This is a genomic window from Proteus sp. G2675 (assembly GCF_963886535.1).
GTDB lineage: Bacteria > Pseudomonadota > Gammaproteobacteria > Enterobacterales > Enterobacteriaceae > Proteus > Proteus mirabilis.
The window spans coordinates 1-84,558 of record NZ_CAWPCB010000004.1 but is presented as its reverse complement, the minus strand read 5'-3'; the positions used below and the strand labels follow the sequence as shown (position 1 = coordinate 84,558).

74 protein-coding genes, 1 tRNA gene and 2 rRNA genes are annotated in these 84,558 nt (G+C 37.4%); 17 read left to right on the top strand and 60 right to left on the bottom strand.

The genetic code is table 11. The annotated features are described in order from the left end of the window. Together tnpA and ybaL are read left to right on the top strand one after the other, a co-directional pair. Positions 1-335 (top strand): IS200/IS605 family transposase (gene tnpA, locus AACQ49_RS00740; protein ID WP_161778838.1); only part of this gene is annotated, 335 nt, incomplete at its 5' end. A 734-nt stretch (positions 336-1,069) separates the two neighbouring features. Then, positions 1,070-2,830, top strand: a complete 1,761-nt coding sequence (gene ybaL, locus AACQ49_RS00735; RefSeq protein WP_129623383.1) for a YbaL family putative K(+) efflux transporter — start codon at positions 1,070-1,072, stop codon at positions 2,828-2,830. Between the two features lie 110 nt (positions 2,831-2,940). On the opposite strand, the gene AACQ49_RS00730 is transcribed toward ybaL, so the two are convergent. The 8 genes from AACQ49_RS00730 to AACQ49_RS00695 form a co-directional block, all read right to left on the bottom strand. Continuing rightward, positions 2,941-4,251, bottom strand: a complete 1,311-nt coding sequence (locus AACQ49_RS00730; RefSeq protein ID WP_004244274.1) for an inosine/guanosine kinase — start codon at positions 4,249-4,251, stop codon at positions 2,941-2,943. A gap of 102 nt (positions 4,252-4,353) precedes the next feature. After that, complete coding sequence (wzz(fepE), locus tag AACQ49_RS00725) at positions 4,354-5,472, bottom strand: LPS O-antigen length regulator Wzz(fepE) (protein WP_004248652.1); 1,119 nt, start codon at positions 5,470-5,472, stop codon at positions 4,354-4,356. 163 nt (positions 5,473-5,635) lie between these two features. Continuing rightward, entirely contained in the window at positions 5,636-6,604 is a 969-nt protein-coding gene (gene hemH / locus AACQ49_RS00720) for a ferrochelatase (RefSeq protein ID WP_004244277.1), read from the bottom strand. Positions 6,605-6,763: 159 nt separating this feature from the next. Continuing rightward, entirely contained in the window at positions 6,764-7,408 is a 645-nt protein-coding gene (adk, locus tag AACQ49_RS00715) for an adenylate kinase (RefSeq protein WP_036895518.1), read from the bottom strand. Positions 7,409-7,590: 182 nt separating this feature from the next. After that, positions 7,591-9,474, bottom strand: coding sequence for a molecular chaperone HtpG (gene htpG, locus AACQ49_RS00710; RefSeq protein ID WP_004244279.1), 1,884 nt, complete (start codon positions 9,472-9,474; stop codon positions 7,591-7,593). Between the two features lie 203 nt (positions 9,475-9,677). Further along, positions 9,678-10,877 (bottom strand): formate-dependent phosphoribosylglycinamide formyltransferase, encoded by a 1,200-nt coding sequence (gene purT / locus AACQ49_RS00705; protein WP_129623382.1) that lies wholly within the window; start codon positions 10,875-10,877, stop codon positions 9,678-9,680. A 111-nt stretch (positions 10,878-10,988) separates the two neighbouring features. Continuing rightward, positions 10,989-11,900, bottom strand: coding sequence for an EamA family transporter RarD (gene rarD / locus AACQ49_RS00700; RefSeq protein WP_004248658.1), 912 nt, complete (start codon positions 11,898-11,900; stop codon positions 10,989-10,991). A gap of 240 nt (positions 11,901-12,140) precedes the next feature. After that, positions 12,141-13,088, bottom strand: a complete 948-nt coding sequence (locus AACQ49_RS00695) for an aminoimidazole riboside kinase (protein WP_004244286.1) — start codon at positions 13,086-13,088, stop codon at positions 12,141-12,143. A 229-nt stretch (positions 13,089-13,317) separates the two neighbouring features. Between AACQ49_RS00695 and AACQ49_RS00690 the strand changes: the two genes are divergently transcribed. Further along, on the top strand, positions 13,318-14,784 hold the full coding sequence (locus AACQ49_RS00690) for a glycoside hydrolase family 32 protein (protein ID WP_004248659.1): 1,467 nt from the start codon (positions 13,318-13,320) through the stop codon (positions 14,782-14,784). A 43-nt stretch (positions 14,785-14,827) separates the two neighbouring features. On the opposite strand, the gene AACQ49_RS00685 is transcribed toward AACQ49_RS00690, so the two are convergent. Beyond that, complete coding sequence (locus tag AACQ49_RS00685) at positions 14,828-15,823, bottom strand: LacI family DNA-binding transcriptional regulator (protein ID WP_004244288.1); 996 nt, start codon at positions 15,821-15,823, stop codon at positions 14,828-14,830. A gap of 474 nt (positions 15,824-16,297) precedes the next feature. Between AACQ49_RS00685 and AACQ49_RS00680 the strand changes: the two genes are divergently transcribed. The 6 genes from AACQ49_RS00680 to allS all read left to right on the top strand — a co-directional run bounded on the left by AACQ49_RS00680 (position 16,298) and on the right by allS (position 22,524). After that, positions 16,298-16,933 carry a response regulator transcription factor gene (locus AACQ49_RS00680; protein ID WP_004244289.1) on the top strand — a complete coding sequence of 212 codons (636 nt, stop codon included), beginning with the start codon at positions 16,298-16,300 and terminating at the stop codon, positions 16,931-16,933. 950 nt (positions 16,934-17,883) lie between these two features. Next, positions 17,884-18,552 carry a CDP-alcohol phosphatidyltransferase family protein gene (locus tag AACQ49_RS00675; protein ID WP_004244291.1) on the top strand — a complete coding sequence of 223 codons (669 nt, stop codon included), beginning with the start codon at positions 17,884-17,886 and terminating at the stop codon, positions 18,550-18,552. Then, positions 18,549-19,229 carry a lysophospholipid acyltransferase family protein gene (locus tag AACQ49_RS00670; RefSeq protein WP_004244292.1) on the top strand — a complete coding sequence of 227 codons (681 nt, stop codon included), beginning with the start codon at positions 18,549-18,551 and terminating at the stop codon, positions 19,227-19,229. Before AACQ49_RS00675 ends, AACQ49_RS00670 begins: the two co-directional genes overlap by 4 nt. Beyond that, a complete protein-coding gene (locus AACQ49_RS00665) occupies positions 19,222-20,157 on the top strand; it encodes a phosphatidate cytidylyltransferase (RefSeq protein WP_004244293.1) in 936 nt (311 codons plus the stop codon). Before AACQ49_RS00670 ends, AACQ49_RS00665 begins: the two co-directional genes overlap by 8 nt. 272 nt (positions 20,158-20,429) lie before the next feature. After that, entirely contained in the window at positions 20,430-21,251 is an 822-nt protein-coding gene (locus AACQ49_RS00660; protein ID WP_017827519.1) for a CPBP family intramembrane glutamic endopeptidase, read from the top strand. A gap of 358 nt (positions 21,252-21,609) precedes the next feature. Beyond that, entirely contained in the window at positions 21,610-22,524 is a 915-nt protein-coding gene (gene allS / locus AACQ49_RS00655; RefSeq protein ID WP_004244295.1) for an HTH-type transcriptional activator AllS, read from the top strand. A gap of 49 nt (positions 22,525-22,573) precedes the next feature. Here the strand turns inward: allS and AACQ49_RS00650 are convergent, their stop codons facing one another. From AACQ49_RS00650 to AACQ49_RS00625, 6 genes are all read right to left on the bottom strand, one after another. After that, positions 22,574-23,818 (bottom strand): MFS transporter, encoded by a 1,245-nt coding sequence (locus AACQ49_RS00650; RefSeq protein ID WP_004250283.1) that lies wholly within the window; start codon positions 23,816-23,818, stop codon positions 22,574-22,576. 24 nt (positions 23,819-23,842) lie between these two features. Further along, positions 23,843-24,748 (bottom strand): carbamate kinase, encoded by a 906-nt coding sequence (locus AACQ49_RS00645; protein WP_004244298.1) that lies wholly within the window; start codon positions 24,746-24,748, stop codon positions 23,843-23,845. Between the two features lie 47 nt (positions 24,749-24,795). After that, positions 24,796-25,620, bottom strand: coding sequence for a DUF2877 domain-containing protein (locus AACQ49_RS00640; protein WP_161778837.1), 825 nt, complete (start codon positions 25,618-25,620; stop codon positions 24,796-24,798). A gap of 36 nt (positions 25,621-25,656) precedes the next feature. Then, entirely contained in the window at positions 25,657-26,922 is a 1,266-nt protein-coding gene (locus AACQ49_RS00635) for a YlbE family protein (protein ID WP_036905091.1), read from the bottom strand. 12 nt (positions 26,923-26,934) lie between these two features. Continuing rightward, positions 26,935-28,602, bottom strand: coding sequence for an acyl-CoA synthetase FdrA (locus tag AACQ49_RS00630; RefSeq protein WP_004248663.1), 1,668 nt, complete (start codon positions 28,600-28,602; stop codon positions 26,935-26,937). Positions 28,603-29,200: 598 nt separating this feature from the next. Beyond that, positions 29,201-29,878, bottom strand: coding sequence for a hydrolase (locus AACQ49_RS00625; RefSeq protein WP_004244302.1), 678 nt, complete (start codon positions 29,876-29,878; stop codon positions 29,201-29,203). Between the two features lie 279 nt (positions 29,879-30,157). Between AACQ49_RS00625 and AACQ49_RS00620 the strand changes: the two genes are divergently transcribed. Next, positions 30,158-31,033, top strand: coding sequence for a pirin family protein (locus tag AACQ49_RS00620; RefSeq protein ID WP_004244304.1), 876 nt, complete (start codon positions 30,158-30,160; stop codon positions 31,031-31,033). Positions 31,034-31,106: 73 nt separating this feature from the next. On the opposite strand, the gene AACQ49_RS00615 is transcribed toward AACQ49_RS00620, so the two are convergent. Further along, positions 31,107-32,012, bottom strand: coding sequence for a LysR substrate-binding domain-containing protein (locus AACQ49_RS00615; protein WP_004248666.1), 906 nt, complete (start codon positions 32,010-32,012; stop codon positions 31,107-31,109). A 510-nt stretch (positions 32,013-32,522) separates the two neighbouring features. Here AACQ49_RS00615 and AACQ49_RS00610 point away from each other — a divergent pair. Then, complete coding sequence (locus AACQ49_RS00610; protein WP_004244306.1) at positions 32,523-33,995, top strand: anion permease; 1,473 nt, start codon at positions 32,523-32,525, stop codon at positions 33,993-33,995. Positions 33,996-34,048: 53 nt separating this feature from the next. Here the strand turns inward: AACQ49_RS00610 and AACQ49_RS00605 are convergent, their stop codons facing one another. From AACQ49_RS00605 to AACQ49_RS00570, 8 genes are all read right to left on the bottom strand, one after another. Next, positions 34,049-34,402 (bottom strand): helix-turn-helix domain-containing protein, encoded by a 354-nt coding sequence (locus tag AACQ49_RS00605; RefSeq protein ID WP_004244307.1) that lies wholly within the window; start codon positions 34,400-34,402, stop codon positions 34,049-34,051. Further along, positions 34,395-35,378, bottom strand: coding sequence for a fimbrial protein (locus AACQ49_RS00600; RefSeq protein WP_004250282.1), 984 nt, complete (start codon positions 35,376-35,378; stop codon positions 34,395-34,397). The genes AACQ49_RS00605 and AACQ49_RS00600 overlap by 8 nt, the downstream gene beginning before the upstream one ends. Beyond that, complete coding sequence (locus AACQ49_RS00595; protein ID WP_004248670.1) at positions 35,359-35,652, bottom strand: helix-turn-helix domain-containing protein; 294 nt, start codon at positions 35,650-35,652, stop codon at positions 35,359-35,361. The genes AACQ49_RS00600 and AACQ49_RS00595 overlap by 20 nt, the downstream gene beginning before the upstream one ends. 22 nt (positions 35,653-35,674) lie before the next feature. Then, entirely contained in the window at positions 35,675-36,172 is a 498-nt protein-coding gene (locus AACQ49_RS00590; RefSeq protein WP_004244312.1) for a fimbrial protein, read from the bottom strand. Between the two features lie 12 nt (positions 36,173-36,184). Then, the gene (locus AACQ49_RS00585; protein ID WP_004250280.1) at positions 36,185-36,706 is read right to left on the bottom strand and encodes a fimbrial protein; all 522 of its coding nucleotides are present in this window, start codon (positions 36,704-36,706) and stop codon (positions 36,185-36,187) included. 66 nt (positions 36,707-36,772) lie between these two features. Next, a complete protein-coding gene (locus AACQ49_RS00580; protein ID WP_161778836.1) occupies positions 36,773-39,280 on the bottom strand; it encodes a fimbria/pilus outer membrane usher protein in 2,508 nt (835 codons plus the stop codon). Between the two features lie 16 nt (positions 39,281-39,296). Continuing rightward, positions 39,297-39,962, bottom strand: a complete 666-nt coding sequence (locus tag AACQ49_RS00575; protein WP_004244317.1) for a fimbrial biogenesis chaperone — start codon at positions 39,960-39,962, stop codon at positions 39,297-39,299. A 70-nt stretch (positions 39,963-40,032) separates the two neighbouring features. Further along, positions 40,033-40,557 (bottom strand): fimbrial protein, encoded by a 525-nt coding sequence (locus tag AACQ49_RS00570; RefSeq protein WP_161778835.1) that lies wholly within the window; start codon positions 40,555-40,557, stop codon positions 40,033-40,035. Positions 40,558-41,249: 692 nt separating this feature from the next. Between AACQ49_RS00570 and AACQ49_RS00565 the strand changes: the two genes are divergently transcribed. Continuing rightward, positions 41,250-42,179 carry a Dyp-type peroxidase gene (locus AACQ49_RS00565; protein WP_161778834.1) on the top strand — a complete coding sequence of 310 codons (930 nt, stop codon included), beginning with the start codon at positions 41,250-41,252 and terminating at the stop codon, positions 42,177-42,179. Between the two features lie 131 nt (positions 42,180-42,310). On the opposite strand, the gene AACQ49_RS00560 is transcribed toward AACQ49_RS00565, so the two are convergent. The 12 genes from AACQ49_RS00560 to licT all read right to left on the bottom strand — a co-directional run bounded on the left by AACQ49_RS00560 (position 42,311) and on the right by licT (position 54,565). Then, positions 42,311-43,330: a PixG protein gene (locus tag AACQ49_RS00560; protein WP_161778833.1), complete on the bottom strand. Its 1,020-nt coding sequence runs from the start codon at positions 43,328-43,330 to the stop codon at positions 42,311-42,313. Between the two features lie 71 nt (positions 43,331-43,401). Next, positions 43,402-43,947 (bottom strand): fimbrial protein, encoded by a 546-nt coding sequence (locus AACQ49_RS00555; protein WP_004244322.1) that lies wholly within the window; start codon positions 43,945-43,947, stop codon positions 43,402-43,404. Beyond that, entirely contained in the window at positions 43,940-44,506 is a 567-nt protein-coding gene (locus tag AACQ49_RS00550) for a fimbrial protein (protein ID WP_004244323.1), read from the bottom strand. Before AACQ49_RS00550 ends, AACQ49_RS00555 begins: the two co-directional genes overlap by 8 nt. Positions 44,507-44,521: 15 nt before the next feature. Beyond that, entirely contained in the window at positions 44,522-45,025 is a 504-nt protein-coding gene (locus AACQ49_RS00545) for a hypothetical protein (RefSeq protein WP_004248673.1), read from the bottom strand. Positions 45,026-45,048: 23 nt separating this feature from the next. Continuing rightward, positions 45,049-45,759, bottom strand: coding sequence for a fimbrial biogenesis chaperone (locus tag AACQ49_RS00540; protein ID WP_004244325.1), 711 nt, complete (start codon positions 45,757-45,759; stop codon positions 45,049-45,051). 34 nt (positions 45,760-45,793) lie between these two features. Continuing rightward, complete coding sequence (locus AACQ49_RS00535; RefSeq protein ID WP_004248675.1) at positions 45,794-48,292, bottom strand: PapC/FimD family outer membrane usher protein; 2,499 nt, start codon at positions 48,290-48,292, stop codon at positions 45,794-45,796. A 77-nt stretch (positions 48,293-48,369) separates the two neighbouring features. Beyond that, complete coding sequence (locus AACQ49_RS00530) at positions 48,370-48,936, bottom strand: fimbrial protein (protein ID WP_004248677.1); 567 nt, start codon at positions 48,934-48,936, stop codon at positions 48,370-48,372. A gap of 59 nt (positions 48,937-48,995) precedes the next feature. Beyond that, positions 48,996-49,547, bottom strand: coding sequence for a fimbrial protein (locus AACQ49_RS00525; RefSeq protein ID WP_004244332.1), 552 nt, complete (start codon positions 49,545-49,547; stop codon positions 48,996-48,998). 185 nt (positions 49,548-49,732) lie between these two features. Continuing rightward, a complete protein-coding gene (locus AACQ49_RS00520; protein WP_004244333.1) occupies positions 49,733-50,041 on the bottom strand; it encodes a helix-turn-helix domain-containing protein in 309 nt (102 codons plus the stop codon). A 758-nt stretch (positions 50,042-50,799) separates the two neighbouring features. Beyond that, on the bottom strand, positions 50,800-51,624 hold the full coding sequence (locus AACQ49_RS00515) for a PHP domain-containing protein (protein ID WP_004244334.1): 825 nt from the start codon (positions 51,622-51,624) through the stop codon (positions 50,800-50,802). Between the two features lie 83 nt (positions 51,625-51,707). Beyond that, the gene (locus tag AACQ49_RS00510; RefSeq protein WP_004244336.1) at positions 51,708-53,597 is read right to left on the bottom strand and encodes a beta-glucoside-specific PTS transporter subunit IIABC; all 1,890 of its coding nucleotides are present in this window, start codon (positions 53,595-53,597) and stop codon (positions 51,708-51,710) included. Between the two features lie 107 nt (positions 53,598-53,704). Then, a complete protein-coding gene (gene licT / locus AACQ49_RS00505; RefSeq protein ID WP_004244338.1) occupies positions 53,705-54,565 on the bottom strand; it encodes a BglG family transcription antiterminator LicT in 861 nt (286 codons plus the stop codon). 418 nt (positions 54,566-54,983) lie between these two features. Here licT and AACQ49_RS00500 point away from each other — a divergent pair, with 418 nt between their 5' ends. Then, complete coding sequence (locus tag AACQ49_RS00500) at positions 54,984-55,433, top strand: acetyltransferase (protein ID WP_049203397.1); 450 nt, start codon at positions 54,984-54,986, stop codon at positions 55,431-55,433. A 206-nt stretch (positions 55,434-55,639) separates the two neighbouring features. Here the strand turns inward: AACQ49_RS00500 and AACQ49_RS00495 are convergent, their stop codons facing one another. Continuing rightward, positions 55,640-55,804, bottom strand: a complete 165-nt coding sequence (locus tag AACQ49_RS00495; RefSeq protein WP_004250271.1) for a hypothetical protein — start codon at positions 55,802-55,804, stop codon at positions 55,640-55,642. Between the two features lie 477 nt (positions 55,805-56,281). On the opposite strand from AACQ49_RS00495, the gene AACQ49_RS00490 reads away from it, so the two are divergent. Both AACQ49_RS00490 and mutS read left to right on the top strand, forming a co-directional pair. Continuing rightward, positions 56,282-57,064 (top strand): OB-fold protein, encoded by a 783-nt coding sequence (locus AACQ49_RS00490; RefSeq protein WP_036905079.1) that lies wholly within the window; start codon positions 56,282-56,284, stop codon positions 57,062-57,064. 332 nt (positions 57,065-57,396) lie between these two features. Continuing rightward, the gene (gene mutS / locus AACQ49_RS00485) at positions 57,397-59,961 is read left to right on the top strand and encodes a DNA mismatch repair protein MutS (protein WP_004250269.1); all 2,565 of its coding nucleotides are present in this window, start codon (positions 57,397-57,399) and stop codon (positions 59,959-59,961) included. A 65-nt stretch (positions 59,962-60,026) separates the two neighbouring features. Here the strand turns inward: mutS and rpoS are convergent, their stop codons facing one another. The 15 genes from rpoS to cysJ form a co-directional block, all read right to left on the bottom strand. After that, positions 60,027-61,016, bottom strand: coding sequence for an RNA polymerase sigma factor RpoS (gene rpoS / locus AACQ49_RS00480; RefSeq protein ID WP_004244343.1), 990 nt, complete (start codon positions 61,014-61,016; stop codon positions 60,027-60,029). Positions 61,017-61,689: 673 nt separating this feature from the next. Beyond that, complete coding sequence (nlpD, locus tag AACQ49_RS00475) at positions 61,690-62,814, bottom strand: murein hydrolase activator NlpD (protein ID WP_004244344.1); 1,125 nt, start codon at positions 62,812-62,814, stop codon at positions 61,690-61,692. A 153-nt stretch (positions 62,815-62,967) separates the two neighbouring features. Further along, positions 62,968-63,594, bottom strand: a complete 627-nt coding sequence (locus tag AACQ49_RS00470; protein WP_004244345.1) for a protein-L-isoaspartate(D-aspartate) O-methyltransferase — start codon at positions 63,592-63,594, stop codon at positions 62,968-62,970. Continuing rightward, complete coding sequence (surE, locus tag AACQ49_RS00465; RefSeq protein WP_004244347.1) at positions 63,588-64,352, bottom strand: 5'/3'-nucleotidase SurE; 765 nt, start codon at positions 64,350-64,352, stop codon at positions 63,588-63,590. Before surE ends, AACQ49_RS00470 begins: the two co-directional genes overlap by 7 nt. After that, positions 64,330-65,382: a tRNA pseudouridine(13) synthase TruD gene (gene truD / locus AACQ49_RS00460; RefSeq protein WP_004244350.1), complete on the bottom strand. Its 1,053-nt coding sequence runs from the start codon at positions 65,380-65,382 to the stop codon at positions 64,330-64,332. Before truD ends, surE begins: the two co-directional genes overlap by 23 nt. Beyond that, a complete protein-coding gene (gene ispF, locus AACQ49_RS00455) occupies positions 65,382-65,864 on the bottom strand; it encodes a 2-C-methyl-D-erythritol 2,4-cyclodiphosphate synthase (protein ID WP_004248690.1) in 483 nt (160 codons plus the stop codon). Before ispF ends, truD begins: the two co-directional genes overlap by 1 nt. Position 65,865: 1 nt before the next feature. Continuing rightward, positions 65,866-66,612 (bottom strand): 2-C-methyl-D-erythritol 4-phosphate cytidylyltransferase, encoded by a 747-nt coding sequence (gene ispD / locus AACQ49_RS00450; RefSeq protein ID WP_004244352.1) that lies wholly within the window; start codon positions 66,610-66,612, stop codon positions 65,866-65,868. A gap of 39 nt (positions 66,613-66,651) precedes the next feature. Then, a complete protein-coding gene (gene ftsB, locus AACQ49_RS00445) occupies positions 66,652-66,942 on the bottom strand; it encodes a cell division protein FtsB (protein WP_026090399.1) in 291 nt (96 codons plus the stop codon). A gap of 291 nt (positions 66,943-67,233) precedes the next feature. Beyond that, a complete protein-coding gene (gene cysC, locus AACQ49_RS00440; RefSeq protein WP_004244354.1) occupies positions 67,234-67,848 on the bottom strand; it encodes an adenylyl-sulfate kinase in 615 nt (204 codons plus the stop codon). After that, positions 67,848-69,305 (bottom strand): sulfate adenylyltransferase subunit CysN, encoded by a 1,458-nt coding sequence (cysN, locus tag AACQ49_RS00435; RefSeq protein ID WP_036900301.1) that lies wholly within the window; start codon positions 69,303-69,305, stop codon positions 67,848-67,850. Before cysN ends, cysC begins: the two co-directional genes overlap by 1 nt. A gap of 11 nt (positions 69,306-69,316) precedes the next feature. Next, positions 69,317-70,225: a sulfate adenylyltransferase subunit CysD gene (cysD, locus tag AACQ49_RS00430; protein WP_004244356.1), complete on the bottom strand. Its 909-nt coding sequence runs from the start codon at positions 70,223-70,225 to the stop codon at positions 69,317-69,319. 11 nt (positions 70,226-70,236) lie between these two features. Continuing rightward, complete coding sequence (gene cysG, locus AACQ49_RS00425) at positions 70,237-71,658, bottom strand: siroheme synthase CysG (RefSeq protein ID WP_004244357.1); 1,422 nt, start codon at positions 71,656-71,658, stop codon at positions 70,237-70,239. Between the two features lie 220 nt (positions 71,659-71,878). Further along, positions 71,879-72,610 carry a phosphoadenylyl-sulfate reductase gene (locus tag AACQ49_RS00420; RefSeq protein ID WP_004244358.1) on the bottom strand — a complete coding sequence of 244 codons (732 nt, stop codon included), beginning with the start codon at positions 72,608-72,610 and terminating at the stop codon, positions 71,879-71,881. Then, positions 72,607-74,337 (bottom strand): assimilatory sulfite reductase (NADPH) hemoprotein subunit, encoded by a 1,731-nt coding sequence (cysI, locus tag AACQ49_RS00415; RefSeq protein ID WP_004248698.1) that lies wholly within the window; start codon positions 74,335-74,337, stop codon positions 72,607-72,609. The genes AACQ49_RS00420 and cysI overlap by 4 nt, the downstream gene beginning before the upstream one ends. A 1-nt stretch (position 74,338) precedes the next feature. After that, entirely contained in the window at positions 74,339-76,153 is a 1,815-nt protein-coding gene (gene cysJ / locus AACQ49_RS00410) for an NADPH-dependent assimilatory sulfite reductase flavoprotein subunit (RefSeq protein WP_004244361.1), read from the bottom strand. Positions 76,154-76,447: 294 nt separating this feature from the next. Between cysJ and queD the strand changes: the two genes are divergently transcribed. Beyond that, positions 76,448-76,813: a 6-carboxytetrahydropterin synthase QueD gene (gene queD / locus AACQ49_RS00405; RefSeq protein ID WP_168713146.1), complete on the top strand. Its 366-nt coding sequence runs from the start codon at positions 76,448-76,450 to the stop codon at positions 76,811-76,813. Positions 76,814-76,880: 67 nt separating this feature from the next. On the opposite strand, the gene queE is transcribed toward queD, so the two are convergent. Beyond that, positions 76,881-77,552, bottom strand: a complete 672-nt coding sequence (gene queE / locus AACQ49_RS00400) for a 7-carboxy-7-deazaguanine synthase QueE (RefSeq protein WP_004250261.1) — start codon at positions 77,550-77,552, stop codon at positions 76,881-76,883. A 168-nt stretch (positions 77,553-77,720) separates the two neighbouring features. Here queE and AACQ49_RS00395 point away from each other — a divergent pair, with 168 nt between their 5' ends. After that, positions 77,721-79,088: an amino acid permease gene (locus tag AACQ49_RS00395; protein ID WP_004248701.1), complete on the top strand. Its 1,368-nt coding sequence runs from the start codon at positions 77,721-77,723 to the stop codon at positions 79,086-79,088. Between the two features lie 77 nt (positions 79,089-79,165). Here the strand turns inward: AACQ49_RS00395 and AACQ49_RS00390 are convergent, their stop codons facing one another. The 7 genes from AACQ49_RS00390 to AACQ49_RS00360 all read right to left on the bottom strand — a co-directional run. Further along, positions 79,166-80,347, bottom strand: a complete 1,182-nt coding sequence (locus AACQ49_RS00390) for a methionine gamma-lyase (RefSeq protein WP_004244365.1) — start codon at positions 80,345-80,347, stop codon at positions 79,166-79,168. A 19-nt stretch (positions 80,348-80,366) separates the two neighbouring features. Beyond that, a complete protein-coding gene (locus tag AACQ49_RS00385) occupies positions 80,367-80,765 on the bottom strand; it encodes a hypothetical protein (RefSeq protein ID WP_004248702.1) in 399 nt (132 codons plus the stop codon). Between the two features lie 12 nt (positions 80,766-80,777). Further along, positions 80,778-81,971, bottom strand: coding sequence for an NAD(P)/FAD-dependent oxidoreductase (locus tag AACQ49_RS00380; protein WP_004250259.1), 1,194 nt, complete (start codon positions 81,969-81,971; stop codon positions 80,778-80,780). A gap of 185 nt (positions 81,972-82,156) precedes the next feature. Beyond that, on the bottom strand, positions 82,157-82,942 hold the full coding sequence (locus tag AACQ49_RS00375) for an endonuclease/exonuclease/phosphatase family protein (RefSeq protein ID WP_004244368.1): 786 nt from the start codon (positions 82,940-82,942) through the stop codon (positions 82,157-82,159). A 227-nt stretch (positions 82,943-83,169) separates the two neighbouring features. Further along, positions 83,170-83,246: transfer RNA gene (locus tag AACQ49_RS00370), tRNA-Asp, on the bottom strand. Between the two features lie 51 nt (positions 83,247-83,297). Further along, positions 83,298-83,413: ribosomal RNA gene (rrf, locus tag AACQ49_RS00365) — 5S ribosomal RNA — on the bottom strand. A gap of 113 nt (positions 83,414-83,526) precedes the next feature. Further along, positions 83,527-84,558: ribosomal RNA gene (locus AACQ49_RS00360) — 23S ribosomal RNA — on the bottom strand; the annotation flags it as partial.

The window sequence follows — 84,558 nt, the reverse complement described above, 5'->3', positions numbered from 1 at the left end:
GGCGAAAAATATTTGATCAGGATGCAATTGAAAAATTGCGAGGCTACTTTGCCAGTGTTTGTGCTGATTTTGATGTTGAACTGGTTGAAATGGATGGGGAACGGGATCACGTTCATTTATTGATTAATTACCCGCCAAAACTGGCGATATCTAATCTGGTTAACAGCCTTAAAGGGGTATCGAGTCGATTACTTCGACGTGATCGTCCAGATATTGCCCAACGTGATTACTACAAGGGGGTTCTTTGGTCGCCGAGTTATTTCGCGGGGAGTTGTGGTGGCGCACCAATATCCATTATCCGCCAGTACATTGAGCAACAGGAAACAGCTAGTTAGTTAAAAAACCGCGCCTTATATCCCCGACCTGAAGGACGGGGTTTTACGGTGCTTTGGATAACAATAGCAATAACTTACTAACAAAAAAGCATACATTAAGTTGTGATCATGAATTTTTGGCTATTTTTACTCCATTATAGGTAAGAGCGACTATAATTTAACTTAAAAAATAAATTTCAGTTATGAACATCTCGGGGACAATGTTGCCCGTTCCCCTATCGCAAAAACAAAGTCTGCTTATTGATATTATGTTAATCACAGCATTTTCTACTGTGTAGCATAGTGCTCAATAGTTATTCACTACTGAAATAACCATAGTTAGCATTTTTTATTTTATCTGAGTTTTACATGGGTCAATATGAGGGATACTCGTCTTAGCGATTGCTCTCTAATTTAAAAAACATTGAACATGTTGAGGCTAATGACACTTATCTATCTTTATTGATTATTTCCATGCTTTTTCTTCACCATATCCTGACCAATAAAGCTAAATAAGTTGTATTTATTTTTACAACTCACAACCAATCTAAATACTCTATATCAAGCTTATACAAAGAATAACTACCAAAAATAACACAGAAACACTCAGTTACATTATAAAACTAAATCAAATTGCTATTTTTATAAAAATTCAATAAATTTTAGCGAATTTAGCGCTTAGATACGTTAAACTAATACCCTGCTGTACTACTCGCCCCCCGATACATGTAGTTTAATAACAAGAAGGAGAATTGATGCCGCATTCAACCCCCCTCATTACCACCATTGTTGGTGGATTAGCACTTGCTTACATCTTAGGCATGATTGCTCAACGGCTAAAAATCTCACCTTTAGTAGGATATCTTGCTGCGGGTGTGCTCGCTGGCCCATTTACCCCCGGCTTCGTTGCTGATACCTCTTTGGCACCTGAGCTTGCTGAAATCGGTGTTATCTTACTGATGTTTGGCGTAGGTTTACATTTTTCTTTAAAAGATCTAATGGCTGTAAAAGCTATCGCGATCCCCGGTGCCATAGCACAAATTACCGTTGCCACCTTATTAGGGTTAGGGTTATCCACTTTCTTTGGCTGGGGTCTATTTAGTGGCATTGTCTTTGGATTATGCCTTTCAACGGCAAGTACTGTGGTATTGCTACGCGCACTCGAAGAAAGAGGTTTAATTGATAGCCAACGCGGTCAAATCGCTATTGGTTGGTTAATTGTCGAAGATCTCGCTATGGTATTAGCCTTAGTACTACTACCAGCTATTGCCAATATGCTTGAAAGTAGTGACCAAACAAGTATTTCACAGTTATTAATTAACTTAGGTATCACTATTGGTAAAGTAGTTGCCTTTATTTTAATTATGATGATTGTCGGTCGTAAGCTTATTCCGTGGATCTTAGCTAAAACGGCTGCCACTGGCTCTCGTGAGCTTTTTACCCTATGTGTGTTAGCACTAGCTTTAGGTATCGCTTACGCAGCAGTGACGCTATTTGATGCTTCTTTCGCATTAGGCGCTTTCTTTGCCGGAATGGTACTTAATGAGTCTGACCTCAGCCACCGAGCAGCACAAGATACTTTACCTCTACGTGATGCCTTCGCCGTTCTGTTCTTTGTCTCTGTCGGCATGCTATTTGATCCTATGGTATTAATTGAGCATCCTCTAGGTATTTTAGCCACACTTGCCATCATTATTATAGGTAAATCCTTAGCAGCCCTAGTGCTCGTTCGTATGTTTGGGCATTCACGCAGAACCGCATTAACCATTTCAGCCAGTCTTGCTCAAATTGGTGAATTTGCCTTTATTTTAGCTGGAATGGGGGTTGCACTAAATGTTTTAGAACCAGATGCACGTAACTTGGTTCTTGCCGGCGCCTTAGTCTCTATTATGCTTAATCCTGTTCTCTTCTCTTTGTTAGACCGTTATCTAGCAAAAACAGAAACCAAAGAAGAGCAAGAGCAACTTCAACAAGAAGAGATGGAAGAAGAGATGCCTGTGCCTGTCGATATTTGTGGGCATGCCATTATCGTCGGTTATGGTCGTGCAGGTAGTATGCTCACTGAAAAGCTACAACCACAAGCTATCCCATTGGTCATTATTGAAAATAGCCGTAATAAATTTGCTGAGTTAAAAGAAAAAGGCTTAAACGCCGTACTCGGTAATGCTATGACCAAAGAATCGCTGGCATTAGCGCGTGTTGATTGTGCTAAATCGCTACTACTAACCATTCCTAACGGTTATGAAGCAGCAGATATCGCAGAAACAGCAAGAAAAATGAACCCTGATCTTAATATTATCGTTCGTGCTCATTTTGACGATATTATTGTTCGTGCTAACTATGATGAAGAAGCTTCCTTTATTCTTGAGAAAGGGGCAAATCATGTGATAATCGATGAAGATCAGACCGCTTCAGCAATGGCTGAGATGCTAATACAAGAAGTCGAGTTCGGTTGCACCATTGATGACACACCTGAAGAGGGTCAACAAATTATTGCACCCAATGCAGCGCAATAATAGAGATTTATTTTTAAAATAAAGGATTAACAAACTAAAAAAGCAACACCTTTATCGCGTGTTGCTTTTTATTTTCTCTCTTTCACAAAAAAAGAGCGCGACGACTTAACTTAACGTTCCCAGTAAGCTTCTTCTAAGCTATCTTCTTTCTCAGGCAAACCGCGAGTCAAACGTGGTGAGTGTTGGCTTAATACTTGATAGCTTACACGGTTAGCATATTTACACACTTGCGCCAATGAAGAGTAAGTCAAATAACTACGTGGGTGTTTACTCGAATTAGGTACATTAATGCGATGATAACTATTTGCCGTAATATCATGTAATAGTGCAGATAATGCCGCATCGCCAGCACCATTGGTATTCATGATTTTTTCCGGCCCTCCCATATAAGGCTCTATATGCGAATAGACTTTTTCCGGCGTTTGGCAATCTTTAAAACGCATAGCACGACTAAACTCGTAACGATTAAATTCAGCAATTGCACCTGGAAGTAACGGATGAGTGGTTTGGCGTTTAAAATCACTCTCTGTAAAGCCTGCCATATACAATCCTGCAGGGCCTGCGGTACATAAGACTAAATCAACCCACTCTAAAGCCGCATCTGATGCTAACAATGGATCAGCATGACCTGTAAGCTCTAGGGCTTCATCTTCATTCATTGCCACTACCGAGACATGCTCTTTTAAGAAATCTCTCCACCACTGAGGATCGTCGGCAATCACGTATTTAGTACCTAATGTTAAGACAACCGGTACATCATGCTTTTTGGCATATTCTATCGCTTTCATAGTTGCCAACGGCATTGGCTCTCCCGGTTTGCAACGGACGAGATAAGCAGTTAAAACTAATGCCGATGCATCTGCAATCACATCCTCAGGAATACTTTCGGGCTGAAGTTGATTCATTTGACCAGGACTGATAGCAAAAGTACGTTCACCATTTTCAGTAATGAGGGTAAAGCAACGCCCTATTGCACCATCAACACCTTGTAAATAGTTTAAATCAGTACGGCTTGAGGTATTACATAAGTAGCGATAAGCATAACTACCAATCTGAATATTGTTACACATAGTCCCCAATAAAACAGAACGATCATCCGCTAATACGGAGTAGTTATGTAGTGTGTTACCAATAGTGCCACCCGCAAATTCATGGGTAATAAGATTATTAACCGTTAATTCGCGATAAAGGGCTTCCGCTACATCATCTTCAATAACCAGAGAGTGTCCCTGACTCAAGTTATAGCGATTGATAAACGCTTCATCTACCTTAGCTTCAATATCAACTAATGTTTGGTCGATGCCAACAATATAAGCCCGAGAAGATTCGCTCTCAGTCATATTGATGATAGGTTTTAATAATGGATCTCGTAAACTAACGGGAAAATAGTGTTTGGATTTTCTTTTGCCAGGGAATTTCATTGTGAACGATGCTACAAGCTAAAAAAGATGCGCAATGTTAACACAATATTAGTGGAGAGACAGTAGGTGTACGTCTGTACACCTACTTTTATTTGTGGATATTTACGCTGTTTTACGGCGATTTCTTGCCATATAGCCCAGTAAAACACCCATTACAGAAAGGATAAAACCAACAAATGCAGCACCGACTAAGATTAATGCACGTTTAGGCGCATCTTTCTTAGTTGGTTCATAAGGTTTTAGCATATATTTGAAAGGAACAAATTGCAGATCACCCAATTTTATTTGTTCTAACTGCTGAATATTATATAAGCGATTTTTTAATTCAGAACTGACCGTTGTAGGATCAGTAATCGCTTCTGTTATCGCTAATTTGCTACTAAGTGCATCAGCCCCCATGGCAATGGAGTAATCAGGATCATCTTTAATTTGTGCACCTTCACTAGAAATAGGCTTTTTAACCCCAGCAGCATTGGCAATTTCTAGTGCATATTTTAAGCGCTGAACATTAACATTACGCGCATTAGCAATACGTTCTAAATCCATTTGATACGCTTTTTGCGCATGGTTTAATTTACGCTCAATTTGATCATCAATTTCGTCTTTCACTTCTACCCGTACTTTAGTAGAAATAAAGCGAATATAACCTGACAGCAAATCGTAAGCTTCTTCAGAAGTTGGCGCAGTAAAGCTTAAGTTAATTTCGCCACTAAATTCTTCATCACTATTTTTACTGTCTGATGCTTTTAAATTAATATCTTTAGTAACAATAGTTTCGATTAATTTACGTTTATCCAATGGCGTAGGATCGTCCATCTTAGCCAATAAGTTTTTATAGTAATCCGTATTGACTAAATATTCTTCACGTAATACACGGGAATTGTAGTTATTGATAAATTTTTGGTAAACAGAAGAAGCATTTACGCCAGTATCAACATCAACCAAGCTTAAATCATTTAAGGTTGCTCTTAACTGCTTCATCTCATCTAACATTGGTTTTGTAATAGCAGCTTGGCTTGTCCATTTCTGGGGCAGAAAGCTCGCAACAGTAAAACCTACGATAGCAAATAAAAGTGTGATCCCAATAATGACAAATTTTGATTTATAAAGAACAGAAAATAACTCAAACAGATCGATTTCATCGTTCTGTTTTAGATAAAAATCGTCGAAATGCCCTTTATCAACTTCTGAAGATTGTGGTTTTGAAAGCTTACTATTCATTTTCCTGCCTAAATTTGTGTAATGCAGCGTCCGTTTATCAGCCATTTTAGTGCACAAGACTAAAATGGTTAAAAAATGAGAAAAGATAAGTTTATATATAACTGAAATATGATCAAATGAATATATCACCTAATCCGATAATCGTATTTAGTGAGCTTATCTATTATTTTTCACATATGTCGCGGATTATAGCTTCAAGTAAGTCAATATGCTCAACTTTATCATTCAAAGCAGGAATGTATTCATACTGTTTTCCACCACCATGTATAAAGAACTCACGGTTCTGTTCATTAATTTCTTCTAATGTTTCTAAACAGTCTGATGAAAATCCGGGACAAATAACCTGTACATGTTCAACCCCTTCACTACCCAGTTTTTCCATCGTTTTATCAGTATAAGGTGATAACCAAGGCTCACGACCAAAACGTGACTGGAAAGTCATCATCACTTTTTCTGCTGGATAATCAAGTTGCTGTTTTAATTTTTCTACTGTAAGGCAACATTCATCAAAATAGATATCCCCAGTTTTAATAAATCGTTCAGGAATGCCATGAAATGAAAGTACTAAACGATCCGGCTTACCATGTTGCTTGAAACTCTCGTCAATACTATTTACCAGCGCTTTAATATAAAGTGGATGTTGAGCATAACTACGAACAAAATGCAGTGAAGGAATAGTTCGCATCGTTTTAAACAGTTGGCTAATACCATCAAATACCGCCCCCGATGTCGAACAAGAGTATTGTGGATAGAGAGGTAATACAATTAGCTTTTCAACGCCCTGCGCCAATAATCGCGTCAGTCCTTCGTTGAGGGAAGGATTACCGTAACACATACCTAATTCAACAGGTATGTGCGCAAAACGTTGTGCTAACGCTTTTTGCTGTGCACGGCTATAGACTAAAAGAGGAGAGCCGTCTGGCAACCAAATTTGTTGGTATAATTTGGCCACTTTAGGTGAGCGAAATGGCAAAATAACCCCATGAAGAATGGGTTTCCAAATCCACGGGGAAACATCAACAACGCGAGGATCGCTAAGAAACTGAGCTAAATAGCGCTTCACTGCATCTGGTTGAGGTGCATCAGGGGTGCCAAGATTGACCAAAAGAACGCCGTATTTAGCATCATTCATACCAAGACTCCTTAGAGCTGTTTTATTAACATAACCAAAAGTAAAAGAGTAAAGGAAAATAGTGAACTCTGTTTGTCAATTAATCGGATTGTATTCTTTTTATAAATATTTTGTAAAAAAAATCCCGGTCTAACCGGGATTGCTTTTCGGTGCTATAGATTAACCGAGGATGTTTTTCAGTTCAGCATTAATTTCGCTTACTTTCTGTGTACCATCTATTTTGTGGTACTGCGCGTTACCCGCTTTAGCTTCATTTTGGTAATAAGAAACTAAAGGCGCTGTTTGAGAATGATATTCGACTAAACGTTTACGCACTGTTTCTTCTTGGTCATCTTTACGAGTTGTTAACTCTTCACCTGTCACATCGTCACGGTTTTCAACTTTAGGTGGATTAAATTTAATGTGATAAACACGACCTGATGGCGCGTGCACTCGACGGCCAACAATACGTTCAACAATAATTTCATCAGGTACAGCAAATTCCAGTACGAAATCAACATTGATACCCGCTTCTTTCATTGCATCAGCTTGTGGAATTGTTCTTGGGAACCCATCCAACAAGAAACCATTACGGCAATCGTCTTGTTTGATACGCTCTTTCACTAATGCTATTACTAATTCATCAGTCACTAATTGACCGTTATCCATCAATGCTTTTGCTTTCAGTCCTAATTCCGTGCCTGCGCTAACCGCAGCACGTAACATATCACCGGTTGAAATCTGTGGGATACCATAGTTTTCTTTAATGAATTGAGCCTGAGTGCCTTTACCAGCGCCTGGAGCGCCTAGTAGAATGATACGCATCGCGTAAATCCCCTTGCATTTAATTTTTTATAGTTAAACTCGAAAACGCATTACCATACCATTTTGTGAGGTCATCGCTCAAGAAATCACGTTATCGATTGCACTTTATTTTTATCGCAAAAGAAAAAAACCACGCTCTCTTGCGCAAAGAACGTGGTTTAAATGATTGAAAACGAATATGGTTACGCGTTTTTAGCTAATAGTTGATTCACTAAACGAATAAACTGGTTTGGATCTTCTAAAGTTCCTCTTTCAGCAAATAGCGCTTGATCAAGTAATAAATTGATCCAATCCGCGAACTGTGTTTCATCGGTCAACTCAGCCGTTTGTTTGACTAATGGATGGTTAGGGTTTAACTCAAAGTTGTATTTAACTTCGGGGACTTGTTGACCTGCAGCCGCAAAAAGTTTCGCCATTTGCGTACTCATTTCATCCGCGCCAGTAGTAACAATAGCAGGCGTATCCGTTAAACGATGAGTTAATTTCACCTCTTTAACTTTATCACCTAGTAAGGTTTTTACACGCTCAACAAAAGGTGCCAGTTGTTTATCTGTCTCCTCCTGCTGCGCTTGTTTCTCTTCATCAGCCAGTTTATCTAAAGATTCATCTGCTTTGCTCACAGATTGGAATGATTTACCATCGAATTCAGTGAGATAGTTCATCATCCACTCATCAATGCGATCGGATAGCAGTAGAACTTCAATACCTTTTTTACGGAATAATTCTAGATGAGGGCTATTTTTGGCCGCAGCATAGCTATCAGCAGTGATATAATAGATTTTATCCTGACCTTCAACCATACGACTCACGTAATCTGCCAATGAAACAGTTTGTGCATCGCTGTCATTATGAGTAGAAGCAAAGCGCAGTAATTTAGCAATGGCTTCAATATTAGCGTGATCTTCTGCAGGACCTTCTTTTAACACTAAACCGAACTCTTTCCAGAAAGTTTGATACTCTTCAGGATTATTGTCAGCCAGTTTCTGTAACATTTGTAATGCACGTTTAGTTAATGCGCTACGTAAATTACGTGTCACAGAGCTATCTTGTAAGATCTCACGAGAAACGTTCAATGGTAAATCGTTAGAATCGACTAATCCGCGGATAAAACGCAAATAGTTAGGCATAAACTGTTCAGCTTCGTCCATAATAAAGACGCGCTGTACATACAGTTTTAAACCGTGTTGATGTTCACGGTTCCATAAATCCCAAGGTGCTTTAGAAGGAACATACAGCAGGCTGGTGTACTCTTGTTTACCTTCAACCCGGTTATGTGCCCAGCACAGCGGATCAGCAAAATCATGAGAAAGATGCTTATAAAATTCTTTATATTCATCATCACTGATTTCTGACTTATTACGCGTCCATAACGCTTGAGCTTTATTTATTTTTTCCCATGTAACGGTGCCGTCTTCTTCATTTTTAGTTTCTATTTCGACAGGTAGGGAAATATGATCAGAGTATTTGCTGATAATACTACGCAGACGCCAATCATCTAAATATTCGTCTTCACCTTCACGTAGATGCAGGGTAATTTCGGTACCACGATCCGCTTTTTCAATATCAGCAACCGTATAATCACCTTCACCTTGTGACTCCCAGAAAACACCTTTATCAGCAGGTTGCCCCGCGGCACGGGTACGTACCGTCACTTTGTCTGCCACAATAAATGCGGAATAAAAACCGACACCAAACTGACCAATTAATTGGCTATCTTTCGCTTGGTCTTGTCCAATAGACTCTAAAAATGCTTTAGTCCCTGATTTCGCAATAGTCCCTAAATTATCAATCACTTCATCGCGGGTCATACCTATGCCGTTATCACTGATAGTCAGTGTTCTTTTTTCTTTATCAGTGGCAATGCGGACATGAAGTTCACCCTCATTTTCATAAAGAGCCGCATCGGATAATGCACGAAAACGTAACTTATCCGCCGCATCCGATGCATTAGAAATCAATTCGCGAAGGAAAATTTCTTTATTAGAGTAAAGAGAATGGATCATTAATTGTAGAAGTTGCTTAACTTCAGACTGAAATCCTCTCGTTTCCTGATCTTTCATACTCATTTTTACCTCAATTTATCCTAATTTGGCGAAAAAAATCGATATGACTTAAAAGGTGGGGATAGTTAAGCAAGTTTCAAGGGAGCAGAGCTTAATAACATTAATAAAAATACTGAAACGCCATATAAAGAGGAAAATTCAATTACATAACAGCTAGGAATAACCGCCAAGGCAAGCATGATATAAAGCCATTGGCGGTATGTAGATCACCGCGATAAATGGTTATCACCATCATCGGCTAAAATCGCTTGTGCACCTAAATTCGCCTCTTCAATAGCATGTTTTATGGAATCGGCATGAGCAAGCACCACACCTAAACGACGATGTCCTGAGATTTCAGGTTTAGCAAATAAACGAATTTGTCGATTTGCCTTAAGCGCTTTTTCTAATCCCGTATAGACAATATTAGTACTAGACAACTCAGGTAAAATCACCGCGGAAGCACAAGCACCTAATTGGCAAATACCACCGATGGGATAGCCTAAAAAAGCACGCACATGGAGCGCAAATTCTGATAAATCTTGTGAAATTAAGGTAACAAGCCCTGTATCATGAGGACGCGGTGATACTTCATTAAAAAACACCTCATCACCTTGGATAAATAGTTCCACACCAAATAACCCATAACCGCCCAAATTCTCCACTACTTTACTAGCGATATGTTGTGCTTTGGCAAGGGCAATATCACTCATTTTTTGTGGTTGCCATGACGCACGATAATCGCCTTTTTCTTGCCGATGACCAATAGGCTCGCAAAAATGAATACCATCAATAGCACGAATCGTGAGTAATGTTATCTCAAAATCAAACGGGATCATCTTTTCAACAATCACGCGCCCTTGCCCTGCTCTTCCCCCTTCTTGAGAATAAGTCCATGCACTAGTGAGATCTTGCTCTGAACGAATAACACTTTGTCCTTTTCCAGATGAGCTCATCACCGGTTTTACAATACAAGGAAAACCAATCTCAACCGCCGCTTTTCTAAAAGCCGCTTCATCATCAACAAATTGATAAGGAGAAGTCAGTAAGTGTAATGTTTCTGCAGCGAGACGGCGTATTCCTTCCCTATCCATAGTGAGTTTTACTGCACGGGCACAAGGTACAACTTTTTGACCATTATTTTCTAATTCGACTAATAATGAAGTAGCAATAGCTTCAATTTCAGGCACCAAAAAATCGGGTTTTTCTTGAGTTATAATCTGTTTTAATGCCTCGCTATCAAGCATATTGACGACATAATGGCGATGAGCAACATGCATTGCCGGCGCATTGGCATAGCGATCAACCGCAATAGTCTCAATGCCAAGACGTTGGCATTCAATGATCACCTCTTTACCTAATTCGCCTGCACCTAATAACATCACTTTTGTGGCATTAGTGGTCAGAGCCGTTCCCAAAATGGTCATTTTCGATCCTTATCTCAGTCAGATAATACGCATTACGCAAACGTTTGCATTTAGTGGTAGCATAACGGAATTTAACAAAGAGAAAAATAGCCATAGTAAAATTTAAATACTTTATATTTTTTGGCTATGCTGACCTTTATGAATTTTTAAGGCATTAAGGCGCTTTCTAATCAGCGCAAAAATACAACACAATAGCCCTAACCAAATCAATGAAAAACTTACTCCTTTCACAGCATCAAATGCTTCATGGAATAGGAATACGGCCAGTAAAAACTGCATTGTCGGTTCAATATACTGTGCTAAACCAATAACGGTTAAGGTGGTTCTTTTGATTGCTGCGGTAAAAAACAGTAAAGGGAGAATAGTCACTGGCGCGGTTAAAATATAATAGAAACGAGTTAAATTGTCTGCAGAAGAAAACGCACTTTCATCTCGCATAATCAGCCAAATCATCGCCCCTATAGCGACCGGAATTAGCCACAAAGTTTCAATAAATAATGAAGTTATGACATCAAAACGAATAAATTTACGAATGAGTCCATAAATCGCAAATGCTCCTCCCATCACGAGTGCCAGTATGGGTAATTGACCATACATCCATAATTGATATCCCACTCCTGCACAAATTAATATTACCGCCCATTTTTCAGCAGGATTTAATTTCTCTTTAAGAAAGATAACGCCCAATACAATAGAAAAAAGTGGATTAATAAAATACCCCAGACTGGCGGCTAAGACTTGTTGATGCGTAAGTGCATAAGTAAAGGTGCACCAAGAGACTGCCATTGCTAATGAACTAAATAAACACATAAAAATAGAGCGTCTATCTTGGAGAACAGCACGCCAGCGAGTTCTATTTTTAATAAATAATCGAACCAGTAATAACAGGGGAATAGACCAAATAAGACGTTGTGCAAGTAACTCTAATGGTTGAGCACCGGGTAATAGCCGATAAAAAAGAGGGGTTATTCCCCATAAAATATAGGAGCAAATGGCTAATAAGACACCTGACTGAGCCCACATATGACTTTCCACCAATAGCGTTAAAGAGACCTTACTATCATACGCCGAAAACGAATCAAACAATATGATCATATCCGCTACTTATCAGCATCAAAGTAAGCGATTATCAAAATAAACCACTGAGTTAAACATAAAAAAAATCTCTATAAATAAAGTTGTATAAACCTTATTTATAGAGATCACAAAAAGACCAGAGCAAAGGGGAAAATAGGACTTACAAGCAAATAAACAAATAATTCATTAAAAAATATCTCGTACATGTAACGGCGGTTGTTTACTGACAAATTCACGCAATACTTTTCGGCTCGGTGCTGCAGCAATAGCGCCCTTTTTAGTGGTTGCTAATGCGCCACAGGCCGCGGCTTGCGTAATAATTTTTAATAAATATTGTTCATCATCAGCAAAACCATATTCTGCAACTGCGGCTAATAATCCAGACATAAAGGCATCACCTGCCCCTGTGGTATCAACACAATTGACGGTAAAGGCACTCAAGGCAACTTGTGTTGTAGGCGTCAACACTAAACATCCTTTAGAGCCTTGGGTGATCACTTTTAAACGAGCAGGATAATCAGCTAATTTTTTTAATGCATTTTCTAACGTAATTTCCTGAGTCATCCAAGTCAGTTCATCTTCAGATAATTTCAAAATATCTGCTTTATGAGCATATTCATCGATGATCGCACGCATTTCTTCATGATCACGCCACATTTGGGGGCGTAAATTAATATCGAAACTCAGTAAAGAGTCGCTATTTTTTACTTTACTAATAGCACTATCTAGCGTCGAGCGACAAATTGGATTAACTAAAGCAAGTGAACAAAAATGTAAAATGTCTTTTTCAAATACAGGCAGTGATTTATTGGTAAGAAATTGATCAGCAGAGTCCGCAACTAAAAAAGTAAAATCTCGTTCGCCATTTTCTTGCAACGAAACTAAGACTGTACTGGTACGATGTAACTCATCAAATTCCATTGTGCTGGTATCTACACCGAGATCAAATAACGTTTTTTGCATAAAGTGACCAAATGCATCTTCACCGACCCGACCAATAAAGCCACTTTGCTGTCCTAATTTTGCAACACCTGCAGCGACATTCACTGGTGCTCCACCAGCACATGCTTCATATTGCATATTTTGCAGTGGAATTAGGTCAACAACCGCATCACCTAAAGACCAGACTTTCATAATCTCTCCTGAAGATAAGCCACTATTTTTATTCACTATATTGTATTTTTATCAGTATTAATAACTAAAAAAATAAAGATATTGCTCGAAAAAACATCCTGATAACGTTAACATAATGGTGTACAATAATAAAGATAAATTCAAACAACACGCTTTTTAACCCTAAATGTTATCGCTAATAAGGGTGACATATAGCTTACAGAATAACTGATAAAATCAGGATAATGAGATGAAGCAACGTTTAGAACAATCGACAACTGCCCTAAATGCCTTACAAAAAAAACGTGGAGAGCAATTTTATCCTCAATTCCATTTAGCCGCTCCTGCGGGATGGCTTAATGATCCTAATGGCCTTGTTTATCATAACGGCTTATATCATGCATTTTATCAACATCATCCTTTTTCTGAACTTTGGGGGCCGATGCATTGGGGACATGCTACCAGCAAAGATATGATCCACTGGCAACATCAGCCAATCGCCCTTGCTCCGGGCAATGAGTATGATAAAAGTGGTTGCTTTTCCGGATCAGCGGTAAGTCATGAAGGTAAATTATACCTCTTTTATACCGGCCATAACTGGTTAGCAGAAGAAGGCGATGACAGCCAAATTTACCAAGCACAATGTGTGGCAGTCAGTGAAGATGGGATCCATTTTGAAAAGAAAGGCATTATCTTACCGCCACCACAAGGATATATGCACTTTCGTGATCCAAAAGTTTGGTTTCAAGAAGGAAAATGGTGGATGGTAGTCGGTGCCCGCGATGAAAAAGACCAAGGCCAAGTGTTACTTTTCTCCAATGACACCCTATTTGAAGAAGGGAAACAATGGCGTTCGGAGTACAAGGTATTAGGCAAAACCGATGATAAAAACGTCTACATGTGGGAATGCCCTGACTTTTTTCCTATCAGTGATGATAACGAATTTGCTCTTGTTTTTTCACCACAAGGAAAACGCGCTGAAGGTTATCAATACCGTAATCTGTTTCAAACCGGTGCACTGATCGGTCAGTGGTCACCAAAACAACCTTTTATCATACATGGTCATTTTACTGAGCTTGATAATGGTCATGACTATTATGCTCCACAATCTTTTGTTACTGCTGATGGTCGCCGTGTTTCTATGGGATGGATGGATATGTGGAACTCCCCTATGCCTTCGCAACAGGAGTTTTGGGCTGGTTGTTTCACGCTTCCTCGTGAAATTAACTTTGATAAAAGGGCAAACCGTTTACGTATGACCCCGATAAAAGAAGTTGAAAGTCTCAGACAAACAAGAAATACGATAGAGATGACCACACTCAATAACCAAGCGCTTAAATTACTCGATAAGACACCGGCTATTGAGTTAAATTTAACCTGGTCATTAGATAGCCAAGCGGAAAAATTTGGTCTTTGGTTAGGAAAAGGTTTAGAGGTATTTGTCGATAATCAATCAAATCGCTTTGTGATCCGTCGCCATTATCCACAATATAATATCAGTGGCTCACGTAGCACACCGTTGCCAGTAGGAAGCGAAATTAACTTACGTATATTTATTGATCGCTCATCAATAGAGGTTTTTATCAATCACGGAGAGCTGACCTTTAGTAGCCGTTATTATGCAGATGAAAATGATCGCGATTTATCGCTATTTGCCACAGATGGCAGTGCCACATTAATCGCCGGTGAATATTGGACACTATCAACGATAAGTTGAGCGTTGTAATGTTTCTATACTCTCTAACGGAAAGAGAGTCTCGTTACAGAGACTCTCGTTCAATTAACTGACAGGGGACTTGTACTGTTTTATTATGATTACGCTCTTGAATAATATGTAATGTTGCTTCTTTACCTAAGTCATAATGTGGCAACTGTACTGTGGTGAGTGGCGGATAGAATAACTCCCCCGTTCCTATCATATTGTCATAGCCTAATACAGCCACTTGCTCAGGGATACGTAATCCCATCGACAGTAAAACTTGATAAGCTAAAAATGCGATACGATCATTACCACAGATTAAAATATCAAAATCTGCTTTTTGCTGACGACAGTGTTGTTGTAACAATCCAATCACATCACGGTAATGTTCATCGCCAAATAACATCGTGTATTGACGCAATGATGACAAAGGTAAGCCGGCATCTTGCCAAGCATCTTCGACCGCTTTACGGCGAATAGGGCCTGCAACGGTATCTTCGGGTAGATAAAAACATAACGGATGCCGATAACCTTTTTCAATCACGTGTTTTATCGCAAAATATTGTCCGTGATAATCATCAGGAATATAGGTTGGAAAAGTTTGATCTTTAGCTAAGCAGTTGGCAAGTACCACATTTTTATCACGTAGCTTTTCATGTACCGTGATTTCTCGCAATCCCATTGTGGTATAGATGATACCATCTGGACGTTGAGCTAACAGTTGCCAAATGGCTTGATCATACCCCTCTTGTTCAGTGAGGTTTACAACAAATGAGCTCCAGCCAAACTGACGAGCGGTACGCTCAATGGATAAAATCATTTCCACGGAAAAAGGGGTCGTTGCGGTATCAATACCAAGCACACCGATCGATGAGACCTTAGTCCCTTGACCTCGAATTTTTCGCGCTGAAAAATCGGGCACATAATTCAGTTCTTCGATTGCGCGTTGGACTTGTTTCAACGTATCTGGTTTTAATAACTCAGGGTTATTAATCGCTCTTGAGACTGTCATCAAAGAAACAGATGCAAGTCGAGCAACATCTTTCAGTGACGCCATAATATTGGCTCGATTGGGTTGTTAAGTAAGGTAATTATAAATAATGCTCTATTTTACAATAAGTAAAGAGAGAAATCCACATTCTCAAGACCATACAAATATAAGTATGACAAATTATTTTAGTTAATAAACTAATCAAAAAACAATTATCAATATTAATTATACTCACACTAGATGTTTAATATAGTTAAAAACACTTACGATAAAAAACTTAGTTACAATTAATAACAGTTATATGAACTTCGTTTATAGAAGAAAAATATCTTTAACGATAAAATAGAAATATTGAAACAAAACAAAGTTCTGATATTTTATCTATAATATAATGAAAAAGTATTAATACTTTTTTATTTAATATATCCTTATTATGGCTCCGTTACGTGAATACTACTCTACATAGAAAATTTATAAATTAGTCAAATTTCGTTACTCATTTACTCTTGATTAAGAGAGGAATAAAATTGGGAGCAACATATGGAATCGATAATCCATCTGATCACTTTCGAAGATGACAGCACAAAAGTTCAACTTAAAGCAGTGCTTTCTTCTTTAGCGGCAAATGTGAAAACCTATTCAAATGAACAGGCATTTTTAAAGTACTATTTTTCATCAACTAAAGGGGCTCATAAAGAGTGCATCATAATTAACACTAAAAGTAGTGCATCGCCATCAATTGCGTTGGTAAAAGAGTTAAACAAATTAAAGAATATCATTCCTGTTATAATTATTTCGGGAGATGCATCGATAGAAAGTTGCCGTAACGCATTTAAAGCGGGGGCTTTCGAATATTTAACTCGCCCTTTAAACGTCAATGAGCTTCTTAATATTGTGTCAGAATCTTTTTTACACTATGAAAGTGAGGTTGAGCAATTCAGAACCTATATTTCTTTAAAAGATAAGTTTAGTAAACTATCAAATAGAGAAAAAGAGGTAATGGAGATGATCCTTGACGGTAACACCAGTAAAGAAGCAGCCGAAAAGCTCTCTTTATCACCAAGAACAGTGGAAGTTCATCGTTCGAATATGTATACAAAACTAAAAATAAGATCACTACCACAACTAGTACAAGAATATGATTTCTTTAAAAAATATGACTTAAGAGCCAATTAAATTTAGCCCGTATATCTTCTTTATCATTAGATGATATCCAGCGCTTGTATAACAGCTTAATCGACTTTCGTTTCATTATTATTTATTAATGAGAGTAAACTGTATTGTAAAAATATTCTATTTTTGATGAATAAGTATTGAATATGGAAATAATAAATATACTAAGCTCCATTCTGCAACAGAAGGGAAGGCTATCCTATTTTGACGCCTCCCTTTCATAAGTCATACAAATACTCCAACCTCTAACCTGAACAATTAGTATATTTTATTTTTATAATCGCTATTATTAATAACGCCCTCCCTATTCATTGTTAATAATGGCGAAACGATAAAATAAATACTATTTAATTTGACATAAATCATTTTTCACCTCTTACAGACATAACTACTATTGACAATCAATTTCTGATTTACTGTCTTATTTTTTAACTAAAAATATTGCTGATTAAAAAAGAACAAAAAAGGAATCGCTGTCTCTTTTTTATGTCTAGATAAAGTACAGTAATTGTCTAGTGACTTTAAATTAATCTATATTTACCTTATAGAAAAAATAATTAAAATAACAAAAAAATCATAAACAACCTCATAAAATAGCTGATGGATGTCATAACTCTGGTTCTTTTTAGTCTATTATTTAGAAATTAATTCTCTTTATTGTTGAGCTATTTTAATATATAACAAATTTTTTCTACTCACCCACATCATAATAGGAATATCATTTTAGGAAAAAATGATTACGTAAAAACAACTAAACAAAAATAAGTATTAACACCTAAAGAATAAGTATTTTTTGTCGATTGAATATTTATCCTAGCTTAATCAATGAGCCTACTTTTTTATTCACTTATAAAATTTATTAGATAATCTTATAATTTGATCTTCATTTTCTTTTTACTTAAACGTATTATGCTAATACCTTGTGTACTCACTAATATTTTTTTGTAAAAAAAATGAATAATGAAGAAAAAAATCGTCGTCCTATAAAAGCAAGACAAACCAACTGGGCAACTCGCTGTAGTCGCTGGCTGCAAAGCAAAGGCGCTACCCCCAATGGGATCTCTTTATTTAGTATCCTATTCGCTGCTATCTCCGGTTTGTTTCTCTACTTTGCTCTCGCTCACTCCCAAGGCCTACTTCAATCAATCCTTCTTATTTTAGGTGCATTAGCTATCCAGGGTAGACTTATCTGTAACCTACTCGATGGTATGGTCGCAGTTGAAGGCGGATTAAAAAGTCCTGCTGGTGCCGTTTATAACGAACTACCAGACCGAATAGCTGATACATTGATTATTATTGGTGTAGGTTATGGTTTATCCATCACTTTTCCTATCGCTATTACCTTAGGCTGGGTAGCTGCTTTCTTTGCGGTAATGACAGCTTATATCCGTGTATTAGGTGGTAGTTGTGGGTTAGAGCAGCGTTTTACGGGGCCAATGGCCAAGCAACATAGAATGGCATTATTAACCGGTATTGCCATTATCTCTGCATTTATTCCCGCTGAATGGGGAGCATGGCTCTGTTTAGTCTCCCTGTGGATCATTATCTTCGGCTCTGTACTTACTACCATTTTGAGAACTCGCCAAATTTTACGCGATTTAACACAAGGAGTTGATGAATGAAAAATGGCAAACTCTCTTTCGATGCAAAAATCATATCATCAGTCTTAGTCTCTATCTGCCGTTTTTTAACCGGGATCAGAGCCAAACAAATATCTCCGATTGAGAAAGATAAACCTTGTATTTATTATGCAAATCACTCAAGTCATCTAGATGGTTTAGTTATTTGGTCTTCACTTGCCCCCCATATTCGCCCATTTGTGCACCCTGTTGCTGCAGAAGATTATTGGAATAAAAACCGTTTACGTCGTTATCTTTCTCGTCGTATCTTTCGTGCAGTTTTGATCCCACGCCACGCGAATAAAACAAATGTTAGTGAAGGAAATGGTGAAACAACAACTGCACCTCAGAAAGTAAATGCTCTTACACTGATGCAGGCTGTTTTAGATAAAGGTGAATCGCTAATTATTTTTCCTGAAGGGACTAGAGGTAACGGTGAGTCTATTCAGGATTTTAAAGCCGGTCTTTGGCATTTGTCCCGTAACAATCCACAGGCTCAATTAGTCCCTATCTATCTTGAAAACTTAAACCGCGTACTTCCTAAAGGCTCTCGGCTTGTTGTTCCTATCATTTGTAGTGCCACATTTGGCCCGCCTATTGAACCGACACATGAAAATGAAGATAAGACTGAATTTCTATTAAGAGCCAAAAGTGCGTTAGAGGAGTTACATCATGGATAGTATCAACAATGAAATTCTCTGGATCTTTATCGGGCTATTCTCCTTTTTAATTATTGCCAGTATTATTGGTGCGATCCTTGCGGCACTCAAAGGTCCTACCTCAACCATTACCAATCTTAATTCTCGAATTAAAGCTTGGTGGATCATGTGTATCATTTCTGCCGTCGCTATTAGTATTGGAACAATAGGCTCAGTTATCCTCTTCGCCTTAATTTCATGGCTTGCATTACGTGAATTGGTTACATTAACCCCGACTCATCGAGGTGATCACGAAGCACTTTTTTGGTGTTTCTTTGTCGTGCTGCCTATCCAATATATTCTCGTCGGTGTGCAATGGTATAATTTGCTAGCCATCTTTATTCCGGTTTATGCCTTCTTATTAATTCCAACACGTATGGCGCTTTCCGGAGATACTCATCACTTTCTCGAGCGCATGGCAAAAGTGCAATGGAGTGTCATGATAGCTATCTATTGCCTTAGCTACGCTCCAGCATTATTAATGTTACCGATAGAAGGCTTTGAAGGACGTAATATTAACTTATTACTGTTTTTGATGATCGTGGTACAGACTTCTGATGTTTTACAATATGTGTTTGGTAAACTATTTGGCAAACATCCTATCGTACCGAAATTAAGTCCTAATAAAACCATCGAAGGTTTCTTTGGCGGCATTATTTCAGCAAGCCTTATAGGGATGATGTTATGGTGGGCAACACCTTTCACATGGTGGGCTGCTTTTTTACTCTCTTTAGTCATCACACTCGCAGGCTTTGCTGGCGGTTTATGTATGTCAGCCATAAAAAGAGACAGTGGCGTAAAAGATTTCGGTACTATGATTGAAGGCCACGGCGGTATGATGGATAGAATGGATTCCCTGTGCTTTGCCGCCCCTATTTTCTTCCACGTTATTCGCTATTTCTACGTGTAATTCCCTTTTGAATAAATGCTGGTAATCTGCAAAATTATTACCAGCATTTCTATAAATAAATCATCGAGTTATTATCGTCAATGTAATTAATCGCTTGTTTTAACTCAATTAAAAATACCTATATTTAAGCTTTATTTTTATAAATCAACATATTAAATAAGAATAATCCCATACTCGAAATCCGACCACTTCTTTTTTTAACTTATTGTCATAGATCACATTATTACTATCTTTTAATCTAGCGTTTCCTTTTTATTTTTTTGTAGATAATTATGATCACTTGGTTACTTCTTGCTTTATCTTTATTGTTATTAGGGTTCCATCGCAAACTTGCACTTACTACTTTAGCTATAACCACCATTAGCGCATTTATAACAGGTGTTATCACTTGGTATGTACTTCCGGTTATATTGAGCTTAATTTTACTCTCTTATGCATATCGCCATTACAAAACCAATCGTCTTATTGCCACTATTGTTATTCTTGCATTTATCGCCATTATTGTTGGGTTAACTTTTCATTTTATTCCTGGTTTTAATAACTTACGCTACATTAAACATGTTCCATTAGGGCAATATAGCCCCCCTTTCTCTTTTTATTTCAATGCCGATAAAGCATTAATCCCTTTTATTTTAATGATTTTTATTCCTACATTATTTAGGACGGAACCAGTAAAAAAAGCCAATAAATATCAATGGGTTTTACTGGCTATGGCGATCCCCGCACTGTTATTATTCGCAATGGCATTGGGTGGACTCACTATTGAATTACATTTGCCACAATGGCTACCCGCCTTTATGTTAGCAAATATTTTCTTTGTCTCTCTTGCTGAAGAAGCACTATTTAGAGGAGCCATACAGCAAAGTCTATCTCGCTATTTATCTCCCTATCTTGCGCTATTTATTACCGCTATTTTATTTGGGTTAGTCCATTTTGCCGGGGGAATATTACTCATTATCTTCGCCTCATTGGCAGGTATTATTTATGGCTTAGCGTGGATGTGGAGCGGTAGGCTTTGGGTTGCTACACTCTTTCATTTTGCACTGAATCTCACTCACCTGCTCTTTTTCACTTACCCTTTTAAAATCGCGTAAGTGCTATATTATTCTGCTGTATTTTAAGTTTTAGTCTTTCCGTCTCTTTACTCGTTTAATACTAATACGAGTAAAGAGGATGGGTGAAACGTGAAAGCAGTCACACTATTAACTTATCGATCATCTTAATTTTCCCATCATTAGCTGAAATTTTTTGTTAGTATGCCCTTTATCGCTTATCTATAAATAACAAAAATTTTATACAACATATAATAACAAATAAGCCAAAATAACAGCGATTGACAGCATAAAAAATACCCACTATTGCATTGTGATAGGTATCCATCACACAAAAATAGATTATTTTTACCATACACATTATGTGACTTTTACCTCTTTCACCATCAGGAAAAAGAATATGTTAGATCAAGAGATGATCCGTACTTTTATTCAAGTAGCAGATTGCCAAAGCTTTACTAAAGCGGCGGAGATGTTACACAAAACATCTGCGGCCATCAGCTATCGGATCAAAACCCTAGAAGAGAATATTGGTACACAGTTGTTTAATCGTACGACAAGAACCGTCACATTAACGCCGGCAGGAGAATATTTATTAGAGAAATGTCGCCAGTGGATTGTTTGGCTTGAATCAATGCCTATCGAGCTACAGCAGATGAATGCGGGAGTTGAGCACCAAGTTAATATTGTTATTAATAACTTACTCTATGATCGTACCGCCGTGGCCAGTATGTTAGCCTGCCTGCACCAGCGTTTTCCTTCTACCCAATTTCATATTACTCGACAAGTTTATATGGGAGTATGGGACGCGTTAATTAATGAAGATTACCATTTTGCCATTGGTGTCACAGGTAATGAATCACTGAAAAATAATATTAATATTTGTGCTATGGGGGAAATTCAATGGCAATTTGTCGTGGCACCAAATCATCCATTAGCCAATGTTAGTGGGGTATTAAGTGATGATCAAATGCGGATATACTCTGCCGTCAATGTTGAAGATACTTCACGCCATCTTTCCAAACGCACTGCTTGGCGTCTATCTGGACAACATGAAATTAAAGTGCCTGATTTACATACTAAACTAGCATGTCATTTAAAAGGTGTCGGGATCGGTTTTTTACCATTAAGTCTATGTAAGCCACTGATTGATAGTGGACAACTTATTGCAAAGGAAGTGAAAAATCGTCGCCATAATTCTCCCCTATCACTAGCTTGGTGCGAAGATAAAAAAGGTGCCGTTGTCAGCTATCTGGTTGATTTATTCCGACAAGGGCATCCCAGTGTGCAATCTTTTTACGATCCCCTTAACTAAAAAAGGCAAACCGAAGTTTGCCCTTGTTGATAACATTAAACTTAATGCGTTAGTTGGTCGCTGTGGCGTCAGGATTTTCTTTAATAAATAAGCTTGCCACAATACCTATGCAAATCAGGATAGCAGCAAAATAGAAGCCGGAATCCATACTTCCTGTTTTATCTGATAAAAAACCCGTTAATGTAGGGGCAAATACTGAACCTAGCATACCAATACAGTTATACACACCAAAAGATGTCCCTAATGCATGGCGTGGTGAATTATCTGCCACTACCGCCACTAATACTGGATTAGTACTAATTTTCCCTACGATCCCGTATAAGATCAGTGCACCAATCAGTACCGGCATAGAATCTGACATAGGTACAGCAAGAATAGCCACTAAAGATAACGGTAACATAATTAATAGCACAGGCTTACGACGGCCTAATTTATCAGAGAACCAGCTAAATAAGAGTGAGCCAGGAATAGCAAACCAAGGCATGAGTGATGCAATGGTAGAGATCTGTGTTCCTGTAATACCACGCTCGGTTTCAAGATAATAGGGTAACCAAGTGACTAAAACAAAGAACCCATAGATTGAACAGAAGATAGTAATATAAGCAAGGTTAATATTACGGTTACCAAATAAATCTTTAAACGTCAGTTTTGTTTTCTGTTTTGGTGCATCAGGAGCCGTATCCGTAGCTTTCGTTTTAGGTTTATCTTTTATTATCCATAACATCATCAAACCAATGATAATAATAGGCACCCCAATAATATAGAATGGTGCACGCCAGCTCATCCCCATCTCACCGACAGAAATACTAGAGATGTAGTAACCGATGGATAAACCAAACGCCATACCACTATTGATAATGGCACTACCTAGCGTAATACGATGTTTTGGAATAGCTTCTGAAGATAAACCATATTGTGGACCATAATAGAATCCTTGGAATACCCCGACCATCACCCATGCAAACATAAAGGTGACATAAGTTGGCATCATCCCTGCGATAATGGTAAATCCACCAAAGAGCACAACCCCCGTGACTAAGACTTTTTTCTTACCTAAATAGTCACCAATTATGCCTGATGGAATGTTCAGTGCTGTATAACCAATAAAGAAAATACTCATAATTGAGCCAAGTTGCGCTTTGGTAAGATCAAACTCAGCACCAATATTCACCATTAAAGGACCGACAATGGCACGGCTACCATACAGTGCAATCCAACCAAAAAAGAAAATAATCGTCAGCTTGACCCAATAAGGGACTTTGCCTTTACTCTCATTCACTTGTGCATCGTTCATAATGACGCTCCTGACAGAATGTTATTAAGACTTATAAATTAAAGTGCCAGACTGACCTTCAATAACCTGTTGAATGTTTTGTAATGCGCCAATATGAGCTTGTTGTCCTGTGGCATTTACAAAATCACTGACAGCCATGATTTTTGGTCCCATTGCGCCATCAGCGACTGCCATTGGTGCAAGTTCTTCTGGTGTTGCTTCACGAATAGCAGCTTGTTCTGGTGTTCCCCAATTTTTATAAATGGCATCAGCCTCTGTTAAAATAACAAAGTGCTCTGCATTTAACTCACGAGAAATTAAAGCTGCTGTTAAATCTTTATCTATAACGGCTTCACTACCAATAAATTCATTATTTATATTATTAACTGGAATACCTCCTCCACCGCCACAAATAACAATATGACCTTTATCTAATAAAAGCTTTACTGCCTCTATATCAATTATTTTTTGAGGTGCTGGTGAAGGTACGACACGGCGATAATATTGCCCATCTTTTTTAAATGTCCATTGATATTTATTTATTAATTCTTCTTTTTCTGCTTCCTCATAAATAGGACCAATAAATTTACTCGGCTCTCTAAAAGCCTCATCATTAATATCAACAGAAACACGAGTCATTACTGTAGTAATTGCTTGCGTAGGATTATTTTGATTGATTTTCTGCATCATCATATAACCAATCATCCCCTGGCTTTCCGCGACCAAGATATCCAACGGATAGGCTGGAACCGCTTGATAAGCAAGATTTTGTAATGCTAACAACCCAACCTGAGGCCCATTACCATGTACTAAAACAACACGGTACTCTTGCGCTAATTTATTAATTGTCTCTGACATTAATTCAATATTTTTATATTGATTTTCAGCAGATAAAACTTCGCCACGCTGTAATAATGCATTTCCGCCTAAAGCAATAACAATTGTTTTCATAATTATCCGTTTCCGAACGTTTATAATTTCTTTTTAATAAAAAAAGATTAATCTATACGCTGTTGTTGTTTAATTTGATAACCAATCCATAATCCCAGTAAAGTATCTGTACCGGAATGATGACCGATAGAGAGTATTTCCAACATATCTTTAAAAATAATCTCTTTATTTTTTATTTTTTTACCTAGTTGAATAAGATAGGTAGAAAATATTCCCCGTGTGGCGTATTCCAAATAATGTTGACTCACTATCGTAGTTAATGACGATAATGGTGGTGTTTCATTAAAAAAATGTTCAATCGATTTTTCTGGCTGTGCTAAATAATGCGCAAATAACATTCCCACCAGCATATCATCTGAACTCGGTGTTAACCCTGGACCTTTACCAATAAACATCGCCCAATTAACCGCTTTTCCAGACAATTGATGATAAAATAACTTTGTTAATAACTTAATTTCATCAAGTCGAGCGATTTGACGATAGTTTTTTAATGGCCCATAGAGTCCTGTCGCTATCACCGGAGATAATAGAGAAAAAAAACTCTCTAACCATCGTAAATCTAATGTCGCTTTATCTTGTAAACGCAAATTTTCACTATCACCGGCAATCAATGTCATATTATCTGCGATTGCGATTTGATTGTTTTTCACCCGCATTTTCAAAGCGGGATGACACTGCTTAGCCAAAGAATCAAAATCGGCTTGTTTCAGTAGCCACCCCATCGGGCTTAATCCTCTTCCTTGCCGATGAAAAGTGATTAAGCGTTGCTGAGGGCAAATAAAATTCAAAGCATGTTCATAAATGCCGACACATTTAAACTCACCTTCAAAAGCAAAGATATGCTGACTGGTTTGAAGTGCTTGAATTTGCATATTGCCCCCTGACGACCGTGTTATTACAAAACGTGATTAAGCTTCAATGCCTAATTCTTCTGCCAGTGCCACTATCGCTTTTTCAAAACAGCCTAAAGGTGCACGTACCGTTCCTGCGCCAATTTGCCCAACCCCCGGCTCTTTATGAGCAATACCCGTATTAATTAGCGGTGTAATACCCGTTTCAACAACTCGACGAGCATCTAAACCTAAACACGCACCTTGGAAATCCCAAGTCGGTATTTGTAGCATCATATTACGAGCAAGGTAGATTTCAGCCATCTCTTCTGTCACTTCACGTGCTGCATCCATACCACCCGATGCCCCGACAAAGCGGGTTACTCCCGGAGCTGCAACCATTGCCGCACCACCAATACCGAAAGTTTCAGTAATAGCACTATCACCAATATCAGGGTTGGCATCTGCTTGGCTAAAACCAGAGAAGAATAATCCTTGTGGCGTATTAACAGGTGCTGTAAACCATTGATCACCCATACCACTTATTTTGATGCCAAAATTACTACCATTACGCGTCATTACCGTCACAATCGTACCTTGCTTAATTTGTGCTCCTGCGTCCATCGCCGCTTTACAATAAGCCATGGCTAAATTAAGGAAGAATTGGTCAGTAATACTGAGGAATTTGGTCACTTTGGTTATCTCAGCCACATCTAAATCCAATGTGCTAAGAATTGGCGCCAGCTCTCGTAACAATAGTGCAGAAGCTGCAATATTACGTTGGTGGAATTCATCCCCCATCGTAATGGCTTGACCCATAATTGCCGTAAGGTCTATCCCATTCTCAATGGTGGCTAAAGCTGCTTTTAATACCGGAGCTAAGCTATTACGCATCCAATGCAAACGTTCTTGTACATCAGGACCATAAGCACCAAAACGCATCACTTTACCAATACCTTCGTTCATATTGCAGTAAGCATAGTTACCGTGAACATGGTTTTTAATCACTAGCATTGGCATATGAGCAGAAGTAATACCGCCCATCGGCCCTACTGCATTGACATTATGGCAAGGAATAAACTCAATCTCTCCCGCCTCTAACATAGCCAAGGCTTGCGCTTCATTTTCAGCCCAACCTTCAAATAAGCTAGCACCAATACAGGCGCCACGGACAGGGCCACTCATTTCTTGCCAAGTTACAGGAGGTCCTGCATGCAGTAATTTTTTTCCTGTTGCTAAAGTTGGTACTACTTCTTTTGCTAAACTGACATCACACCAGTGAGGACGGGCTTCACGGATACGTTCGATAACTGCTTCATTCGCTTGTTCGATAGTTGAGTACATATCTGCAATTCCTTATTTCAATTTCTTTAATATTTCAGCCAGTTTTTTATTACCACCTGCGACAGGTGCCCATTGATAATGAACAACAGGCGTACCACTGGATTGCAGATCGTCAGCAAAACTGCGTAATCCGGCGTTGATCACGGAGATCCCATTTAAAAGTGGTGAAATTTCAGCAGCGGCTTCTACTGGATGTGGCTGGATTAATTCTTTGGCTAACAGTACGACTTCTGGCAAGGTATCCATCACAATAATACCTGCATCTTGTAGCTGTTTTTGTTGCTCACTACGGTTTTGAGGATCTTCCTGCGTACCGGTAATAGTGGCGATAGTAATCAGTGGATTAGCTTCACCACGTTTTTCATTTAATTTTTTAATTTCTTGAATTAATGCACCTGCTGGATCTGACGTTGCACCATAACCAATCACAAAGTCGACCAGTAATACGCCAATATCATGCTTATTACTTAATTCACTAATAAATTTATTGCGAGTAGAAGGATCTATCATTGGATGGGGTTTGCCTTGGGTATAAAAATCATCGCCCATATCAATAATTTTATGCCCTTGTGCATCGAGCATCGTACCTTGCTTATGTTCGTTATCTACCGCCACATTGAGTTGCTCAGATAACAACATCGCGCATTCTGCCGCTAATGTTCCACCCGCATATAATCCAATAATCTTTTTACCTGTCACTTTAGGTAACTGAGCAGCACTATCTTCAACACGTGCTAACGTAGCCGCAATACGCGCCGTTTCGTCTAAGGTGCGAGTAAAATAGATATTATCGTCTTGATATTTCTCTGGTGTTGTTCCTAAGAATTGCGCCACTATCGGTTTATTATGACGCTTCATTTCTGCAATGATTTTTTCACGTACTGCAGGCGCGGGAGGTTTAGAAACAAAAGCAATCACACGGGTTTGAGGATCTGCCGCCAGCATATTAATAGCCGTGATAGCACTAATGCCACCAATTTGCTCGCTGAGATCTCGTCCCCCCAGACCTATTGCATGAGAAACCCCTTGGCGTTGTAATACAATTTGTGAGGTGATCTCTTGAATTCCTGTCCCTGATGCACCAACAATACCAATAGAGCCTTTCGGTGCAATGTTAGCAAAGGCTAAAGGTGCGCCAGCAATATTTGCCGTACCACAGTCAGGCCCCATGACTATCAATCCGTTAGCGGCGGCTTTTTCTTTTAATGCTTTTTCATCAGCAATAGAGACGTTATCGGAAAATAGCATCACATTACAGCCATCTTCTAATCCCATATCAGCTAATTCTGCCGCATACTCACCGGCAATAGAAATAAGCAACATATTAGCGTTAGGACTTTTTTGTTTAGCCGTACGCCAGCTACGTACAGTGGTTAATTTATTACCACTTTTTTGACCGTTAGCAATATCAGCTAAGGCTTCTTCTAACGCACTGGAGATAGTCTCGATAATAGCGGGATCGTCTGATTCAGCTTTAATCGAAACACAGATATCATTCGGTGTCGCTTCGTTAAAAATGTCATGCCAAAAACCGGTGACATCAAGGAGAGATTTATTCGCTGGTGTTCCCATCATGACGGAAATTTCTTCCACCTCAGGGGCTTCACTTAATTTTCGGGAAATTATCATCAGGCTGACGGAATCCTGAAAGCTCCCTTTTTTAATAAAAGCATGGATCATTATAATATCCTTAACGCATTTAATATATGTAACTGCACATATCTAGTTGCATTTCGTTTTTTTGATAATAAGAAGCCTATTTACTTAATAGCTTAAGTAATATAAATAAAATTCGAGATAGACATGTTTGAAACTCTGTATACAAACATACTGAATAAATATCAAAAAGTAGAGTGATTAAAGTCACAGTTATTTATTGTAAAAAATTTTTATTTAATCAGTCGCTATTTATTAAATAAATTATAATGAGTGGAATGAGTAAAAATAAAAAACAACAGATTGAGTAAATTAATTTATATAAAATAAATTAATCATATAGTTAGCCATACCAAATGGTATGACAAATCAAGGGATTTATAATAAATTTAACAAACAAGTAACATAACGCAGTTAGCCGATATTATCAACAAATAAAAAGCACTTTATTAATAAACAAAGTGCCTTAAATAATTTTCATATAAATAAACATAAGTCTACACTTTACTTTTACACCCTTGTTAAAAACAATATTATTGAAAAAAAGCAAAAATAATGCCTATAAAAATAATATTTATAGGCATTTTTAAATTAATAAGTTTTAAATAAATTCAAGAACAAATTAACGTTGTGAATCTAAAGTTTCATTATTCTTTATAACATCTTGAGCTTTACTATAACTTTCAATTAATAACTGATAAGCAGGGAATATTTGGGTATAAGCTTGAGCCCATTCAGCGGCATCTGCACGGTTCCAAGTTTTTTGCATTTCAGAAGCCACTGCTGCCGTATCCATAGGCACAACACCAGCTTGAACAATACGTGCTAAGGTAATTTCTTCTGCCATTTTGCTATACGTTCCTGATGCATCAATCACAGCAAAAACTTGATAACCTTCAGCAACAGCACTAATTGCTGGGAATGCCATGCAAACACTCGTAATAGTACCAGCAATAATTAATTGCTTTTTACCCGTTGCTTTCACAGCTTCAACAAACTCAGGGTTATCCCATGCGTTAATTTCACCTTTACGGGCAACATATTTAGCATGTGGTGCATTTTGATGAATTTCTGGAATTAATGGGCCATTAGGACCTTGAGGGACAGAAGCCGTTGTAATAACTGGCATCTTCGCTAATGTTGCCATTTTTGCTAATACTGCAGCACGAGCGCGTAATTCCGTCATTGGCATATCACCAACGGTTTGGAATAAACCACTTTGGTGATCGATCAATAACATAACAGCATCATCTGGATTAATAACTGGACGTTGACCATTGAAATTTGCAGGAGTACTCATTTATTTATTCCTTCTAATTAACAAAAACGATTATTAACAATATGAAGAAGATATAAGGAAATAGCGTTAATTATCTCCTCGCTCTCGATATAATTAACAATAGTCAATTAATTAAAAAGTCGGTAGTAGCAATAATGATAAACACTATTCTAAAAATAGAACACTGAAACACTTTTGTCATTGTTCTATTTTTAGAATAATGAAACCTATTTTCCCCTCTACTCAAATCAATATAGCTCATTAGAATACCACCTATAGAAATTTTATAGGAATATCATTATGAAAAAAGTTATTGGTGTTTATAAAGCGCCTCGTCAACATTGGGTCGGTGATGGCTTCCATGTACGCTCACTATTTAGTTATGGTGATCATGGTAAATATTTAAATCCATTTTTATTATTAGACAGAGCCGGCCCGACTGATTTTCCAGCCTCTCAAGGCCATAACCGTGGTGTAGGCGAACACCCTCACCGTGGGTTTGAGACTGTGACTATTGTCTATAAAGGGGAAGTGGCACATCACGATTCTACAGGTGAAGGAGGAGTGATTGGCCCTGGAGATGTACAATGGATGACCGCAGCATCAGGTATATTACATCAAGAGTATCACTCTGATGCCTTTAACCAAGCGGGAGGCATACTTGATATGGTGCAGTTATGGGTAAACCTCCCATCTCATGCTAAATCAGCGCCTGCTGGCTATCAGTTACTCAAAGAGAGTGCTATTCCAGTGCTTCCATTAGCGAATGATGCCGGACAACTGCGCGTGATTGCGGGGGAATATCATCAAACTCAAGGGGCGGCAAAAACCTTTTCACCTGTTGACGTTTGGGATATTCAATTGAAAAGTGGTAAATCTACGACCTTACCAAGCAAAAAAGATCGCTATGTGGGATTAGTGATACTCCATGGTAGCGCCTATCTTGATAGCCAAACTCAATTAAATACGGGCGATTTGGTTATTTTAGATAATCAAGGTGGCTCAATTAACCTTGAAGCCATTGAAGATGCAGTTGTGTTATATCTTAGCGGAGAGCCAATTAATGAGCCTGTAGTTGGTTATGGTCCATTTGTGATGAACAGCAAAGATGAAATTAGGCAAGCTATTGATGACTTTAACCAAGGTAAATTTGGTCGTATCCCAAACGAAATATGATTAATACTCTCCTTGCTCTATAACTTTTATAACAAACGGCTGCTCACTTAGAGCAGTCGTTTGTATCTATTTTTTACTCTTTATATGGAGCCATATTCTGCGCTAAATAATCTAATAACACTTGAATAGCGGGTAATAAACCTTTTCGTGACGGATACACGGCATGAATAACATCTTTAGGAAAACGCCACTGTGGTAAGACTTCCACCAAAGAGCCATCTGCTAACTCTTTCTCTACGACACTCAATGGTAAACGCGTGATCCCAAGTCCCTTTAATGTTGCTTTATATAAAGTCATCACATCCGTTGTCGCTAATTTAGGTGTAACATGTTGCGTTGAAACGGTACCATCATTATGGGTAAGCGTTAGCGTATACTGCTGCGAATGTTCGCTATTAGCTAAAATAGGATAATCAGCAAGTTGCTCTGGAGAATCAGGCGCACTGTTGGTTGCAAATAATAGCGGATTAGCAACTAAAACACGGCGAGAATAGCCTAATATTTTCATCGTTAAGCCAGAATCATCCAAAGGTAATGCTCTAACTCGTAAAGCTAAGTCAAGACCTTCACTGATCACATCCACAGGGCGATTGATCGCTAAAATTTGTATATTGATATCAGGATATTTTGCCATAAAATCCACCAAAATATCTTGAATATAAATTTGCAGTAATGCAACTGGGCAAGAGAGTTTGATCGTGCCGTGAGGATGCCCTTGAGCTGAACAAATAACCTCTTGAGCAATCTCCGCTTGTTCAACGACATTTTTACACTGTTGGTAAAAAGTTTGCCCTATCTTAGTGACATGAAATTGACGAGTTGAACGATAGATCAGCGAGACCTTTAGTCTCTCTTCTAAATCAGCAATACGACGACTAAGTTTTGATTTAGGAATACCTAACGTTTCGGCCGCTTGTGAAAAACCGCCAAACTCCACCACTTTAACAAAATAATAGAGGTCATTTAGATCATACTTCATCGCCTATTACCTATTTAATTGTCATTATATAAAAACTGAATTGTTTCAGCTTCGGAAATTATGATACATATATTATGATCTATTTTCACGCTAATAATATATTATAGGCTGATATTTTAGTAAAATAAAAATAACCATTAATTATAGCAATATAATATAAATAAAAATGGAGATTATTTTAATTCTGTGATGCTTATTTTTAATTACATAACACAATAAAAAATAAAAAAACAGGGATAGTTAAAAAGATTATTACTATTTAAATTAATTTAACACAAAACAACTAGCCTGAGTAAACAATAAATTACCTAAACAATAATGACTATAAAACAAATAGTTACTTAAAAACTTAATTACAAACCAAGATGTTAAGATTTAATTTTATTTTTATGATATTAATCAATGTATATTTAAAAATATGTTAATAAGATTATAATTAATAAAAATACTTATTTACATAATCTGTCACTTACAATTATTTCTTACACCTGTTTTTAATGGAATAACCTGATGAATAAATTAACTCCATTACGACCTATACCTACCTTAATTGCTGTTGCTATTACCCTTATCATTTGGTTTGTTATCCCTGTTCCCCAAGGGGTAGATCCCAATGCTTGGCACTTGTTAGCGCTGTTTGTTGGTACTATTGCGGCTATTATCGGCAAAGCCTTACCTATAGGGGCAGTATCTATTATTGCTATTGCGCTTGTTGCCGCAACAGGCGTCACTAACCCAGACTCAACTAAAGGCGCGATTAATGATGCATTAAGTGGCTTTTCCAACAATCTTATCTGGTTAATCGGTATTTCTATTATGGTTTCAATGAGTCTTAATAAAACCGGATTAGGTGCTAGAATTGGTTACTATTTTATTTCGTTATTTGGTAAAAAAACCATTGGTATCGCTTATTCTCTAGCTATTGCAGAAACGATCCTCGCCCCTGTTACGCCAAGTAATACAGCTCGAGGTGGCGGGATTATTCACCCAATAATGCGATCTATTGCCGATAGCTTTAATTCAAAACCCGAAGAGGGTACTAGTGGTAAGATTGGTCGTTATTTATCGCTAGTCAATTATAATATCAATCCTATCACCTCAGCGATGTTTATTACTGCAACCGCGCCTAATCCTCTTATTGTAAGCTTAATTATCGGTGAAACAGGGCCTGAAAATGAGTTAACTTGGTCAATGTGGGCAATAGCGGCTTTTGTTCCCGCCATTGTTTCATTATTTTTAATGCCGATTGTGATCTACTTTTTATATAAACCAGAGATAACCCATACGCCGAATGCTCCCCACTTTGCCAAAGAGCGTTTAGCTCAATTAGGCCCTATTTCATTGCCAGAAAAAATCACTTTGGGAGTATTTGCACTGTTATTAATTATGTGGGCAGGAATACCCGCACTATTATTTGGTGATGCTTTTAGTATTAATGCGACTACTGCGGCTTTTATTGGTTTATCAATCTTATTATGTACTGGCGTATTAAATTGGGATGATATTTTAAAAAACAAAGGCGCATGGGATACCGTGGTTTGGTTTTCCGCATTAGTAATGATGGCCTCTTTTTTAGGAAAATTAGGTCTAATTAAATGGCTTTCATTAAGTGTTGGTGCCGGTATTGATAGTATGGGGATAAGCTGGGTAAGTGGTATGATATTGCTCGTGCTGATTTATGTCTATTCTCACTATTTCTTTGCTAGCACCACGGCTCATATTACCGCCATGTTTGCTGCATTCTATGCCGCAGGTTTAGCCCTTGGCGCGCCACCAATGTTATTAGGACTTATTTTAGCTTTCTCTTCTTCATTAATGATGTCTTTAACTCATTACGGTACAGGTACTGCACCGATTATTTTCGGCTCAGGCTACGCGACCTTAGGTGAGTGGTGGAAAGCAGGTTTTGTTATGAGCATTGTTAACCTGATTATCTGGATAACCCTTGGTAGTTTATGGTGGAAGGTGCTGGGGTATTGGTAAAATAATAAAAACAAGAATATGATGCCTAATCAGTCTGTTAGGCATCATATTAACTAGCGCCAAAGTTCACACTTTTCGACAATCGTCTCAGAATGATAATAACTTTCTTTATAGGCTATTCCTTCTTGATCAAAACAGTCATTTATATCCTGAAAAAAATAATTTAATTTAACTTTAAAAATATAAGATAATAAGTAAATTACATCCACATGAATATTGCACTCCCCATTTTCAAAGCGTGATTGATGTTGCTGGCTTACTCCTAATAAAGCACCAAGCTCACTACCCGTCATACCATGTTGTTGTCTTAACATTTTTATTCTTGCGCCAACTATCTTTGATATTTTTTTATTCATAATCGCCTCGAATGACAAAACCATATCGAAAAATATATTATTATCACTCATATAAGATATTTACTGTTGCTGTTGAGTTAGCACTACCAGGCGTTATTTTATTACCTGTTTTTATATATCTTGCTTTCCAACCAAATATATAATCACCGGAGGAGACCCCATTTTGTAGACTATTTTTTGTATTTAGTTTTATCGGGTTATTGTTTTTATCTAATAACTGAATGGCAACACCAGTGGCTCGATTAGTGCCCGATAAGTTTAATTTCCCTGTATTTACATCTATATATCCAGCACTACTTGTCACTGTCGCTTTAATGTTAGTGCCAGCCGCACAGTTTAATGTAATAGGAATATCTACACTTTTACTGACATCACCAATATTTTTAAATTGAGTATCATACCAAGTCCCCATATTAATATTATAATTTGATGATTTTGTAGTACATTTTAATGAATTTATCTTTATTGCATTAAGAGGCAAATAAAGTGAAGTTAAGTTCCAAGTTGTGTTTTTAGGTTGTGTATTATTTTGTACTGCTTGAGCAATCTTGCCCCATTGAAGGCTTCCTGATTGCGTTACTCTGCCTGTTTTTATAATTTTGACTGTCCAATAAGGGGTAAGAAGTCGATAAGAATTGCCACTTGGGTCCTTTGGGTTCAAATACGTTGTATTTAATGCACCTATTCCAGCAAATTTAACCTGTATCCCAATACCCGCAATATTGGTCTGTGCTATTTTATTCGCATTAGGCAACCAGCCATTAGTATAATTGGCAGTGATTGATGCGTTCCCACACCGCCCATCGTTACCTGAAAAAGTTGTTATAGGCCCATTGGCATAATTAATCTGAAACTCATCTAATACTCTTGTCCCTATATCATCATATTGAATTGAATAGGTTTTATTGGGGATCCGAGCCTGAATATTTTTTAAATTAGGATTCTGAATACAAGCTGCAAAGACGTCAGCAGAAAAAAAGAAGATTGTACCTAATAAAAAAAGTCTTTTACCCATCAAATGGTTCATTTTTATTACCTACCATATTTGATATTTTATTTTCTATTTCTACTTTCTCTTCATCATCTAATTGAAAAAGATCACTTAAACTAATACCGAAAAAGCAAGCATATTGATAAAGCCTATCTAGACTCACTCGATTAATTCCCCGTTCATATCTTGATTGCTGCTGTTGACTTATACCTATTTTCTTAGCCAATTCACTTAATGTGAGGCCATTAACCCTACGGTAATAAGCGATTTTTTTTCCTACCATCTTTGATGCTGGATAAGAGCGATTCACTTGAAACCCCTTTATGACACATTTAATTATAAATAAGAGTAAATTCAAGATGGCTCTTAAATGATCCCACCGTTATATTATTTCCATAGCCAACCATTCTTGCCGATAAAGCAAATTCCGCATTATGGTTATATTTATTAACAGCCGTCATTAATTTATCATTATTTTTTACAATACCTTTATTATTTTGCATTGCTAAATTTAGTGCTATATCTTTAGCAGTCCCACTATTAATAAAATATTCCGAATAATTAGGAACACTTTGGCCTCTTAAAATCATAGTGACTTTCTCTGTATTAACTGGGCAGTTTTTTAATTTTATAGAAAAATCTATCCAGTCTGATGCTTGACCATTTTTAATATTTCTAATATTGATTTTTTTTAAATCAATTAAATGGTTTTTCGTTTCTAACTCACAAGGTGAGGCTACTACTGACCCATATACATTAATATTAACAGTATTGCTTAATGCGATAGGAGAATATGAAAATAATAAAAATAACGTTAGTGATTTCCACATAACACCCTCTTTTTATTGATAAATAAGCGTTGCTGTTATTTTGGCGGACACCGTCCCCGGTGTTGCATTACCTAATTTACTAAATGCTCGTGTTCTTAGTGGAACAGTAACCGATGGTTTACCATTAACCGCGATATATAAATTTTTTCCATTACCTAATGGAATTTCGCCATTACTGTTTTTATTTTGTAATTGAACGGCAATATTTTTTGCCGTCCCCTCATTTTTATATAAATTATTCACATCTGCATTATCAGGCGTTCCAGAAAAAGTCAGCTTTACTTGATTTACCCCCGGAGAACAATCTATTAACTTAATATTAAAATCATTCCAAACAGAACTAGAGTTTACTTTATTAAATAAACTTTCTGGCATTTGTTTCAAATCAATATTAATATTTTTACTACCAGAAACATTACAAGTCGCGGCTTTTATATTTCCAGAAAATTGAAGTGTCACAGTACTTCCTGCAGATGAAAAAAAACTTATTCCAATAGTAGTTATAAGAAGGGAGAGCCTCATTACTTTTATCATTTTACTTTCCTACAGGTAGCAAACATCAATAGCTATAAAAATAACCATGTTTGATATTTAAATTAATTAATAGCAAGTTACAGTAGTTTTATAGAGCCCTAAATAATCTGGAATATCAGATAGATCATAATTTACCTGACAGCTTTCATTGTTGTATTTAATAGTAAAGTTTCCTTTCTGTTTTAGCCCTGATAAATAAACTTCTCCATCATTACCTACAATACTATTTAACTGACTATTGTCTTTAAAAATAGCTTGAGCGCCAAATGGTACTGGCTTTTTGTTTTCCAAATTTATCGTCATTAATACACGATAGCCTACATTTGCTGAAAAATTCGCTTTTACTAAAGCCCCTCGACTCGGTAAAACCGTCTGACTGGTAAGTTCCATTTCAGCATTCTCTGGCAATCTTAATGTATCGATCTCGACAGTATTTTTACGATATGGTGTGACATAAGGAACTAATGCATACCCTGAGTTATTAGTCCTAACTCCCGCTTGATTTAATATCGTAATATCACCCGCATTAGGAATATCTACGATTGCCGCGGTTTCTCCCAGTTGCTGTCCAAAAACAACTCCCTGAGAATGAGCAACTACGCTACCGCTCACACCATAGTAAAGATTATGATTATCTTTGCTATAACTGTACCCCCCCGTAATATCACCTAGTTGGCCTTTGTAGGATGCATTGATATTTCCAGAAGATCCTTGATCTTGATTGGTAAATGCTTGTTGCACACTCCAATTTAGTCGATTATTTAACTGAGATGCCGATATACCTACACTTCCTGTACTTGAACTATTATTGTTACTATTCGCATTAAAATTATAATAAAAAGTATTATCAAATACGCTAAAGGGCACATTCACCGAAAAAGCCAACAAATGTTCATCATCATTTTGTCTTTTCTGATCAGAAATATAAGAATGATTAACTGTATTTTTATTGTAGGTATAATTTATTCCATAGCTGATACCTTGCCAGCTATTATTATAACCAAGTGTTGCTGATTGTTTTTTGCTTTTGCTGTTCCAATAATCCTCTTGTATATATCCGATAGCTAAAGAGCCATATTTATCACCTAAATTTTGATTAAGCGTTATCTCCGCACGATGACGGCGTTGCTCAATTTCAGGGCTATAATGAGTACGACGAAAACTATCAAATACTTCAGATAAACTATAAAAGCCACTCGTTGAATAGCGATAACCTGCTAAAGCAATATTGGTTCCTATATTGTTCAAATTCTTGTTATATCTAAACCGATAAGACTGACCTTGTTGCTTCCTTCCATCATTAAAAGTTGACTTAGCCTGTGTAACATCAACAGAAACAGCACCAAATGAGCCTAAATTCTTCCCAATACCTAGGGAGTAAGATTGATAATTTTGACTCAACTGACTCCCCCCATAAACAGTAGTGCCATAAGGTAAACCATAAACTAATGTAAACTGGCCAAACTTCGTTTTATCTACATTATTATCATAAGCACGATATTCACCGCCCGTTACGCTATAAGTGAAATGACCTTCACGCTGTAATACAGGTAAAGAGGCGAAAGGTACGATTTGATGTTGCTCACTACCATTAGCACCCTTAATCGTAACGTATAAATCCCCACTACTACCTGATGGATATAAATCATTAATTTCAAAAGGGCCAGCTGCCACTTCAGTTTGATAAATAGTATATCCATTTTGTTTGATAGTTATTTGCGAGTTACTTTTTGCAATCCCTCTAATGATAGGCGCATAGCCTCTTAAACTTTCTGGATACATCTCATCATCTGTTGATAATTGCATGCCTCGAAACGGAACACTATCAAAAACATCAGATGAAGATATCCCATCCCCTAGTATTAACTGACTTTTTATTTTATTTATATTTCTAGATAAATAGGTATAAAGGGTGTTCCACTTCCCTGATTGATGACTTGTACTCGACCATGTTGTGTAGTTTCTTAAACGCCATGGTCCTAAATTTAAACCTGGTCTTAAATTTATATAATTTGAAGTTGTATTTGAACTGCCATTCTTACGATCATAGTTTTTAGAACCACTATAACTATAGTTTAGTAATAAGGCATTTATGCCATTATCAATATTATCTAACTCTATATATCCTCTTGGGTTTTTAGATAATGCAATTTGCGGAATACTTAAATATAACCTTTGTGAATCAAAATCTAATTCACTTTTAGCTTCTGGTATCGCAGACAAATTGACACAGCTAGTATATTCAGAATAAAGCCCAGGATAATCTGTTGTTTTAACCCCAAAGTCATTTAGATCATTTACTGATAAACAAGGTTTAAGCTGATTATTTTTATCTTTATCAAATCTAATATTTTTAGTTAAAATTAAATTAGTGTTAACATAAATATCAACATAATAGTCACCTGCTAGCTGTTGGTTATTCTCAAAAGAAGATAAATCAATAATATCTTTATTTGGCAGCTCTAAAAAATCTGGATCAAAATAGATATCATCTAAATTATTATTTTCTGCATATAATAAAGCTGCATAGCCTAAGTATAAAATGAGGCTAATACATACCTTACTTATTTTCATATTAGAAACCTAATTATTATATTCTAACTTCGGATAAATCCACATTAGCCCCATAATCATTAATAAGCTCCCAGCTTATAAGACCATGTTCATTATTATCATTTATATCAAATGATTTAGTTGAAAAAGGTTTAGCATAAGAAACATCATCAACCAATTTTCCATTAAATTTGATTGTTTGAAAATTCATAAAATAAGGTGTGGGATTATAAACTATGACTTTCCCTCTTTCCTTTGACCAAGATAATTTCTTTTGTTCTTCTTCAAAATTAACGTCTTTTAGACTTTTAGGTCTATAGATCAATTTCATTTGCGTTTTAAATGCAATTTGTAATGAATTTTCTGTTTTTTCTGTAGCAGGGATCGTTTTTATATTTAACCAAAAAAGAGATTCTTGATCACTTGGTAGCCCTTCTTCTGTTAAAAAGATCCTCAATGTATTCTCTTTATCTGGATTCAATCTAAATAAAGGTGGCGTGATCGTAAATTTTGACTGTTTTTTTTCCTCAAAATCATCTATCCATGACTGGATCAAATAAGGCATTTTGTCTGGGTTTTTCACGTTAATGCTGACATTCTTATTGCCTTCATTATAAATTACCCTTGTGCCGCTAATAATAACACCTGCATAAGATGTATTAATAATAAATAAAGAAATAAAAAATAGAATAATAGACTTCATATTATCACCATAAAATGATTGTATAATAAGGTTTAAATCCCTTTAAACCTTATGACTTACCTAGTTATTTTTAATTATAATTAATAGTAAATGTTGCATTCGCATTTGCTAAACCCGCAGTGACAGAATCTGTTTTAGCAATATAACGAGCTCTAAAGTCTAAATTATTTTCAACACCTTCTTTTAATGGATAAGTTTTAGATGCGGTAAATAAAGGGACAACAGTATTTGCATCATCCGTAATTTGAATACCGACACCTGTTGCCACTCCCGACTCTTGTTTTAGCGCAATAACAGTATCGTCTCCAGAATAAGACTCTGCATCAAATTTAACAGATGCAGTACTTACTGTTGCAGGGCAATTAATTAATTTAATCGTAAATTTAGTTGCCGCAGCAGTAACTCCGGCACTAGGTAATGCTGTTTTAGATACCTTACCTAAATTAACTTTTAAAGCATCAGATCCAGCTACTAATTCACATGCGTTATCGATAATTTCTCCTGTAAAATCGATTGTTCCATCTGCAGCTAATGCATTATTCGCGACAAAAATAGACGTTGTAGCAATCAACATCGCAATAAAACTTTTTCTCATTTATTTCTCCGATTAATTATTATTAATAAATACTATGTTAATTAAAAAATCAATTAACTCAGTACGCGAGTATTATCTATTTATTATTTGAAATAAACAAGTTTCGGTTATTACAGTATAATGTTGATAACATTTTAATATTAAATAGTGTTATTAACTAATAAAACACGGTATAAGTTAAACAATATTTTTTACTTTTAATAAATCTTATTTTTAATAATTTGAAACAAAAATAAAAACAAAAATAAAAATAAAATTTTTCTTTTTTAAATAAAATATTTTTTTGTTTTTTTTATAACTCATATAGTGTTAATCGTATATTAATGTTCAATAAAAATGAGTTTTCTGATTAAAATAAAATAAATTCTAGCTGTATATAAGCTCTAAATGCTTATTTAATCAACACTATGGCTAAAAAACATCAATACTATATTCTAAATACCTGTATAAGTTAGTGATTTACTCTAAAGAAAAGCTAAGTATTTTTTCAAATTTATATAAAAAGTATTATTTATCACAAAAATCACAGTTCGATTGTTTTCCAACCAAAAAAATATTTACTATTCATTTTTAATGATAAAAATCAAAAACCATGCTTTGTAAATGGAAATACTTTGGTGTAAAACTAAATTTAGTTTTTACTTATATCGCATTAAGCAAAATTTTCTGCCACGTATCTATTAGGAAGCACTATGAAATATCAAGATGTAACAAAAACCCCCTGTGAGAATGCTTATTTTCTAGTCTTTAATCTTATTAACTCATCGGAAACTCGCCCTACTCTTATCGACTTTTGTAATAATCTATCAGGTCTTCTTCGTAGTATGAGAACCCGTTTCCCTGAATTAGACGTAAGTTGTGTGATGGGATTTGGTGCTGATGCATGGTCTAAACTATTCCCTAATCAAGCTAAACCGCGAGAATTAAATGCCTTTAAGCAAATCAACGGCGATGTGTATACCGCAGTATCGACACCTGGCGATCTGTTTTTTCACATACGGGCACTGAAGGTATCTGCTTGTTATGAATTAGCCTCAATTATTAGCCAAAAATTAAAATTTATTGCCACCTCAGAAGATGAAGTACATGGTTTTCGCTATTTTGATGGTCGCTCGATTATTGGTTTTGTGGATGGTACAGAAAATCCTGAGTTTGAAGATGAGCGTGTCGCTTATGCGGTTGTTGGTGATGAAGATCCACTGTTTACCGGTGGAAGTTATGCATTTGTACAAAAATACATTCATGATATGGCGGCTTGGGAAAACCAATCTCTCATCGAGCAAGAAAAAGTGATCGGTAGGCATAAATTCAATGATGTTGAACTAACTGATGAAGAAAAAGATCCAGGCTCACACAATGTCGTCACCAATATTCAAGATGAAAACGGTGATGATTTAAAAATCGTACGAGCAAATATGCCGTTTTCAAATCCCTCCAAAAATGAATATGGTACCTATTTTATTGGTTATGCTCGCTATTTCTCAACAACAAACCGTATGTTAGAAAATATGTTTGCAGGAACACCTGAAGGACATACCGATAAACTACTAAAATTTAGTACCCCCGTCACGGGCACATTATTCTTTGTCCCATCTCCGGCGTTTTTAGATGATATAGAATAAAAGTTGATTATCAGTACAAACAAAAAGCTAATAGCAATAGCTCATACACTGCTCTATATTCGGTAAGAACAAGAAAGAGCTATTGCTATTCAATATGATGACGGCATTTACTTACAATATTAAGCGCCTGATCAGTCAACCAATACCCGCAAAATAGCACTTCCTTGAAAACTACCTTCAACAGGGTTTCTTATATCATTAGGATGAAAGGTTGATGTGATAGAAAATGTTTTTGCAGCACCTGCGTTAAGTTTAAATTTACCTTTATATTCGGTATCGTTATATTTCAACTCACAAGAGCCACCATTACCACATTTTGTATAGTTTTCCGTTTTTCCAGAAACAGGTGCACTTCCTATTAATGAAACGGATACTGATGCATCATAATCACACGTTAGTTGATAGTTATAAGGTGGCGTCATATTGTTAATAGATTCTTCTGGGGTCATATTTCCATGAGATAAGTTAATAACTTGGTTTTTAATATTACATTTACTTGTGATACTCACAGGAATATTAATATAACTATTCATATAAGGCTTCATTGCATTACCAAATTGAAGATAACCCGTACTGTTACCACCAGACCCTTTATTTTCTTCATAAGCCCATGCAAAAGGAATATTTAAATTATATGATCCCGGATAAGCCGTCGCTCTGGACACTGCCACAGTTAATGACATAGAACGATCTAACGGAAGCACTGCAGAACCTAATCCCCAAACGGTTCCAACACTATGGCAACCACTCGGTGACTGCTTAGCATAATAATTTGGCCCTACATAAACCTGATTATTGTTATTATTGGTACCTGCTAGTGTCCAAGAGAGATTGGACAAATAATAGCTCAATCCTGATGAATGTTTTTGCCAAGTATTTGTTTGTGGCAATCTAATCCAATAGCGGTAATTTCCTTCTTCTGCCATTGAGCCTGAACCACTACAGTAAGAAGCGATAACCCGCCACCCTTTAACCTGAGGTATGGTCACCTTAATTACACCACTGGCGTTAGCATCTGTCACATTAAGCGCAGGGGCTGTTGCTGATGCAGTACTACCATTTGACGGTACATGCAAAAAATTTTGTTGCCAGCCTACCGCATATGGTGTGGCTAAAGAAAATAAAGCTATTCCTATTAATGTCTTATTCATTTAAACCGTCCTACTTTTTAGGATTACATAAACCTCAGTCTCTGATACTCATCATTGACTCTGTTTTAGGTTTAGTTATAAACAATGCTTAATGATGCGGAGGCCGTAAAATTTCCAGGAGATAAATCAGCAGTACCTGTTTTAAAAGGAACAGCAGTAATAGTAAATTGGCTCCTGTCTTGCCCTGTATTAGAAAAACCTTTTGTAATGGCATAACCTCGAGGGGCTGAACCATTCAAACGCAAAGGATTATTCTCATCAACACTCTCTCCTTGATATAAGGCAAGGCCAAATCGATTTGAATTCACGCTATCTGCGGAAACTTTAAGCACATTATCAGGCGCTCCAGCTAACTGAATGCCAGATACTTTGACGTAAGGTGAGCCCTTAAAATAAGTACATGTAATAGGAATATTTTTTGTGATAGCGCTTGTTTGACCATCGACTTTATAAGTCATTATTTGATTAAAAGAAAACTGTATAGGGATATTATTATTAACAACACAAGGTGGAACATAAATAGCGCCTGTAATAGCTATATTTATATCAACTGCCCGTGCAGTTCCTGATAGTAAATATAAAAAAATAGGCAGTATAAAATATTTACTTTTATTCATAAGAAACCTCAAATTCTACCGTGGCATTATAAACTCCAGGTACAACACTTTTTTCCTGTATTGCTTTTGGTGTCGCTTCAACAAATGCATTAAAGGTTAGCAACATCGTGCCATCGTTAAGTTGAGTTCCATTTCCACCGTTATGGTTTTCACCTAAAGTAATACGTTGGTTTCCATCTATATCAATTAATCCAATGGCTAACTTACTTTTATTAACGCCAGAAGAAAGTGTAAGGTACTTTTGTTGTTCAGCCCCCATCTCTGGCTCTGGCTGCCCATTAAATTTAATTTTCACTGATTTCCATAACGATTTTGCATCACATTGGATCAGTTTAATGGTAAATTTTTCTGCAGGTCTAACCGCAGGATATTTCCAATAATCCCTTGGTGTGCTATTTAAAAAAACCACATTTTGATTTAAACTTGGCTGATCAATTCTACATGGCGTATCAATCAAAGTACCATCAAAATTCATTGTTGTAGCCGCATTTGCAACAGGTAAAAAAATAAGCATAAAAAATAATATTTTTACCCATTCTCTATAAAAATAAATAACCATATGATCTACCTTAAATTAATTATACTGCAATTTAAGAGTTAATATATTTAACTTCCGGTCAAGAATATTTCTCTTTATTTCATCTGAAAAGAGGTAATTCAAAATAACATTATCTTTATAATGCTTTAATCTATTCATTCTTATATCAATATTTTCTACGTTATCGTTGATTTTATTTGTGAAACTTAACACACTAGTAAACGCAGGTTTACTATTTGAGCTGTTTTTAAAATCACTATAAATATTACAACCACCAATAACGACATCAATATCTTTTATGTATAGCTCTTTTAAACTAATTTCATTCGAAATAAGCTCACAAGGAGCATTTAAAAATGAGCCTTTTATATATATAAAACCATGTTGATTTTTTTCATTTTGATTATAAAAATCAATTTTTGCTCTATTAATATTAAAGAATGATTTATCTCGAGCAACAGGTTCTGCAAAGCCAATTTGAGAAATAAAAAGGCCATTAATGTAAAGCATCAACATAAAAATAAATTTTCTATTCTTCACCTTTCTATCTCCAAAATCAGTTTTTATTTTTTCTCTGCTACACAACGATTAGCTTGACATTGAAATTTAATTGTCGGTCTTCCACCATAATCATTTATATAAGATAAGTATGGCGTTGAGTACACTTTACTATTAACCCTTTGTGACGATTTAGGGGCAATCATGACTGCATTAAACTCAGAATCAACCGCTTCTTTCTTTGAACCACCAATACCGAATACAGTGACGTAATAAGGTGTTGGATTCTCTATTTCATAACCGTCAGATAGCTTATTTAAAACTAATTGATCTTGCCAAATAGCATTTGGCTCTCTCAATATTTGTTTCGGTCTATAAAACAATTTTATTTTTGTATGTAAGGCAATTTGTAATACATTATTGTCTTCAGCTTTAGGTGGAACTTCTCTAACATTAAAATAAAATAATGTTTCTCTATCGTTAGGTAACTTTTCAATATCTGGTGTCGCAGATACTTTAATTAACGCTTTATCACCAGGCTCTAATCGCTGAACTAATGGTGTGGCAATTAATGGCCCTAGCTCAATTTTTTCATTCTTATCATTTTCAATCCATGTTTGGGCTAAATAAGGTAATTGTTTATTATCATTAGTAATATTAATAACTAATGCATTTGACCCACCTTCGTATATAGCTCTTGTTCTATCTAAAGAAATTGCTGCATAGGAGTTTGATGTAACCATTAATCCTAATAATAAAAATGATATTTTTTTCATTTCAAGACCTTTGTCGTTTATTAATTACCGATATTTATTTTTCACACAATAATAATATCTTATTACTCGGTTCTATTTTATTTGGAAGTTTAGCGACACATTGTTGTTCAGCTCCCCAAGATACTCTAATTTCTTCATTTGGGTTAATACCTGTTAGCCAAGCAAAACCATCATCACTAATTATTCCTAGCTCTCGTCCTTTAGCATTACTAATTATTGAACCAAATGGTGGATAAGAGTTATCAGCTAACCTAATTATTGCAAAGGCCTTCTCACCTTTTAACACTTCAAATTTTCTATACCCAATGGCACCTTCAGTTAATGAAGATTCTACAATCGCCTGTGTCGCTTCTATATTATTAGGTAATTTAGTTAAATCGATCGTTGTTTCATTGCGATAATAACTATTAATATCGGTAACAACACCATAACCCCAATTATTGGTTGTTACACGGCCACCATCAACTGGTACTCCTGCAACACCTTCAGTATCAACTAATAAGCGAGTACCACCATTAAATCCATCTGGGTGAAGCGCTGCTCCTTTAGCGGTAATCGTTAAGCCCCCATTAGCAGAAAAACCAAATGATGAGGTATTTTTATTTGAGATAGTGGCATTCGCATTAATATTAGCGATTGAAGTATAGCGTCCATAATAGCCAGAGAAGCTTGAACTACTATCCATATCATCGCCATATGTCGTTGAAACATTTAAATTATAATTAGCTAAGTTATCTTCCGTGGTATTAAAGTACCCTATATTATGCGTATAGTTCCCCGAATTTCTTGAGCCATCATAATTTATAAATCCTCTATTATTCTCTAATGGAATACTGACTCTCGCAAAGAAGACATCATTATCTTTGCCATAGTATTTAGATCTCGATGCAGATAAATTTAATGAAATATTTTTAACTGCAAAAACATCCATATATTTATTTAAGTTAATAGAATAATAATCGGAATTACTTTGATCCCAATATGTCTGATGATTATATTGCACCCCAATTGATGTGTTATATTCAGAAAGACCTTTATTAAAGGTTACTGTATAGAGTTCTTTCTCTTTTCCAGTAAAATCATCACGATAACGTGCATCTAAATAATTTTGCATCGTCATATAATTACGTTCATTAAATCGGTATCCAGCGAAGGTTACATCCGCATCCAAATTATCAAAACGTTTAGAGTAACTGACTCGCCATGACTTACCTTGCATAGTGCCACGATCAGGTAATCGTGCATAAGATTGTGTAATATCGGCAGATACCGCACCGAAAGCGAACATATCGCGCCCAACCCCAAGTGCTACACTATTATAATCACCGGCGAAAATGGTACCACCATACATAGTCCAAGCATTACTTAAACCAAAAGCAGCTTCAGTCGTACCAAATATAGGTCCTTCTGTATTATGTAATTTATCTCTAGAGCGTCCTGCAACAACCTTATAACGAACTTGTCCCGGTCTTGTTAAATAAGGAACATAGGCTGTATCAATTTGAAATTTATTCGTCTTTCCATTTTGCTCAATAATCTCAACATCCAATTTACCACGCACCGAACTGTCTAAATCTTGAATGGCAAATGGACCTGCGGGTACTGTTGAATCGTAAAGAATACGTCCTTGATGCTTAACAACTACCCTTGCGTTAGTTTCAGCGATCCCTGTAACTTGTGGTGCATATCCCCTTAGTTGAGGAGAGAGCATCCGATCATCACTTTCTAAACTAATCCCCGTATAACGCCAGGAATTAAATATATTGGAGTTTATAAAGTTTTCACCGATGGTTAGGTTAGACTTTAAACTGCGGATCGCGCGATATCCATAAACTCGAGTAAAATTTAATAAATCTTTATTGTTTTCCGCATCACCAGAGGTTCGATTATAATTCCCTTGATAATCAGAACGAATACGCCAGCTACCGAAGTTATAACCAACAGTACCATTGTAATAAATACTTTGCGTATTGCTTCCTTCATGAGGGATATTAACATTGGTGTTAATATTATAATCAAGGATCAAACCTGAGATCCCATCATCCCAGCGAGATGGTGGTAACCAAGTAGCACTTGTATACTCAAGCCATATTTGAGGTATTTTAATTGATAATATACCTTCATTTAATTTTGTTGTAACTTCAACACCATCTAGGCTTAATAAGTCAATACATTTTCCATCATTCCATGTTGGTAGATTATTTTCTATTTTTTCCTTTAATCCTAAAGATGAAATAATATCACCTGTTAAACAGGCTTGAGATAACAGTTTTTTATTTTCATCTTGAGATTTATTTTCTCTTTCTAATACGTTAACAGTATATGTTGATGAACCGATCCCTTGTCCATTAAGTACTAAGTTAAGCTGATATTTACCCGGTAAAATATAACCGGCTTCACTAAACCTAGCAAAGTTAATATTATCTTTAGATTTAGAGTCAACAACATCTAAGTTAAACTCTACAGAATATACATTTTGAGAATAAATTATAAATAATATAGTTGCCAAAATGCTTGTAGATCTTCCACTCATATTCTCTCTGTTCATATTGGCTAATAACCTTAATTATTTAAGTCTTAAAGTTTTAATGAGAAGTTGAAAGCAGCTAATCATTCATAATTTATTTTGAATAAAACGCTTGCATAATAATCACCAGGAGTAATTACATCCAACTTTTTTACAACGTCTATTTTGTAATATAGATATGTATTATCCCCATCAACATATATTAATGGTAATGACTCTCCAGAATTAGCGCTATATCCATATTCATCTATTATTTTAAAATAGACTTCATCACTGTTATTAAATGAAAATAAATCAGCTTTAGATCCACTAACATCTGAATAAAATGTTAACGTAACGCCTTTCACTTTATCGATATTTTTAGTCTTATTAATAAATTGGCAATCAGATAATTTTATTTTTATTTTTTTACTCGCTAATAAATCATCATTATTGTTCATTTTATTAACAGGTATAGTACCTAGATCAACCAATTGATATTTACTATCCATATCTAATGTGCAAGCAGGCGAAATTACTTTTCCTAAAAACTTTGCTGTTCCTTGCCACCAAACTTTATCTGATGGGATATATTTATCCAATACAGCTCCGCTTGCATATGTTGAAAAGATTTTAGTGAAAAATAATAATATTATGATTTTTTTAAACATAGATTTTGGCCTTAAATAATCGAGAGCAGATTAACTGCTCTCGTTAAATTTAATATTTTTTATTCATAGGCTAATGTGAAGTTTGTTGTAGCGTTAAACTCACCTTCAGCAATTGTTCCGTTTGTTGCTTTCTTAGCCCAAGCTGTATACATCAGCGTATTATCATTATTACCCAGTGCTTGTAATTCACCTGCTTCATTAAATTTAACCATTGAACCAGTTGTTGTTCCTGAAATAACAATAGCAGTCCCTGTATTACCAGTTGTTGCTAACTCTTCTGTTGCACCAGTAATAGTATTTCCATTAAAGGTTACTTTTACGCCTTTATAAGAACCTGCAGCACCAGTATCAGAACCGGCTTTAGTTAAATCACAATTAACCAATTTAATTGGGATTTGTTTAACTTGAGAAATACCATCTTTCTCTAATAGGCTTTTGCTGATTTGACCAAAATCGATAGCTTGGTTAGCACTTTCGGTAGCAATACCACAAGGTGCATCAATAACTTTACCAGTGAAAGTAATAGTACCATCACCTGAAGCCGCTTGAGCAACAGTCGCAGAAAAAGCCATTGATGCAATAGCGAACATCGCTAATTTATTCAATTTCATATTTTTACCTTTATATTTAACGTAGGAATTAAAGCGTTAAAAAATTAACTATGATATATAGTTACACACATTATCCTCATCCCATCCAGAGATGATATTGTTACTTCCATTACTTTTAAAAACTTATGACTATTTAAATTTTTATATAAAATTTAAACTGTATTTATACAGATGATATAAATCATCTAAACACGCAAATAGAATGGAAACGAATCACTATTTTTTAATTTATGTTTTATAATATCTACGACAAGAACTTTTCGATAAAACTCAGACCAGTCAGCATCCAATAATTTTAATATCATATCTAATGTTTCAATATTGATACTTGTTATTCCATTTTCATATCTTGATATTTGTTGCTGACTCACATCAAGTAATTCGCCTAATTGGGCTCCTGTTAGAGATTTACGTATACGAGATTCTCTAATAAAATTTCCAATATTCTTCCTTAATAATAAAGAATCAGATCCTCTATTCTTATCGATATTCATGAAAAGCCACCTTCGTATATGTAAATTACCACTTACTTTATTCTCATTAATAAATTTAAATAGAAAAATTTAAAATACGATTTACATCTGATTTGCAGAGACAATAGTTTGCTTATCAATTTATGTAAACATGTTTAAAACGATAGATAATCAAAATACGATAGTTTACAACTATTGTTTGTTAAATATTTATCTATTTTTTGTTTCATGCATGTAGAAAAAAATGAATAAATTCAATAGTAAAATTACTTAGTCTAAATTCGTTAATAAATGCAATTTTACACGCACTGCGTGTTAATTATTTTCACTTAAGTTAAATTAATTTAGTTTACTTTAATTTTTGCGATATATTTACAATCAAAAAAAGAGCATCTCAATAAGATAAAATTAAGTAATTGATGTTTTTTTAATAATTACAACGTTCATTTTGCTTAAAATAACACGGCTATATTGATTAGATATCCCCATCAAAGTGGGTAAAAATTATGATGAGAAAAATCGGTTTTGCTCAAATTCGCAAATCAATTTTTTTAAAATCATACTAATTCAGATATAAAAATAGCTGGTGTCTATCTCAAAAATAAGATTAGTAACAGGGTTTACTGACAATGTCGATTAAAAATCAGACGACCAAGCAGAAAAAGAAGATGTAAAATGGGTTGGATAATGTGAGAAAAGACAATATGGGGGCTTAAAGATAACGCCCAATAAACCATCTGGGCGTTTAATCGTTTCATTATATCAAGTCAGATCATTACTTATTTATTTGCGTCCTTTTTTAAGGTCTCAAATTGTGTTTGATTTAGGCCAAAATCGCCAAATTTAAGTAACGCAGGATCATGGAAGTCACTACCGCCACTTTTTAGCAAACCAAATTTATTAGCATAGTTTTGGGTCAGTTCATAGTCGATAGGTTTCATTCTAGAATGACTTATTTCTAATCCTTTCAATCCAAACTGGACATATTTTTCTATTTCATCATAGTTGTCATAGACACATGGGTGAGCAAGTATAGGAATACCACCATCTTGTAAGATAGCAGCAATTCCTTCATCAACAGGGATATATCCCATTTTTAAGTCTGTTTCTATTTTTGTTTTAGAGCCAAAAAGTTGTTTATAACGCTCTTTGGTCATTTCCTCTGGATATTTTTCTCTCAATGCTTGGAATATATTCATTTTAAAAACGATATTATATTTTGAGAACTTTTTCGCATCTTCATAACAAATATCGTAGCCTTGTTGATTGAGAGATAATATTAATTCTCGGTGAAACTGATCACGACAGTTGAGAGTGTTATCACACAGCTTGTCAACGTTGGGCGTTTTTTCGTTAAGCCAAAGTCCCACTACATGGACTTTTTTATAAACGTCAAAGTCATAACAACTCATTTCAACACCTTTGACGATATTTAATCCAAGACGCTCCCCTTCTCGGTAAATTTCGTCATAATGATTGGTAGTATCGTGATCGGTGATCGCAATAGTCTTAATGCCGTTTCTAAATGCATTTTCAAGGACATCTTTTATTTCACAAACACCATCACTATGGTTTGTGTGAACATGTAAATCAGCATAGATCATGAAGAAGTACCTCTGTTAATTCTTCCATTAAAAATAGTCGCGCAATAATCGTTAGTTACCATAAGCTTGTTATTCATATTGTTTTAACCCACGGTTAGTAAAACTGTATTTTGGTCGACATGTTTTTTATCGGTCTGAACAACGTCTAGCTTATTATCATCATTAGTAATGATGATCATCGTTGTTGGATCATAGCCTGCGGCTATTATCGCATCTAAATCAAATTCAATTAGCGTATCACCTTTTGTCACCTTCTGACCTTTAACGACACAGCATGTGAAGTGCTGTCCCGCTAAGTTAACGGTATCAATCCCCACATGGATCAGCATTTCAATATTGTTAACCAGTGTTAAGCCAATCGCATGACCAGAAGAAAAGGTAATATCAACAACGCCATCTGCAGGTGCAATCACTTTTCCTGTTGTGGGGATAATTGCCATGCCAGGTCCCATAATGCCAGAAGCAAATGTTTCATCATTAACCTCTGAAAGTGCAACCGTTTTACCTTGTAGAGGTGAAATTAACCCAACAGGTAATTTACTATTCGCTATTTGTGGTTTTTTGTTGGTTGATGCAGCTTGTTTATTATTTTCTTCTTCGTCACGGATTGGGTCATCAGTAGGATCATCAAAACCAATAATAAGCGTTGCAATAAAAGTGGCTACACTGGCAATCAATAAGGTGATTATTGCATTTACCACTTGGTTATCTGTATCAGATATCCACATTGGTAAACTTAATAACCCCGGAGTGACATAGACGAACGCTTTTAACTTAACAATACCAGCAAATAATCCTGCAATAGCACCACCAATCATACAAGCGTACATTGGTTTTTTCAGTTTGAGGTTAACCCCATACATAGCGGGTTCAGTTATACCACCAAAAAAGGCGGTAATACTGGCAGAAAAAGCTAATTGTTTTAAGGTTTTGTTTTTAGTACGTACAGAAACAGCTAAAGAAGCAGCAGCCTGAGACATATTAGAACATAGCGCCATCACACGAATAATGGGATCAAAGCCTTTTTGTTCCACTAACATAATACTGACAGGACTAAGTGCTTTATGCATACCAATAGATACTAACCATGGATAAATAGCCACTAATAATGGAATAGCAATAAAACCGGTGTGCTCTTGGATTAAGATCACCCCATCAGCAATTAATTGAGCGAACCATGAAGTGACAGGACCGACCGCAATCAACGCAATAGGTGTCGAAACTAAAATCACCAATAAAGGCACCATAAATACTTTAACCATTTCTGGCACAATACGAACAATAAAGCGTTCTATATAAGACATCATCCAAACAGTAATTAAAGCAGGGATCAGTTGAGATGAATATTTAACCAAAGCGACAGGAATATGCATAAATTCGACAGGCTCACCGGCTTTAACTAAGCTTGTCCATTCAGGGCTGACCATCGCTAAACAGACCATCGCAGCTAAATATTGGTTACAATTAAATATTTTCGCCGCCGAGAAACCAATAAATACCGGCATAAAATAGAAGGCCGTATTAAAGATAAAGTTAAGGATATAATAGGTTTGGTCACTTTTATCCAACCAACCAAGCATCGTTAATACAATAAGTAACACTTTCCCCATACCGGCACCCGCTAACAGAGGGATAACCGGAGCGATAGAGCCAGTAATTGCTGATAATATTTTATTTACGATAGACTGTTTCTTCTGGTCTTTATTATTATCATGAGGAGTATTATTTGTTTTTATCATTTTTGTTAGTTCATTAAATACTTTATCAACATCATTACCGATAACCAGTTGATATTGTCCTCCCTTCATCACATCAGATAATATTTTACTATTTGCTTTGGCTTTTGAAGGATCAATTTTATCTTCATTATGTAATGTAAAACGTAATCGAGTGGAGCAGTGTACTAATGACTTTATATTATCCTCGCCACCAACAATAGCGAGAATTTGTTTTGCAAATTCTTTATAATTCATAGCATTGCCTTTTATTTATTCTGTAAAAATAAATTAAAGATATATGGATAGAGTTGGTTATCGCCTAACCAACTAAATTTAAATGATTTATTATTACGGCATATTTTTTATTTATTCATCTTTTTATTATCCTCTGCAATTTTTGCAATATGGATTATTAGATATAAAATTTCATTGTCATCTAAGGTGCAATTATATTTATCTTTAATAAATTTACTTATTTTCAAACAGCACATATAAGGTTGATGGTACTTGTCTTTTATTATATCGAGTAACTCATTTTCTAAAGGTTCGTGATCATTTTCAGGTTGTGAAAATAATCGGATGGAGAAATAGCGAAGGTGTGTCACAAAACGACGATAATTTAACGATCCTATGTCGTACTCTATATTTAAATAATATTTGACTATATTAGTAATGCTTTGGATAAAGTGGGTCACTTTGTAGGTTTGCTGAATATTATCGTTTGTTCTAATACTGGCGATATGTAATGCAATAAATCCTGCTTCATCTTCTGGCATTGAAATGTTAAATCTATCATTAATTAATTTTAAGCCATAAAGACCAATATCAAACTCTTCACTATAAAAATTTTTTATCTCCCACAATATTTTATTTCTTATAAAAGTCCCTTCTTTATACCGTTCAATGCTGGCTTGAATATGGTCGATCAATGCAATATAGATACTATCTTGTGTATCTAAGGTCATTTTTTCTTTTGCATACTGAATAATATTGTCCGCAATTTCTACGTAATCTAACGTAATATTCGATAAAAGATCGAGCACTCTCTGCGGACAATTTTTAGGACTTAAGATAAATTTTTTGGTTATTTGTTCAGATGTTATCTCATCACCTACTTTTTTGGCGTAGGCAATCCCTTTTCCCATGACGATAATTTCTTTTTCTGCTTCATCCAGAGAGATCACAACACTGTTATTTAATATTTTTTTAATTTTCATGTTCATCTGGCATGCTCAAAAATTTTCTTTTATTAAGGCTTAAAAACGCAAAAACCCATTTGTAGACAAAAAATACTTTTCATCTACAAATGGGTTTTGTGTAGTAAGCCAGGTACTATTACAATCCCTACGTTTACTAGGACGTTAACATGGGATATTTATATCGTCAAACTTAGCACGGTAAAGTTAGTAATAGATCACATATTTATCCGACTTATTAAAAAAGGGATTGTTTAAGGTAAGAACGATACCGGCTGATGGCTTTATATTTTAATTTATAACCATATGATAATATTTTATAAAAAAATAAATATCCTCTAGGTTAGTTCGAACACTTAAAAATAACTTTTTTATCAGAAAAAATGACATTAATATCATTAGTATAAGTTTATTTTAATATAATAGGTCTATCTAAAGGTAAAAAATGTTAAAAATCAGAATATCACGCCCTTCAGAAGCACCTGAAATCATACAAATCTGGAAAAATTCAGTCGATGCTACACATGACTTTCTGACAGCTGACGATCGCCAAGAGATTGAAAAAGAAGTTATCGGTTTTTTTTCCGAAACACCGGTATGGGTTGCTACTAATCAAGAAGATCGCCCACTCGGCTTTATGTTTTTACATGACGGTCATCTAGAGGCACTTTTTATCGATGCATCAGCACGCGGGTTAGGGATAGGAAAACAGTTAATATCACACGCATTAACTCTTCATCCTAATTTAAGCGTTGATGTCAATGAACAAAATCAGCAAGCCGTCGGTTTTTATCAGCATATGGGCTTTCAAATATCTGGACGTTCGGAGTTGGATAATCAAGGAAGAGCGTACCCATTATTGCATCTAAGTAGAGCTAAGGCGATCACCCTTTAGTTTTACAAGCTTGTACGTATATAGATTGCTATAACTCTAGAATAGAGAAATACCTTTATGCTTATTACTTACGCACGATGAATATTAGTAAAAGCGGCTTTATGTTTACCTCTGCAGGGGAATAGCGAAGTAACTTGCTCAATACTCAATAAAAGAAAGCGTATCTAGCGAAATAGATATCCTGCACAAATATGAGTCTAAGATAACTAAGTAGCAAGTTTCAAATGCCCAAACTTCTCACGCTTTGCTTTCATTTCTTCTTCAAGGCGACGGGACTCCTGCCCTGTTTCAATCGCCGTAGAGGTTGTTACCGAACGAATAAGTTGAGTACGAGTTGGTTTTGTTACTTGAACTAATTCATTCTTTTTCATACTAGTCTCACTTCAAACGGGCGATAGTGCATTTTATTATCGTTGTTTTATATTCAATGTAGATTATTTTTCTAGTTAAAAATTAGCCAGTTGTTTTTCTAAATTAGGGCAACAGGATAACTGCAAATCTGAAAAGTCGCTTAACTTAGTGTGTCAATCAGAACCTTGGCTAATATTTAATCTTAAAGACCAAGCTTATTCTTTTAAAACTTCATACGGTGTTTTACCAGCATGAGCTGAATGGAATCGATGACAATTAAATATCACCGTAAAATAAGACATAACAACAAACGTTCCTATAAAATCAATTAATCCATCTATCAGCGGAACTGACATGACTATAAAACGAGCATATATGAATAACCGGCGTGCTATAAATCCCAATTAAACTAATATTTTGTGTTTTTTCTTGCGATCCCCTTTTATGATGGTTAAATAGAATTGTAAAGTTTTGTTTAACCATCAAAGGGTATTGAAATGAAGAAAGTTTTAAAATGGGTGTTGATTGTTCTTGTTGTGCTAATCATTATTGGCATATTTGCCGGCAAAGATAAAGATGGTTCTGATAAAAAACCAGAAGCAGTAAAATCTTCTGAACAAAAAATAGCAATGACAGACAAAGAATACAAGATGGCTGAGTTAATCATTAACAATGATGTGATGAATTCACTGAATGGTAATGATTCACAAATAACTACAGATTATATTCGTGTTACAGCTAGAGAGATGCAACAGACTTATGCTAGCAATGAGGCAAGAGGAGATAAAACCTATAAAGGTAAGAACATTATTATTACAGGCATTATTAAATCTATAGACTCAAGTATTGGCGATATACCTGTTGTTAGCTTAAACACAGGAGAGATGTTCTCTACTGTAAGACTTCATCTAGCAAAACCATACAGAGATATGGCTGCTGATTTAGATAAGAATCAAAAAATAACACTTGCCTGTGTTGGTGACAGCGTAATTATAGGCTCTCCAGGGCTAAAAGATTGCAAACCGGTACCTGCTGTCGCATCAAAAATAACAAACGAGCAAATGAAGTTTGTTAATAAATTTATTAAGGGAAACAATGAAGTACCTAATGAAATAAAGCAAATAGTATTACTTGCTAAAGTATTAGGTAAAGAAACAGGTGATTTCTCTCAATGCCAAGATATTAACTCTCAATGCATGAATGACTCAGTAAAAGTATTAAAGAGTATTAGCAAAGAAAAACTACAAGAAGAAGCTAAGTTACTTGGCGTTGAAATGTAGCTTTTAGGTACAACTATCCTGATTAAATTTTAAAACAAGGGCATCCGTGCCCTTTATTGTTTTCTGCAAGCACCAATCCAAACTTATTCTGAATATAGCCAAACGGTGGATTTGTATAGTCTAAATACACATAACGCTACACTTTCACAGAACATCATAAAAATAAGCCATCACTCATACTTTTATTGGCAAAGATATTTAGATGATTAAAGCAACACACTGAAACCTTATGGTATGATGCCGTATGATGTTTGTGAAATAAAACCAGATAGAGTTTAACAACCAACACTCACAAACGAGATAAACTTCAATACGTTAAGAAAGACGACACCATGACTGACAGCCAAAATTTCGAATCCCACACCCCCATGATGCAGCAGTATCTTAAGCTTAAGGCAGAGCACCCAGAAATCTTACTGTTTTATCGTATGGGTGACTTTTATGAACTGTTTTTTGATGATGCTAAAAAAGCCTCACGCTTATTAGATATTTCATTAACAAAACGAGGTCAGTCGGCAGGTCAACCTATTCCTATGGCTGGCGTTCCTCATCATGCGGTTGAAAATTATCTGGCTAAATTAGTGCAATTGGGGGAATCCGTTGCCATCTGTGAACAAATTGGTGATCCGGCCACCAGCAAAGGCCCTGTTGAGCGTAAAGTGATCCGTATTGTCACACCGGGCACCGTTACGGACGAAGCGCTACTTGAAGAGCGCCAAGACAATCTATTAGCCGCTATCTGGCAAGATAAAAATGGCGCTTTTGGTTATGCCACTTTAGATATTACTTCTGGACGTTTTCGGGTCACTGAAATGCCGGATAGCGAAAGTATGGCTGCTGAACTGCAACGCACTCACCCTGCAGAACTACTCTATCCAGAAACCTTTGAGTCAATGGCATTAATTGAGCGTCAGCAAGGTTTACGCCGACGTCCAATTTGGGAATTTGAGTGTGAGACCGCCAAACAGCAACTTAATTTACAGTTTGGAACCCGTGATTTAACTGGATTTGGTGTTGAAAATGCCCGACTTGCACTTTGTGCCGCAGGTTGCTTATTACAATATGTTAAAGATACGCAACGCACTGCGTTGCCTCATATTCGTAGCATTACCATGGAGCGTCCACAAGATACCATTATCTTAGATGCAGCTACTCGCCGTAATTTAGAATTAACCCAAAATCTTGCTGGCGGTTGTGATAACACCTTGGCATCTGTACTTGATCTGTGCGTGACCCCAATGGGAAGCCGTATGCTCAAACGTTGGATACACACCCCTTTACGCCAGCGTGAACAATTAATTAAACGCCAAGATGCCATTAGCGCCTTACAACCCCTCTATTTTGAATTACAGCCTTTTTTACGTCAGGTGGGTGATTTAGAGCGGGTACTTGCTCGTTTAGCATTGCGATCCGCTCGTCCTCGTGACTTATCACGTATGCGCCATGCCTTTCAACAATATCAAGATATCCACCAAGTGCTTGATCAGGCGGATATGCCCTATATTAAAGAATTACAGCAGCGTATCAGCCAGTTTGATGAGTTGCGTGAATTACTGGAAAATGCCATTGTTGAAACACCACCCGTATTAGTACGCGATGGGGGGGTGATAGCCTCTGGTTATAATGCAGAATTAGATGAATGGCGAGCACTGGCTGACGGTGCGAGTGACTATCTTGAAAAGCTTGAAGTTCGTGAACGTGAAAAATGGGGTATTGATACCTTAAAGGTTGGCTTTAATGGGGTTCATGGTTACTACATACAAGTCAGTCGCGGCCAAAGCAATTTAGTTCCAATGCACTATGTGCGTCGTCAAACACTGAAAAATGCTGAACGCTATATTATTCCTGAACTAAAAGAGTATGAAGACAAGGTATTAACCTCTAAAGGTAAAGCATTAGCAATTGAAAAAATGCTCTACGAAGAGCTTTTCGAAAAACTATTACCTCATCTAACCGCCTTACAAACCAGTGCTGAAGCGTTAGCTGAAACCGATGTTCTGGCTAATCTCGCTGAGCGTGCAGAATCACTCAATTATACACGCCCTGAATTAACAGAAAAAACAGGTATTCAAATCACTGGTGGACGTCACCCTGTTGTAGAACAAGTACTGAGTGAGCCATTTATCTCAAACCCTCTACAACTCGCGCCTCAACGCCGTCTACTCATTATTACCGGCCCTAATATGGGCGGTAAAAGTACCTATATGCGTCAAGCGGCATTAATTACGCTACTGGCTTATATTGGTAGTTTTGTGCCCGCAGAAAAAGCGGTAATAGGCCCAATTGATCGTATTTTTACCCGCGTGGGTGCTTCTGACGATCTGGCTTCGGGTCGTTCAACATTTATGGTGGAAATGACAGAAACCGCAAATATTCTTCATAATGCCACTGAAAACAGTTTAGTGTTAATGGATGAAATTGGCCGAGGCACTTCTACTTATGATGGGCTTTCTCTCGCTTGGGCTTGTGCCGAAAATTTAGCGAATCGCATTAAAGCGATGACACTCTTTGCCACACACTATTTTGAATTAACGACACTGCCAGAAAAACTAGAAGGCACTGCCAATATTCACTTAGATGCGGTAGAGCATGGTGAGACTATTGCCTTTATGCACAGTGTTCAAGAAGGTGCTGCCAGTAAAAGTTATGGTTTAGCGGTTGCGGCATTAGCCGGTGTGCCAAAAGAGGTGATCCGCCGTGCAAAGCAGAAATTAAAAGAGCTGGAAACCCTATCTGGTCATTCAGGGGCAAGCCATGTAGAAACGTCACAACTAATGTTATTAGCAGATATTGAGCCTTCTGAAGTTGAATTAGCATTAAATAAAATTGATCCGGATTCATTAACACCAAAACAAGCGTTGGAATTGCTCTATCACTTAAAAGAGCTAAATAAATAACAAAAGAAAAGCCGATTAGTTAATTTAACTAATCGGCTTGATAACGCATTGGGCACCTAAAGCAACTAGTTCATCTTAAAAAGTGCCTCTATGCATAATCCTTGCCCTTGCAGAATATCTTTTAAACGACGTAATCCCTCAACTTGGATTTGACGAACCCGCTCTCTTGTCAAACCAATTTCTCGACCAACATCTTCTAATGTTTCAGCCTCGTAACCCAGTAATCCAAAGCGACGCGCTAATACTTCGCGCTGTTTTGGATTTAATTCAAATAACCATTTTACGATATTTTCCTTGAGGTTATTATTTTGAATGGTTGCTTCTGGCCCTTCTTCATTTTCGTCTGAAATAATATCTAGTAAGGCTTTATCTGAATCCCCACCAATCGGTGTATCAACGGAAGAAATACGTTCATTTAAACGTAGCATTTTGCTGACATCATCGACGGGTTTATCCAGCGTTTGCGCAATTTCTTCAACACTTGGCTCATGATCGAGCTTATGTGCTAATTCTCTTGCGGTTCTTAAATAGACATTGAGTTCTTTAACGATATGAATGGGGAGACGAATAGTGCGGGTTTGGTTCATAATGGCACGTTCAATAGTTTGACGTATCCACCATGTGGCATAGGTTGAAAAACGAAACCCTTTTTCAGGATCAAACTTTTCAACAGCACGAATAAGGCCTAAATTACCTTCTTCAATTAAGTCAAGAAGAGCTAACCCTCGGTTCGTATAACGGCGAGATATTTTAACAACTAAACGTAGATTACTCTCTATCATCCGTTGTCTTGACGGGATATCACCTCGTAACGCTCTACGAGCAAAGAATACTTCTTCTTCAGCACTCAACAATGGAGAATAGCCAATTTCTCCTAAATAGAGCTGAGTTGCATCTAACGCACGCTGATTGACTCCTTCAATGAGTTCAATTTCATCTTGAGCGTCAGATTCATTTTCAGCCTCTTTTGTTGCGGCTGCTTCATCGAACTCTTCCATGTTCTCATCAATATCATCAGTATATAACTCGTCTACTCTTAGCGTACTTTGGCTCATCAGCTGCTCCTACCCTTGATAATTTAGGTAAACGACGCTCTTAATGAGATCGATTTACCAGTTTATCGCTGTGTCACGACACAACGGGTTTACTGATTTTCCCTTGTAACGAATTACAAAATAAAAAATAACATAATCTGTTTTACTGTTAATTTACTTTATAGTTTATTCAATATATTTATTAACTATAAGTATTAGTTATTAACAGCAATTATTATTATTTTACGTATATTTATCTATACGTATATTCACTGTTTAACAAGCAATATGTGACAATGTACATCAAAAAAAAGATAAACAAAAATCCGCAATAATAAAATAATATTCAATAATATATATTATTCTAAAGATAAGACAAAAAACAAACCTATAATAAAAACAATAAGTTAATTCAATACACTATCTTTGAATACATTAGATTTTTATTCATACTTTTAACTAACGTTTTTTAGCATACTCATTCATTGTTCGATAATCAACAGTCTAATTTAATCTTATCTATAATTTGACAGAAATATCTCATTTTGCTTACGTTCCAACTAAGCAATCTTACTTAGTGAAAGAAATTTATTTTCAAGGTTTTAATTAATTTAATAACTAAAAAAGCCCTTTTGTTAATATTAACAAAAGGGCTTAATTTTCAGATTATTCACTAACAACGTTAAGCGTTTATTTATCTTTTAGGTAAATAGCTCATTGGGTTAAGTGATTTTTCTTTATAACGGATCTCAAAGTGTAATCGAACAGAACTAGTACCAGTACTTCCCATGGTCGCAATTTGCTGTCCTGCATTTACATTTTGCTGTTCACGTACCAAGATTGTATCGTTATGAGCATAAGCACTGAGATATTCATCATTATGTTTAATGATAACTAAATTACCATAACCTCGTAATGCGCTCCCTGCATAAACCACTTTACCTGCGGCTGTTGCCACAATGGGTGAACCTCGTGTACCACTAATATCAATACCTTTATTACCACCAGGCGCATTTGAGTAGCTCTCAATAATTTTACCTTGTGCTGGCCATACCCATTTACCTGTTGCGGCTGCAGGTTTAGAGGTTGCCGTTGTGTTATTACTGGTTGTTGCCGAAGTTGTCGGTGTCGAAGTCGTTGTCTTTGGCGGTGTCGTTGTTGTTGGTTTCGTGATCAACGGCCCCATTGAGCTATTATTATTTGACGGCTTAGTTTGTGCTGTCTGAACACCTTCACTACTTGGTTTATTAATTACTGAAGTATTTACATTGGTATTGGTACCGGTATTAACTTGACGGTTACCAATCTTAAGTACTTGTCCAACATTTAAGCTATATGGCTCTGGAATATTGTTCATTGAGGCCAAATCTTTTACATCACTATCCGTGATCCACGCAATATAAAACATTGTATCGCCACGTTTAACCGTATAAGTGTTACCGCTGTAATTCCCTTTAGGGATATTGTCATAATTACGGTTATACACAATGCGTCCGCTACCATCCGTATTGACATTTTGAGGGGTAACATTTTGCGTACGAGGCTGGCTTTGAGGCTGCGCGGTTGTGTTATTCACTCTAATAGAAGGAGGAGGCGTTGTTTGTAACGGAGTTGAACCTCTTTCAATAGGTGTTGCCACTCCTGCATTACTGTTAGTTGTAACAGGTGATGTAGAAACGGTACGATTTGACGAACTATCATTGACAGAGGTTATCGGTGCAGGACGATAAGGCGTGTCGGCACAGCCTGTTAATGCAAATCCGATTACCGAACACATGATTGCCCAGCGGACATGCTTAATTGGGCTTTCTGAATTCATACTTCCTTCTCCCTTTTAAAAGGCATTAGCGTCTAGCAATTTGTTGAGTAACACAAAGAGACTGCAATTTTTTGAAAATATTTCATTTATTAGTGCAGATTACGACAAGCTACAAAAAAGCAGTAATAAAAAATGGTCAGATTTATCTGGAAGTTATGCTAACTCACCCGCAATTAGGGGGACAAAGCGTACAGCCTCGATAGATTGATAGTGAAAATCATTACCTAAACGACGAATAAACTTAAGCATCTGCTGCTGTTCACCGACAGGAATGATCATCCTGCCACCATCAGCTAATTGCATCAAGAGTCGTTGCGGTACTTCTGTTGCACAGGCAGTAACAATAATAGCATTAAAGGGGCCTTTTGATACCCAACCTTCCCAACCATCACCATGACGAGTCGAAATATTATGTAAATCAAGGTGTTTAAAGCGTCGTTTTGCCTGCCACTGCAATATTTTTATCCGTTCAACTGAACTGACATGATGCACTAAGTTTGCTAATACTGCAGTTTGATAACCAGAGCCTGTGCCAATCTCTAACACAGAATCCGTTGCTTGTAATTCAAGCAGTGATGTCATTTTAGCAACAATATAAGGCTGTGAAATAGTTTGACCATTACCAATAGGTAAAGCCGTATTTTCATAAGCCTTATGGGAGAGCGCTTCATCAATAAATAGCTCTCGGGGTACTTTGCTCATAGCTTCCAACAGACGCTCATCATTGATGCCGTGTTGTTTTAACATTGTCAGTAAGTCTTTCATTGACCGACTTAACATGTTTTTTCGACCTCTGCTTTATTTAACCAATCTTTTAATAACTCAAGCGCTTTATACGCTGTTGAATCAACATGTAATGGTGTGATGGAAACATAACCTGCATCAACCGCTGCAAAATCTGTATCCGGCCCCACATCATTTTTTTCGCCAGGAGGCCCGATCCAATAAAGGGTATTTCCTTTCGGATCTGTTTGTGTATAAACATGTTGTGAAGCATGACGACTTCCACAACGTGTTATACGAAAACCTTTGATCTCCGCTAACGGAATATCAGGCACATTAATATTTAAAATATTCCCAGCTCTTAAAGGCACTCGTTGTAGCATAGCTAAAACATCACAAGTCACTTGGGCTGCTGTGTCAAAATGCGTTTCGCCATCAAGTGATACCGCAATCGCAGGTAAACCTAAGAACCGGCCCTCTGTAGCGGCAGCAACAGTACCAGAGTAAAGCACATCATCCCCTAAATTAGGGCCATGATTAATGCCAGACACCACAATATCTGGACGCGGTCTGACGAGATGATTAACACCGAGATAGACACAATCCGTGGGTGTACCTTCAACTATCGCAATATCACCATTTTCATGTCGCTGTTTACGTAACGGTCTATCAATAGTTAATGAATTGGATGCTGCACTACGATTGCGATCCGGTGCGACAATTTGTACATCATAACGCTGGCGTAAGGCTTTTGCGAGTGTCTGTATCCCTTTTGCCATAACACCATCGTCATTACTCACTAATATTTTCAGCATCAATATTCCCTAATAATATCAATTCACGGACAACGCTAGTGGCAAAACTTCCTGCTGGCAAAAAGAACGATAAAGAAACCGTAGTATCATCTAGCCAATGCCATGACATATTTTCTGGTAGCAAATTAATCGCACGGCGAGTGGTATCAACTCGCTCTTGTTGCGCTAATGACCATAATGCTTCGTAGTCAGCTAAGCTGTCGGTTTCAAATATCAGTGCTTGAGCTTGTGTACCTAAGTCACCTTTACCCGGCAATGGAGCGGTAATATGTATATCATGCTCTTCATAGCGTGTTTGTGTTTGGGCAAGTTCTGCTTCTTCTGCCACAAACCAACTTCTTTTACCGTGCAATTGCATCGCATCACCACAAAGCACTTGAGTATAAATATGACGCTCAAGTCGTTGGCTCACCAGATGATTAAACATCGCACTACGTGCAGCAGAGAGATAAAAGCTACGTTTGCTACGCTCTTTTACCCGAATTTCATTGGTTGCCCAACGCCATGCTTGGCGTAAATTGTCGCCATTACGACCAAAGCGTTGCACACCAAAATAGTTAGGAACCCCTTGTTTTTGTATCTCTACTAGACGAGTTTCCACCGATGTCACATCGGAGATATCACGTAATACTAAGGTGAAATGGTTCCCTTTTAATGTCCCAATACGTAGCTTACGTTGCTGGCGGGTAGTTGCTAATATTTCGCAACCTTCTAACGTAAATTGACTAAAGTCGGGCATCTCTTTACCCGGCATACGCAAACAAAACCATTGTTCCGTAACCGCATTTCTGTCTTTGAGCCCAGCATAACTAGCATCTCGAGGATGAATACCGGCAAATTTGGCTAACTTTTCAGCCACAAAAGCCGTATTACAACCTGTTTTTCTGACTCTAACCATCACATGTTCGCCTTCACCATCTAAGGTAAAGCCGAGATCTTCGCTGACCTTAAAATCTTCTGGTGTCGATTTTAATCGCCCTGTCGCTGTCGGTTTGCCATGTAGCCAATGAAGTTCTGGTAAATCACTCATTAAGATAAAGACTCTTTGATTAATAACACCACCGCTTCACAAGCGATACCTTCTTTGCGTCCTACAAAACCTAATTTCTCAGTAGTGGTCGCTTTAACGTTGATATCATCGACATGACAATGGAGATCTTCAGCAATATTGACACGCATTTGTGGAGTATGAGGTAGCATTTTAGGTGCCTGAGCAATAATAGTGACATCAAGATTACCAATACGGTAACCTTTAGCCATCACTCTTGAAAAGGCTTCGCGCAATAATACTCGGCTATCCGCACCTTTATAAGCCGGATCTGTATCAGGAAATAATGTACCAATATCGCCCATCGCAACAGCACCTAAAATGGCATCTGTCACCGCATGTAGTACAACATCGCCATCTGAATGGGCTAGTAGACCTTGTTCATAAGGAATTCTCACACCACCAATAATAATTGGGCCTTCTCCGCCAAATTTATGTACATCATAACCGTGTCCAATTCTCATATTATGTGTTCCTTATGCTGGTAATTTGTCGAGAGAGGAAAAATTCTGCAAGAGCCAAGTCTTCTGGTTGTGTGACTTTTATATTATCCGCACGGCCTTTAACTAATAAGGGTTCATATCCACCAAATTCCATCGCAGATGCTTCATCAGTAATGGGTACGTTTTGTGCCAATGCGTTTTCAAGATTTTGTTTTAACAAGGCCGCTGGGAAAAATTGTGGCGTTAAAGCATGCCATAGCGTGTCTCTTGCCACTGTTTTTTCAATATGGTTATCTTGTTGATGACTACGTTTCATCGTATCACGCACAGGAGAGGCTAAGATCCCGCCACAAAATTGAGGATCAAGATGGTTATCATCAATGAGTTGAATAAGATTATCCAAATCACTAAAGGACAGGCAAGGTCTTGCCGCATCATGAACTAGCGCCCATGTATTTTGCGCAAGATGTTCTGTAATATAGCGAAGCCCTGATAATACCGAATCAGCACGTTGTCCCCCTCCTTTAACGACAATAATTCGTTTATCTTTAGCAAGGGCTAGGTGATAAAAATAGTCATCTTCTGGGTTAATTGCGACAATAATTTGCGAAATGCGTGGATGTTTTAATAGCGCATTAATAGTATGTTCAAGGATAGTCAATCTGCCAATTTTAAGGTATTGCTTCGGGCAGGTTGCTTGCATTCGACTACCTATGCCGGCAGCGGGAATAACCGCCACAATAGGAAAAGTAGAGTTTGGTATATTCATTATAGTATTTATATCAAGGCACACTATTAATTCAACAAATTAACGACGTGGTTGGGATTTATCATTAACAATACGATAAAAGCTTTCATTAGGCTTTATCATGCCAAGTTCACTACGAGCACGCTCATCTAATGCTTCTTGCCCGCCATTGAGGTCATCAATCTCCGCAAATAAGCGATCATTACGCGACTTTAATTGTGCGTTTTGCGCTAATGCAGATTCAACTTCTTGACTTACTTTGTTGTAATCATGAATACCATTTTTACCTAACCACAATGAATATTGTAGAAAACCAAGTAAGATCAGAAGTAAGACTGTTAATTTCCCCATTACCACCCCCAAAATGAATGGGCTAATCATCCCACAACTCTCCCATCTGCGCCACAAAAGCGCGCAGATATATTACATGAATATTCGTATTCCCCCCACCCTTAACATAAACAATCACGCTATTTTTCAGATAAAGTATAAGTTATATGCTTAAAAGCGCGTTTTTATCTACTGGAGTGGTGAGTAAAGAAGTGGTATTTACACTGTATTTGCCGCCAAATCAGTTTATTAAAAAACCCCTTCTATCCCTACATATTTTCCCAGATAAGAGAAAATGATGTAGAGATATGATTAGCGGTAAATTTGTTGTTGCTGTAAATAAGCGAGGATTTGTTGTGTAAGCTCATTAATCGCGAGTGAGCCGTCTAAATGAATTTCTGGCGCAGTGGGTGGTTCATAAGGTGAATCAATGCCGGAAAACTGTTTGATCTCTCCTCGTCGTGCTTTTTGATAGAGGCCTTTAGGATCACGTGCTTCACAAAGGGCTAAAGGTGTATCAACAAAGATCTCAATAAATCGCCCTTGAGCAAACCTTTCTCTTACTTGTTGTCTATCTTGCTGATAAGGAGAAATAAATGCTGTTAAGACAATTAATCCGGCATCAACCATTAGTTTAGCCACTTCCCCTACACGGCGAATATTTTCATGCCTATCTTGTTCACTAAACCCAAGATCATGGCATAAACCATGGCGTAGATTATCACCATCTAATAAATAGGTGCGGATAGGCGCATGGAGTGTCGAGTACTGATATAAGGTTTGCTCTAGCGCATCAGCCAGTGTTGATTTACCTGAGCCAGATAACCCAGTAAACCAAAGTACACATCCTTTGTGTACCTGTTGTGCTTCACGCTCTTTTAACCCTATTTGATGAGGATGCCAGACAATATCTTGATGTATCGTCACTATTTTCCTCCCAGTAAGTCTCTTGCGCCCCAATGCGGAAAATGGCGGCGGATCAACTGATTGAGTTCAATTTCAAATGCATCGTATTGGGAAGTTGTGGGTTGCACGTTGTCGCGAATTTCTCGAATAAGACCAGCACCCACCGTGACATTGCTTAATCTATCAATAAAAATAAGCCCTCCTGTTTGTGCATTAAGTTGATAGTTATCCAGCACCAATGGCTCTTCAAATAACACTTCAACATGCCCAATGGCATTTAGCGCTAAACTTTCGGTCACTTGTTGAGTGAGCTTATCCACATCAACTTGATAGTGAATATTCTCTATTTTGGCACGACTTTTTTTGCCCGCTACTTTGATATCAAGGGTTTGTCCCTGTACTAACGGTTGTTCTGACATCCATACGATATCCACCAACGCATGATTGCTAACATTAGCAGTGGTATCGTTAGCATCAACAATAATGTCGCCACGACTAATATCGATTTCATCCGCTAACACCAGTGTAATCGCTTGACCCACTTGCGCCTGAGTCAGATCGCCATCAAAAGTCACAATACGTTTAATGGTTGAACGCTGTCCTGAGGGTAATACTTTGATTTGTTGTCCTTGATAAAGAGAGCCTGATGAAACTGTGCCACTGTAGCCTCTAAAATCTAAATCAGGACGATTCACATACTGTACAGGAAAACGCAATCTTTGAGATTTAGCCCCTAATTTAAATTTAACCGGCGCATCTTCAAGTAATGCCAGCAGTGTTTTTCCTGTATACCAAGGCATATTTAATGAAGGAGATACTACATTATCCCCCTCCAGTGCAGAGATAGGCACAAATTCGATAGTGAGATCGCGCGGTAATTGTTGTGCAAAGTGCAGGTAATCTTGTTGGATCGACTCAAAGATCTCTTGTTGATAATCAAGTAGATCCATTTTATTAATCGCGACCACTAAGTGACGGATCCCAAGGAGTGTGCTAATAAAACTATGGCGGCGAGTTTGCTCTTGTACCCCTTTTCGAGCATCGATCAGCAGAATAGAAAGCGTACTCGTTGATGCTCCTGTCGCCATATTGCGGGTATATTGTGCATGTCCCGGCGTATCGGCAATAATAAATTTTCGTTTGGCTGTTGAAAAATAGCGATAAGCTACATCAATAGTGATCCCTTGCTCTCGTTCAGCCGCTAAACCGTCCACCAGCAAAGCGAGATCTAATTTTTCACCTTGAGTACCAATCTTTTTACTCTCGTTTTGTAAGGTGGAGAGCTGATCTTCGTAGATCTGCCGCGTATCATGAAGTAAGCGACCAATTAAGGTGCTTTTTCCATCATCAACATTGCCACAGGTTAAAAAACGTAATAACCCTTTGTTCTGTTGTGTTTTTAAATAATTTTCTACACCACCTGATTGTGCTATTTCACCGGCGATCAGTTGGTTGGTTTTGATGGCTGCAAGTCCCATAGTGACTCCTATTAAAAATAACCCTGACGTTTTTTAAGTTCCATTGAAGCAGACTGATCACTGTCAATTAAACGCCCTTGTCGCTCGCTACTGGTGGAAATTAACATCTCTTCAATAATGGCGGGTAATGTGTCTGCTTGTGAAGGAATAGCGCCCGTTAATGGCCAGCAGCCTAATGTTCTAAAACGTACTTTTTGTTGTGTGATCACCTCTCCAGCTTTTAGGTCGATTCGATCATCGTCAACCATAATCAAGGTACCATCCCGCTCAATAACTGGACGGTGTTTAGCGAAATAGAGCGGCACAATATCGATGTTTTCTAAATAGATATATTGCCAAATATCTAGCTCCGTCCAATTTGATAATGGAAAAACGCGAATACTTTCCCCTTTATTAATTTGGCCGTTGTAGTTTTGCCATAATTCTGGACGTTGATTTTTCGGATCCCAACGATGAGATCTATCTCTAAATGAGTAAATACGCTCTTTAGCACGCGATTTTTCTTCATCACGACGCGCCCCACCAAATGCGGCATCAAAACCATATTTATCCAGAGCTTGCTTAAGACCTTCTGTTTTCATGATATCTGTATGCTTGGCGCTACCATGAATAAAGGGATTGATCCCCAATTGTGCCCCTTGGGGATTACGATAAACTTTGAGATCAAAACCATACTCTTTGGCCGTTTTATCGCGAAACTCATACATCTCACGAAATTTCCAACCCGTATCAACATGTAAAAGAGGAAAAGGTAATTTCGCCGGATAAAAAGCCTTACGTGCTAGATGCAACATCACCGAAGAATCTTTGCCTATTGAGTAAAGCATGACGGGATTTTCAAATTCAGCGACAACTTCACGCAGTATATAAATGCTTTCTGCTTCTAATTGCTGAAGATGAGTTAATTGTGTTTCATTCATAACAACCTCGTTTAGGCAAAATGAACCAAAGATGAGTGGATGGCAGAGGTATGTTGAGTTTGTCTATCACCAAACCACGCAAGTTGGTGATGTAATGCAGCAACTTCTCCAACGATTAATAATGCCGGGGTGGGAGCTTGCTTAGCTAATTGCGCTAATTGTGTTAAATTTCCCGTTAAGATCTGTTGATCATGGCGTGTACCGCAACTAATGACGGCAATAGGGGTGAGTGGTGAACGACCTTGCTCTATTAAACGCTGGCTAATAAGTTCTGCTTTCGTCGTTCCCATATAAATTGCTAACGTATGATTAGCTTGCGCTAAAGCTTGCCAATCTGGCTCTATCCCCCCTGATTGGCAATGCCCAGTCATAAAAGTGACACTTTGCGCATAGTTACGATGAGTTAATGGAATACCCGCATAAGCACTGGCCCCACTAGCTGCGGTAACACCGGGAACAACTTGAAAAGGAATGCCATGTTGTACCGCAATTTCAAGCTCTTCTCCTCCGCGTCCAAAAATAAAAGGATCGCCCCCTTTTAGTCTGACAACTCGTTTACCAAGCTGAGTATATTTCACGATCAATTGATTGATTTCTTCTTGCAACGTACTGTGTTGCCCCGCTCTTTTACCCACACAAATTCTATCAGCATCACGGCGTACCAGTTCTAAGATGTCTGCACTGACTAAACTGTCATAAAGTACCACCTCGGCCTGCTGGATAACTTGCAAACCTCGTAAGGTTAATAACCCGGCATCACCCGGCCCTGCCCCCACTAAAGCAAGCTCACCTTGTGGGCTATCTGGATGAGACAGTTGTTGTTCGAGCTGTGCTTGCGCTTGTATTAATTGACCACTTGCCACTAATGAGGCAAATTTGCCACTAAACGCTTGCTCCCAAAAGCGGCAACGTGCTTGAAAACCAGTCAGTTTTTGTTTCACTTTATTGCGCCATTTCCCCGCAATAGTCGCCATAGCCCCTAATGAGGTAGGCAATAATGCCTCTAGCTTTTCCCGTATCATACGAACTAAAACAGGGGCTTTGCCCGCTGATGAAATGGCAATTAATATCGGATTTCTATCGATAATGGCAGGAAAGATAAAAGAGCATTGGGGTTGAGAGTCGACGACATTGACAAAAATGTGGCGTGCTTGCGCATCTAGATACACTTGTTGATTTAATACCTTATCGTCTGTTGCCACGATCACCAGCATCATGCCAAGTAAATGCTCTGACTGATATTGCCCAGCAATCCACTCAATTTGATTTTGCTGATAAGCAAGATGCAATTCATCACATAACTGTGGCGCGATAACACGTAACCGAGCGCCCGCTTTTAATAACAGTACGGCTTTACGCGCAGCGACATGCCCACCGCCAACCAGTAATACTGGGCGCTGTTTTAATTCCACAAATAAGGGTAGGTAATCCATACGCGTATCTCACATTTTTATTGTTTACTTATATGAATAACGACTATAAAAGGTGCATTCGGGGTTATGAAATGACAAAAAGCTATGTGATGGAACAGAAAGGAATAAGCAAAAACATAATAATTTCAAATGGTTATTATTTTACTCACGACAAAGAGGGCAACAGATGACTCTATTGCCCACTCAAAATAAATAGCGATATTAATAATGAATAATAATATTATTCGTGTAATCCACACTCACGTTTTAAGCCAAAGAATCGCGTCTCTTCTTCACTCATTCCCTCTTGCCATTTGCGTGTCGTATGGGTATCCCCCACAGACAGATAACCTTGTTCCCATAATGGATGGTAAGGTAAATTATGCTGTTTAAGATATTGATAAATTTGTTTATTATCCCAATCGACTATCGGTAGTAACTTAAAAATACCTTTCGCTATGGATAAAACAGGTAAATGCTCTCGACTTTTTGATTGCTGGCGTCGTAGCCCTGCAAACCATGTCTTCGCCTGTAACTCCTTTAATGCCCTTTCCATTGGTGCAACTTTATTTATTTGGTTATAACGTTCGATACCTTCAATCCCTTGCAACCAAAGTTTGCCGTAGCGTGCTTCTTGCCAAGATGAAGATATTTCAGCGCGATATACTTTTAAATTAAGTTGTAGTGAAGAGGTTAATTCATCAATAAATTGATATGTTTCGGGAAAGAGATAACCTGTGTCTGTCAAAATTACAGGTATATCGGGGTATTGTCTGGTAAGCAAATGCAAACAAACTGCCGCTTGAATACCAAAACTTGAGCTTAAAACAAACTGGTTAGGAAGATGTTCTAAAGCCCAAATCACCCGCTCTATCGCCGTTTTTTGCTCTAATTGTTGGTTGATTTCATCAAGCGCCAGTCGCTGCTCTTCAATCGATAGCAACACCAACTGAGAAAGCGATAATCGACTCATATCACCTCCTGCACTTCATAAAAATCAATGGCTGAATTAACAACGGGTTTGATAACATCAGTGCGAATAAGAAAATCACCAAAACCTTCATTTAATTCACGTGAAATAGCCCACTGACCAATTAAAGTATCAAGAATTTCAATGATTTCTTGTGATGAAATATTTTCACGATACATTCTAGGAATGCGAGTCCCCATGCGGTTTCCTCCTAGATGTAAGTTATAGCGATCGGGGGCTTTACCCACCAGTCCGACTTCCGCCAACATCGCACGACCACAACCGTTAGGACACCCTGTTACACGTACAACAATATGCTCATCACTGACTCCGTATTTAGCCATGATATTATCAAGGGTATCGGTAAATGCGGGAAGGAAACGCTCCGCTTCTGCCATGGCTAATGGGCAGGTTGGAAATGAAACACACGCCATGGCATGTTTACGCAGCGGTGTAACCTCATCATTAATTAAACCATATTGACGCGCTATCGCCTCAATCTGCTCTTTCTGTGCCTCTGGTACACCAGCAACAATCAAATTTTGATTAGCTGTTAAACGAAAGTCACCAAGATGCACTTTGGCAATTTCAGCAACCCCCGTTTTTAACGGCGCATTAGGTTTATCGATTAATCGACCACTTTCAATAAATAAGGTTAGATACCATTTGTTATCAACCCCTTTTAACCAACCAATTTGATCACCACGGTGAGTAAATTGATACGGTCGGATCATATCAAACATAACGCCTGAGCGACGTTCAACTTCCTGTTTAAATGTTTCAATACCAACACGCTCTAAGGTGTATTTGGTTTTAGCATTTTTACGTTCAGTACGATTGCCCCAATCTCGTTGCGTCGTCACAATCGCTTCAGCGACTGCTAATGTTTTATCAATAGGAATATAACCAAATTCACTAGCTAAACGCGGAAAGGTTTTTTTATCACCATGGGTCATCGCAAGGCCGCCACCGACTAGCACATTAAAACCAACCAAATGCCCATTTTCTGCGATGGCAATAAAATTCATGTCATTGGCATGCAAGTCAACATCGTTATAAGGGGGGATCACCACCGATGTTTTAAATTTCCGAGGTAAATAGGTTTCACCTAAAATAGGCTCCTCATCCGTTGTCGCCACTTTCTCTTTATCTAACCAAATTTCTGCATAGGCATGGGTACGTGGCAATAAATGCTCGGATAGTTTTTTGGCCCATTCATAAGCTTCTTGATGCAATGAAGATTGTTCAGGGTTTGAGGTACATAGCACATTTCGATTAACATCATTGGCGGTTGCAAGAGCATCAAGTCCTGTTGACGCTAGCATTTGGTGAGCCGGTTTAACATGACCTTTTAAAATGCCATGAAATTGAAAAGTTTGACGATTAGTAATACGAATACTGCCATAGAGCGTATTTTCACTAGCAAACTTATCGATACTTAGCCACTGCTTTGGTGTGATGACACCGCCCGGTAAACGACAACGTAACATCATGGCATGACGAGGCTCTAGTAGCTGTTGGGCACGCTCGGCACGAATATCTCTATCATCTTGTTGGTACATACCGTGAAAACGAATTAATAAAAAATTATCGCCCTCAAAACCACCGGTTAGACCATTTTGTAGATCATCACTAATAGTGCCTCGTAAGAAATTACTCTCTTTTTTCATACGTTCACTATCAGATAGTTTTCCTTCAACCACTAAGGGCGCTTGAGTTTGTGATTTCATTTTAATAAACATCCCTCTGATAACGACGTGCTAAACGTAGCTCACTTAAATAATCATCTGCTTGCTCAATATTTTTATTGCCATGGGTCATTACTATTTCTAACAATGTTTGTTCAACATCTTTAGCCATTCTTGATGCATCACCACAAACGTAGAGATAAGCACCTTGCTGTAACCATTGCCAAATTTCCTGACCTTGTTCCCGTAATTTATCTTGCACATAAATTTTATCGGCTTGATCACGCGACCATGCTAAATCAATACGTGTTAACAACCCGCTTTTGACATAACGTTGCCATTCCACTTGATAAAGGAAATCTTCTACAAAGTGAGGATTGCCAAAAAAGAGCCAGTTTTTCCCCGTCGCACCTTCACTTTCACGTTGTTGCATAAACCCTCTAAAAGGCGCAATCCCCGTCCCCGGGCCAATCATAATCACAGGGACTTGATTATCTTCAGGTAAACGAAAATGATCATTACGTTCAATAAAAACGTTTACTGTATCGCCTTCTTGAAGTTGATCAGCTAAGAACCCTGAGGCACCTCCTGTATAAGCACGCTGATCGACGTTATAACGAACAACACCTAAGGTAAGATGAACTTCATCATCAACTTCTTGTTGTGATGAAGCGATGGAGTAAAGACGTGGAGTTAATGGGCGCAATATATCAATAAACTCTTGAGCATTAGGTTGCGCACTATATTGACGTACCATTTCATTAATTGGGTAGGTTTGCGCATATTGCTGAAGTTTGCTTTTATCAGCCACCAGCGATAATAACTCTTCGTGGCGGGATAATTGGGCATACGCTTTAATAATTGGTGCACTATTTTGAGTTAATTCAACATGATGCAATAATGCTTCTTTTAACGTTAATGTTTGTGATTTAACATTTACCTGCTCATCCCCCGTTAACCATAATAGGGTAATAAGCTCATCCACTTTTTCTTCCGAATTCTTAAACCATACTCCTAGTGCATCTCCGGGAAGATATTGCAATTCAGAGCCTGCTAGACTGATTTCAATATGACGGATATCTTTATCTGAATGTCGACCGGTGATCTTCTGATTAGTTAATAAAGTGGCACTAAAAGGTGCATCACGATGGTAGCGTGCGGTATCGACACTGTCGGTTGTTCCTGATTGTGTTTGTTGTAATACTTGAGTATTTTGCTCAGGTATACGTATTTTTAAAATATCAGTCAGCTGAGTTATCCATTTATCAGCGTCAGCTTGATAATCAACATCTGCATCTAATCTTTCTAATAGACTGGTCGCGCCAAGTTGCGCCAATTGATGATCAAAATCTTTACCTGCTTGGCAAAAATGTTCATAGCTACTATCGCCGAGACTCAGTACAGCATAAGCCGTTTGCTTCATTGGCGCGGCTTTTTTAGAGTGCAAATATTTATAAAATGTGATGGCTTCTTCAGGAGGTTCACCTTCCCCCTGTGTTGAGGTAATAATAATTAAGGTTGTCGTTTTGTGGATCTGCTTAAATTTATATTCACTCGCACTATAGAGCTCAACATTAAGTTGATTACCAACCAATTTATCGCGTAATTGTTCAGCTAAACGACGTGCATTGCCAGTTTGTGATGCTGATATCACGGTGATGGTTTCTTGTTGGGGAACCTGACTTTGTACACTTACCAGTTCATCTTTAGTGGATGAATGCTGATTGAATTGCCCCCAAAAATAGCCAGAAAGCCAAGCAAATTGGGCTGGAGTTAAGTCTTTCGTCACATCCTGTAATTTATTCAATTGCTCCTGTGTTAATGGAAGCATTGATAATAATGGGGGTTGATTGCTCATCGATCCTGCCTTAAAAAAACATTGCACTGCATCGGTGCTGTTATTGTGGTTGGACTTTTTTAATGTATATGAGGGTATCGCACGATCAGAGCACGACTTAAAGACTGGTTTGCTCTATCTAATAACCTTAAAGACTAAATTTATTTACCGATTTCCTTTATCGATATAATGAATAAACGAAAAAGAATATAATAAGTCGCTAAGGTTAAGCGATTAGGCGTAACACACTAAATCAGATACACTAAATAGACACCGTTTTATCTGTATTTTTTTACTATTTAAGTCAAGAGAGTTTTGATGATAACCACCATCTTTAAAGATTTTCAGTTTGAAGCTGCGCACCACTTACCCCATGTTCCCAAAGGCCATAAATGTGGACGTTTACATGGGCATTCATTTTTAGTGAGATTAGAAATCACTGGTGAAGTAGATGCGCAGTCAGGTTGGCTAATTGATTTTGCTGATGTGAAAGCCGCATTTAAACCGACTCTTGATAGGCTCGACCACTATTATCTTAATGACATTGAAGGTTTAGAAAATCCAACCAGCGAAGTACTGGCAAAATGGATTTGGCAACAAGTTAAACCATCACTCCCCCTGTTATCCGCCGTGATGGTTAAAGAGACATGTACCGCAGGATGTATTTATCGTGGTGAGTAATTTTCACCTTTTCACCTAAAAAAATCAGCCACTCATAGGCTGATTTTTTTTAACGATAAATGACACACTAGGCGATATTTAAATATTTATGTGTTTGCATTGAAAAACGCCAATTACGCTCAATACAGGTTTTAATACATAACGCTGTTGCACTCTCTTTACAACTGATTGGTTGTAAGGCAACGATCGCCATAGGTTGTTGAGTTCTTAATCGCAGTAAATCATCCAGTGCTTCGATATCTTTTTCACGAGCAACAGGGTGTTTAATTTCATTGGCACGATTAATCGCACTAGATAAAACATTCAATCCACCTCGCATACCGACTTTCGGCGAAAGTGTTACCCATGTTGCTTCACTACAGAGAATGTCATGCGTGCCACTGGTTTCTATTTGGCAATCAAAACCTGCTTTTTCTAAGCCTTCCGTCAAAGGCCGTAAGTCATAAAGGCAGGGTTCCCCTCCCGTTATCACCACATGCTTTGCGCTATAACGTTGTTGCCGGAAAAGTGATAAAATATCTTCGACAGTGGCTATACCCCAAGTATCACTTTCTTGTGTTTTAATGGGAATATCTCCAAGAGGGACTTTCTTGCTCTCTTCTTTTTCCCAGGTATGTTTGGTATCACACCAACTACATCCTACAGGGCATCCCTGTAATCGAACAAAAAGCGCAGGAACGCCAGTAAAAACACCTTCACCTTGCAAGGTTTGAAACACTTCATTAATGGGGTATTGCATAAGAAACTCTGATATCCAATGAATGCTGATGATTATTACAGATAACTGTCTCACCGTAAGAGGCTTTATGATAAGGTACATGCTTTGTTTTGGATAGCTAACGTGCGAAAAGACACTGAAAAAAAGAGAGCCGATTTTTCGGTTGGACAGAGATGGGAAACACTTTAGATGCAAAAAGAGAATAAACTTTCACGAGGACTATCAGGGCGGCATATTCGTTTCATGGCGCTAGGCTCTGCTATTGGGACAGGGCTTTTTTATGGTTCAGCCGCGGCGATTGAAAAAGCAGGCCCCGCTGTACTTCTTGCTTATCTTATTGGTGGTGCCGCAGTATTTATGGTTATGCGCGCATTAGGGGAAATGGCAGTCCATCATCCAGTGGCAGGTTCTTTTTCACAATATGCTAGCCATTATATGGGACCATTAGCCGGATTTTTAACTGGCTGGAACTACGTTTTTGAAATGCTTATCGTTTGTCTTGCAGACGTCACCGCATTTGGTTTTTATATGAAACTTTGGTTTCCCGATGTCGACCAATGGATATGGGTATTAGGCATAGTCTGTTTTATTGGTGCCTTAAATTTATGTCATGTGAAGATATTTGGTGAAATGGAATTTTGGCTCTCTATCGTTAAAGTGACTGCAATTATTGCCATGATTATCGGTGGTGTAGCCATAATGATCTACGGCTTTGGTCAGCAAACAGAACATCCCATTGGTATTTCTAACCTATGGGAGTTTGGTGGCTTTATGCCAAATGGTATAGAAGGCATTATTGCCTCACTCGCCATTGTGATGTTTGCATTTGGTGGTATTGAGGTTATTGGTATTACCGCCAGTGAAGCTAAAGATCCAGAAAAAACGATCCCTAAAGCTATCAATGCGGTGCCATTTCGTATCTTACTATTCTATGTACTGACCATTTTTATTTTAATGTGCATCTTCCCATGGCAACAAATTGGCCATAACGGTAGTCCATTTGTACAAATTTTTTCCAATCTGGGTATCAATTCAGCCGCTAACATTCTTAATCTTGTGGTGATCACCGCCGCTATCTCTGCGATAAACAGTGATATCTTCGGTGCTGGTCGCATGATGTACGGCATGGCACAAGAAGGACAAGCACCTAAATCCTTTATGAAACTGACGCGTAACGGTGTACCTTGGATGACCGTATTAGTGATGTCAGTGGTGCTATTATTAGGGGTTGTGCTTAACTATCTTATTCCAGAAAAAATCTTCGTACTTATTGCCTCTATCGCGACATTTGCCACTGTATGGGTCTGGTTGATGATCTTACTTTCTCAAGTGGCTATGCGTCGCCAAATGAGTGCTGAAGAGGCGAAAAAACTAAAATTCCCTGTACCATTTTGGCCAATAGCACCCGCCATTACCATTATTTTTATGGCATTTGTGATAGCAATTTTAGGCTACTTTGAATCAACCCGAATGGCATTAATCGTTGGGTTAGTATGGGTGGCTATTTTAACTGTTGGTTACTATATTGGTATCAAACCAAGAATAACGCAGAAATAATCTACTGTTATCAAGAAAAATAAAGGCTGTGAGTCATTCACAGCCTTTTCTTTATCCATTATCTGCGCTCAATACAATTAAGCGAGCGCTTGGGTTAAATCAGCAATTAAATCATCAACGTCTTCAAGACCGATTGATAAACGAATTAATCCATCACTAATACCATGGCGTTGACGCTCTTGTGCACTGTATGTCGCATGAGTCATAGTCGCAGGATGCTGAGCCAATGATTCACAATCACCTAAACTCACCGCTCGAGTAAAAAGCATTAAGCGATTAAGAAATTCTCTGCCAGCTTTTATTCCACCATTCAACTCCATACTTATCATGCCACCAGGTAACGCCATCTGCTTTTTGGCAAGTTCATATTGAGGAAAAGAATTTAATCCGGGATATGAAATCGTTGCCACCTTAGGATGATTTTCAAGAAATTGCGCAATACGCTGCGCATTCTGGCAAATTTTTTCCATTCTAATGCTAAGCGTTTTTATCCCTCTTAAGACGAGTGCTGCATCATGAGGTGATAAACAAGCCCCCGTCATATCTTTTAAGCCCTCAACGCGAATTTTATCTGCTAATTGATAATTAGTGATAATTGCGCCCGCCATCACATCACCATGACCTGATAAATATTTAGTCATAGAATGTACGACAATATCCGCGCCTAAGGTTAGTGGCTTTTGTAAATAAGGCGAACAGTAAGTACTATCAACCATGACTAAAACATCATGTTGGTGCGCAATATTAGCGATCTTTTCAATATCACTAACCCGCATATTAGGATTAGCCGGTGTTTCAAAGAAAATAAGCTTTGTTCTATCTGTAATTGCTTCGGCTAATTTTTCAGGATCGGTTAAATCAACATGTTTGATAGTGATACCAAATTTAGCCAGCCCATGATTAAAGAAAGTAAAAGTACAACCATAAACGGTCATATCAGCAATGAGTTCATCTCCTGGCTGCAATAATGACCAACATGTTGAAGTGATAGCTCCCATACCGGAAGAAAAAACAACAGAAGCGTCTCCTTGCTCTAACTGAGCTAATCGTTTTTCTAATAAATCCAATGTAGGGTTAGATATACGAGTATAAAAATGCCCTTTTTCTTTCCCAGCAAAACAATCAGCACCATATTGAGCCGTGGGAAATGCAAAAGTGGACGTTTGAAAAACAGGAGGCACCAATGCCCCCTGATAATCTAACGGAGAGTAGCCATAATGTATTGCTTGAGTATTAAAACACTTATTACTTTGCGTCATTATATCTCCTTGACATTAATTAAACTTCTATTTTCTGATTATTTTCCCCAATAATTTGTAATGTCCTTAATACAATAGTTAATCCTTTTAAGGTGTCAGGATTTTTTAATAATGAAAAAGTCGCACCTAAGGTATATTTTTTATCCTGATAAAGAGATTCTTTTTTAGCCATATTAAAGGCCGTAGTTAATTCCCAAACCGGAATTAATGTTTCTTCAAAAGCAACCGCCAATTTTTCTACCGTTGCGTTATCCATAATATCGACGGTATCTGAGGCTAAAGATAATAAATCAACAATATTATCTAGGCGCTTTAATGCTAATAAAGGCCTTATTTTTTCTAGTAAATGTTCTAAATGAATTTTATCTTCATTAGATAACAACGGTTTTTCATTTGGGCTTAAATTATTTTCACTCATTATTTTATTCCCCTACAATAATCCTCTGACCGTTGCCCAATATAAGCCCCGGTTATAACCGTTACGTAACATGCCACCGAGTTTTGTTGGAGGTGTTGGAATAACATCATGTTTATAGTCATACTGTAATGGCATACCCGCTGATAATCCCATTTGGGCAACAGCTTGTACTCGACCATCATAAATTGCAGCCGGATAACCATAACGCAGTTCACCACAAATATTATTAGCTATAACACCCGCTTGGTTATGACAGCTACCACCGGCCTTACTAATAGGCAAATCAACCGTATCACCTAACACATAAACTTGATTTAACCCATATACCTGTAATGTTTCAGGGTCGGTCGGTAGCCAGCCTTCACCATTGTTATATTCACTTAATCCTGTATTACGAATGGCTTCTACCGCTGTTATAGGAGGTGTGCTCATTAAGATATCAAAAGGCTCTGCTTCTCCTTCTTTCGAATAGGCGATTTTCTTATCAGGATCAACATGACTTAATGTAAAACCACGCTTTGCTTTGATATCTCGTTCAGAAAAGACCGCAGGAAGTACTTCACAAACTTCTTGCTGCATAAAAAGACAATTTCTTAATAGTTGAGCTACGGTAGGATAGGTATAAACAATTTCTATATTACTTCTTACCCGTCGCTGACGTAAAAATTCATCCAGCATCAAGGTTGTTTCCATTGGTGCAATACCACATTGGTGAGGTACATTTGGCGTTTCAGGGAAAGTTACCGTGATAAATACACGCCCTTTTTCAATGGTAGCAATTTTATCTGCTAATTTTCGTGCAGCTTCATATTGATAAAAATGATTTCCAGCTTCAGCTAAACCTTCAATTCTATCAAGACGAGGAACACATCCTGTGGCTAATACGAGAAAATCATAGTGATATTTTTTCTTAGAACAACAATAAACTGTTTTATTATTAAAATCGAAACTTTCAGCTTTATCTATAACAAATTCAATTTCTGGTCTTAATAAACTTCTTTGTGATCGCATTAACTCTTCTTTTAAGAAAAGGTTAAATGCAATATACATAAATGCAGGTTTGTAATAATGGTATGGATTATCTGAAATAAGCGTAATTTTTATTTTTTTTGAAAATATTTCATCATTTAATTTTTTAGCTAAGATATTAGCGAGAATAGTACCCCCCGTACCACCGCCAATAATAACTATATTTTTTGTTGCCATATTATTTCCTATATTTGTAGGGAATTAGATAGACAAAAAAAGTATAGTAAAGCGCGTTAATATAACAAATAGATTAAATAGATAGATAAATTAAATATAGAGTAATAATACTAATCAATAATAAATACAATCATATTATATTAAAATATTTATATTTTAATATTAACGAATGTTATTATCACGAGTTAAGAAAATGTTGCCACCAAAGGATTATGATCAGATGCATCTGTGATTAAGATTTCCGCTTTATTTAGTGATAATCCACGATAAAATATATAATCAAGTGGCTTACCAAAAGCGCGAGTGCGTAAATCCTTTTCAAAGATCACTTCTTTAAGTTTTAATCTTCTAGCAAAACGCTTTAACACATTAACTCTTGGACGACTCCAAGCGTTAAAATCCCCCGCCAAAATAACAGGCCCTTTATGATCGATGATATGAGTCGATAAGCTGTTTAATTGTCTTTGATAAACATCAACACCGAAACTAAAATTGATCGCGTGTACATTTATCACCATTAAATGCTCACCAGTAATAAGTGGATAAACCGTAATTAATGCAGATTTAGCAAGCCTTAAAAAAGGCTCTTTTTCTCTTAATGGGCAACAATAGATAGGATGAGAACTTGATAAGGTCATAACACCCGCAGGGTGCTGTTGAAAGGCTAAAGCAGGAACTTGATCAGCAATTAAATGGTTTTTACCCGCAAAACGAACTAATTCAGGTGTTGTTTGCGCTTCTTGTAAAAGTAATAGTTGAGTATCGGTGGCAAGCGTTTCCAGCATACTACGCCAATTGACCCGTTGCTGTTTGTAAATATTCCAAACAGCAATTTTTAAAGTGCCTTCTGTATATAGTGGCATCCCAATCGGTAGCATCTCTTCTATTTGGCCTAAAGGTAGACTAGGTTCAATCCTTTCTACAGGTTGACCTGCTACAAAACGTACTGAATAAGTCGGTTTTTTCGCCATTAAGCAACCTCAGATAACCAATAGGATCTCTTGCTACCTATCTAGTATACCAAAGCTGGGATCTCCCCTCACCCTTTTAAAGAATATAATGATAAATAAGTGTAACTATTTTTGTAAAAAATAGCTTTAATGGCGAATTATTATGAAATAAGCACAGGTAATGTAGGCAACTTTAAATTTTAAACAAAAAAAAACCTAAGTCATTAGACTTAGGTTTTCTTATGTGTTGGCGGAACGGACGGGACTCGAACCCGCGACCCCCTGCGTGACAGGCAGGTATTCTAACCAACTGAACTACCGCTCCGCTTATTCTTTACGCACTTAATGTCTTTTTACATTAAGGCTTTAATTTAATGCTTGGCAGTTCCCTACTCTCACATGGGGAGACCCCACACTACCATCGGCGCTACGGCGTTTCACTTCTGAGTTCGGCATGGGATCAGGTGGGACCACCGCGCTATGGCCGCCAAGCAAATTCGGTTTTAATCACTCGCTTCCTTCCTTTCGGTAAGTCGCCAGTAATTTAATCTTGAACAAGCTGACTTCATCGTTTCGTCTCTCTGACAAAACACTTTCGGTGTTGTCAGGTTAAGCCTCACGGTTCATTAGTACTGGTTAGCTCAACGTATCGCTACGCTTACACACCCAGCCTATCAACGTCTTAGTCTTAAACGTTCCTTTAGGTCGCTTAAAGCGACAGGGAAGACTCATCTCGAGGCAAGTTTCCCGCTTAGATGCTTTCAGCGGTTATCTCTTCCGCACTTAGCTACCGGGCAATGCCATTGGCATGACAACCCGAACACCAGTGGTGCGTTCACTCCGGTCCTCTCGTACTAGGAGCAACCCCTCTCAATCTTCCAACGCCCACGGCAGATAGGGACCGAACTGTCTCACGACGTTCTAAACCCAGCTCGCGTACCACTTTAAATGGCGAACAGCCATACCCTTGGGACCTACTTCAGCCCCAGGATGTGATGAGCCGACATCGAGGTGCCAAACACCGCCGTCGATATGAACTCTTGGGCGGTATCAGCCTGTTATCCCCGGAGTACCTTTTATCCGTTGAGCGATGGCCCTTCCATTCAGAACCACCGGATCACTAAGACCTACTTTCGTACCTGCTCGAGCCGTCACTCTCGCAGTCAAGCTGGCTTATGCCTTTGCACTAACCGCATGATGTCCGACCATGCTTAGCCAACCTTCGTGCTCCTCCGTTACTCTTTAGGAGGAGACCGCCCCAGTCAAACTACCCACCAGACACGGTCCCCGACCCAGTTTATGGGCCTAGGTTAGAACATCAAACGTTAAAGGGTGGTATTTCAAGGTTGGCTCCATGCAGACTGGCGTCCACACTTCAAAGCCTCCCACCTATCCTACACATCAAGGCTCAATGTTCAGTGTCAAGCTATAGTAAAGGTTCACGGGGTCTTTCCGTCTTGCCGCGGGTACACTGCATCTTCACAGCGAGTTCAATTTCACTGAGTCTCGGGTGGAGACAGCCTGGCCATCATTACGCCATTCGTGCAGGTCGGAACTTACCCGACAAGGAATTTCGCTACCTTAGGACCGTTATAGTTACGGCCGCCGTTTACTGGGGCTTCGATCAGGAGCTTCGC

What these genes read in the sequence shown, in the direction of transcription:
- AACQ49_RS00500 (WP_049203397.1), top strand. Translation starts at nt 54,984, where the DNA reads ATGTTAAAAATCAGAATATCACGCCCTTCAGAAGCACCTGAAATCATA.
- rarD (WP_004248658.1), bottom strand. Translation starts at nt 11,900, where the DNA reads ATGTGGGCTCAGTCAGGTGTCTTATTAGCCATTTGCTCCTATATTTTA.
- AACQ49_RS00635 (WP_036905091.1), bottom strand. Translation starts at nt 26,922, where the DNA reads ATGTACTCAACTATCGAACAAGCGAATGAAGCAGTTATCGAACGTATC.
- truD (WP_004244350.1), bottom strand. Translation starts at nt 65,382, where the DNA reads ATGAGTGATTTACCAGAACTTCATTGGCTACATGGCAAACCGACAGCG.
- AACQ49_RS00520 (WP_004244333.1), bottom strand. Translation starts at nt 50,041, where the DNA reads ATGAATATCGATAAGAATAGAGGATCTGATTCTTTATTATTAAGGAAG.
- AACQ49_RS00510 (WP_004244336.1), bottom strand. Translation starts at nt 53,597, where the DNA reads ATGAATTATAAAGAATTTGCAAAACAAATTCTCGCTATTGTTGGTGGC.
- AACQ49_RS00660 (WP_017827519.1), top strand. Translation starts at nt 20,430, where the DNA reads ATGATCACTTGGTTACTTCTTGCTTTATCTTTATTGTTATTAGGGTTC.
- AACQ49_RS00605 (WP_004244307.1), bottom strand. Translation starts at nt 34,402, where the DNA reads ATGAGTGATAATAATATATTTTTCGATATGGTTTTGTCATTCGAGGCG.
- ispD (WP_004244352.1), bottom strand. Translation starts at nt 66,612, where the DNA reads ATGAATATACCAAACTCTACTTTTCCTATTGTGGCGGTTATTCCCGCT.
- AACQ49_RS00575 (WP_004244317.1), bottom strand. Translation starts at nt 39,962, where the DNA reads ATGAAGTCTATTATTCTATTTTTTATTTCTTTATTTATTATTAATACA.
- AACQ49_RS00730 (WP_004244274.1), bottom strand. Translation starts at nt 4,251, where the DNA reads ATGAAATTCCCTGGCAAAAGAAAATCCAAACACTATTTTCCCGTTAGT.
- AACQ49_RS00535 (WP_004248675.1), bottom strand. Translation starts at nt 48,292, where the DNA reads ATGAGTGGAAGATCTACAAGCATTTTGGCAACTATATTATTTATAATT.
- mutS (WP_004250269.1), top strand. Translation starts at nt 57,397, where the DNA reads ATGACTGACAGCCAAAATTTCGAATCCCACACCCCCATGATGCAGCAG.
- AACQ49_RS00555 (WP_004244322.1), bottom strand. Translation starts at nt 43,947, where the DNA reads ATGAATAAAAGTAAATATTTTATACTGCCTATTTTTTTATATTTACTA.
- cysI (WP_004248698.1), bottom strand. Translation starts at nt 74,337, where the DNA reads ATGAAATCACAAACTCAAGCGCCCTTAGTGGTTGAAGGAAAACTATCT.
- ispF (WP_004248690.1), bottom strand. Translation starts at nt 65,864, where the DNA reads ATGAGAATTGGACACGGTTATGATGTACATAAATTTGGCGGAGAAGGC.
- ftsB (WP_026090399.1), bottom strand. Translation starts at nt 66,942, where the DNA reads ATGGGGAAATTAACAGTCTTACTTCTGATCTTACTTGGTTTTCTACAA.
- AACQ49_RS00385 (WP_004248702.1), bottom strand. Translation starts at nt 80,765, where the DNA reads ATGAGTGAAAATAATTTAAGCCCAAATGAAAAACCGTTGTTATCTAAT.
- AACQ49_RS00620 (WP_004244304.1), top strand. Translation starts at nt 30,158, where the DNA reads ATGAAAAAAGTTATTGGTGTTTATAAAGCGCCTCGTCAACATTGGGTC.
- cysD (WP_004244356.1), bottom strand. Translation starts at nt 70,225, where the DNA reads ATGAATGAAACACAATTAACTCATCTTCAGCAATTAGAAGCAGAAAGC.
- hemH (WP_004244277.1), bottom strand. Translation starts at nt 6,604, where the DNA reads ATGAATGATGCTAAATACGGCGTTCTTTTGGTCAATCTTGGCACCCCT.
- nlpD (WP_004244344.1), bottom strand. Translation starts at nt 62,814, where the DNA reads ATGAATTCAGAAAGCCCAATTAAGCATGTCCGCTGGGCAATCATGTGT.
- licT (WP_004244338.1), bottom strand. Translation starts at nt 54,565, where the DNA reads ATGAACATGAAAATTAAAAAAATATTAAATAACAGTGTTGTGATCTCT.
- surE (WP_004244347.1), bottom strand. Translation starts at nt 64,352, where the DNA reads ATGCTGAAAATATTAGTGAGTAATGACGATGGTGTTATGGCAAAAGGG.
- AACQ49_RS00375 (WP_004244368.1), bottom strand. Translation starts at nt 82,942, where the DNA reads ATGGCGAAAAAACCGACTTATTCAGTACGTTTTGTAGCAGGTCAACCT.
- AACQ49_RS00670 (WP_004244292.1), top strand. Translation starts at nt 18,549, where the DNA reads ATGAAAAATGGCAAACTCTCTTTCGATGCAAAAATCATATCATCAGTC.
- AACQ49_RS00685 (WP_004244288.1), bottom strand. Translation starts at nt 15,823, where the DNA reads ATGGCGTCACTGAAAGATGTTGCTCGACTTGCATCTGTTTCTTTGATG.
- AACQ49_RS00695 (WP_004244286.1), bottom strand. Translation starts at nt 13,088, where the DNA reads ATGAAAGTCTGGTCTTTAGGTGATGCGGTTGTTGACCTAATTCCACTG.
- AACQ49_RS00560 (WP_161778833.1), bottom strand. Translation starts at nt 43,330, where the DNA reads ATGAATAAGACATTAATAGGAATAGCTTTATTTTCTTTAGCCACACCA.
- AACQ49_RS00550 (WP_004244323.1), bottom strand. Translation starts at nt 44,506, where the DNA reads ATGGTTATTTATTTTTATAGAGAATGGGTAAAAATATTATTTTTTATG.
- AACQ49_RS00630 (WP_004248663.1), bottom strand. Translation starts at nt 28,602, where the DNA reads ATGATCCATGCTTTTATTAAAAAAGGGAGCTTTCAGGATTCCGTCAGC.
- cysJ (WP_004244361.1), bottom strand. Translation starts at nt 76,153, where the DNA reads ATGAGCAATCAACCCCCATTATTATCAATGCTTCCATTAACACAGGAG.
- purT (WP_129623382.1), bottom strand. Translation starts at nt 10,877, where the DNA reads ATGACCATTTTGGGAACGGCTCTGACCACTAATGCCACAAAAGTGATG.
- AACQ49_RS00585 (WP_004250280.1), bottom strand. Translation starts at nt 36,706, where the DNA reads ATGATAAAAGTAATGAGGCTCTCCCTTCTTATAACTACTATTGGAATA.
- AACQ49_RS00665 (WP_004244293.1), top strand. Translation starts at nt 19,222, where the DNA reads ATGGATAGTATCAACAATGAAATTCTCTGGATCTTTATCGGGCTATTC.
- AACQ49_RS00675 (WP_004244291.1), top strand. Translation starts at nt 17,884, where the DNA reads ATGAATAATGAAGAAAAAAATCGTCGTCCTATAAAAGCAAGACAAACC.
- AACQ49_RS00690 (WP_004248659.1), top strand. Translation starts at nt 13,318, where the DNA reads ATGAAGCAACGTTTAGAACAATCGACAACTGCCCTAAATGCCTTACAA.
- AACQ49_RS00540 (WP_004244325.1), bottom strand. Translation starts at nt 45,759, where the DNA reads ATGAAAAAAATATCATTTTTATTATTAGGATTAATGGTTACATCAAAC.
- AACQ49_RS00525 (WP_004244332.1), bottom strand. Translation starts at nt 49,547, where the DNA reads ATGAAATTGAATAAATTAGCGATGTTCGCTATTGCATCAATGGCTTTT.
- AACQ49_RS00420 (WP_004244358.1), bottom strand. Translation starts at nt 72,610, where the DNA reads ATGAGTCGATTATCGCTTTCTCAGTTGGTGTTGCTATCGATTGAAGAG.
- AACQ49_RS00565 (WP_161778834.1), top strand. Translation starts at nt 41,250, where the DNA reads ATGAAATATCAAGATGTAACAAAAACCCCCTGTGAGAATGCTTATTTT.
- AACQ49_RS00395 (WP_004248701.1), top strand. Translation starts at nt 77,721, where the DNA reads ATGCAAAAAGAGAATAAACTTTCACGAGGACTATCAGGGCGGCATATT.
- allS (WP_004244295.1), top strand. Translation starts at nt 21,610, where the DNA reads ATGTTAGATCAAGAGATGATCCGTACTTTTATTCAAGTAGCAGATTGC.
- AACQ49_RS00495 (WP_004250271.1), bottom strand. Translation starts at nt 55,804, where the DNA reads ATGAAAAAGAATGAATTAGTTCAAGTAACAAAACCAACTCGTACTCAA.
- ybaL (WP_129623383.1), top strand. Translation starts at nt 1,070, where the DNA reads ATGCCGCATTCAACCCCCCTCATTACCACCATTGTTGGTGGATTAGCA.
- AACQ49_RS00490 (WP_036905079.1), top strand. Translation starts at nt 56,282, where the DNA reads ATGAAGAAAGTTTTAAAATGGGTGTTGATTGTTCTTGTTGTGCTAATC.
- AACQ49_RS00390 (WP_004244365.1), bottom strand. Translation starts at nt 80,347, where the DNA reads ATGACGCAAAGTAATAAGTGTTTTAATACTCAAGCAATACATTATGGC.
- AACQ49_RS00590 (WP_004244312.1), bottom strand. Translation starts at nt 36,172, where the DNA reads ATGTGGAAATCACTAACGTTATTTTTATTATTTTCATATTCTCCTATC.
- AACQ49_RS00615 (WP_004248666.1), bottom strand. Translation starts at nt 32,012, where the DNA reads ATGAAGTATGATCTAAATGACCTCTATTATTTTGTTAAAGTGGTGGAG.
- adk (WP_036895518.1), bottom strand. Translation starts at nt 7,408, where the DNA reads ATGCGTATCATTCTACTAGGCGCTCCAGGCGCTGGTAAAGGCACTCAG.
- AACQ49_RS00610 (WP_004244306.1), top strand. Translation starts at nt 32,523, where the DNA reads ATGAATAAATTAACTCCATTACGACCTATACCTACCTTAATTGCTGTT.
- AACQ49_RS00600 (WP_004250282.1), bottom strand. Translation starts at nt 35,378, where the DNA reads ATGAACCATTTGATGGGTAAAAGACTTTTTTTATTAGGTACAATCTTC.
- AACQ49_RS00570 (WP_161778835.1), bottom strand. Translation starts at nt 40,557, where the DNA reads ATGAGAAAAAGTTTTATTGCGATGTTGATTGCTACAACGTCTATTTTT.
- AACQ49_RS00515 (WP_004244334.1), bottom strand. Translation starts at nt 51,624, where the DNA reads ATGATCTATGCTGATTTACATGTTCACACAAACCATAGTGATGGTGTT.
- AACQ49_RS00530 (WP_004248677.1), bottom strand. Translation starts at nt 48,936, where the DNA reads ATGTTTAAAAAAATCATAATATTATTATTTTTCACTAAAATCTTTTCA.
- htpG (WP_004244279.1), bottom strand. Translation starts at nt 9,474, where the DNA reads ATGAGTATGAAAGATCAGGAAACGAGAGGATTTCAGTCTGAAGTTAAG.
- cysN (WP_036900301.1), bottom strand. Translation starts at nt 69,305, where the DNA reads ATGGGACTTGCAGCCATCAAAACCAACCAACTGATCGCCGGTGAAATA.
- AACQ49_RS00645 (WP_004244298.1), bottom strand. Translation starts at nt 24,748, where the DNA reads ATGAAAACAATTGTTATTGCTTTAGGCGGAAATGCATTATTACAGCGT.
- AACQ49_RS00380 (WP_004250259.1), bottom strand. Translation starts at nt 81,971, where the DNA reads ATGGCAACAAAAAATATAGTTATTATTGGCGGTGGTACGGGGGGTACT.
- rpoS (WP_004244343.1), bottom strand. Translation starts at nt 61,016, where the DNA reads ATGAGCCAAAGTACGCTAAGAGTAGACGAGTTATATACTGATGATATT.
- AACQ49_RS00580 (WP_161778836.1), bottom strand. Translation starts at nt 39,280, where the DNA reads ATGAAAATAAGTAAGGTATGTATTAGCCTCATTTTATACTTAGGCTAT.
- AACQ49_RS00625 (WP_004244302.1), bottom strand. Translation starts at nt 29,878, where the DNA reads ATGAGTACTCCTGCAAATTTCAATGGTCAACGTCCAGTTATTAATCCA.
- AACQ49_RS00470 (WP_004244345.1), bottom strand. Translation starts at nt 63,594, where the DNA reads ATGTTAAGTCGGTCAATGAAAGACTTACTGACAATGTTAAAACAACAC.
- AACQ49_RS00650 (WP_004250283.1), bottom strand. Translation starts at nt 23,818, where the DNA reads ATGAACGATGCACAAGTGAATGAGAGTAAAGGCAAAGTCCCTTATTGG.
- AACQ49_RS00640 (WP_161778837.1), bottom strand. Translation starts at nt 25,620, where the DNA reads ATGCAAATTCAAGCACTTCAAACCAGTCAGCATATCTTTGCTTTTGAA.
- AACQ49_RS00680 (WP_004244289.1), top strand. Translation starts at nt 16,298, where the DNA reads ATGGAATCGATAATCCATCTGATCACTTTCGAAGATGACAGCACAAAA.
- queE (WP_004250261.1), bottom strand. Translation starts at nt 77,552, where the DNA reads ATGCAATACCCCATTAATGAAGTGTTTCAAACCTTGCAAGGTGAAGGT.
- cysG (WP_004244357.1), bottom strand. Translation starts at nt 71,658, where the DNA reads ATGGATTACCTACCCTTATTTGTGGAATTAAAACAGCGCCCAGTATTA.